102 protein-coding genes, 2 riboswitches and 1 other annotated feature (2 of these 105 running past the window's edge) are annotated in these 115,343 nt (G+C 31.2%); of the genes, 92 read left to right on the top strand and 10 right to left on the bottom strand.

The window, feature by feature from the left end; all coding sequences use genetic code 11:
- The 12 genes from B5X81_RS05480 to mltG all read left to right on the top strand — a co-directional run.
- A protein-coding gene (locus tag B5X81_RS05480; protein WP_079489968.1) for an anaerobic ribonucleoside triphosphate reductase crosses the window boundary here: on the top strand, positions 1-221 show its 3' portion. It extends 2,152 nt beyond the left edge of the window; the window shows 221 of its 2,373 coding nt (coding positions 2,153-2,373); the start codon falls outside the window, past its left edge; it ends in the stop codon at positions 219-221.
- A 60-nt stretch (positions 222-281) separates the two neighbouring features.
- The gene (gene nrdG / locus B5X81_RS05485; RefSeq protein WP_079489970.1) at positions 282-833 is read left to right on the top strand and encodes an anaerobic ribonucleoside-triphosphate reductase activating protein; all 552 of its coding nucleotides are present in this window, start codon (positions 282-284) and stop codon (positions 831-833) included.
- Positions 834-1,150: 317 nt separating this feature from the next.
- Positions 1,151-2,770, top strand: a complete 1,620-nt coding sequence (locus B5X81_RS05490) for a glutathione ABC transporter substrate-binding protein (protein WP_079489971.1) — start codon at positions 1,151-1,153, stop codon at positions 2,768-2,770.
- Between the two features lie 82 nt (positions 2,771-2,852).
- The gene (gene gsiC / locus B5X81_RS05495; protein WP_079489973.1) at positions 2,853-3,773 is read left to right on the top strand and encodes a glutathione ABC transporter permease GsiC; all 921 of its coding nucleotides are present in this window, start codon (positions 2,853-2,855) and stop codon (positions 3,771-3,773) included.
- Positions 3,774-3,791: 18 nt separating this feature from the next.
- Entirely contained in the window at positions 3,792-4,694 is a 903-nt protein-coding gene (locus B5X81_RS05500) for an ABC transporter permease subunit (RefSeq protein ID WP_079489974.1), read from the top strand.
- Between the two features lie 25 nt (positions 4,695-4,719).
- Entirely contained in the window at positions 4,720-5,700 is a 981-nt protein-coding gene (locus tag B5X81_RS05505) for an ABC transporter ATP-binding protein (RefSeq protein WP_079489976.1), read from the top strand.
- Positions 5,701-5,716: 16 nt separating this feature from the next.
- Positions 5,717-6,685, top strand: a complete 969-nt coding sequence (locus B5X81_RS05510; RefSeq protein WP_079489977.1) for an ABC transporter ATP-binding protein — start codon at positions 5,717-5,719, stop codon at positions 6,683-6,685.
- A gap of 144 nt (positions 6,686-6,829) precedes the next feature.
- Positions 6,830-8,545, top strand: coding sequence for a sigma 54-interacting transcriptional regulator (locus tag B5X81_RS05515; RefSeq protein WP_170917292.1), 1,716 nt, complete (start codon positions 6,830-6,832; stop codon positions 8,543-8,545).
- 62 nt (positions 8,546-8,607) lie between these two features.
- Positions 8,608-9,672 (top strand): M42 family metallopeptidase, encoded by a 1,065-nt coding sequence (locus B5X81_RS05520; RefSeq protein ID WP_079489980.1) that lies wholly within the window; start codon positions 8,608-8,610, stop codon positions 9,670-9,672.
- 715 nt (positions 9,673-10,387) lie between these two features.
- The gene (locus B5X81_RS05525; RefSeq protein WP_079489982.1) at positions 10,388-10,954 is read left to right on the top strand and encodes a LemA family protein; all 567 of its coding nucleotides are present in this window, start codon (positions 10,388-10,390) and stop codon (positions 10,952-10,954) included.
- Positions 10,955-11,064: 110 nt separating this feature from the next.
- Positions 11,065-11,853: a TPM domain-containing protein gene (locus B5X81_RS05530; protein ID WP_079489983.1), complete on the top strand. Its 789-nt coding sequence runs from the start codon at positions 11,065-11,067 to the stop codon at positions 11,851-11,853.
- Positions 11,854-11,908: 55 nt separating this feature from the next.
- Positions 11,909-12,916 (top strand): endolytic transglycosylase MltG, encoded by a 1,008-nt coding sequence (gene mltG / locus B5X81_RS05535; protein WP_079489985.1) that lies wholly within the window; start codon positions 11,909-11,911, stop codon positions 12,914-12,916.
- Positions 12,917-12,943: 27 nt separating this feature from the next.
- Here the strand turns inward: mltG and B5X81_RS05540 are convergent, their stop codons facing one another.
- On the bottom strand, positions 12,944-13,393 hold the full coding sequence (locus tag B5X81_RS05540; RefSeq protein WP_079489986.1) for a hypothetical protein: 450 nt from the start codon (positions 13,391-13,393) through the stop codon (positions 12,944-12,946).
- 196 nt (positions 13,394-13,589) lie between these two features.
- Between B5X81_RS05540 and B5X81_RS05545 the strand changes: the two genes are divergently transcribed.
- The 3 genes from B5X81_RS05545 to B5X81_RS05555 are packed head-to-tail and all read left to right on the top strand — an operon-like array spanning position 13,590 to position 17,251.
- On the top strand, positions 13,590-15,464 hold the full coding sequence (locus tag B5X81_RS05545; protein WP_079489988.1) for a DUF4396 domain-containing protein: 1,875 nt from the start codon (positions 13,590-13,592) through the stop codon (positions 15,462-15,464).
- A 12-nt stretch (positions 15,465-15,476) separates the two neighbouring features.
- Positions 15,477-16,682, top strand: coding sequence for a cell wall-binding repeat-containing protein (locus B5X81_RS05550; protein ID WP_079489989.1), 1,206 nt, complete (start codon positions 15,477-15,479; stop codon positions 16,680-16,682).
- Positions 16,679-17,251, top strand: a complete 573-nt coding sequence (locus B5X81_RS05555; protein WP_244282010.1) for a hypothetical protein — start codon at positions 16,679-16,681, stop codon at positions 17,249-17,251. The genes B5X81_RS05550 and B5X81_RS05555 overlap by 4 nt, the downstream gene beginning before the upstream one ends.
- A 27-nt stretch (positions 17,252-17,278) precedes the next feature.
- Here the strand turns inward: B5X81_RS05555 and B5X81_RS05560 are convergent, their stop codons facing one another.
- A complete protein-coding gene (locus tag B5X81_RS05560) occupies positions 17,279-17,545 on the bottom strand; it encodes a DUF1657 domain-containing protein (RefSeq protein WP_079489991.1) in 267 nt (88 codons plus the stop codon).
- A 214-nt stretch (positions 17,546-17,759) separates the two neighbouring features.
- Here B5X81_RS05560 and B5X81_RS05565 point away from each other — a divergent pair, with 214 nt between their 5' ends.
- The 6 genes from B5X81_RS05565 (at position 17,760) to B5X81_RS05585 (ending at position 22,363) form a co-directional block, all read left to right on the top strand.
- On the top strand, positions 17,760-18,623 hold the full coding sequence (locus tag B5X81_RS05565; protein ID WP_079489992.1) for a sensor histidine kinase: 864 nt from the start codon (positions 17,760-17,762) through the stop codon (positions 18,621-18,623).
- Positions 18,624-19,034: 411 nt separating this feature from the next.
- Positions 19,035-19,550: an NfeD family protein gene (locus tag B5X81_RS05570; protein ID WP_079489994.1), complete on the top strand. Its 516-nt coding sequence runs from the start codon at positions 19,035-19,037 to the stop codon at positions 19,548-19,550.
- 18 nt (positions 19,551-19,568) lie between these two features.
- The gene (gene floA, locus B5X81_RS05575) at positions 19,569-20,561 is read left to right on the top strand and encodes a flotillin-like protein FloA (RefSeq protein ID WP_079489995.1); all 993 of its coding nucleotides are present in this window, start codon (positions 19,569-19,571) and stop codon (positions 20,559-20,561) included.
- Positions 20,562-20,574: 13 nt separating this feature from the next.
- Positions 20,575-20,751 carry a hypothetical protein gene (locus B5X81_RS27290; RefSeq protein WP_170917294.1) on the top strand — a complete coding sequence of 59 codons (177 nt, stop codon included), beginning with the start codon at positions 20,575-20,577 and terminating at the stop codon, positions 20,749-20,751.
- A gap of 9 nt (positions 20,752-20,760) precedes the next feature.
- Positions 20,761-21,504: a LytR/AlgR family response regulator transcription factor gene (locus tag B5X81_RS05580; RefSeq protein ID WP_079489997.1), complete on the top strand. Its 744-nt coding sequence runs from the start codon at positions 20,761-20,763 to the stop codon at positions 21,502-21,504.
- Between the two features lie 106 nt (positions 21,505-21,610).
- Positions 21,611-22,363, top strand: coding sequence for a DUF2161 domain-containing phosphodiesterase (locus tag B5X81_RS05585; RefSeq protein WP_079489998.1), 753 nt, complete (start codon positions 21,611-21,613; stop codon positions 22,361-22,363).
- A gap of 3 nt (positions 22,364-22,366) precedes the next feature.
- Here B5X81_RS05585 and B5X81_RS05590 read toward each other — a convergent pair whose 3' ends face one another.
- The gene (locus B5X81_RS05590; protein WP_079490000.1) at positions 22,367-22,885 is read right to left on the bottom strand and encodes a QueT transporter family protein; all 519 of its coding nucleotides are present in this window, start codon (positions 22,883-22,885) and stop codon (positions 22,367-22,369) included.
- A 1,084-nt stretch (positions 22,886-23,969) separates the two neighbouring features.
- On the opposite strand from B5X81_RS05590, the gene B5X81_RS05595 reads away from it, so the two are divergent.
- A complete protein-coding gene (locus B5X81_RS05595) occupies positions 23,970-25,619 on the top strand; it encodes a DEAD/DEAH box helicase (protein WP_079490001.1) in 1,650 nt (549 codons plus the stop codon).
- A gap of 226 nt (positions 25,620-25,845) precedes the next feature.
- Positions 25,846-27,243: an oxaloacetate decarboxylase subunit alpha gene (locus B5X81_RS05600; RefSeq protein WP_079490003.1), complete on the top strand. Its 1,398-nt coding sequence runs from the start codon at positions 25,846-25,848 to the stop codon at positions 27,241-27,243.
- Between the two features lie 22 nt (positions 27,244-27,265).
- Here B5X81_RS05600 and B5X81_RS05605 read toward each other — a convergent pair whose 3' ends face one another.
- A complete protein-coding gene (locus B5X81_RS05605; protein WP_170917295.1) occupies positions 27,266-28,624 on the bottom strand; it encodes a helix-turn-helix domain-containing protein in 1,359 nt (452 codons plus the stop codon).
- A gap of 244 nt (positions 28,625-28,868) precedes the next feature.
- Between B5X81_RS05605 and B5X81_RS05610 the strand changes: the two genes are divergently transcribed.
- From B5X81_RS05610 to B5X81_RS05625, 4 genes are read left to right on the top strand one after another with little or no spacing between them, the layout of a single operon-like run.
- Positions 28,869-31,379 (top strand): M28 family peptidase, encoded by a 2,511-nt coding sequence (locus B5X81_RS05610; RefSeq protein ID WP_079490006.1) that lies wholly within the window; start codon positions 28,869-28,871, stop codon positions 31,377-31,379.
- On the top strand, positions 31,376-33,673 hold the full coding sequence (locus tag B5X81_RS05615; protein WP_079490007.1) for an ABC transporter permease subunit: 2,298 nt from the start codon (positions 31,376-31,378) through the stop codon (positions 33,671-33,673). The genes B5X81_RS05610 and B5X81_RS05615 overlap by 4 nt, the downstream gene beginning before the upstream one ends.
- A gap of 14 nt (positions 33,674-33,687) precedes the next feature.
- On the top strand, positions 33,688-34,653 hold the full coding sequence (locus tag B5X81_RS05620; protein ID WP_079490009.1) for an ABC transporter ATP-binding protein: 966 nt from the start codon (positions 33,688-33,690) through the stop codon (positions 34,651-34,653).
- Positions 34,654-34,686: 33 nt separating this feature from the next.
- Positions 34,687-35,466 (top strand): ATP-binding cassette domain-containing protein, encoded by a 780-nt coding sequence (locus B5X81_RS05625; RefSeq protein ID WP_079490010.1) that lies wholly within the window; start codon positions 34,687-34,689, stop codon positions 35,464-35,466.
- Positions 35,467-35,584: 118 nt separating this feature from the next.
- On the opposite strand, the gene splB is transcribed toward B5X81_RS05625, so the two are convergent.
- Positions 35,585-36,610 carry a spore photoproduct lyase gene (gene splB, locus B5X81_RS05630; RefSeq protein ID WP_079490012.1) on the bottom strand — a complete coding sequence of 342 codons (1,026 nt, stop codon included), beginning with the start codon at positions 36,608-36,610 and terminating at the stop codon, positions 35,585-35,587.
- A gap of 452 nt (positions 36,611-37,062) precedes the next feature.
- Here splB and B5X81_RS05635 point away from each other — a divergent pair, with 452 nt between their 5' ends.
- From B5X81_RS05635 to phoU, 30 genes are all read left to right on the top strand, one after another.
- The gene (locus tag B5X81_RS05635; RefSeq protein ID WP_079490013.1) at positions 37,063-37,659 is read left to right on the top strand and encodes a hypothetical protein; all 597 of its coding nucleotides are present in this window, start codon (positions 37,063-37,065) and stop codon (positions 37,657-37,659) included.
- Between the two features lie 329 nt (positions 37,660-37,988).
- Entirely contained in the window at positions 37,989-38,354 is a 366-nt protein-coding gene (acpS, locus tag B5X81_RS05640) for a holo-ACP synthase (protein WP_079490015.1), read from the top strand.
- 35 nt (positions 38,355-38,389) lie between these two features.
- A complete protein-coding gene (locus tag B5X81_RS05645; protein ID WP_079490016.1) occupies positions 38,390-39,961 on the top strand; it encodes an NAD(P)H-hydrate dehydratase in 1,572 nt (523 codons plus the stop codon).
- A gap of 54 nt (positions 39,962-40,015) precedes the next feature.
- Positions 40,016-40,462 carry a CBS domain-containing protein gene (locus tag B5X81_RS05650; protein ID WP_079490018.1) on the top strand — a complete coding sequence of 149 codons (447 nt, stop codon included), beginning with the start codon at positions 40,016-40,018 and terminating at the stop codon, positions 40,460-40,462.
- Between the two features lie 51 nt (positions 40,463-40,513).
- Entirely contained in the window at positions 40,514-41,134 is a 621-nt protein-coding gene (locus B5X81_RS05655) for a LolA family protein (protein WP_079490019.1), read from the top strand.
- Positions 41,135-41,154: 20 nt separating this feature from the next.
- The gene (alr, locus tag B5X81_RS05660; RefSeq protein ID WP_079490021.1) at positions 41,155-42,330 is read left to right on the top strand and encodes an alanine racemase; all 1,176 of its coding nucleotides are present in this window, start codon (positions 41,155-41,157) and stop codon (positions 42,328-42,330) included.
- A 164-nt stretch (positions 42,331-42,494) separates the two neighbouring features.
- Entirely contained in the window at positions 42,495-42,773 is a 279-nt protein-coding gene (locus B5X81_RS05665; protein ID WP_079490022.1) for a CopG family ribbon-helix-helix protein, read from the top strand.
- A gap of 1 nt (position 42,774) precedes the next feature.
- Positions 42,775-43,125, top strand: coding sequence for a type II toxin-antitoxin system PemK/MazF family toxin (locus B5X81_RS05670; protein WP_079490023.1), 351 nt, complete (start codon positions 42,775-42,777; stop codon positions 43,123-43,125).
- Between the two features lie 243 nt (positions 43,126-43,368).
- On the top strand, positions 43,369-43,935 hold the full coding sequence (locus B5X81_RS05675; protein WP_079490025.1) for a hypothetical protein: 567 nt from the start codon (positions 43,369-43,371) through the stop codon (positions 43,933-43,935).
- 106 nt (positions 43,936-44,041) lie between these two features.
- Complete coding sequence (locus B5X81_RS05680) at positions 44,042-44,524, top strand: DUF4330 domain-containing protein (protein WP_079490026.1); 483 nt, start codon at positions 44,042-44,044, stop codon at positions 44,522-44,524.
- 49 nt (positions 44,525-44,573) lie between these two features.
- Positions 44,574-45,101 carry a hypothetical protein gene (locus B5X81_RS05685; RefSeq protein ID WP_079490028.1) on the top strand — a complete coding sequence of 176 codons (528 nt, stop codon included), beginning with the start codon at positions 44,574-44,576 and terminating at the stop codon, positions 45,099-45,101.
- A 51-nt stretch (positions 45,102-45,152) separates the two neighbouring features.
- Positions 45,153-46,487, top strand: coding sequence for an O-antigen ligase family protein (locus B5X81_RS05690; RefSeq protein WP_079490029.1), 1,335 nt, complete (start codon positions 45,153-45,155; stop codon positions 46,485-46,487).
- Positions 46,488-46,749: 262 nt separating this feature from the next.
- Complete coding sequence (locus B5X81_RS05695; protein ID WP_170917296.1) at positions 46,750-47,883, top strand: glycosyltransferase family 4 protein; 1,134 nt, start codon at positions 46,750-46,752, stop codon at positions 47,881-47,883.
- Positions 47,880-48,374 carry a DUF4330 domain-containing protein gene (locus B5X81_RS05700; protein ID WP_079490032.1) on the top strand — a complete coding sequence of 165 codons (495 nt, stop codon included), beginning with the start codon at positions 47,880-47,882 and terminating at the stop codon, positions 48,372-48,374. The genes B5X81_RS05695 and B5X81_RS05700 overlap by 4 nt, the downstream gene beginning before the upstream one ends.
- Positions 48,375-48,423: 49 nt before the next feature.
- A complete protein-coding gene (gene csaB, locus B5X81_RS05705; protein ID WP_079490034.1) occupies positions 48,424-49,503 on the top strand; it encodes a polysaccharide pyruvyl transferase CsaB in 1,080 nt (359 codons plus the stop codon).
- 17 nt (positions 49,504-49,520) lie between these two features.
- Entirely contained in the window at positions 49,521-50,255 is a 735-nt protein-coding gene (locus B5X81_RS05710) for a WecB/TagA/CpsF family glycosyltransferase (protein WP_208984992.1), read from the top strand.
- 390 nt (positions 50,256-50,645) lie between these two features.
- Entirely contained in the window at positions 50,646-51,515 is an 870-nt protein-coding gene (locus B5X81_RS05715) for a YitT family protein (RefSeq protein WP_139380256.1), read from the top strand.
- Positions 51,516-51,703: 188 nt separating this feature from the next.
- Complete coding sequence (locus B5X81_RS05720; protein ID WP_079490037.1) at positions 51,704-52,528, top strand: transketolase; 825 nt, start codon at positions 51,704-51,706, stop codon at positions 52,526-52,528.
- Positions 52,528-53,466 (top strand): transketolase family protein, encoded by a 939-nt coding sequence (locus B5X81_RS05725; protein ID WP_079490038.1) that lies wholly within the window; start codon positions 52,528-52,530, stop codon positions 53,464-53,466. Before B5X81_RS05720 ends, B5X81_RS05725 begins: the two co-directional genes overlap by 1 nt.
- A gap of 154 nt (positions 53,467-53,620) precedes the next feature.
- A complete protein-coding gene (locus tag B5X81_RS05730; RefSeq protein WP_244282011.1) occupies positions 53,621-54,121 on the top strand; it encodes a protease complex subunit PrcB family protein in 501 nt (166 codons plus the stop codon).
- Positions 54,122-54,495: 374 nt separating this feature from the next.
- Positions 54,496-55,662 (top strand): LysM peptidoglycan-binding domain-containing protein, encoded by a 1,167-nt coding sequence (locus B5X81_RS05735; RefSeq protein ID WP_079490040.1) that lies wholly within the window; start codon positions 54,496-54,498, stop codon positions 55,660-55,662.
- 348 nt (positions 55,663-56,010) lie between these two features.
- Positions 56,011-56,273 (top strand) — a binding site (T-box leader).
- 379 nt (positions 56,274-56,652) lie between these two features.
- Positions 56,653-56,889 (top strand): ACT domain-containing protein, encoded by a 237-nt coding sequence (locus B5X81_RS05740; RefSeq protein WP_079490041.1) that lies wholly within the window; start codon positions 56,653-56,655, stop codon positions 56,887-56,889.
- Positions 56,890-56,909: 20 nt separating this feature from the next.
- Positions 56,910-57,902 (top strand): ketol-acid reductoisomerase, encoded by a 993-nt coding sequence (gene ilvC / locus B5X81_RS05745; RefSeq protein ID WP_079490043.1) that lies wholly within the window; start codon positions 56,910-56,912, stop codon positions 57,900-57,902.
- Between the two features lie 11 nt (positions 57,903-57,913).
- A complete protein-coding gene (gene ilvD, locus B5X81_RS05750) occupies positions 57,914-59,578 on the top strand; it encodes a dihydroxy-acid dehydratase (protein WP_079490044.1) in 1,665 nt (554 codons plus the stop codon).
- A 26-nt stretch (positions 59,579-59,604) separates the two neighbouring features.
- The gene (gene ilvB / locus B5X81_RS05755) at positions 59,605-61,260 is read left to right on the top strand and encodes a biosynthetic-type acetolactate synthase large subunit (protein WP_079490046.1); all 1,656 of its coding nucleotides are present in this window, start codon (positions 59,605-59,607) and stop codon (positions 61,258-61,260) included.
- 241 nt (positions 61,261-61,501) lie between these two features.
- The gene (locus tag B5X81_RS05760; protein ID WP_079490047.1) at positions 61,502-62,407 is read left to right on the top strand and encodes a phosphate ABC transporter substrate-binding protein; all 906 of its coding nucleotides are present in this window, start codon (positions 61,502-61,504) and stop codon (positions 62,405-62,407) included.
- A gap of 181 nt (positions 62,408-62,588) precedes the next feature.
- A complete protein-coding gene (pstC, locus tag B5X81_RS05765; RefSeq protein ID WP_208984997.1) occupies positions 62,589-63,500 on the top strand; it encodes a phosphate ABC transporter permease subunit PstC in 912 nt (303 codons plus the stop codon).
- On the top strand, positions 63,493-64,329 hold the full coding sequence (gene pstA / locus B5X81_RS05770; protein WP_408606780.1) for a phosphate ABC transporter permease PstA: 837 nt from the start codon (positions 63,493-63,495) through the stop codon (positions 64,327-64,329). Before pstC ends, pstA begins: the two co-directional genes overlap by 8 nt.
- A gap of 20 nt (positions 64,330-64,349) precedes the next feature.
- Positions 64,350-65,105 carry a phosphate ABC transporter ATP-binding protein PstB gene (gene pstB / locus B5X81_RS05775; RefSeq protein WP_079490052.1) on the top strand — a complete coding sequence of 252 codons (756 nt, stop codon included), beginning with the start codon at positions 64,350-64,352 and terminating at the stop codon, positions 65,103-65,105.
- A gap of 69 nt (positions 65,106-65,174) precedes the next feature.
- Positions 65,175-65,861 carry a phosphate signaling complex protein PhoU gene (gene phoU, locus B5X81_RS05780; protein WP_079490053.1) on the top strand — a complete coding sequence of 229 codons (687 nt, stop codon included), beginning with the start codon at positions 65,175-65,177 and terminating at the stop codon, positions 65,859-65,861.
- 218 nt (positions 65,862-66,079) lie between these two features.
- Here phoU and B5X81_RS05785 read toward each other — a convergent pair whose 3' ends face one another.
- On the bottom strand, positions 66,080-66,910 hold the full coding sequence (locus B5X81_RS05785; RefSeq protein ID WP_079490055.1) for a methyl-accepting chemotaxis protein: 831 nt from the start codon (positions 66,908-66,910) through the stop codon (positions 66,080-66,082).
- 291 nt (positions 66,911-67,201) lie between these two features.
- On the opposite strand from B5X81_RS05785, the gene B5X81_RS05790 reads away from it, so the two are divergent.
- The 7 genes from B5X81_RS05790 to B5X81_RS05820 all read left to right on the top strand — a co-directional run bounded on the left by B5X81_RS05790 (position 67,202) and on the right by B5X81_RS05820 (position 76,498).
- A complete protein-coding gene (locus B5X81_RS05790) occupies positions 67,202-69,619 on the top strand; it encodes a Lon protease family protein (RefSeq protein WP_079490056.1) in 2,418 nt (805 codons plus the stop codon).
- Positions 69,620-69,811: 192 nt separating this feature from the next.
- The gene (ftsE, locus tag B5X81_RS05795; protein ID WP_079490058.1) at positions 69,812-70,498 is read left to right on the top strand and encodes a cell division ATP-binding protein FtsE; all 687 of its coding nucleotides are present in this window, start codon (positions 69,812-69,814) and stop codon (positions 70,496-70,498) included.
- Positions 70,488-71,384, top strand: a complete 897-nt coding sequence (gene ftsX / locus B5X81_RS05800; RefSeq protein WP_079490059.1) for a permease-like cell division protein FtsX — start codon at positions 70,488-70,490, stop codon at positions 71,382-71,384. The genes ftsE and ftsX overlap by 11 nt, the downstream gene beginning before the upstream one ends.
- A 37-nt stretch (positions 71,385-71,421) precedes the next feature.
- On the top strand, positions 71,422-72,555 hold the full coding sequence (locus B5X81_RS05805) for a murein hydrolase activator EnvC family protein (protein ID WP_079490061.1): 1,134 nt from the start codon (positions 71,422-71,424) through the stop codon (positions 72,553-72,555).
- A 163-nt stretch (positions 72,556-72,718) separates the two neighbouring features.
- A complete protein-coding gene (locus tag B5X81_RS05810; protein ID WP_079490062.1) occupies positions 72,719-73,933 on the top strand; it encodes a S41 family peptidase in 1,215 nt (404 codons plus the stop codon).
- Between the two features lie 65 nt (positions 73,934-73,998).
- Entirely contained in the window at positions 73,999-75,231 is a 1,233-nt protein-coding gene (locus B5X81_RS05815; protein ID WP_079490064.1) for a PDZ domain-containing protein, read from the top strand.
- A 160-nt stretch (positions 75,232-75,391) separates the two neighbouring features.
- Positions 75,392-76,498 (top strand): AI-2E family transporter, encoded by a 1,107-nt coding sequence (locus B5X81_RS05820; RefSeq protein ID WP_079490065.1) that lies wholly within the window; start codon positions 75,392-75,394, stop codon positions 76,496-76,498.
- A gap of 200 nt (positions 76,499-76,698) precedes the next feature.
- Here B5X81_RS05820 and B5X81_RS05825 read toward each other — a convergent pair whose 3' ends face one another.
- Both B5X81_RS05825 and B5X81_RS05830 read right to left on the bottom strand, forming a co-directional pair.
- Complete coding sequence (locus tag B5X81_RS05825; RefSeq protein WP_079490067.1) at positions 76,699-77,175, bottom strand: DsrE/DsrF/DrsH-like family protein; 477 nt, start codon at positions 77,173-77,175, stop codon at positions 76,699-76,701.
- A 150-nt stretch (positions 77,176-77,325) separates the two neighbouring features.
- Positions 77,326-78,690 (bottom strand): aminotransferase class V-fold PLP-dependent enzyme, encoded by a 1,365-nt coding sequence (locus B5X81_RS05830; protein WP_079490068.1) that lies wholly within the window; start codon positions 78,688-78,690, stop codon positions 77,326-77,328.
- Positions 78,691-79,020: 330 nt separating this feature from the next.
- Here B5X81_RS05830 and uvrB point away from each other — a divergent pair, with 330 nt between their 5' ends.
- From uvrB to B5X81_RS05870, 8 genes are all read left to right on the top strand, one after another.
- Positions 79,021-81,003, top strand: coding sequence for an excinuclease ABC subunit UvrB (gene uvrB, locus B5X81_RS05835; RefSeq protein WP_079490070.1), 1,983 nt, complete (start codon positions 79,021-79,023; stop codon positions 81,001-81,003).
- A 64-nt stretch (positions 81,004-81,067) separates the two neighbouring features.
- Positions 81,068-83,890, top strand: a complete 2,823-nt coding sequence (uvrA, locus tag B5X81_RS05840; RefSeq protein WP_079490071.1) for an excinuclease ABC subunit UvrA — start codon at positions 81,068-81,070, stop codon at positions 83,888-83,890.
- Positions 83,891-84,189: 299 nt separating this feature from the next.
- The gene (locus B5X81_RS05845; protein WP_079490073.1) at positions 84,190-85,017 is read left to right on the top strand and encodes a PRD domain-containing protein; all 828 of its coding nucleotides are present in this window, start codon (positions 84,190-84,192) and stop codon (positions 85,015-85,017) included.
- A gap of 227 nt (positions 85,018-85,244) precedes the next feature.
- Entirely contained in the window at positions 85,245-86,066 is an 822-nt protein-coding gene (locus B5X81_RS05850; RefSeq protein ID WP_079490074.1) for a glucose PTS transporter subunit IIA, read from the top strand.
- 292 nt (positions 86,067-86,358) lie between these two features.
- Positions 86,359-86,622, top strand: coding sequence for an HPr family phosphocarrier protein (locus tag B5X81_RS05855; protein ID WP_079490076.1), 264 nt, complete (start codon positions 86,359-86,361; stop codon positions 86,620-86,622).
- A 13-nt stretch (positions 86,623-86,635) separates the two neighbouring features.
- Complete coding sequence (gene ptsP / locus B5X81_RS05860) at positions 86,636-88,339, top strand: phosphoenolpyruvate--protein phosphotransferase (protein WP_079490077.1); 1,704 nt, start codon at positions 86,636-86,638, stop codon at positions 88,337-88,339.
- A 44-nt stretch (positions 88,340-88,383) separates the two neighbouring features.
- Positions 88,384-89,343 carry a 6-phosphofructokinase gene (pfkA, locus tag B5X81_RS05865; RefSeq protein ID WP_079490079.1) on the top strand — a complete coding sequence of 320 codons (960 nt, stop codon included), beginning with the start codon at positions 88,384-88,386 and terminating at the stop codon, positions 89,341-89,343.
- A 122-nt stretch (positions 89,344-89,465) separates the two neighbouring features.
- Positions 89,466-89,644, top strand: a riboswitch (cobalamin riboswitch).
- A gap of 106 nt (positions 89,645-89,750) precedes the next feature.
- Positions 89,751-90,542: a sirohydrochlorin cobaltochelatase gene (locus B5X81_RS05870; RefSeq protein ID WP_079490080.1), complete on the top strand. Its 792-nt coding sequence runs from the start codon at positions 89,751-89,753 to the stop codon at positions 90,540-90,542.
- A 379-nt stretch (positions 90,543-90,921) separates the two neighbouring features.
- Here B5X81_RS05870 and B5X81_RS05875 read toward each other — a convergent pair whose 3' ends face one another.
- Positions 90,922-91,602, bottom strand: coding sequence for a hypothetical protein (locus B5X81_RS05875; protein ID WP_079490082.1), 681 nt, complete (start codon positions 91,600-91,602; stop codon positions 90,922-90,924).
- A gap of 190 nt (positions 91,603-91,792) precedes the next feature.
- On the opposite strand from B5X81_RS05875, the gene uvrC reads away from it, so the two are divergent.
- From uvrC to B5X81_RS05930, 11 genes are all read left to right on the top strand, one after another.
- Positions 91,793-93,658, top strand: coding sequence for an excinuclease ABC subunit UvrC (uvrC, locus tag B5X81_RS05880; protein ID WP_079490083.1), 1,866 nt, complete (start codon positions 91,793-91,795; stop codon positions 93,656-93,658).
- A gap of 57 nt (positions 93,659-93,715) precedes the next feature.
- Positions 93,716-94,633 carry an HPr(Ser) kinase/phosphatase gene (gene hprK, locus B5X81_RS05885; protein ID WP_079490085.1) on the top strand — a complete coding sequence of 306 codons (918 nt, stop codon included), beginning with the start codon at positions 93,716-93,718 and terminating at the stop codon, positions 94,631-94,633.
- Positions 94,634-95,044: 411 nt separating this feature from the next.
- The gene (locus B5X81_RS05890) at positions 95,045-95,518 is read left to right on the top strand and encodes an NADH-quinone oxidoreductase subunit NuoE family protein (protein WP_079490086.1); all 474 of its coding nucleotides are present in this window, start codon (positions 95,045-95,047) and stop codon (positions 95,516-95,518) included.
- A 207-nt stretch (positions 95,519-95,725) separates the two neighbouring features.
- A complete protein-coding gene (locus tag B5X81_RS05895; protein ID WP_079490088.1) occupies positions 95,726-96,094 on the top strand; it encodes a (2Fe-2S) ferredoxin domain-containing protein in 369 nt (122 codons plus the stop codon).
- A 155-nt stretch (positions 96,095-96,249) separates the two neighbouring features.
- Positions 96,250-98,040 (top strand): NADH-quinone oxidoreductase subunit NuoF, encoded by a 1,791-nt coding sequence (nuoF, locus tag B5X81_RS05900; protein ID WP_079490089.1) that lies wholly within the window; start codon positions 96,250-96,252, stop codon positions 98,038-98,040.
- Between the two features lie 124 nt (positions 98,041-98,164).
- Positions 98,165-99,967 (top strand): NADH-dependent [FeFe] hydrogenase, group A6, encoded by a 1,803-nt coding sequence (locus B5X81_RS05905; protein ID WP_079490091.1) that lies wholly within the window; start codon positions 98,165-98,167, stop codon positions 99,965-99,967.
- Positions 99,968-100,334: 367 nt separating this feature from the next.
- Positions 100,335-100,580: a TM1266 family iron-only hydrogenase system putative regulator gene (locus B5X81_RS05910; RefSeq protein ID WP_079490092.1), complete on the top strand. Its 246-nt coding sequence runs from the start codon at positions 100,335-100,337 to the stop codon at positions 100,578-100,580.
- Between the two features lie 55 nt (positions 100,581-100,635).
- Positions 100,636-102,009, top strand: a complete 1,374-nt coding sequence (hydG, locus tag B5X81_RS05915; RefSeq protein WP_079490094.1) for a [FeFe] hydrogenase H-cluster radical SAM maturase HydG — start codon at positions 100,636-100,638, stop codon at positions 102,007-102,009.
- A 114-nt stretch (positions 102,010-102,123) separates the two neighbouring features.
- Positions 102,124-103,434, top strand: coding sequence for a [FeFe] hydrogenase H-cluster radical SAM maturase HydE (hydE, locus tag B5X81_RS05920; RefSeq protein WP_170917297.1), 1,311 nt, complete (start codon positions 102,124-102,126; stop codon positions 103,432-103,434).
- On the top strand, positions 103,435-104,661 hold the full coding sequence (hydF, locus tag B5X81_RS05925; protein ID WP_079490095.1) for a [FeFe] hydrogenase H-cluster maturation GTPase HydF: 1,227 nt from the start codon (positions 103,435-103,437) through the stop codon (positions 104,659-104,661). It begins immediately after the preceding gene.
- Between the two features lie 165 nt (positions 104,662-104,826).
- Positions 104,827-105,015, top strand: a complete 189-nt coding sequence (locus B5X81_RS05930; RefSeq protein WP_079490096.1) for a DUF6199 family natural product biosynthesis protein — start codon at positions 104,827-104,829, stop codon at positions 105,013-105,015.
- Positions 105,016-105,075: 60 nt separating this feature from the next.
- Here the strand turns inward: B5X81_RS05930 and B5X81_RS05935 are convergent, their stop codons facing one another.
- Positions 105,076-105,582: a MogA/MoaB family molybdenum cofactor biosynthesis protein gene (locus tag B5X81_RS05935; protein ID WP_079490098.1), complete on the bottom strand. Its 507-nt coding sequence runs from the start codon at positions 105,580-105,582 to the stop codon at positions 105,076-105,078.
- Between the two features lie 408 nt (positions 105,583-105,990).
- Here B5X81_RS05935 and B5X81_RS05940 point away from each other — a divergent pair, with 408 nt between their 5' ends.
- From B5X81_RS05940 to B5X81_RS05980, 9 genes are all read left to right on the top strand, one after another.
- Entirely contained in the window at positions 105,991-107,109 is a 1,119-nt protein-coding gene (locus B5X81_RS05940; RefSeq protein ID WP_079490099.1) for an NAD/NADP-dependent octopine/nopaline dehydrogenase family protein, read from the top strand.
- Positions 107,110-107,787: 678 nt separating this feature from the next.
- Complete coding sequence (locus B5X81_RS05945; protein WP_079490101.1) at positions 107,788-108,303, top strand: TRAP transporter small permease; 516 nt, start codon at positions 107,788-107,790, stop codon at positions 108,301-108,303.
- Positions 108,304-108,320: 17 nt separating this feature from the next.
- Complete coding sequence (locus B5X81_RS05950) at positions 108,321-109,625, top strand: TRAP transporter large permease (RefSeq protein WP_079490102.1); 1,305 nt, start codon at positions 108,321-108,323, stop codon at positions 109,623-109,625.
- A 178-nt stretch (positions 109,626-109,803) separates the two neighbouring features.
- Positions 109,804-110,841 carry a TRAP transporter substrate-binding protein DctP gene (gene dctP, locus B5X81_RS05955; protein WP_208984994.1) on the top strand — a complete coding sequence of 346 codons (1,038 nt, stop codon included), beginning with the start codon at positions 109,804-109,806 and terminating at the stop codon, positions 110,839-110,841.
- Between the two features lie 401 nt (positions 110,842-111,242).
- A complete protein-coding gene (locus B5X81_RS05960; RefSeq protein WP_079490104.1) occupies positions 111,243-111,965 on the top strand; it encodes a FadR/GntR family transcriptional regulator in 723 nt (240 codons plus the stop codon).
- Between the two features lie 130 nt (positions 111,966-112,095).
- Positions 112,096-112,214, top strand: a riboswitch (molybdenum cofactor riboswitch).
- 163 nt (positions 112,215-112,377) lie between these two features.
- Positions 112,378-113,283, top strand: a complete 906-nt coding sequence (locus tag B5X81_RS05965; RefSeq protein WP_079490105.1) for a substrate-binding domain-containing protein — start codon at positions 112,378-112,380, stop codon at positions 113,281-113,283.
- A 105-nt stretch (positions 113,284-113,388) separates the two neighbouring features.
- Complete coding sequence (locus tag B5X81_RS05970; protein ID WP_079490107.1) at positions 113,389-114,078, top strand: ABC transporter permease; 690 nt, start codon at positions 113,389-113,391, stop codon at positions 114,076-114,078.
- 2 nt (positions 114,079-114,080) lie between these two features.
- The gene (locus tag B5X81_RS05975) at positions 114,081-114,788 is read left to right on the top strand and encodes an ATP-binding cassette domain-containing protein (protein WP_079490108.1); all 708 of its coding nucleotides are present in this window, start codon (positions 114,081-114,083) and stop codon (positions 114,786-114,788) included.
- Between the two features lie 76 nt (positions 114,789-114,864).
- Positions 114,865-115,343, top strand: the beginning of a protein-coding gene (locus tag B5X81_RS05980) for a molybdopterin molybdotransferase MoeA (protein WP_079490110.1). The gene runs 751 nt beyond the window's last position; only the first 479 of its 1,230 coding nucleotides appear in the window; its start codon is at positions 114,865-114,867; its stop codon lies beyond the right edge, outside the window.

The following is a 115,343-nucleotide window of genomic DNA, read 5'->3' on the forward strand; positions in this document are numbered from 1 at the left end:
ATGGAAGCATAAATCATCCTGTAGACAGAGATCCGGTTTGTGGATATAACGGAGTCATTCATGATGTTTGTCCAAGATGTGGAAGAACTGAAGACGACGGTATAAAATTCGAAAGAATTCGAAGAATTACTGGATATTTAGTTGGGACCATAGATAGATTTAATGATGCTAAGCTGGCTGAGGTGAAAGATAGAAGAAAACATGGTATGGGACAAAGATAAACAGCTTTAAGAATTAGAGAATTTAATATTGTTTATGTAATAGTAAGGAGATGTAAGTTAATGCTTATTAGACTATCCCATAAAATTACTAGAGATAGTATAGTTGACGGACCTGGACTTAGGGCTGTGATTTGGGCTCAAGGCTGTAAACATAATTGTTTTGGATGCCATAATCCTTCTACCCATGATTTTGGTGGTGGATTTTTAATGGATACGGAAGATTTAATTAAAGAATTAAAAGATTTAAAGCTTCATAGAGGGATTACATTTTCTGGAGGAGATCCCTTTGAGCAGCCATATCAATGCTTGGAAATAGCAAGGCAAGTAAAGAAGATGGGAATGGATATATGGTGTTATACCGGCTATACCTTTGAAGAATTAATAAATAAGCAAGGCAAAAAATATAAGGATGGATGGATTGAATTCTTAAAATACATAGACGTTCTTATAGATGGGCCCTTTATACTTGAAAAGAAGAATCTATTACTTAAATTTAGAGGCTCAGAAAATCAAAGAGTAATTGATGTGAAAAAATCATTGAGATTTAGGACTGTGGTTCTTTTAGAAGAATATCATAATATAAAAACTGAAAAAATTGCATTGGCTAGATAAAGTTAAACCCCTTGATGAAAAATTCTATCAAGGGGTTTTATAATTTAATAAAATAATATGAAAATGGTATAGATAAGAGACTTATGTCATTTTTTGTTCAGCTATTTATGGGAATTTTCAATAAATATATATACATGCTTCAAATTAATAGGTTGTAATAGGTTGTTTTGTGTTGTATAATATAATTATTAAAATTTATTAACAAATATCGACAAATAATTTCGACAACTTTTAAATGTGAATGATTTTATCTATTCTCAGGTAAAAAGTGCATTGCACTTTTACATATAAAATTATTATATTGAGGGGGAAAAAAAATGTTTAAGAAATTTTTTGTTTTGTTTTTGGTTATGGCTTTAGTGGTATCCAGTTTAGCTGGATGTGGAAGTAAAGATGATAACGAAGCTCCAGACCAAGGACAAGAAGAAACAACAGAAAAGCCTGAGGAAAATAACGAATCTGCTGCTAAAGATAATAAAGATATAGTAGTAGCAGTACAAGACACATTTATTAGTATGGATCCACATGATACTAATGATACATTGTCCTATTCAGCACAAAAGGCTATGATGCAAGGGCTAGTAGGATTTGATAAGGAAATGAATGTAATACCTGTTTTGGCAGAAAGCTATGAAGCCAATGATGAGGCAACAGAATTTACATTTAAATTGCGTGAAGGAATTAAATTCCATGATGGAACAGATTTCAACGCTGAGGCTGTTAAGGTTAATGTGGACCGCCTTGCGAATCCAGAAAATAGATTAAAAAGACATAGTTTATTTGCAATAGTAGATCATACAGAAGTAGTTGATGAGTATACCGTTAAGGTGGTATTGAAAGAGCCCTTTGGTGCTATGATAAATAATTTTGCCCATCCGGCAGCAATGATGCATAGTCCAAAGGCATTAGAAGAATTTGGTAAGGAAGTATCCCGCAACCCTGTTGGTACAGGTCCATTTGTATTTGAAGAATGGGTTTCAGGTTCTCATGTGAAAATGGTTAAAAATGAAAACTATTGGAAGCCTGATTATCCAAAGGTTGATTCCGTTACATTTAAACCTGTAAAGGAAAATGGAAGTAGAATTGCTATGCTTCAAACTAAGGAATCAGACTTTATCTATCCAGTTCCAACAGAGCAGGTTAAAGCAATTGATGGTAAAGATGGTGTTGTTGTTGAAGCAGAGCCATCAATTATAGTTAGATATTTAGCTATGAATACCAATAAAGAGCCCTTCAATGATGTTAGGGTGAGACAGGCTGTTAACTATGCTATTAACAAAGAAGCCTTTAAAAAAGTTGTATGTGGAGGCTATTTGGAAAAAATGGACTCAATAATTGCTCCAAATACACAGTTTTATTCTAAGCAAGAAAAATCTTATGATTTTAACTTAGAAAAAGCTAAAGAGCTTATGAAGGAAGCAGGCTATGAAAATGGTTTTGAAACTGAAATTTGGTCAAATAATAGTTCAAATGTTATAAAGGCAACAGAATTCTTACAACAGCAGCTTGCACAAATTGGTATTAAGGCAAATCTAGTTCCTATGGAATCCGGTACTAGACTTGAAAGAATATGGTCAGTAGAAAATCCTGATGATGCTGAGCTTCAAATGTATTATGCTGGATGGTCACCATCTACAGGAGATGCTGATTGGGGAATTAGACCATTGTTTGCAGGTGAATCATTCCCACCAAATTCATATAATACAGCATATTACAATAATGAAGAAGCTGATAAATGGATTAAAAAAGGTATAGCTACAGCAGATAACGAAGAAAGAAGAGAAGCATATGAGAAAGTGCAAGAAATTATATGGAATGATGCACCATGGGCATTCTTAGGAGTTAGCATGACAATGGGTGGTAGACAAGAGTACTTAGAAGGAGTATATCTATTGCCTGATGGATCCCTTAGTGTAGAAGAAGCAGAAATCAAATAGAGTTTTTAACATAATTAAGTAAGAACAAGATGAGCATGTTAAAATGCTTGTCTTGTTCATCTTGTAGATGGGGGGAATCTAAATGCTGAATTACACCATAAAAAGAGTGTTGGGTGTTATACCGACTCTCATATTAATATCAATTTTTGTATTTCTTTTTATACATTTAATTCCGGGAGACCCGGCTAGAATAGTAGCAGGAGAAGATGCTACTGCAGCCGATGTAGAACTTATTAGGGAAGAATTGGGCCTAAATAGACCTCTTCATATTCAATATATAAATTATATAAAAGGTATATTAAATGGTGATTTAGGAATATCATTAAAGACTAAGAAACCAGTTTTAGAAGAGATAAAAAATAGATTTGTTCCTACCTTTACTTTAACTCTTTTCAGTATTTTTTGGTCAGTTGTCTTTGGCTTACTAATTGGTATTGTTTCGGCGGTAAATCGTGGAAAATGGCAGGATTACACAGGAATGTTTGCTGCAGTTTCCGGTATTTCTTTACCATCATTTTGGCTTGGCCTTATGCTTGTACAGATTTTTTCAGTCAAGCTGGGATGGCTTCCAACAGGAGGGTATGGGACATTTAAGCATTTCATTTTACCATCTATGACTTTGGGTGCAGGAGTTGCAGCAGTAATAGCAAGATTTGCAAGATCATCGGTTATGGATATTTTAAAGGAAGATTATGTAAGAACTGCAAGAGCAAAAGGGTTGATGCAAAAAATTGTTGTTTGGAGACATGTATTTAGAAATGCACTTATTCCTATTGTAACTATGGTTGGATTACAATTTGGTTTTCTTTTAGGTGGATCTGTTGTTATTGAAACAGTTTTTAGCTGGCCTGGTATGGGAAGTCTATTGATAGATTCTGTGGCCTTTAGGGATTATCCAATGATTCAATCAGAAATACTAATTTTTTCATTGCAATTTATTATTATTAATTTAATTGTAGACCTATTATATGCAGTTTTGAATCCTGAAATTAGTTATAAATAATGAAAAGGAGGGATAAAAATGTCTCAACGTACAACTAAGGAAAAAAATGATTTCAACCAGGAAGAAAAGATGGAAGATATAAGAACTCCTTTTTCGGAGTTTTGGAGGAAGTTTAAAAAACAAAAGACAGCCATTGTTGCTGGTATATTTATATGTTTATTTTTTATAGCTGCAATAATTGGTCCATATATAGTTCCCTATGATATTGCTGAGCCTGATTATGACCATGTTTTGGAAGGACCGTCAGGTAAGCATTGGTTTGGAACCGATGCATATGGGAGAGATATATTCAGCAGAGTAGTAGTAGGGGCAAGAATATCCTTGGCTGTGGGTCTGAGTTCTGTTGTTGTTGGTGCCATTTTAGGTGCGATTCTAGGCCTCATAAGTGGATATTATGGAGGCTGGATTGATAATGTAATAATGAGAATAGCAGATGTTCTATTTGCTTTTCCTGGAATAATATTGGCTATAGGTATTATAGCTATATTAGGTCCTGGGCTTTATAATGTAGTTTTTGCAGTTGCAATTTTTAGCACACCTATGTTTGCAAGAATAGTTAGAGGTAGTACCCTTGCAATAAAAGAAACGGTATATGTTGAAGTAGCTAAAAGCATTGGTACAAAGGATAAAAGAGTTATGTTTAAGCATATATTACCAGGAACGTTTTCTGGAATAATCGTATATTTTACTATGAGAATAGGTACATCCATCTTAACTGCATCCAGTCTAAGTTTTCTTGGCATGGGAGCTCAGCCGCCAACGCCAGAGTGGGGGGCTATGCTCAGTTCAGGAAGGGATTATTTAGGTGTGGCTTCCCATATAACATTTTTCCCGGGTATGGCTATATTTGTTACTGTGCTGGCCTTTAACCTATTAGGTGACGGACTTAGGGATGCTTTAGACCCTAAAATAGATAATTAATCATTAAGGAAAGGGGGTAATTGAAATGGATAAAAAAATACTTGAAATTAAAAATTTAAAAACCCATTTTTTTACTGATAATGGAACGGTAAAGGCAGTAGATGGTGTGGATATTCATATTAATGAAGGAGAAACCTTAGGAGTAGTAGGTGAATCTGGTAGTGGCAAAAGTGTAACTTCCCTTTCGATTATGGGTTTGTTAAATGATACATCAGGCAGAATAGTTGATGGGAAAATTGAATTTCAAGGCAGGAATTTAGTGAATTTGAAAGAAGAAGATATGAGAAAGATAAGAGGAAACGATATTGCAATGATTTTTCAAGAACCTATGACGTCCTTAAATCCTGTCCTTAGAATTGGAAAGCAAATTAGTGAGGCTATTAAATTACATTTAAAATATGACAAACAAAAGGCTAAGGAACATACTATAAATATGTTAAAATTAGTTGGAATTCCTAGGGCAGAAAATATTTATTCAGAATTTCCTTTTCAATTATCAGGAGGTATGAGGCAGAGGGTAATGATTGCCATGGCTATGGCATGTAATCCTAAGCTGTTAATAGCAGATGAGCCTACAACTGCTTTGGATGTGACTATACAAGCTCAGATTCTAGATTTAATGAAAAAACTCAAAGAGGATGTAGGCACTGCAATAATGTTTGTAACCCATGACTTGGGAGTAGTTGCAGAAATGTGTGATAGAGTTGTAGTGATGTATGCTGGCAGAGTAGTTGAACATGGAGATGTTTATCAGATATTTGAAAATCCTAAGCATCCTTATACAAAAGGGCTTTTGAAATCAGTTCCAGTTCTTCGTCAGAAAGTAGATCGTTTGGCATCTATTCCAGGTAATGTACCGAGTCCTAAAAACATGCCAAAGGGTTGCAAATTTGCACCAAGATGTGAAAATGCCTTCGATAAATGCTGGGAGGAAGAGCCATCATTTTATGATATAGAAGAAAACCACAGTAGTAAATGCTGGTTATGTAATAGAAAAAGTCTATAGAGAGGAGGGGGATATAATGGCAAAACCTTTATTAGAAGTTAAGAACATAAAGAAATATTTTCCAGTTAAAAAAGGTATTTTGAAGAAAAAAGAAGAATTTGTTCGTGCAGTTGATGATGTTTCTTTTGATATATATAAGGGAGAAACCTTAGGGCTTGTGGGAGAAAGTGGATGTGGAAAATCAACTACAGGTAGAATGTTATTAAAATTAATTGAACCTACTGATGGACAGATAATTTTTCAGGGTAAAGATATTAGTAAAATGACAGAAGATGAAATCAGACCCCTTAGGAAAGATATACAAATGATATTCCAGGACCCATATGCTTCATTAAATCCTAGAATGACTGTTGGAGAGATAATTGCTGAACCCCTTATTGTTCATGAGATGTATAAAGACAGTGAAGAAATGAAAAAGCGTATTCATGAACTTTTAAATATGGTAGGATTAAGTTCATATCATTCAGTAAGATATCCCCATGAATTTAGTGGTGGACAAAGACAAAGAATTGGTATTGCAAGGGCATTAGCAGTTAAACCCAAGCTTATTATTGCTGATGAACCGGTTTCTGCCTTAGATGTATCTATTCAATCCCAGGTACTAAATTTAATGCAGGATTTACAAAGAGATTTAAATCTTACCTATCTTTTTATTGCCCATGATTTAAGTGTTGTTGAGCATATAAGTGATAGAGTGGGGGTGATGTATTTAGGGAAAATAGTAGAAATAACTGATAAAGATACACTATATGATAAGCCTTTACACCCTTATACACAGGCATTATTATCGGCTGTTCCCGTTCCAAATCCTAGAATTGAAAAGAAAAGGATAATATTAGAAGGGAGTATACCGAGTCCGTTAAATCCTCCAAAGGGGTGTGCTTTTCATACTAGGTGTAAGCATGCTAAAGATATATGTAAAAAGGCAGCACCTGAATTTAAGGAAGTAGAAGCTAAACATTATACAGCTTGTCATTTGTATTAATTAAGGGAATTGCATATTTTCACATAGAAAAATTTACCATCCGTTGTTAAAGTCTCTAAAACTATGCCATATGTTTATTATGTAATTATCCCAAGCTGGAATTATACAGTGTTATTAACTAGAACACTTAAGGATGTGAAACTGTTGGCCAAGAATAAATTAGTTGTTATTGCAATTCAAGAATTTTATGCAAAAAGAATTAGTACACAATTAAGGGTAATATTTGGAGATGATGCATCTGTTAGAGCAATGACAATTAAAGAGTTAAAGGCAGATGTTATTGGAGACGATGAAATAGTATTATTATCAGGGAAATTGATAGAGCCTCTTGTGAAGCCCTTTATGCCTAAAGGTATAAAATGTTTAATAGTTGAGAGGAGCATAAATTTTACTAAAGCAAAACCGCTTTTATCGATTCCTTCTGGTAGTAAAATATTCGTTGTAAATGATACCAAAAGAAATACCGATGAAGTTGTTGAGGAACTTAGACAAAGTATTGGTAGACATCAATATATACCATATTATCCTGATTCAAATTTTAAGGAAAAAATAGATATTGTCGTAACTCCAGGAGAGAGGGCTATGATACCTGAAGGGATAAAAAAAGTAATTGATGTGGGCTATAGAATAGCTGATATATCAATAGTGATTAAGCTTTATGAACTTCTCTCTATCAAACTGGATTATTCTATAATCTGCAAAAAATATATTAAATCATTGTTTGTTTTATCAGAAGAAGCACAAATGGGTGTTGAAAGTGCTAAGGTATATACTTCAAAGAAATATGTTGCAAAATCATTTTTTGAAGATATTATAACCTACAGTAGTGAAATGAAAAAACTTGTAGGTGTAACCAAAAAATTCGCATTGTCCGATGAACCTATTCATATTGTTGGAAACGTTGGAACAGGTAAAAGTATGCTGGCTGAGGCTATTCATAATTATTCCAGTTTTAAAAATGGACCTTATGTAAGTATAAATTGTGAGTCCAGAACGCCGGAGACAATGGAAAAGGAATTGTTTGGATATGACGACAATGGGATATATATAAAAGGACTATTTGAAATAGCTCAAAATGGTACATTGTGTATTGAAGAAGTAGGGGAACTTTCTTTAAAAGTCCAAGCTAAATTAATACAATTTTTACAGGAAAAAAGGGTTTATTTTGCAGGAAATCCTGTATCAATTCCTATAAATTTAAGGATAATCACTACAAGTACAGTAGATATAAAGAAGCTTGTGCATAAAGGTGTATTTAAAAAAGAGTTGTATTATTTACTTACAAAAATGTCTTGTAAAATTCCTCAACTAAAGGATAGAAAAGAGGATTTGGAAATCTTAACATATAAGTATTTGAAATATAATCTCAATAGGAAAGATATTAAGTTTACAGAGGATACTATGGAAATTTTACATCAATATACATGGGATGGAAATGTAAAGGAATTGTTCAATGTATTAACATATATTGCCTGTAGTGAAAAGAATACAGTTACACCAGAAGATTTACCTTTTTTCACCAAAGCGTGGAATAAAGAAAAAAAAGATAATAACATAGATATAAAATATGATATTGATATAAATGGAATAATTGAAGAAATAGAAAAGCGTGGTTTTTTAGAAGAGAGCTTGGAAATTTTGAGAGTATTTTTGAAAGGAAAGAAAAAACGTTCTTCATATGGAAGGGCAACATTAAGGCAGCTTCTTCTGCAAAGAGGAATGGCTTTAACTGATCAGCAGCTTAGACTTAGACTTGAAATTTTAAATAATTTAGATCTTATTTTAGTACGGCCAGGAAGAGCTGGTACGACTATTTCAAGAGCTGGAGAAAAATTTTTAGAATTATACAATTCATTTTAGGTAACAGAGTTTAGTTATTAATGATAAAGTTTTTATAAATGAAAAGGATTGAGGGATAAATTATGAATTTAGAATTAATTAGAGAGCTATCTAATGCCAGTGGCATATCAGGTTTTGAAGATGAAGTAGTTGATTTAATTAGAAAATATGTACAGTCATATGTAAATATTGAGGAAGATTCTCTTAGAAATCTATATCTCCATAAAAAAAATAATAATAAGAACCAACCCATTATTATGGTCGATGGACATTCCGATGAAGTTGGATTTATGGTGCAATCCATTAAAGCCAATGGAACTATAAAATTTATTGCAATTGGTGGATGGGTGGCCCAGAATATACCTGCCCATAGAGTAAGAATTAAAAATTCAGAAGGGAAATATGTAACAGGAATAGTTGCTACTAAACCACCTCATTTTATGTCAGATGACGAGAGAAACAAGGCTTTGGATATTGCAGACATGACAATAGATATTGGTGCAACATCAAGAAAAGAAGTTTTGGAGGATTTTAAAATAGAAGTTGGAGCACCTATAATTCCCGATGTTGAATTTAAATATAATGATATTAATAATACAATTATAGGTAAGGCTTTTGACAATAGGCTAGGTTGTGCTCTTATAATTGAGTTGCTTAAAGAACTACAGGATGAAAAACTGGATGTAAATGTGGTAGGAACGATTTCTTCCCAGGAGGAAGTTGGTACAAGGGGTGCTGTAGTTGCTGCAAATACAGTTAAACCTGATGTTGCAATTGTATTTGAAGGAACACCAGCCGATGATACATTCAGGGATGAATTTGAAGCTCAAGCAGTTTTGAAAAAGGGTCCTCAAATAAGGCATAGGGATAGGTCCATGATATCAAGTCCTAGATTTACAAAATTTGCCAAGGATATAGCTAAAAAATCAAATATTTCCTTTCAAGATGCTGTAAGATTAGGTGGCGGAACAAATGGAGGGAGTATTCATTTATCAAATTCTGGGGTACCTACAATTGTAATTGGTGTTCCAGTAAGATATATACATACCCACGAAGGAATTTCAGCAGTAAAGGATTTTGATGATGCTAAAAAATGGGCAGTAGAAATAATTAAGAGCCTTAATAAAGAAATTATTGATGAATTTTAAAAAAGTTAAGCTTTCTTATATTGGTAAAGGACAATTGAAATGAGACCTATTATTAGAATTACAACACTTAAATCCCTATATTCTATGGAATTTATATTAGATTTTAATTGCATAACATGATAAATAAGTTGTACAATAAGATAGGGATTAATAATTTAAAAATTAAACCTAAGAATTTTCCTAGGTTTAATTTTTTTACAATCATAATATTTTTGTTTTTCTTAATTTTTAAACGTGGTGGATGCTGGGGAAGACATGGACATCAACATAGAAAACTATAAATATATGGCTGATATGATGGGTGGTTTCTAATAAATATAAATAGGATATTTTATCAGATAAGTTTTAGCTAAATTTATTAGTTTAAGTTTGTATTAAATTTGAATCAAAAAAATGCTATAATTATTAAAGAAACAATAGAAGCTTATGAGTTTTTTATGTCTGAATGAATTGACTAATGATTATATTATTGTAAATACTAATAAAAAGAAATCTGATTAGCTTGAGAATATACATTTATAATTGAGGAAATTGCATAATTCTAATTTGGCACAATTGCATAATATATGTGGTATGGCTTTAAAGATTTTTAAATTATATGTAGTAGATAATTTTGGGGAAGGTAATTATGCAATTTGCTCAATTAAGAATTTAATAGTCGAGGAATTCCTAATTGTATGTTTACAATATTTTAATTATTTAAGGAGGAAAATATATGAACAAAGTTTTAGTAGCAGTGATAGTAATAGTGGTGGTCATTGGAATTATAGGTATGTCCGTTGTAGGAGCTTATAATAGTATGGTTACTATGTCTGAAAATGTAGATGCTCAGTGGGCAGTGGTTGAAAGTAAGCTTCAAAGAAGATATGATCTTATCCCTAATTTGGTAAATTCTGTTAAAGGTGTAATGGCTCAGGAGAAGGAAGTATTTAAAAATATTGCCGATGCCAGAGCAAAATTGGCTGGTGCTGGCACCACAAGAGAAGAAGTTGCAGCTTCTAATGAGCTTGAGGGAGCATTAAGTAGACTTTTGGTTGTGATGGAAAACTATCCACAACTTAGATCGGTGGAAAGTGTAAACAACCTTATGGATGAATTGGCAGGCACAGAAAATAGAATATCCGTTGAAAGAGATAGATACAATATGTCAGTTAATGAATATAATAGTTCAATAAAAAAAATTCCTAAAAACGTATTGGCTGGAATGTTTGGCTTTGAACCTAAATTATATTTCGAAGCTACCGAGGGAGCTGAAGTGGCACCAGAAGTACAGTTTGACTGAAGATAAACAAAAAGAGTTAATAGCTAATTAAATTAGATATAGTGACAAAACAGGACTCTAATAAATTGAAGCAATAGTTATAGCTCAAATATCCTTAAGAAGGTGATCTTATGTTTAAAAGGAAAGCCATTAGTGTACTTACATTGATATTTGTATTATTAAGCTCTATAATTGTTTTTTCACAGACTGAGCTACCTAGGCCAGCTCAAGAGTTTTATGTTGCAGACTATGCCGGAGTCCTATCTCAGGATGTAAAGCAGATAATAAGAGATACAAATCTAAAATATGAAGCGACACCTGAGGCTCCTCAGATAGTAGTTGCCACTGTGCCTAATATGCAAGGAATGGATGTGGTTACTTATACAGTTGAGCTTTTTGAAGAATGGCAGATAGGTAATAAAGAATATTCTAATGGAGTCTTATTACTACTCAGTCTTGAGGAAAGAAATGTGAGGATTGAGGTTGGTTATGGTCTTGAAGGTGCTATATCCGATAGTAAGACGGGAGATATACTTGATAGTGTAATTCCGCAATTATCTGAAGGTAACTATTCTGAAGGACTTTTAAGTGCTTTTTATCAGATAGTAGAAGAAGTAAATACTGAATATGGATATGAAGATTCAGCTATAATAGATAAATCTACAAGAGATAATTTAACTCCAAGAAATAATACAAGTACTAATAGACGAATTTCTACATTAGGAAATGCTATAATAGCACTATTTATATTGGCTTTAATATGGTTTGACAGCAAATTTTTAGGAGGCTTTATACTTAGAACCATTCTATGGCTCCTTTTCTTTGGCCGAGGTGGTGGTCGAGGCGGTGGCGGCTTTGGAGGAGGTAGCTTTGGAGGCGGCGGTCGTTCTGGCGGTGGTGGTGCAGATAGAGAGTTTTGATAAGTGGTTGCATGTAAGGAAATGAAGGTACAGGATAAATAATTAATTAGATGGAATGGATAAGAAAATGAAGAAGCTATTTTTAATTATTGTTGTATGTTTATTAATAATTGGTATTACAGTTGAAACAAATAATAAATATCTTTTTACTGTCAATAATCATGAAATACTCATAAGTATAGATTCTGGTTCAAGTTTAACTGAAGTATCAAATGAATTAGAAAAGCAGGGAATTGTTAAATCTTCTAAATACTTTACTTATTACACAAAGCTGAAAGGTTTAGAAAAAAATATAAAGGCTGGAAGATATGCAATTCCGCCTAAAATAGGATTAAATGAACTTCTAGACAAACTTCAAAATCCTCAAAATGAATATGTTAAAGTTACAATTCCGGAAGGATATAATGTATTTCAAATAACACAAAAGCTTGTAAAAAGTAATTTGATTGATAAAGAAATATTTATTAAAATTGCCAAGGAAGGATTAGAGAATTTTAAACCTTATGATAATAAGGGGAATATAAGTTATAAATTAGAAGGTTATTTATTTCCAGACACTTATTTTTTCCCTGAAGGTCTTAATGACAAAGATATAATTGATATAATGATTAAGCGCTTTAATGAAAAATTTTCAGATGAATATAGAAAAAGAGCTAGAGAATTAGGTCTTAGTCTCCATGAAGTAGTAACAATCGCATCGTTAATTGAAAAGGAAGCTGCAAATGATAAAGAAAGAAAAACAATTGCAGGAGTAATATATAATAGAATAGAAAAAAATATGCCACTGCAGATAGATGCTTCAGTTATTTACGGAATAACCAAAGGTGAAAGACATATTAATAGACTTATGTATAAAGATTTGGAATCAGAATCTGAATATAATACATATAAATATAAAGGACTTCCACCTGGTCCCATATCATCACCGGGGCAAGCATCTATAGAAGCGGCACTTTATCCTGAAAAGCATGATTATTTATATTATGTTTTAGGCGAAGAAGGGCATGTTTTTAGCAAAACATATAAAGAGCATAGAAGAAATGTAGAGAAGTATATTAAATAAAAATAAAAAACGCTGACATTTATAAAGTTAAATGTCAGCGTTTTTAAATTTTTTCAATATCATTTTACTCATCAAAAAGGTTACTGGAAAAAGAATTAAAAGCTGAATTACTGGGATAAGACCTATATTTGTATTTAGAAACATAGGCATAGCATCAGAATAACCCCATCTGTCAGTATGTAATGCATGTACTTCAAAATAGAAACTTAGGAAGAGTGCATACAAGCTCATGATAACATATTCTTTGGATTCCCATTTTTTTACTATCCAATTTAAATCCTTATTAATAAAAGATAATAAAAAGTATAATATTACTGTCATATTGACATCTCCAAAGGTTGCACTCCACATCAAGGGTGAGTGGGGAGCTTTTGTATTCATGGTATAAAAAATACCACACTGCCAATATTCCCATGCGTACTGTAATATAGCAGATATAAAAGCTATAACTATAAAATTTCTAAGCCATTTTTTCATATAAGCACCTCATTTGGTATTTTTATAACAGTATAAATATTATACTAGAAATTATGTTATTAGAATTGGCAAATAAGAAATTATTATAAATATAAATAGATATTATAATTTTTAAAATTCAATATTCTATAATGCATTTAAGTATGTAATTAAGAACATACTAAATATTAAGAAAAGAGTAATTGGAGGCTAAATAATGAAAAAATTATCTGTAATATTATCATTGATTTTAGTTTTTGTATTTTTGTTTGGTATATTAAATATTTTTAAGGAAGTAGTTTTTCCCAAAAAATCTCATAATGAAGATTTGAGATCTCATATGAATACGGGAAATACAATTAGGATAAAAGAAAGGAATTTAGACTTTTTAGGAACAGAAATAGCTAAAATACTTTATCCTGGTGTAAATGAAGAAAGTAAGCCCCAGGGATTAATATTAGTTCAGAGTCAAAACTGGCAGGAGATTATTGCATTGATTCCTCTTATGGGTAAATATAAAAGTCCAATAATTCCTATAGGTGAAAAAATAGGACAGGATATTTTAGAAGAAATTAAAAGATTGTCTCCAAAGGGGATACCACAAGCAAATAATATTCAGATTATGGTATTTGGCAGCGATATAGAAGATCTACAAAGTGAACTTATAAATTTGGATTATAATATAGATTATTTAAATTATGAAAATTTGATGGACTTACAAAACAAAATTTACAGTTTCCCAGGGATTTTAGATGGAGAAGAATATGGATTTATAGTACAAAGCAGTAATCCATTTAAATCAATTCCTATAATCACATGGATAGCCAATAATAAAGGAATGCTAATATTTGCAGATGATGATGGATATGTTAACGAATTGGATAAAGCATTTATTTCTTCTAATAAAATAAAAAAATTATATCTGATTGGAGATGTGAAAAATTTCGATACATCGACAATCAATAACAATATTGAAATTGAAAGAATAGAGGCAGTAAATCCAGAGAGGCTCGCCATAAAATTCGCAGAGTTTTATGATGGTGATATGAATGTGGGATGGGATGCTTCTAGGGAAAGAAATGATTCTGGACATAATTTTATATTGTGTTCTAAGGATGATCCACAGGTAGCTGCAGTAAGTACTCAATTAGCATTTAGTGGAAAAACCGGTCCCTTACTTTGGACTAGTAGTGATAAATTATCACCATTAACGGAAAATTATTTATGGAAAATGAAAAACAATTTTTGGGTTACTCCTGCAGAGGGGCCATTTAACAATGTATGGATAATAGGGGATGAAAGCTTAATCAACTTTGGTATTCAAGCTAGAGTAGATTACACACAAGAAATAGAAAGCTATGAAATGATGGGCGAACAAGGTGTAGGAGGTCTTGATGTATTATCAATAATTTCAATTCTTATATCCATAGGAGGAGCTTTGTGGATATCTTTTCATTTATTTCTAAGAATGAAGGAAATATTCATATTGACAAAAATTATGTGGATATTAACGGCGCTGTTATTGGGGCCAATAGGGTTATGGCTTTATGTTATCTCTCATAAAGATAGACCATGGATGAAGATGAATAATAATAAAATTTGGCAAAGACCACTTTGGAATCAGACGGCTGTAGCTACTATTATGGGAGTAGCCTTTGGGGCCTGTGCAATGATTTCAGCAGCCTATATTATTTCCTCTATGGGAATGTTCTTAATACCTTTTTCAGGAGGGTATGGTTTTTTCTTATTTGGAAATCCTATGATACTTCAAATGATTATTGTATATATAATAGGTTTTATACTAAATTCGATGGTTTTTATGCCAGTTATGTTAATGCGTATGAGAAAGCTTTCTTACATTGAAGCGTTTAAAAACTCAGTACCAACTGTTTTGATATCAATGACATCGGTATCTATAGGAATGATGATAAGCATGTGGTGGCTTCATATGGTATATTCTCCCATGATGCCTGAGGAAAATCATGTATTATGGTGGGGTTTTATGCAGCTAGCTACTTTAATTGGAGCAGCTATTGCTTATATACCAAATTGGTTCTTAGTTAGATATGGAAGAAAAATGGGAGTTTCATAGGAGGTATAACTAATGATAACAAAAGATTTTTTAAAAAAACGATACAGGCAAATAGGTTTATTTGGGGGCGGAATCTTAGTAATAATTTTACTGATTTTCTTTCTCTATCAACCTGATTATTATAAGGGCTTTAATGAGAATGAGACTAATGTAAAAGATACATTGGTAACTGGTAATACCGTAAGAATTAATGGAAAGGATGTATACGAAACTGCAGCAGCTATATCACAAATAACATATCCAGCTACCTTTGATGATGATAAACCAAATGCTGTTATTTTAGTTAGAAGTGATAAGAAAGCAGATTCCATAGCAGCTGCTGGAGTTATACATCATCCAATAAATGCACCTATATTATATATTGAGAAGGATAATATACCTAAAGCAACTCTAAAAGAGATTGAACGTCTCGATCCACAAGGAGTATTTGTTGATAATAATGTAAAAATTTATCTTATAGGAGATATAGGAGATAATATAAAGAAGGAACTAAAGGAAGAAAAGTGGAAATATAGGCATATAGAAGGTAAAGATCCCTTTACTCTAGGAAAAAATATAAATGATTTTATAGCAGCAATCCATGGAGATCATAGTGATGTAGTGATGGTGGCTCCTATAGAGAAGCCGGAATACGGGTTGGCCCAAGCTTCATGGAATGCTCATATGGGTGATGGTTTCTTTTATATTAAAAAGGATGAAGTACCCAAAGAAACTGCTAAGGCTCTAGAGGAAAGATATGAAGATGCATACATTTATATTCTTGGAAATAAGAATTCAATAACTGAAAATGTACAAGCTCAGCTTGCAAAATTTGGACATATACAGTGGATACCTGGAAATGAAGATGTTTATAAGCAGTCTGTTGGATTTGCAGGATATAAGGATATAGGAAAGAACTTTGGATGGTGGATTAATAAAAGACACAGGGATTTTGGATGGGGAATTGCTGAAGCGGGACATAACTTCATATTTGTCAATCCTAAGGATTGGCAAATCGCTGTATCAGCTTCTGTTTTATCCCATAAAGGTAAACATGGTCCAATACTTTTGGTAAAAGATGATGAGTTACCTGAAGATATTAAAAACTATTTGAAGACAGTAAAACCTGTTAGAACAACTTCACAGGAACAGCTTTACAATCATGGATGGATAATAGGCGGCACAGACTCTATTTCTGAGAAAATTCAAGGCGAAATTGATAGTTTGCTAAGCTATTGAATTTTTTTACAGATATGGTGGATATGAAGGGAATGATAATTTTGACTAAGATGAATGAGCAAATGCAGCAGAAAATGAAACAAATGCTTGAAAATATTCCTCGTTTTGATTATAAAGTAATTAAGTTTTTTGATGATAAAAGTGAGATGCAAAAAGCAATAGATACATTATATAATAATGGAATTATGAATTTAAACAGCAGGACATTGACAGATAATTACATTAACGAAATATATGAATTGTATATATTTATGCCTAAGGAAGGATTAAATTTAATATTATCAGCTATAGTTGGGGGAATTATAGGTGGAATCATAGGATGGTTACATGGAAATACTATGATTTCTTTGCCTCTATTAAATCCAGCTTCTGCAGGAGGAAGAGTTGTGACAACGGTGCTGGGAGCAGGTATAGGAAGTGTTCTTTTGGCAACTTATATTTCCATAATGACATTATTTAGGCCCATTAAATCTATTAAGCCTGGTCAGCATATGCTAACAATATATGCTGATGCAGAAAGGAAAAGGGATATAAATGATATATTGAGTAAATTTAAATTTCTAGAATAAAAACAAGCGTCAAGAGACGCTTGTAAATTATTGCTGATTTTGTTGATTTTGCTGCTGTTGCTGCATGTTTTGCATTTGCTGGGCCTGATTATTTGGTCTATATTGTGGTTCTTCACTCATTATAAAATTAACTCTGCTTTGAAGCATTTCTGAGCTTGTCTTAACATTTTGAGCTATTTGTTTAAACATTGACTTTGCATTTGGATCATCTGTATCCATAGAAAAAGTATTACAATTAGCTTCAACCATCTTTAACATTTCAAGGGTTTGATTTAACTTATTTACAACTGTCACACACAAAACCTCCTATAAATAATATTAACATCATAAATATTGTTTGCAATTATCCGATAGGTATACATTATAAAAAATAATTTATAAAATGGCAAAGCTATATGGTCTTGAAGTATTAAAGGAAATAAAGTGAAACGTTTGTCGAATGAAAAGGTATTTTTTCTAAAATGTAGAAAAATAATATTATAAAGAAAATAGGTGAGGTAAGTTAATAATGAGAAAAAATATCAATATTAATATAGAAAAGACTGCAATTATTATATATATTGTGAATATTACTCAAATGCTTATATTATTAAGCTTTATTATTTATAGCTTTATTTTTAGAGATAGGGCTGGAAAATTTATAAGTGAAAATCTAGAGCTGCTTTTTTTGATTTTAATTGCTATTATACTTATTAATAGCTATATAGCTTTAAGAGATATAAATGCCTTAAAGATTTTAAATGATAGATATTTTATGCAGTGTAAGACTCTAAATCAGATTGAAGACTTAAATAATATATTAAGATCTCAAAGGCATGACTTTTTAAATCACCTTCAAGTGGTTTACAGTCTTATTGAAATGAATGAATATAAAGAGACCAGTAATTATATAGAAAAGGTTTATGAAGATATAAAGAAGATAAATAAAGTTCTTAAAACTTCAAGCCCGGCCATTAATGGACTCTTGCAAGCTAAACAGCTTGATTGTGAAGATAGAGGAATTCTGGTGGAGCTGAAGATAGAAACAAGGTTAGATAAATTAAAGGTACCTTCATGGGAAATGTGTAGAGTACTTGGAAATATAATAGACAATGCTATTGAAGCTACAGAAGAAAACAGAAACAAATATATTAAAATAGAAATATTTGAAGAATCTCATGAATACAAATTTCTAATAAAAAATAATGGTAAGAAGATACCGGAGAATCTGATTAATAAAATTTTTGAACCGGGATTTACAACTAAAGGGGAAAAGGGACAAGGGATGGGATTAGCTATTTCCAAGGAAATTATAGAAAAGTATGGGGGAGATATAACTGTCAGTACTAATCAAACAGATACTACCTTTGAAATAATCATTCCCTTTGATTAGGGAAATTTTATATTATAGTATTGTCCTAAAATCTATTAATTTAAACAGAGAATATTCTTTTTTAAAAAATAATAGAGGAATTTTCTCAGGTTATGAATCATAAAAAGTGACATTTTAGCTATATATATGTATTATATATATATTAGATATTTTTATTCTATTTTTTCAGTTGTATAATTTAGTTAAGAAATTATTTAATTACCTCTTCCTATACTTGTACTCAATTTTTTATCTTATCTAGAAGAAATATACAATCCAGATAAAAGTAAAAAAGGAAATGGCAGAGGAATAAGGGATCCTATAAACTTATTGTATCTAGGATTTTTTATAGTAAATGTTTTTGGCTATATACTTGTAATGCTTAGATAATAATAAGCTATAGTTAACTTTCCTAGAGAGGAGGGCGATTATATGGTATTAGCAGAATTGATTGATGGATTAGGAGTATTGTCAGCAATTTTCTTTGGATTGGGATTGATACTTACAGCAATTGAAATTTATGCACCAGGATTTGGAGTATGGGGGATAGCAGGTATAACATGCTTTATTATAGGAATAATAGTAACTGCTGACACTCTGCTTGAAGCATTAGTTCTAATGATGATACTCCTTGCTGTATTGGGTATATTATTTATTATTATTCTACACTCTATTAGCAAGGGGAAATTGCCAAAGAGCATGGTGCTGGAATCATCAATGAAGAAGGAAGATGGATATATAAGCACAAATGATATGAAGTATTTTCTTAAAAAATGTGGTATAACATTAACTGTATTAAGACCTGCAGGCACAGTTGATTTTGATGGAGTAAAGCTAGATGTTGTGTCAGAAAATGAATTTATTCCTAAAGGAACAAAGGTTGAAGTTATTAAAGTAGAAGGAAGGCGTATAGTTGTACGTAGAGCAGTAGAAGAACAAAATAATTAATTTATTGGGGGTATATTAATGAGTACAATTTTTCCAACTATTATAATTATAGCGGCTATTATTGTATTTTTAGCTATATTTTTCAGTTTCGTACCATTGGGATTGTGGATATCAGCATTGGCATCGAATGTAAAGATAAGCATTTTTACACTAATTGGAATGAAGCTTAGGAGAGTAAGACCCGATAGAATTATAAAGCCTTTAATCAAAGGAAGGAAGGCTGGACTGCAGATATCAAGCGATCAGTTAGAGGCCCATTATTTAGCTGGTGGTAATGTTGATGGTGTTGTTAATGCACTGATTGCTGCAGAAAGGGCAAATATAAATTTAGAGTTTGAAAAGGCCACTGCCATAGACCTAGCAGGACGTAATGTTTTTGAAGCTGTTCAGATGAGTGTTAAACCAAAGGTTATTGAGACACCTATTGTAGTTGCTATTGCAAAAAATGGAATAGAGTTAAAGGCTAAGGCGAGGGTAACTGTAAGGGCTGATATTGATAGACTTGTTGGTGGTGCCGGTGAAGAAACAATAATTGCCCGTGTAGGAGAAGGGATAGTAACTACAGTGGGTTCGGTAGAAACCCATAAAGAAGTACTGGAAAATCCCGATTTGATTTCAAAGAATGTCTTAGGAAAAGGATTAGACTCCGGTACAGCCTTTGAAATACTATCAATAGATATTGCAGATGTTGATGTAGGTAGAAATGTTGGAGCTAAGCTTCAAACTGACCAGGCAGAAGCAGATAAGCGAATAGCTCAGGCCAAAGCAGAGGTAAGAAGAGCAATGGCTATTGCAAAGGAACAGGAGATGGTGGCTGCGGTTCAGGAAATGAAGGCTAAGGTTGTAGAGGCTGAAGCAGAGGTGCCTAAGGCCATGGCGGCTGCCCTTAGAGAGGGTAAAATAGGAGTTATGGATTATTATAATATGAAAAATGTTGTAGCAGATACAAATATGAGGGAATCTATTTCAAATATGAATAATGACGATTACACAAATATGCAGGATGAATAGGAGCTGATATCCTATGAATGAAAAAAAAGAAGAAAATAAGATCCTTGGAAATAAGATAGATGAGACATTATATAGTAAAAGCAAGAAAAGGGGTAAAATGAAAAAAGCTCTTTCTTTTAAACCGAATAATATACGGATGGGGATTATCTATTCAGAAATTTTAGGAAAACCAAAGAGTCGTAGGGGATGATTATAGAAAATGAATTTAAAGGTTTTAATAGCAGATGATGATTTTGGTATGAGATTAGTTTTAAAAAAAATAATAGAAAAGAATGAAGGCTTTGAAGTTGTGGCTGAGGCGGAGGACGGGAAAGAGGTTCTCCGCTTTTTGGAAGAGAAAAATTTTGATGTGGTATTTTTAGACATAGAAATGCCTGAAGTAAGTGGATTGGAATGCGGAAAGATACTTACGGATATAAATCCAAAGACTATTATTATTTTTGCAACGGCCCATGAAGAATATATGTCGGAGGCCTTTGAAATATATGCTTTTGACTATCTTATCAAGCCCTTTAAAGTAGATAGGATAAATAAGACTTTAGAAAGAATACAGAAAATATTTTATGAAAAACAAGATGAGAATATAGATAAGCCAATTTTTCAGCAAAGGGAATTTAATAAATTAGTTATAAAGAATAGAGAAGGCATGAATTTTATAGATACACAAAATATTGTTTTAATACAAAGAGAGGATAGAAGTACAGCTATATATACTATTGATAATAAATATATAACTTCAGAAGGTCTTGGAGCCTTGGAAAAACGTTTAGAAAAAATTACCTTTTTTAGGAGTCATAAGTCGTATATAATTAATATTTCAAAGATAAGTAAAATATCGCCTTATGGGAGATGGACTTATATAGTAAATTTCAAGAATTATGGTAAAGATGCACTTATAACCCATAAGAAATTTGCTGAGCTTGAGAAGTTCTTTGGTTTATAATAAAATTATAATATAAATATAGATATATGTTAGCAAAATATGCTTCATCTGAGAATAGAGAGGTATATTTATAATACAATTAAGAAATACAATTTTGGAGGAATTAATGACTAAGGATACTGCAAAGAAAATACTAGAAAAGGACTTGTATGAGCCCATCAGTAATTATCTAAAAAATCAGGGATATAAGGTCCAAAGCGAGGTTAAAGACTGCGATATTGTCGCAGTAAAGAATGAAGAAATGATTATAATAGAGCTTAAGAAAAGCATTAACTTAACTTTGCTTATACAAGCTACTAAAAGACAAAAAATAACTGATGGGGTATATATTGCTATACCAAAGCCTAAGAGATTTAAATGGAATAAAAAATGGAATGATATATCGGGTTTATTAAAGCGACTTGAACTGGGACTTATAATAGTATCATTTTTACAAACTACCACAGAGGTTGAAATAGTTTTTCATCCTTCAGTTTATAAGTATAGGAAGAGTAACAGAATGAAGGAAAATATAATAAGGGAAATTAATGGGCGTTCTGGAAGCTATAATGTAGGCGGTAGTGTTAAAGAAAAAATTATGACGGCCTATAGAGAAAATGCAATACATATAGCATGTTGCTTGGAAAAATATGGAGAACTTTCACCTAAAGATTTAAGAGCCCTTGGTACAAGTTCTAAGACTCAAAGTATTCTTTCAAAAAATTTTTATGGATGGTTTGAAAGAGTCCATAGGGGAATATACAGACTCCATCCCCAAGGAAAGAAAGCTTTAGAAAATTATGGTGAAACTGCTGACTATTATAAAAAATTACTTGAGGGGAATTTAAATAAAAACTTGGGGACTAATGATGTCCCCTAAGTTTTAATTTTGATTTTTTGTTAACCTAAGAATATTTATAAAGTTATCTCTAGCTAAAATATTTTTAAAGATAATTACACCTGCAATACTAACTACTACAAATTCTCCTAAGGCTACATATGCTGCTGATGCCCAAAATGGAAGATTAAGAACATAATTAAGCATCCAACCAACTATTAATCCATTAAAAATTACAGGCCATAAACTAGCTATTATTAATGCTTTAAAATTATTTCCTAAAGATTTTCTAGTTTGATGGATTGCCATTACCGATAATAGAGTGGCAAATGAACCTGCCATGACATCAATGGGCCCCAAAGGACTTCCAAAATTAGCCAAAAGGCAGCCAAGAACAAGTCCTGGTATATAAAGTGGATCGATAAAGGCTAATAAAATCAGTACTTCAGAAAGACGAAATTGAATATCTCCATAGCTGATAGGGGCTAAAGCCATGGTGATTGCCGCATAGATAGCAGCTATTACTGCTGTTTTAATTAAATTGTTAACAGAAATATTTTTCATCAAAAAAACTCCCTTCAACATATTGCTATGTTTCCCGGAGCCTCACTCAACACAGATAAACAACTCTAATAAGATTTTACTTAGTACCTAATAGATTATAGGTGTTAGTATTGTTTATCTATAGAACAAAAATATCAAATATTTTGCTCTTGTTTTTTTTGAAGTGGGACCAAAAAAACACTTATCGATTACTTATTATAGCATATAATTAAATTTTGTAAAGTTATATTATTAATAAATAGATATAACAATAGAGATATGTAACTGAGAATTTGAACAAAGGGAAGTGGACTTTAAGGTTTCTTGTTTATCCTTTTAATTATTCAAATATAGTCATGAAATTTATCAAAAAGGAAATAATAATAACGAATAGAGACCCATTTTTGAGAAAAGGTTAGTAAAAATTGAAAATAAATAGTATAATAGAAAATGTTGTTCAATTTAATATAAAAGCTTTATAAATGAAAAAGAAAAAATAGAATGCAGTGCAGTAAGCCTTTTAAATTTGATATAAAAGTCATTTGCTTTATATTTTAATTTTTATATATCTATATAGGATTTATATAGTAAAACTTAATTTATACATATTAAAATATCCAATGTTTCTAAGGATTTTTTATATGTATAAATTAAAGTCTTTACTCAAATTCCCATATGGTATTAGGGATTTAAAAATTATGATAATCTTTACCATCAAGCTTTATAAATTTGAGGAAATTGTATAATTCTAATTTAACAAAGTTACATAATATATATGGTATAGATCTAATGATTTTAAAACTATATGAAGTATTCAATTTTTTAAAAAGGTAATTATACAATTTACTCATTTAAAAGATTTATTCATTAATTTGGAAAGTTTTTAGGAAAAAACTGTTCAAAAGCATTTTCTTATCTTTTTCATTTATTTCTGGTGATTATTTTAAATTTAATAATCACATGTATAGGGTTTACATAGTAAAACTTAATTTATACATGTACAAATACTCAGCTCTTTTAGGCGTTTTGGACATGTTAAAATTAAAGTCTTTACTTAAATCTCTATAAAAATAAAAGAAAAATATTAGGAAAAGGAATGGTTAATATGAATAAAATTAGATTTGAAGAACTTAATTGTTCAAAGGAAATAAAAAAAGCAGTGAAGGATATGGGATTTGAAGAAGCTACTCCTATACAGACTTTGGCAATTCCATTAGTTTTAGATGGAAAAGATGTAGTAGGTCAGGCTCAGACAGGTACTGGTAAAACTGCAGCTTTTGGAATACCCGCTATAGATATGATAGATCCAAATGAAAATGTTACACAGGCACTGATACTTTGTCCTACTAGGGAATTAGCTGTTCAGGTGGCTGAGGAGCTTGCAAAGCTGGCAAAGTATAAAAGAGGAATTACTACATTACCGGTTTTTGGTGGACAGCCTATTGATAGACAGATTAAACGTCTTAAAAAAGGTGTTCAAATTGTCATAGGAACTCCAGGTAGAGTCATGGATCATATGAGAAGAAAAACCCTTAAGCTGGATAATTTAAAAATGATGATTCTAGATGAAGCTGATGAAATGTTAAATATGGGCTTTCGGGAAGATATTGAAACTATTTTGGAGAGTATAGGTGAGGATAGACAAACCTTATTGTTTTCTGCCACAATGCCAAAGGCTATAATGAATATAATACATAAGTATCAAAAGAATCCTGAAATAGTTAAAATAATTCATAAAGAGCTTACTACTCCAAATATTGAACAAGTATATCTTGAGGTAAAAGAAAAAGATAAGGTTGAAGTACTTACAAGATTAATAGATATGTACAGTCCTAAACTTTCACTGGTTTTTTGTAATACAAAAAAGAAGGTTGATGAAATTACAGATCTTTTGCAATTTCGTGGTTATGCCAGTGATAAAATACATGGAGATATGAAACAGTCCCTAAGGATTAATGTAATGAATAAGTTTAAACGTGGAGATATTGAGGTGTTAGTTGCCACCGATGTTGCAGCTAGAGGAATAGATATTGATGATATAGAATGTGTATTCAATTTTGATATGCCTAGCCATGAAGAATATTATGTTCATAGAATTGGAAGAACAGGACGTGCCGGAAGAACAGGAAAGGCCTTTACTTTTGTTAGTGGCAGAGATTTTTATCTGTTAAGAAATGTTATGAAGTATACAAAGAAAAAAATAAAGAAACATGATATACCTACTATAAGTGATATTGAAGCTATAAGAACAGATATTTTCTTAAAAAAGGTTAAGGATAAAATAAATGAAGGTAAGTTGGATAAGTACATTAAGATAGTCGAAAATTCCTTTGAAGATGATTTTTCATCCATTGAAATTGCTGCTGCATTACTAAAAATGGAGATTGAAATAAAGGATGCCAAAGAAATAGACCTTATGCCAGAAAAAAGGCGTAGAGGGACTGGTGCTGAAGAAGGCATGGTTAGGATGTTCATAAACATTGGCAAAGATAAAAAGATAAAACCAAAGGATGTAGTTGGAGCTATTGCAGGGGAAACAAGTATTTCTGGGAAACGCATAGGTGACATAGATATATTTGATAATTATACCTTTGTAGAAATTCCAGAAGAATATGCAGAGGAAGTTCTTTCAATAATGGCTAAAAATACAATAAAGGGTAATAAGATAAATATTGAACCTGCTAAAGGGAAAAATAAGAAGAGAGGTCAAAAGACAAATAAACGTAGGAAAGTTAAAAAAGTAAAAAGGAAATAGACATATAAGAGGTAATTTTATAATTGACCTGATTATCAAAAGAACTTTGCAAAACAATGCAAAGTTCTTTTTTTAGTATAAATACTTTACTAAATTCAAAGAATTGTAATATAGATATTCTGATTTAACAAAATAAGTGCATCAGACTTAGTAGAATGAACTAAGAACTTAAAACCTAGAATGACAAATATGTTGAAAATATAATTTACTATGGAGGAGGTTAAAAATGTCAAAGGTTAAAATTACAGAAACAATATTAAGGGATGCTCATCAATCACTAATAGCCACTAGACTTAAAATTAAAGAAATACTGCCAATTTTAGAAGAGCTGGATAAAGTAGGTTATAATGCTTTAGAAATGTGGGGAGGAGCTACTTTTGATACATGCTTAAGATTTTTAAATGAAGATCCATGGGAGAGATTGAGAGCTATAAGAAGGAAGGTAAAAAGGACTAAGCTTCAAATGCTCATGAGAGGACAAAATGTACTGGGATATAAGCACTATTCTGACGATATAGTCATAGATTTTGTTAAGAAGGCTGTATATAATGGAATAGATATCATAAGAATATTTGATGCACTGAATGATATAAGAAATATTAAAGTTGCTTTAGAAATGGCTAAGAAAGAAGGAGTTCATGCACAAGGGGCAATAGCATATACTATCAGTCCAGTTCATACTATACAAACATATATAGATTTAGCAAAGGAAATGGAAAATATGGGTGCAGATTCTATTTGTATTAAAGATATGTCTGGATTATTGACTCCTTTTTTTACATTTGAACTTATATCATCTTTGAAAAAGACTGTAAATATTCCTTTGGAGCTTCATTCCCATTCAACTAGTGGATTAGCTAGTATGTCTTATTTAAAAGGCATAGAAGCTGGAGTAGATATAATTGACACAGCTATATCTCCCTTTGCTTTAGGCACTTCACAACCTCCTACAGAATCTATAGTAGCCGCCCTTGAAGCAACTGAATTTGATACAGAGTTGAATATCAATAAATTAAATACAATAGCAGAATACTTTAAGCCATTGAGAGAAAAATATATAGAAAATGGTTTGCTGAATCCTAAAGTCTTTGGTGTAAATATTAATACACTTATTTATCAAGTGCCTGGAGGAATGCTATCTAACCTTATTAATCAGCTTCAAGCTCAGAAAGCTTTGGATAAATTTGATGAGGTTCTTGGAGAGGTGCCAAGAGTAAGGGAGGATTTAGGCTATCCACCATTGGTAACCCCTACAAGCCAAATCATTGGTACCCAAGCAGTACTAAATATAATAACTGGAGAAAGATACAAGGTTGTACCTAAAGAAGTAAAAGCCTATGTAAAAGGTATGTACGGCAAACCTACAGTTCCTATAAAAGAGAAAATAGTAAGAAAAATTATTGGAGGAGAAAAGGTTATTACATGTAGACCTGCTGATTTACTTGAACCTCAGCTTGAGGTTATTAAAAATGAAATAAAGGAGTATTTAGAAAAGGAGGAGGATGTATTAACATATGCTTTATTTCCTCAGGTGGCATTAAAATACTTCAAATATCGTGAAGCAAAAAAATATAATGTTGATGATGATTTAACAGATAGTAATGAAAGAACTTATCCAATATAAAAAAGGTGAGATTATCACCTTTTCAAATTTTATTTTTTGCAAGCAATTCAAAAGCTTTATCGTAAAATTCTTGTGCTTTTTTAGAATCATTAAGTCCTATATAAGCCTTACCAAGGAGTTTATAAATAACAGGAAATTTAAAGCCAGCTTTTATTTTTGTATAGAGCTTTAAGCTCATATTAAGATATTCTAAAGCTTTTTGGCAATCATTTTTTACAAGTAAAGTTTCACCGATTAAAGAATAAACATCTGCCTTCAAAGAAATGTATTCATTATCAAATCTATTTATAGATTCAAGTTCCTTAATTATTTTTTCCGTTTCATTAATTGCTTTATCATAATCTTTTTCATAAAAATGTATTTTAGATTTTATGAATCTATTATATAAAAGGGTAAATATTTTCATATGCTGTTCTTTAATTGTTTCTGCAATTTCAACAGATTTATTGATATTTTCAAGGGCAGTATCATAATTCCCAATTTCTATATGTGCTTTTGCTATTCTAAAATAAATTCCAGAATGAAGCTTTGGATTATTAAGTAGGTTTTCATATACAGGTAGAATTTTTTCTAGTGTATTTAGGGAATCTTCATATTGTTCTAAAAAGAAATAGCATGTAGACAATGTTATATATGAACCTAAAACGTGTTCATTAATAATATTTTCCCTCTTTGATAAATTTATTATTTTTCTAAGATAGTCTATTGCAACAGAATAATTACCCTTCTGAGTATAGAGGATAGTAATATTTCTTAATATATAAAAATAATTATCAAGATCAACACCATGCTCTTCTTCATAATCTTTAGCTTCAAGGAAGTAATTAAGAGATTTATTTTTACTATTCATTATATATTGGCACTCAGCTAGTTTAATATATATTTCTAGATTATCTTTTGGATCATTGTCTTCAAAATTTTTTAAAGCATTAATAAATAAATTAATAGATTTTTTTATTAATTCAAGGTATTTACTGCTGGTTTCCTTTTTAAAGTGTATATAGCCTAAATAGTAATATATCAATCCTTTATGATAATTTGTAAGATTATCCATATTGTTAAGGAGAGGCGTAAATTCAGCTAATGCCTCATTGAATTCAGAGTTATCAACTAATTTTTTCCCCTTTTCTATAATAAAAGAAATTTTATATAAATTGTTAGAATCTACAATACTATTTTCTGTATCAAGCAATAAAGATACAGGCTTGTTAAGTTTTTCTGCTATATAATTTAAAGCCTTCATAGAAGGGTTTATTTTTCCACGCTCAATAAGACTTATATAACTTTTAGTAAATTGATTGCCAGCAAGTTCTTCTTGGGTTAAATTTTGTTCTTTTCTTAAAAATCTTATTTTTTTTCCTACATCACTAATTGTAAACACCACCTCTAAATAGAGTTTATACTATATAAACCTAATAATTAAGAAATAATTAACTATATTTAGTATTATATCAAAAAAATAATATTTATACTATTCAGTGCATAAAAAATTTGCTATTATCCATAGATATTGAAAATGTTGTTTCTTGATAATGTAAAAATAATTTAATATAATTAAATTATTCATATTATAAATAAATTATAATTTATCTTAACAATGATTTATTATTTGGGGGAGGGGCCGAGTGTCTAGATTAGGTAATTTTAAAGGAATTAATATATTTAATATTATTATACCGAGTTTGATAATTCTTTTAATTGCTTTATATTTCATTGGGGGATATAGAAAATCTTTTGATGAAGGCATTTTCGATGAAAACAAGGTTTATCAGCATATAAAGGAACTATCTTCACCTAAGTATAAAGGAAGATTGGCAGGAGATGAGGGAAATAAACTGACTCTTCAGTATATCGAAGATTATTTCAAAAACCTTGGCATTGAGCCTGCAGGTAAAAATGATACATACTATCAATACTTCGATACAATGATAACCCATATTGATTTAAATCCATATTTTGCAATAGAAAGTAAAGATGGACAGATTATTGAAGAATTTGAGATGTTTAAGGATTATAAATTTTTTACTTATTGGTATGGAGGAGGCGGTAGATTTAAAGGTGATATTGTATTTGTCGATAACTATCTATATGATGTACCACCACAATTATTAAAAAATAAATTAGTTGTTATGGGGACCTTTGATATTAGAATTAAGGATGTTGAATATGTCATTAGAAACAATGGTAAGGGAATACTGTTTAGAAGAACATCTCCATATGACAGACAAGATAGAGAGCTTCAGCTTCAAAAAAAGGTTGAAAATACAATAAAGAAGGGAGAAAGTTTATTTTTTGGATATTTGGGCCTAGAGGCATACAATAAGATAAAAAATTATTCCAGCCATGAGTTAATTAATCAAGGTATGTCAGAGGATATATTAGTTGAGGAAGAACTACCGGAAAGCGTAGGTATTATAAAAAATGTAAAGCTTAAATGTGATATTAATTACCCGGTTATTAAAACAGCAAATATTCTAGGAAAAATTGATGGAAAAGCAAAGGATAAATATTTGATAATAGGTGCTAATATAGATCATGTTGGACAGGGAATGAATGGAAAACATTTTCCAGGTGCGTTGAATAATGCATCGGGTACAGGAATGATGCTTGAACTGGCAAGGGTAATAAAACTGCAAAAGAATTTACCCGATAGAACAATTATATTTGCTGGATGGAATGCCAAGGAAAATGTTGCTGCTGGTTCCCAGTATTATGTCAAGAATCCTTTAAGCCCACTGGAAAAGACTCAGGTTATTAATTTAGACTGCATAGGCAGCACTGTTGATGGAGAGATCAGATTTGAAACTAAAGGAGAAGCTGGAGAAATTCTTAGAGATAAAATAATTCAGTATGCAGAGGACCTAAAGGATACAAATAATTTACAAATAGAAACCATTAAAACACCGGTAGGTCGTTGGAGCGATCATATGCCATTTATTGAAACAAAGATACCGGCAATTAATATAATAGATGGTTCACTGAATTTATATACTTATGAAGATAATATAGATAATGTAAGCAAAGAAAAATTAAAAAAGGTCGGAATAGTTATAATTAATTATATAAAGAGAGAGATTTTTAAAGATACATTGGCAGATTATTTGAATAATATAGAAATAATATTAATAATTATATTTTTGTTTGGGACTTTATTTATTTATATGATTTTCTCTATATACAAAACTAATGGTGATATGGAAATATTGAGTATATCCATAGAAAATATATATTATTCATTACCATTTAATATATTATTAAAATGTTTCTATTTTATAACTCCAGCTTTTATAATACTGTTTTCATTAATATTTATAGGAAGCTTGCCTTTAAACTTTAATATGGTTTTTCATAATGGTGAGCTGTACACTAACTTTTCTATGTATCTAACAATGAAAAAGAGTATTTTGTATATTAGAAATTTATTACTTCATGGATTTGGAATGACAGAAAATAATGTAGAAATATTCAGAATAGTTCTAAACTCTACAGGGAAGAGTGTAAAGTTATTGTCTTTTGCAATTGTTATTTCTTTAATATTAGGAGTAGTCAAGGGTATGTTTGATAGCTATAAAGGAGGAAGAAGAAGTGGCTTAAGAACGGTAGGAACTTTGATGGCTTTTTCATTACCAGATGTTTTTATTGTGTTATGTAGTATGCTTCTGATTAGTTATATTTCCTATAGTGATATGATTAAACAATTAGTTGATTTATCAAAACTAAAAGGGTTTTTTATGCCCTTATTAACTTTATCAATAATACCTACAGTTTATATCTCTCGAATCACATTTATTGTAGTTCAAGAAGAAATCAAAAAAGATTATGTAATAGCAGCTAAGGGTAGAGGATTATCAAAATTTGATATTTTCACAAGACATATATTGAAAAGTGTTGTTATTAAAGTTGTTGATTCGATTCCAGCATTAATTACCATTATAATTTCCAATTTAATAATAGTGGAATATTTATTAGATTATAGGGGGATTGTCTTTAATCTTTATATGTTTTATAAACAAAATGATATTAATAGTTTTATAGGTTTGTCCCTTGCCTTGGGATTAATATATATAACCTTTATTATAATTGCCAAGTTGATCTCAAGATTAATAAATCCTAAGAAGAGGGAGGGAGTTAATTGAAAAAGTTAAATTTACCATTAATTTTAGGAGGAGCTATAGTATTTTTCATAATAATAATTATGATATTTCCTGAAATTTTTACTGATGTCAATCCATATGGAATTGAGCAAATTAAAGCATGGACTGAAGAAGGTGGTAGGTTTAAACTAGATGCTGCACCATTTCCTCCTTCTAAGGATGCTATATTAGGAACTGATGAATTAGGAAGGGATACTTTAAGTTTTATTATTTATGGTACCAAATTAACTATTTCACTGGGATTACTTGTTGTGATTGGAAGGTTTTTAATTGCATTACCCCTTGGAATAACAGCAGGATTTGGAAACCTAGTTTCTAGAACCATAATAAATCAGTTTAATGCTATTTTTAGTGCTATTCCTGCACTTTTAATAAGTTTAATAGTATTAAAATTTGACTTTTTTATAAGGCTCGATAGAGAACAATCCATTTTGGCTTTTGTTCTTATTCTTTCCTTTGTAGGCTGGTCGAAGCTTGGATTAATAATTATGGAGAGAGTTGGAGAAATTTTGGCTGAACCATTTATTAAAGGTGAGATTGCTATTGGAAAGAGTAGGTTTAAAATTGCCCTTGAAAATGTTATTCCTCATTTAGCGGCTGAAATTGTAGTATTATTTTTTATGGAAATTGCCAGGGCCCTTACTTTAATTATGCAGCTTGGGGTATTCAGTGTTTTTGTTGGCAATCTTAGGATCATTGAAGACACAGAAGGCGGGAAAATTATACAAAAAGATATTAGCTTTGAGCCCGAATGGGCAAGTATGTTGGGAACTGCTAGAAATGAAATAAGGAGGGCTCCATGGACGGTTTTTTCACCTGCATTTGCTTTTTTTATAAGTGTTCTAGGCTTTAACTTATTAGGTGAAGGTTTCAGGAGACATCTTCAGCAGAGAGACTCAAGATTTATACCTGTTTTAAGAAAAGTTTTATCCTTGGACTTTAGAATATTAAAACCAAAGTTTTTAAGAAAAAAGCAAAACATGAAGTTGAGATTTAAAACGGTAGGAATTTTTATATTGGCTTTAGCTATTATTTCAGGATTGATTTTTGGCAAAGTAGATAAATATGAATTTGCTTGTACTGATTCTACATATATTTTTAATTCAGAATTACAAAGTCGAGCTATAATAGGTTCTAATGAAGCTAAGGAATTAGCAACTAAAATTGCAAATGAAATGGAAAATACAGGACTTAAGCCTTTGTATGAAGAAGGTTTTATAAAGAAATATAAAACCGATGATATTTATATTCCTGTATCTTCAAGTTTCGAAGTTATAATTCAAGAGGAAAAAAGAGGATTGGTTTTAGGAAAAGATTACTCTTTATTGAGTTTCTATGATATTGATTCAAGTGGAAAAATATATGATGCCACTGGAGACGATATGTTTAACATAATGGACTATAATAAATTTTCTGAGAAGTTCATTGTTATTGATAAAAGGTTTTACTCTGATGATGCAATTAAATATTTTGCTAAAAGTATATTTGAAAAATCAACAGCGAAGGGAATTTTATGTATAGCAAGGGATGATGAGATACTTCAAAACTCTTTAGGTAAAGATATTTACAAAGGAGCAGTGGTTCAAATTACACAAGGTGTTGGGAAGTTCCTTACAGAAAAAGAAAATATTAATATAAGTATTTGCACCCACAACAAAAAACTGCATAACATTGGTAGAAATGTTTTAGGGATTCTTCCTGGTAAGGATCCAAAAGTTGGAGAAGAAGCTATTATTATTGGACTTAGTTATAACTATATTGATAAAGAAATAGGACTAAAAAGATTACAATTTGCCCTTGAACTGATGAAAAGACTTTCTGGAGATCAAATAAATAGAAATAGATCAATAATATTTGCATTCTGGGATGGAACCATAAAAGATGAATATGATGGTATCAGAGATTATGTAGAAGATATTTTATATCCTGTTAACAAAAGCACATTATATATTGATTTGAGCAAATTAAATTCCTATAATTATGATTATCTATTCTATAGTTCGGATCAAGCTCCTATAACTAGATATTTTGCTTGGAGTCTAGGACATCAATTTGAACAAAATTGTAACAAAGAAGGTATAGAAATTAGGGAATATTATGTGAAGGATTATTATCAGTCAAAATTACAGGGAAGTTTAGTAGATAATAAGATGTTCATTGAGAGAGGAATTGCAACAATTATTATTAGGACTTCAAATATGAATAATGAAGGTAGATTTACCTTGGAAGATTTAGGCAAACTATTAGTAAAGACTATAAATGAAAACAATTACTAATTTGGGGGATTGTTATGGATGACAAAGTTTTATTAAAAATAGAGAATCTTAAGATATCTTTTAAAAGAGGCAAGGATTATTTACAGGTTGTTAGAGGTATTGATATAGAGGCTTTTCCAGGAGAAATTGTAGGTATATTAGGAGAATCAGGCAGTGGAAAAACAGTATCATCAAATGCTATTATTAGATTAATAGATGATAAAGAAGGAAGGATAGATTCTGGAAAAATATATTTCAAAAATAAAAACCTTTTAAAACTTAGTGAAAAGGAGCTTAGGAGAATACGTGGCAAAAATATATCCTATATTTTTCAAAATCCTACTGATTCACTTAATTCCTATAGAAGAGTTGGAAAACAAATTGAAGAAACCCTAAAAATCCATAGACTCCCCTGTTCTAAAGAAAAGGTTTTAGAAGTAATGAAGGATGTTGGAATAATTGATGCCAAGTTTATATATGATATGTATCCCTTTCAGCTTAGCGGAGGACAATGCCAGAGAATTATGATAGCAATAGGGGTAATATGTAAACCTGAACTACTTATTGCAGATGAACCAACTAGTTCTATTGATGCCTCACTTAGAAAGAAGGTTCTTGGATTATTAAAGAGTATTAATGAAAAATATGGTACCTCAATAATTTTAATAACCCATGACTTTGATGTTGCAAAATTCTTATGTCATAAAGCAGCAATCATGTATGGAGGGCTGGTGATGGAACAGGGTTATATGAAAGATATTCTAAAAGCACCTTTACATCCATATACTAGAGGCTTGCTCAAATGTGTAAATTCACTGGAAAAAAGTGAAGATACACTATTTACATTAGAAGGGAGGCCCCCTAGCCCCTCTGAATTTAAAAATGAATGTCCATTTTATGATAGATGTAAAGGCAGGAAAGAAAGATGCAAAGAAAATATTCCTAAAATAGTGAAATATAACAATAGAAATGTAAGGTGTGTAAATTTTAATTATTGTTGAATACTGCAAGAATATAATAGAGAAGGTGAAATAATGGCTGAAGCTATATTAAAAGTGAAAAATCTTTCAAAACATTTTGTAATTAGAAAGAGTTTTTTATCCTCTAAAACTATAATAAAAGCTGTTGATAATATTTCATTTGAAGTAAAGAAAGGAGAGATATTAGGTTTAATAGGAGAAAGTGGCAGTGGAAAAACAACTACTGGTAATCTAATATTAAAGCTTTTAAAAAATGATAATGGAAGCTTGTTTTTTAATAATATTAATATTACGGATATGGAAGAGAAGCAAATGAGGAGCCTTAGAAAGGAAATTCAGATTATTTTCCAGCATACTCATGGCACATTAGATCCTAAAATGACCATAGGGGAATTGCTATTGGAGCCTTTAAAAATACATAGAATTGTTTCGGACTGTGAATATGATAATGAAGTGGGAAGACTTTTGGAAATGGTAGGTTTATCTAAAAGTAATAAAGAAAAATTCCCTCATCAATTAAGTGGTGGGCAAAGACAAAGAGTAGGGATTGCCCGTGCTATAGCCACAAGACCTAAATTTATAGTTTGTGATGAACCAGTATCTGCACTAGATGTATCAGTTCAGGGTCAGATATTGAATTTGCTTTTAGAGTTAAAAAAGAGCTTAGATTTAACCTATTTATTCATCTCTCATGATCTAAAGGTTATAAAGTACATATGTAATAGGATAGCAGTAATGTATAAAGGACAAATTGTCGAAATTGGAGATAGAGATGAAGTATTAAACAATCCCCAAAATGAATATACCCAAAATTTAATAGAATCAATTATATAAAAAAATTAAACAAAACCCAGTTATCTATGGATAACCAACATTAGAATTTAATACAAATTTCACAGAAAATAATGAAAGCCTTAGCATTTTTTCTGTGAAATTTATAATACTTTAATTTTTATGTAAAATATTCTACCTTTCCATTTGGAAAATAATTTTCTATCAAATTAATAATATATTCCTTTATTTCTTTAGCTTCTTCCTTTTGATAAATATATTTTACCCTACCATATTTACCGTATTTTTTCTTTCTAATATTTTCATCCATCTCCAGTTTTGTGTTTGGAAATCTTTCTAGAATAACTTTTTTAGCATTGCTGGTAAATCTATGCTGGATAAGCTCAAAGCTTATGGTTTCATTTTTAGCAAAGTTTATATGGCTGTGAAGATTTTCAAATAAATCCTTGTATTCTTTTTTCCAATTATCATGACGAATTATGGGGGCGATTATAAATCCAAGTGGATAATTTGCTTTTCCAATTTTCTCGGCAGCTGATAGTCTCTTCTCGAGATTATCAGTATTGTGTTCAAAATTATTTATTACATAATTAGAATTAATAGAGAATCTAAATCTAGTATGTCTATTGTGGGCAGCATTTAATATAGAGTCAACATTGGCAAACTTAGTTACAACCCTCAATCGACCTTTATCCTGTGCTGCGAAAAACTCTATGGTTTTCTTTAAAGTACCGGTTATATGTTCAACTGCTAAAGGATCTCCAGTACTTGCAGCTTCAAATACTGTAATTTTCGGAAGTCGTTTTTCAATGTATTTTTCTATTGTTTCAAATAGATCATTGGTATTTACATAGACCCTTACATAAGGCCTTTTACCTTGGGTAGAAAAAAGATAACAATATTCACAATTCCCTGGGCAATTTGTCATAAGTGAAAACTGAAAATTGGCTGATGGCTTGCACACTTCGAGTTTCAAGCTTTTTTTAGTTCCTACTACTAAAGTTTTCTTGGCATTAGCAAATTTAGATTTTTCATTTTCACCTGGAATTCCCCTTACTTGATTATGAGAAGTAGTTTTCAAAATTTCGATATTTTTTTTTTGACAAAAGTCATATATTTTCCTGCCAAGAGGATATTCTAGTGCTAAAGACTCAAAATAAACTCTATCGGGTATCCAAAGCTTCATAAAAAACTCCTTTCTATAATAATTCTATTACTAACACTGTATAAGATATGGTTTTTCTATACCACATAGGAACTTATATTCATTTATCTATTACGAAATAATATAATTTCCGTTATGTATTTCATAAAAATCCACACCTAAAAGCTATGAAGAAAATTTTGATTAATTTGCGTAATCACATATTTATATAATTATTAACAAATATTTTTGGTATATTTATTAATATTGTTTACAATTTTGACGAAATTATATGTGAAAGATTAAATGTATATTTAAAAAATCATAAAGTTCATAGAAGTTGGGAAATTGCATAATTACTTCTTATAAAAGCCACTATACTGTATCTAGTTTAAAAATTTCTAATATAAAGCATGACGAGTTAAATTATGCAGTTATATCAAGTATATATAAGGGAAATAGAATTCAATAAAAATTATAGGGGAGAAGTATATATGACAAAAGAAATAAATCTTGATGTAAATATAATTAAGAAAAACAAAATTCCTGTTTTAGTAAAGAGTAGTGAATGGAAAAAACTATTTGATAAAAGCATGACAAAAACTATGAGGAAATTGGCAGATAAATTAGAAGATCTCGTTAATGAAGAAAAAGAGATTATAAAGCAATTAAAGAAAGCAAAAAAAGAGAAGAAAAAATTAATGAATAAAGTTTTAAAGCTTTCCGATGAAGCCAATTCAAATAATAGTAGTTCGGCCTTAATAGAATTGGAAAATACTAAAAATAGAATATTGGAAGTTAATGATGAATTAGATGAATTAAGATTTAGATTAGAGATGTTACCAAAGGAAATTCATGATACAAATTATGAATTACTTAAAGAAACAATTGTTATTTCTTATGAGGATATTACTCAAGGAAAAAAGAAAATTAATTATTTAGATAAAGAAATTGAGGCTATAAGGAAGAGTTTGGGTGAAATGTGGGAGGAAAAATTTTCTAAGGAAAAAAGGATAAATGAACTTTATCTATATTTACATGGAACATTGGGTCACGAAGAAACAGATAAGATGGATAGGAGATTTTTATAATTTTTTGTTTTATAAAAAATAAAAAGGATATTAAATGAGCAAATTGCATAATTATCTTCCCCAAAAATTATCTACTACATATAGTTTTAAAATCTTCAAAGTCATACCATCGAAATATATTTAATTCTAAATAATTAAATTAAGGATAATATTCGCATATGCAACCAAGCCAAATTAGAGTTATGGAATTTCTTCAAATATAAAGTATATTAGTCAGATTTAAAAATCTAAGGAATATTTTTTAAAAAAACCTTCAAGTACTTATGAATTTGAAGGTTTTTTCTATTGTAATAATTGGGTATAATTATATTAATTGAGGAGTGAGTTAAGTGATTAAAGGAATAGGAATAGATATCATAGAAATAGAAAGAATAAGAAAAGCATTTAAAAACAAAAAATTTGAAAAAAGAATTTTTACAAAAAATGAAATTGAGTACTTTAAAAGTATAAACTATAATATATATACTATTGCAGGAACCTTTGCTTCAAAGGAAGCCATTGTTAAAACTTTTGGAACTGGATTAAGAGGTTTTAAATGGGTTGATGTAGAAATAGTTAGAGACGGTTTTGGAAAACCAATGGTCACTCTATATGGAGGGGCCAAAGAAATTGCAAATGAAAAGGGGATATCAAATATTGAACTATCAATATCTCATTGTAGAGAATATGCAGTGGCCCAAGCTATAGGTGTATAGGAAACTACAAAATCTACTGAATAAGAGGTGTTAAAATGAAAGTTGTTTTAAATGATGAAATGAGATTAATAGATAAAATTTCAATGGAAAAGTATGGGGTTCCTGGAGTTGTCCTTATGGAGAATGCTGGAGTGTCTGTAGTTAATGAAATAATAGATAATTTTAACTTGGATTATAAATTTACAATAGTTTGTGGAAAAGGGAATAATGGAGGAGATGGCTTTGTAGTTGCAAGACATTTACATAATAAAGGCTATAAATTAAACATATTCGTTTTGGGAGATAAAAAAGCCATTAAAGGCGATGCATTAATTAATTATGAAATATTGACTAAACTAGGCATAGGTATAAAAGAAATAAAAAATGATGATACTCTTATTCAACTCAAAGAAAGTATAATAAGCTATCCAATAGTAATTGATGCTCTATTTGGTACGGGACTGAGCAAGGAGGTACAAGGAATATCAAAAAAAGCCATTAATATCATTAATAAATATAGTAAATATACTATATCTATTGATATACCATCAGGAGTGGGAGGAAATGACGGGAAAATTTTTGGCACCCCTGTAGAAGCAAATAAAACTGTTACTCTCTGTTTACCTAAATGTGGGAATCTGGTTTATCCTGGGGCGGAATATAATGGAAAGCTTGTTATTAAAGATATTGGAATACCAAATGAAGCTATAGAAGATATAGAGCTGAAGAATAATTTAATAGATATAGATATTGTAAGGCAGGGATTACCCTCTAGAAAAAAAGATACACATAAAGGAAGTTATGGTAAGGCGAATATTATTGCAGGTTCTTTTGGAATGACAGGAGCAGCTATTTTGGCATGTAAGTCAGCCCTTAGAACTGGTACAGGATTACTTAAATTATATGTTGGTGAGAGTATAAATCACATAGTAAAAACTGGGGTGCCTGAGGTTATTACTGTTCCTTTACAGGAAATGAGAAAGGGAGTTATAGGAATAAATCATATAGAAAAAATTATTAAAGATTCAAAAGAAGCAAATGTATTAGCAATTGGACCAGGTTGTGGTAATACATCAGAGTTAGCTGAAATAATAAAGCAGGTATTGGTCAAAGTTGATATTCCTATAGTAATAGATGCCGATGGATTAAATGTTTTATCAAGGGATAAAGAATGGTTTTTAGAGAAAAAGTCAAAAATAGTTATTACCCCCCATATAGGTGAAATGTCAAGGCTAACAAATATGGACATAGAAGAAATAAGATATGATTTAATTAAGGTAGCAAAGGATTTTGCTATAAAATGGGGAGTTATAGTTGTTTTAAAGGGAGCAAGTACTATAATAGCTTCACCAGAAGGAGAGATATTCATTAATGTAAAGGGAAATCCTGGTATGGCCACTGCAGGAAGTGGTGATGTATTGACAGGCATTATAACAGGACTTATTGCTCAAGGACTAGAGCCTCTAAAGGCTGCAATAACAGCTGTATATGTGCATGGACTTACAGGAGATAAGGTTGCTCGTGATAAAGGAGAATACGGATTATTAGCAGGTGATTTAGTTGAATATCTTCCATATACTATAAAGGATATAGTAGAGGATAATGATTCTATATGTAAAACTTTTTGATTAGGTTCCCATGTGATAAAGGTACCAGCATCCTAATGTGAAAGGAGAAAAAATATGAAGGCTAGAGATATTATGAATGAGAATGTTATAACAGTTAGTGCTGAGGATAATGTGGATTATCTTGTGAAAATATTGCTAGATAATAAAATAAGTGGAGCTCCTGTTGTTGATGAGGAGCAAAAAGTTATTGGAATAGTCACTGAAGCAGATTTAATATATCCGGAAAAAAGTATTCATTTACCTGCTTTTATTCCGGTTTTAGATGGAATAATATTTTTAGAGAGCTTTAAAAAGCTAGAGAAAGAAATTAAGAAAATGACAGCTTATAAAGTTAAAGATGTTATGGTGAAAAATGTTGTTACTGTAGGTGAGGATACAGATTTACAGGAGATAGTAAATATATTACTCAATAAAAAAATAAATAGAGTTCCCGTGGTAAATAGCAATAATAAATTGGTAGGAATAGTAACAAGAAGTAATATTTTGAAGCATATCTATTAAGAGAAAGACATAAAAATAAATATATACATAATCTATCTTAGAGGTGGTGTTTTGAAAAATAAGTTAATTTTAATCATTCTTTTTGCCATTTTATTATTGGCTGGATGTAGTGAGAAAACTGATAAAGAAATATTTTATGATGCTCAAAAGAAAATAGTAGGGATAGAAACATATATATGCACAGCTGATATTACAGTATATGGTAATAAAAAACCGCAAAAATATACTGTCAAACAGTGGTTTAAAGCTCCAGATAAATGTAGAATAGAGATACAGAGTCCAGAGAGCTTAAGAGGAAAAAAAACGATATATAATGGTAAAAGAGCATGGGTTAGCCATCCTAAAATTGGTCAAGAATGGTTAATGGAGAAGTTTTCAAGCTCCATGGAAAAGAAAATGTTTTTAGGTCACTTTATAAATAATTTTTTAAATACAGAAAATGCAACAATAAGTAGAAAAATTATTAATGATGAAGATTATATAGTGATGGAAACTGAAATACCCGGAAATCATCCTTACTTCAATAAAGAAAAACTTTTGTTTGATACAAAACAATATTATCCCTACAGACTTCAGGTTTTTGATATAGAAGACGATGTTAGAATTGATGTAAAATTTTTAAGTTTCAGTTATAATGAAAGTATAGATGATAAGATATTTAATATAAGATAAATTGCAATTGGAGGGATAATATGCAAAGAACAAAAGAACTAAGACCTGTATGGGCAGAAATTAATCTCGATAATTTAGCTCATAATATGAGAGAGGTTAAAAGGGTTGTTAAAGAAGGAATAATGATTACAGCGGTAATTAAAGCGGATGGATATGGACATGGGGCTGTTCAAATAGGTAAAACCTTACTTGAAAATGGAGCGGATAGATTTGCAGTGGCAACTCTTTCAGAGGCTATACAACTTAGGAAAAGCTATAAAGATATTCCAATTCTCATATTAGGATATACTCCTGATGATAGTGCACAGCTTGTAGTAGAATATAATATTATTCAAACTATTTACACATATGAACAAGCTGTGGCTTATTCTAAAAAAGCTCAGGAATTAGATAGTGAAGTTAAGATACATATAAAAATAGATACTGGTATGAGCAGACTGGGAATGAGAGCAGATGAAGAGACAATTAAAGTAATAAAAGAAATTAGTAGGCTACCTAATATTGTAATTGAAGGATTATTTACTCATTTTGCCGTTGCTGATGAGTTTGAAAAGGAATTTACATATGAGCAAGCTAAGAAATTTAATTTCGTTTGCAATTCTTTGGAAAAAGAGGATGTAAATATTCCAATAAAGCATGTATCAAATAGTGCAGCCATAATAGATTTGCCTGAAATGAACTATAATATGGTTAGGGCAGGTATTATGCTTTATGGATTATATCCTTCCAGGGAAGTTGATACAAAAAAGGTTAGGCTAAGAGAAGTTATGTCTTTAAAAGTAAAGATTTCATATGTAAAAGAGATTGAAAAGGGAACTGGAGTTAGCTATGGGTTATTATATAAAGCAGATAAAAAGACGAAAATTGCAACTCTTCCAATTGGATATGCTGATGGATATAGCAGATTATTAACTGGCAAAGCCAAAGCACTTGTAAAAGGTAAAAAAGTTCCTGTTATTGGAAGAATATGTATGGATCAATGTATGATTGAAGTTACTGGACTTGACGTCAATGTAGGAGATGAAGTAATATTATTTGGAAATGATGGTAATAATAACATAGCAATTGATGAAATAGCTGAGAGTTTAAATACAATCAATTATGAAGTAGTTTGTATGATAAGCAAGAGGGTTCCAAGGGTATATGTTAAAAATAATGATATAATTGACGTTATGGATAATGTACTAAAATTGTAATGCAAATAATTTAAAATATCTAAAAATCAAATATAAACATATGTATAAAAAATTGTTGAGATTGACACACTTATACTAAATAGTATATAATGTTACCATCTATGAAGAAAAATTTTATATAGTTATTTTTTGTTTGTTTATTAATATTCTCCTGGAGGTGCAGTATGGCTGAAACAAAGAAAATAATGGTATGCGTGCCCAATTCTTTACTTGAGGAAGTTGACTACATAGTAAAATTAGAAAAGAGAAATAGAAGTGAATTTATCAGAGAAGCCATGAAAGCATATTTAAGGGAGAGAAAAAAAATGGAAATGAGAGAAACGATGAAAATTGGATATAAAGATATGGCCACTTTAAATTTGGTCTATGCTGAAATGGGTATTGATATAGATTTATGTTGTCTTAAAAAATATGAAGATGAGCTTGCTGCGGAGTGTGAGTAGATTGATAATTCGAAGAGGAGATATATTTTATGCAGACCTAAGCCCTGTTGTTGGTTCAGAACAAGGAGGGGTGCGTCCAGTACTTGTTATTCAAAATGATATAGGAAACAAATATAGTCCCACTGTTATTATTGCAGCAATAACTTCGCAGATTAATAAGGCCAAGCTGCCTACCCATATAGAAATAAGTGGGAAAAAATATGGTATACCAAAGGACTCAGTAATACTTTTAGAACAAGTTAGGACTATAGACAAAAGAAGATTTATTGAAAAGATTTGTAAGCTTGATGAAGAAATGATGAATAAAGTTAATGAAGGCTTGATGATAAGTCTTGGACTTGTAGAAATATAGAGCAAAAGCTCCTTATTTATAAAAAAGGGTTTTTGCTTTTTCTTTTTCATAAAGGATACTATTTAAAGTCTTATATCAATATTTTATAATATTAAGAAATTATTTTTTAATAGCCCTTATGAGAATATTTATGTTAAAATGTAAAGGGACATAAGAATAGTGATAACTGATTCTAAGGCAAAATTCAAGATTAAATAATATCTGTCCATAATAAATATTATATTAATACTTAGGAGGGAATTTATGAATAAAATAAAGCCTAAGAAGTCATTAGCTATATGTTTATCTACAATTGCTTTAGCGGGCAGTTTTTTCGTAATTAGTGGAAGTGGATTTATGGGGCCAGGTTCTGATGATGATCCAATAGTGACTCTGAGCTATGTTGAAAAGAGGATAGAACAAATTAAATATTACATAAATCAAAATATTGAAACAATAAATAATGAAACAATGGGATTAAAAACAAGAGTGAAAGAGCTTGAAGGACAGAGTAACAAATCAAATTTGATTCCAAATGAATCCAATATCTCAGTGGCAGCTTCACCATCTAAATTTGAAGTTGTTGCTATAGAAGCTGGGCAAATACTTAAACTCGGTGAAAGTAGTGAAGTGATTTGGCGTTCAGGTAAAGCTACTGCTATAGCCAGTGAAAATGGAGGGCTTTTAGATGTTACTATAGGAAAGGATATTAAAACAGGAGAAGAAATACCTCTCCATCATTTATTAATAATACCAAGAAATGATGGAAGAGGAATGACAGTAACAGCTAAATCCTTTGTTATGATAAAGGGCACTTATGCTATTCAATAGAGAGTATATGAATACAATAACCTTTTCAAAAGAAATGAAATAATAACCAACTCTGAAGTATTATGAGCTTTAGTGTTGATTATCGATATAAGGAGGACTGATTATAATGATTATAGATTCAAAAGGAAAACTGTTTGGCATAATTAACGTAATAGATTTGACTATATTATTATTAATAATTGTTTTAATAGGAGGAGGAGCATATAAACTTAGCAGTTTAAAAGACTTATCCATAGAGGACCAGAAACCCATAAAGGTTGTTATTGAATTTGAAGAAGGGAATAAAGGACTTATAGATGCCATAAAAGAAGGAGATATTTTATTTGACTCTGTTAGAGGAACAGAATTCGGAAAGGTAGTTGATAAGACTATAACTCCCCATAGAGAACATGTTATAGGGAAGGATGGAAAAGTGGAATATAAGGAGATACCGGGAGCTTTTGATGGTGAAATAAGGCTTGATTCAATGGCATTAATAAATGAGGACGGTTATTTAGTAGCTACAAAGCCATTATACATCGGTTCGGAACTAAGGCTAAAATCAACTAAATATGTATTTGACTGCAAGGTATTAAATATCGAGGAATAATTATTTCCTTAATTAATTTATGATATTGTAAGGTTTAGGAGTTGATACTGTGAAACATAGTATAATTATAAGATTGTTAAGAAGAATAACTGATTTTACAAGGAAATATTATTCATTTAGTACTACTAGAAAATTATTAAATAGAATTTCTTCAATTATCAGGAATCTGTTTATTCATAGTTATATATACAAATTTTTCATAAGTAAAAACAAAAGCGAGGGAAAACTTGTTAAATTTTCTATAATAGGTAAATTTGAAAGTTTTATGCAGGTGATATTAGATTTTTTAAACAGCTTATACCGTAAAGGAACAAAGGGAAGCTTTGTATTTAACCTTTTAGATAATATTAGCAAAGTTCAAAAAAGAAGTAAGCTTCAATTTATATCATTTGGGATCATAGGATTAGTATTAACCTATAATTTACTTAGTTTTATGAATAAAAGCATTTATGTTGATCAGTTATATATAAGTGGAATAATGATTATTTTATCTATTAATATATATTTTATTGATATAAATAGATTATATGAACATAGTTTTTTTAAAAAAATAGTTGATAGCTTTTTAAAAATCTAAGTGAGCATTATCGGATGTATTTGTTTCCCATGTGGCTGAGGAGTGATATTAATGAGTGAAGAAATAGTTTATTCAAAATATAAATGGATAGGCCTTGTATTAGGAGGTATTGTAGGGGCTATAGGGTATTTTTTTGGAGCTTTAGAGACAATAAAGGTAATAGTGGCATTGTTTATGCTTAAGTTAATATTTCAAAACCCAATTTATAGTGTGGCCCTATATATAATAAGTATTCCTTTTGTATCAGATATGAGTACATTGTTGATGGGGATATTAGTAATTACTTCATACTGTATTAATTTTATTAAGAAAGGTAAATTTACTTTTAAATTTACTCCAGCTAATTTTTTAATACTATTGTTTTCTATTATTATAGTAATTAGTACTATTTTATCTATTTCACCGGGTGGAAGCTTTAGAGATTTTGCTATCCACATGGTATCTATTGGGATAGTATTTATGTTAATTCATAGTAAAAAATCTAAGGATGAAATATATTTATTGAGCGGTATCTTCGTTTTAACTGCAACAATTGTGTCGCTTCATGGTTTTTATCAATTTTTTAAAGGAGTACCCATGGGCAGTGGATGGCTGGATGTTTCTCAAAACCCTAATATTGAAACAAGGGTTTTTTCTACCTTTGAAAACCCCAATATATTAGCAGAATATTTAATAATGGTACTTCCTATATCAATAGCTTTATTTTTTGTTAACAATGGGATTATAAAAAAAATATGCTTTGCTCTAGCATCAGGTGTGATTTTTATTTGTATAGGATTAACATACTCTAGAGGAAGCTGGATTGGATTGGCATTTAGTATAATAGTATTTATTTTATTTATTGACTTTAAGAAACTTGCTTTTTTTATTCCGGCAGGGATTGGGTCATTGTTTTTAATGCCTAATTCAATACTTGAAAGAATTAGCACAATGGGAAGTCTACAGGATAGTTCCATTTTTTATAGATTTAATTTATTAAATAAGGCCATGGATATCTTAAAGGATTTTTGGTTTTCTGGAATTGGGATAGGCTATGTTGCCTTTAGAAAAATATCTCCTTTTTACATAAGGAATATGGCTCCATATCATACTCATAATACGTATTTACAAATTGCAATCGAACTTGGAATTATAGGGATTATTGTATTCCTGTTATTAATATTAAATATATTTAAAATGGGAGTTAGCTCAATTGTTAATAGTAACAGCAGATTTATTAAGTTTTTGACAACAGCTTATATTTCTTCATTAAGTGCTATATTAGTACATGGAATTGCTGAGCACATATTTTTTAATCCTAAAATCATTTTAGTTTTCTGGCTAATTGTTGGAATGAACTTAAGTATCTATAGGGTTTCTAAAGAAACTTCAATTCAAGAAAGCTAATATTTAAAGATGAAGAAATTGCATAATACATGTAAAGAATTTTAAAATACAAAATGCAGTAGAGAAAATTAGGTTAGTATCTACATATTATATTTTAAAATTAATAATGTTAATTATGTAAGTTTCTCAGATAACAAAATATAAAGTATAATAAATTTTATGGATACATATATGATTTTTGATTTGTATAAGCTAAAGTTTTTACTCAAATTCCTATAGTAGATAAAACCAGTAAAAGAAATAACTAAAGAGGATGATATGTATGAATATTTTATTAGCTGCAATGGCTATGGATATTGGAGGAGCAGAAACACATATTGTGGGACTGGCAAATGAATTAAAAAGAATAGGATATAAACCAGTTGTAGTTTCTTCTGGTGGAATTTATGTAGAAGAATTAAAAAAACAAGGCATAAAGCATTACAATGCCCCTTTGAATAAGAAAGACATTAAAAGTATTCTAAAATCAATTAGAATTTTAAAAAGTGTTATAGATAAAGAAAAAATTCAAATTATTCATGCCCACGGGAGGATACCTGCACTAAACGGAAAAATTCTTTCATCAGTAAAAGGAATTCCCTTTATGACCACAGCCCATGCTAAATTTACTGTTTCTCTGCTTTATAAATACACCTCCTTTTGGGGAAAGGAAGTTATATCTATAAGCGAAGATATCAAGAATCACCTAATTAAGGAATTTAGTGTTAAGCCAGAAAGGATAACAATAATACCAAATGGCATAGATACAGATAAATTTAATCCTAATTTAAAGGACATGAATTTAAAATCTGAACTAAATCTTAATGAAGATACTTTAAAAATTGTGTATGTAAGTAGGATTTCAGGACCACTGGCTGAACTTGTTAAGCTTGTTATTGAGGCAGTAAAGGAAGCCTATAAGGAATTAAATAATATTGAAATTATCATTGCAGGTGACGGAGATAGATTTGAAGAGGTATGTAGAGTTGCTGAAAAGGTAAATAAGGAATTTGATAAAAATCTGATACATATGCTTGGCAAAAGAACTGATATTCCAGAGATTTTGTCTATTGGGGATTTGGCTATTTCTGTATCGAGATCTGCATTGGAAGCTATGGCTTGTGAAAAACCTGTAATTTTAGCAGGTGGAGAAGGTTATATGGGACTATTGACAGAAGATAATATGGAAGCTGCAATTTCTAATAATTTTACAGGAAGAACCTCTAATGATAATATAACTGTAGAAAAACTTAAAAATGAAATTTTAACAGTTTTGAAGTTTGGCAGTAAAGAAAGGGCAATAGAATTAGGACAATTAGGTAGAGAAATTGTGACAGAGAAATTTTCAGTTAAGAAAATGACTGAAAAAACTGTAGAGATATACAAAAGGCTGTTAAAAAGGAGTGTAGAAAAATGAAGATAATAGATAGCAAAGGAAAAATTTTTGGGATTATAAATTATTTGGATTTAGTAGTTCTTCTAATTGTTGCATTACTTATAGGAAAATTTTTCGTATTAGACAATGATGAAAAAACAAAGGAATTATTACAAACTCAAGCCAATAAAGAAATATTACTTACTTATAGTGTTGAAAACATTAAAGACGTATCTGTAAACAGTGTAAAAGAAGGGGATATATTTAGAGATGTAGAAAGCGGCAATGTCTTAGGAGAAGTTGTAAAAAAGGAAGTATCTGATGCTAAGATGCAGACCACAGATAAAGATGGTAATGTAATATATAGTACTATACCTGATAGATATGATATGCTCCTCACTTTAAAGGGCAAAGGAAAAGAAACTGAAAAAAATATTAAAATTTCTACGGTCGATGTTCAAGTAGGTAGAAAAATGCTTTTTGAAAGTAAACTAATTCGATTTAGTGGAATAATTTATGATATAAAGTATTAGAGACAGAGTCAACCTTTTGCTTAAATATTTCCTTGAAAGGAAGAACCCTATGAAAAGTGTATTTATTTTTGGATATTATGGTTTTAAAAATTTAGGTGATGAAGCTATTTTATCTTCTATAGTCAAAATGATTAAAGAAAAGGATTCCAGGATAGAAATATTTGCTCTTTCATATAATGTGAAGTATACTGAAAGTACTCATAAAATAAATGGTGTGAGTAGAAATAGTATTATAGATATAATAAAGGCTATAAAAAATTCCAGCTTAGTTATAAGTGGAGGAGGAACTTTATTACAGGATACCACTAGTAGTCGCTCTCTTATGTATTACTTGGCGCTTATTATTGTGGCAAAGCTATTTAAGAAACCTGTTCTATTTTTTTGTAATGGATTTGGACCAATAAAGAATAAATTTAATAAATTTTTAACTAAGAAGGTTGCTAATAAAGTAGATAAAATAGTTTTAAGGGATCCTAAGTCAAAAGAAATTATGGAATCAAATGGAATTGTGAAATTAAAAGAAGTAACCATTGATGCAGCATTTTCATTAAATGGTGTTAATGATGTAAGAGCCAAAGAGCTATTGGCCAATGAAAATATTCCAACTGATAAGCCTTTAATAGGAATATCGGTTAGACCTTGGAGTGTAGGTGAAGATTTTTTAGAAACTATGGCAAAATTTGCAGATTATATTTGTGAAAGGGATTTAAATGTTGTATTTATACCTATGCAGGCTACTAAAGATGAAAATATATCTAATAAAATAATTGAAAAAATGAAGCATCGTGCCTTTATATTAAAAAAGCAATATACACCCCAGGAAGTTTTAGGTATTATAGGGATATTAGATATTTTAGTTGCTATGAGATTACATGCACTTATATTTGCTGCTATTAAAGAGATTCCTATGATAGGAATAGAATATGACCCAAAGGTCGATTCTTTTTTAAAGATGGTAAAACAAAAAAATGGAGGAAAGGTAGAAACATTAGATTTTCTAAATCTCTGTATAGAATTTGACAATTTATATCAAGAAAGAGTTAAAGTTGCTAAGAATTTACATGATATAGTTGAAAAATTGAAGGATGTTTCTAAGCAGAATAAGGAGTTTTTAAGTAAAATGCTATAAGTAAAGTAGGTGTAATAGTGAGAAAAACAACAAAAATTTATGGTTCACCAATAGATATAGTTACCATGGAAAGTGCTGTTGAAAGATTTAAGCAATTGCTGGACAGATCTAGTTTTTCATTTGTTTGTACTCCTAATACAGAAATAGTTATGATGGCCAAAGAGGATGAAGAGCTTACTGAGGTCCTCAAATTATCGGATATGAATATTCCCGATGGGATTGGACTAATTATTGCTTCAAAAATACATAGGTTGGGTCTTGTTGAAAGAGTAACAGGAATAGATTTAATGGGTGAGATACTTAAATTTTGCAATTATTCTAGAAAATCCATCTATATATTTGGAGGAAAACCGGGAGTTGCAAAAAGGGCAGTACATAATATTTTGGAAAAATATCCTGGCATTGAAGTGAAAGGATATAGAAACGGATATTTTAAAAAGGATGAAGAAAAGAATATTATAGAGAATATAAACAAATTATCTCCAGATATACTATTTGTTGCATTAGGTGCACCTAAGCAGGAAAAATGGATTTATAAGCATCGAAAAGAATTAAAAGCTAAAATTGCTATGGGTGTTGGAGGATGTATAGATATTTGGGCTGGAACAGCAAAGCGAGCACCGAAGATTTTTAGAATTCTTGGATTGGAATGGTTTTATAGACTTATAAAAGAACCTTCAAGATTTAAGAGAATGATGGTATTACCTAAATTTATGATTAAGGTCCTTACAAGTAAGAATATTAGTAATTGAGAAAATTGCATAACTCTAATATGGCTGGGTTTTATAATATATATTATGGTATTGCTTTAGAAAAATTAAAACTATATGTAGTATATGATTTTTTAAGAAGGTAATTATGCAATTTACTCAATTAAATAAGTTCAATAACTACAAAGTACAAGATGGGCTCTTGTGCTTTTTAAATTTATTGAATAGTGGGAATAATTTGTACTGTGAAGTCATTTTAGACTTTAATTGGCATTATTTTGTGAAAATTAACTAATAATAAAGTAAAAATATTTTATTTGTTATATAACTATGTTATAATGTCTTTTGTGTAATATAGGCTGTTATATGCCTTTAAATCTTTAAAGTATTTATCTTTATAAGCAGGGATATGTTATAAGGTAGGTGATGTGGATGAAGAGCGAATGGTATAGGAAGGTTTTTCCATATATAGGTATCACATTGGGAACCTTTTTAATGGCATTAGGCTTGCTGCTGTTTCTAGAACCAAATACCATAGCTCCCGGTGGAGTAACAGGACTTGCAATTGTCATTCAGAAGGTTACAGGAGTTCCTATAGATGTAACTAACCTGGCTGTAAATATTCCTCTATTTATAATAGGAATTATTACTCTTGGTAGGGCTTTTGGAGCCAAAACTGCCTTTGGAACAGCAACTCTTTCCTTATTTATTAGGATTTTAATTATAGTTTTAGGAAAGAATATTAATGCCACCGATGATCTCTTATTAGCTGCAATATTTGGCGGAGTAATACTTGGAATAGGGATAGGTATTGTATTTATCAGTGGCGGTACCACTGGTGGAACTGATTTAGCAGGAGCTATATTAAATAAATACATACCAGGACTGAGCACGGCAAAACTTATGATGATTATTGACCTTATAATTGTAACTGCTGCCGGTATAGTTAACAAAAATATTGAAACTTCTTTATATTCAATAATATCTTTATACATACTTGTTAAAGTTGCTGATTTTATCGTTGAAGGACTTAATTATTCAAAGGCATTTTATATAATAACCGATTATTCTGAGGAAATCGGTAAAGAAATTATTGAAAAGTTAAATAGAGGGGCCACGGCTTTCAAGGCCAGAGGTATGTATACTGGAAGAGATAGAGAGGTGCTTTTATGTGTTGTTAATAGAGCTCAGGTAGTTAAACTTAAACAAATAGTCTATGATATAGATAGTAGAGCATTTATAATGGTAACAACTATACATGAAGTACTTGGAGAAGGCTTTGCTCCAATTGATAAAAAATAGTTTTAAATAGCTGGTTTTAGATTATTGAGGAAATTGCATAATATATGTAAAGAATTTTAAAATTAATAATGTTAATTATGCAAATTTCTCTATTATAAAATTCATAGAAAACATATAAGCTTTTATTATTTTCCATGAATTTTATATTGAGTCTTAATTTTCATTATCTATAAATAGGAGGTAGGTTCATGAATAACAGATATCAGGAGTTAAAAAAAATTGCCACGCAAATTAGAAAAGACATAGTGGAGATGACTAATGCCGCTGGGTCAGGTCATCCTGGGGGATCATTGTCAGCAGCAGACATATTGACTGTTTTATATTTTAATAAAATGAATATCGATCCTGAGAACCCAAAACTTGAAAACAGGGACAAATTTGTACTTTCTAAAGGACATGCTGCACCAGTACTATATTCTACCCTTGCAAGGCGAGGATATTTTTCTCCAAAAGAGCTTTTGAAATTAAGAAAGATTGGAAGCATACTTCAAGGACATCCGGATATGAAAGGGATACCAGGTGTAGAAATGTCTACAGGATCTTTAGGTCAAGGCTTTTCAACTTCAGTAGGAATGGCTTTAGCTTCAAAACTAGATAAAAAAGATAACAGAATATATGTTTTACTTGGTGATGGAGAAATGAATGAAGGATTAGTTTGGGAAGCTGCTATGGCTGCGGCCCACTATAAATTAGACAATCTTACTGCTATTTTGGATTATAATGGTCTTCAAATAGATGGTAAAAATGAAGATGTAATGAATATAAAGCCCGTAGATGAAAAGTGGAAAAGTTTTGGGTGGAATGTAATTGAAATTGATGGACATAATTTTGAAGAAATAATTAATGCATTCGAAAAGGCTGAAGGAAATAATGAAAAACCAACTATGATTATTGCAAAAACCGTAAAAGGTAAGGGTGTTTCATTCATGGAAAATGAAGCTTCTTGGCATGGGACAGCTCCAAAGGATGAAGATAAGGAAAAAGCATTAATGGAACTTGGAGGTGAAAAATAATGACAAAAAAAATAGCCACTCGTGAGACCTATGGTGAAACTTTAGTTGAACTTGGAAAAGGAAATGAAAATATAGTTGTTTTGGATGCTGACCTATCAAAATCTACAAAAACCCATGGATTTTCTAAGGAATTTCCCAATAGATTTTTTAATATGGGTATAGCAGAACAAAATCTTATGGGAACAGCTGCTGGACTTGCAGCTTCTGGTAAAATACCATTTGCAAGTACCTTTGCTGTATTTGCAGCAGGTAGAGCATTTGAAATTATAAGAAATTCTATTTGTTATCCTAAATTGAATGTTAAGATATGTGCCACCCATGCTGGTATTACTGTAGGAGAAGATGGTGCTTCCCACCAGGCTATTGAGGACTTAGCACTAATGAGGGCATTGCCAAATATGACAGTTATAAATCCTGCAGATGCGGTGTCTGCTAAGGCCCTTTTAAATGAAGCTGCTAAATATAATGGACCTGTATATGTCAGATTAGGACGTGCTAAGGTTCCAGTAATATATAATGAAAAGGATACTGAGTTTGTTATAGGAAAGGGAATGGAAGTAAAAACCGGACAGGATATAACCATTATAGCCACAGGTATAATGGTAGAAACTGCTATAAAAGCCTGTGAAGAACTTGAAAAGGAAAATATTTCTGTTAGAGTAATTGATATACATACATTAAAGCCTATAGATAAGGATATTATTGTAAAAGCTGCAAAAGAGACTAAAGGAATAATTACAGTTGAGGAGCATAATATTATTGGAGGATTGGGAAGTGCAGTTGCAGAAGTTCTTGCAGAAAATTATCCTTCACAACTGAAAAGAATTGGAATTAATGATACCTTTGGTGAATCAGGTAAGCCCGATGAGCTTATGAAAAAATATGGACTAACATCAGAAAATATAATATTAAAGGCTAAAGAGATATTACAAGGATAAAACTTAAGGGCATTGCCCTTAAGTTTTATTTAGTGTGGAATATTTGTACCCCTTTTTGAATAGTATTTATAGTGAAACGAATTGAAAGATTATAAGTAAAGATAACCAACTTTAAAACCGATGTTGGTTACTTATAAAAGGGGGGATATCTAAAATGGAAAATAATATGAACAATAATATGAAAAAACCTAATGACAGTTTTAAGAGATTTTTTAATATAAAATCTCTCATGATTCTATTGGTAGTTATTCTAGTTTTAATAAGTGGAACGATGGCAATAAAACACTTTACCAATGATGAAGAAAAAGTTGAATTTCAAGTTTTAAGTGGAAAAGAAATACCTCAAAAATTGAATGAAATTTTACCTAGATATCAAACATTAGAGAGGGCTCTAGCCTGTAAGGTTAACGGAGAAATTTACGTTGTTGTAACAAGGGGAGAAAAACCTACAGGTGGCTATAGTGTTGATATAGATAAAATTGAAAAAATGAAGGATGAAGAAGATAAATTCAAACTGATCGTTTATGCTAAATTTACAGATCCAAAACCAGGAGATGTAGTGACACAGGCTGTTACATACCCTTATGTAGTTGCAAAAACTAATTTAAAGGAACTTCCCTATAGAATTGAACTGAAGACTAGATATGAAGAATAAAAAAAACTAATTCAAAATTAAGTTAATTGAGCAAATTGCATAATTACCTCTTCAAAAAACTAACTACCACATATTGTTTTGAAATCTTTGAAGCTATACCATATATATTATGCAATTTTGCTAAATTGGAGTTATGCAATTTCCTCAATTATATGAGATAAAAAAGCTATAAGTTTTTGGTTGAAATTCACTAAAAATTTATAGCCTTTTTATATTGATTTAAAAAGCAAATAGTTAGATCTCCTATTCCAATATTTACTTAAAGGTTATTGTCGATAAATGTCGAAATTGTACATTCGTAAGTCTACGTTTAGATCGTAGAAAAATAATTAAAATTACTGACAATTTTGACATTATACCTAAGGAGGAAAAGTATGGATTTCAAGAAATTTGTTATTGGAGGAATAGTTGGGCTAACTTTATTGTCGCAAAGTGGTATTAATGCCTTTGCCGATATAGTTTCCTATGAGGTGCAAAGTGGAGATACCTATTGGAAGGTGAGTGAAAAATATTCTGTTGATTTAAATGAACTTATTAGAGAAAATTCAGCAGAAAATAATCCTTATCTAAATGTTGGACAGACTATAAAAATTCCATATGATTCAAATGAAAAAATACTTTATAAGGTTGTATCTGGCGATGCCTATTGGAAAATAAGTGAAAAGTTTAATATCAATATTAATAAATTACTGGAAGCAAATAATGCAAATTCTACTACTAGGCTAAATATTAATGATGTAGTAATAATTCCTGTTGGGGACAGCTATAGAAAACATATAGTTGAAGCTGGAGAAACTTATTGGAAAATAAGTCAGAAATATTCAGTAGACATACACGAGCTGCTAAGAATAAATAATGCAGATGAGGACAGTCCCCTTTACATAGGTCAGAGTTTATCTGTACCTAATGAGTCATATCCAAGTTCCAATAATACTAATAATTCTAAACCCTATATTACCTATACAAATTATACAGTACAAAGAGGCGATGATTTTTGGAAAATATCAATTAAATTTGGAATTCCTCAATATGAATTAATTAAAGCAAACAATATGACAGAAAATACCATGTTGAATATTGGTGATATACTTAAAATTCCTGTTCATCATGTGCCTGTTAAAAATACTCCTGGGCAAAAATATGGTGAATATCTTGATTGGTGGACAGAAGCCCAGTATGTAGTTCCAATAGGCAAGGTATTTAAAGTTAGAGATTTTTATACTGGCAAAGAGTGGACTATGAAGAGAACTATAGGTGCCAGTCACGCCGATTGTGAACCACTGACAAAATATGATTCTGCTGTTATGAAAGAAGTATGGGGAGGATATTACAGCTGGAAAACCAGACCTGTACTAATACTGGTTGATAGTAGAAAAATAGCAGCTTCAGCCTCTGCAATGCCCCATGATATAGAATATATTAGTAATAATGGTATAACGGGACATATGGATATACATTTTGCAAACAGTACAAGACACAAAGATAATAAAATAGATTATGACCATCAGTATAATATAAAGGTTTCAGCAGGACTAAAATAGAGAATTATAAAGTTTTTTAGTATATATAATTGTATAATTAAAATTTAGGACAATTGCATAGTACATATGGTAGTACTCTAGAGATTTTAAAATCATATGTAATAGTTATCTTTACAAGAACTAATTATGCAATTTCCTTAATTATAAGTTTTTTAGAATATTAAATATTTACAAAGCTATTACAAAATAATGCCAATATATAGTAAAACAAATAATTAAAGAGTTATTACAAATTAATATTAAAAAATTGTATGGATAAAAATTATTTAGAAAATTCAAAATTAGTGTTGACTTATATGAATAAGGGTAGTATAATTTTCATAAATATTCAAAATTAAAATACTATATTAAAAAGTGTTGATAGAGAGAAAGATATCTAAACTTTTAACTACAGAGAGCCAAGGTTTGCTGAGATTTGGCGTTGAAGAAGATATGGAATGATCACTCTTGAACTGTCTGATCGAAAGGATGTCTAAGTAGATTGGGTCGGGTGCTACCGTTATATAGCTAGGATTAAAAGAATTAGTCTTTGATCTGAATAAAGAGTCAATTAATTATTTTTATTAATTGAAACTAGGGTGGTACCGCGAATATAATCTCTCGTCCCTAAGATAGAACTATTATGTCTTAAGGATGAGGGATTTTTTATTTATATTATTTTATAGAACTTATTAAATTTGTTGACTTTAGAGTTTTAAATTGATTTATAAGGAGGTGAAGAATGTTTTTGAAAGCTAACTCAACAAAAAATAGAGATAAAAAAAGCTAATAGATTATCTAAATAATCTACTAGCAAAACAAAAATAAAATTCTTACTAAATAAATAATTAGACATAAAAAAGCTATATCCTTCTTTTTCTTTATATAACCATAAATAATTCTAAGGCATAATTAATTGAAAAATTTTAGTAATACAGTTAATATGAAAGTTTTATTGAATATTAAATGAAGTGATTCTATAATCAAAATAAATTTAAGGGGTGAAATAGTTTGGAAAAGAAACTTTTATGTCGGGTTGATAGTGGATTAGAAACTTTAATAAGGGTTGTGGGTCTTTTAAAAAGAAAAAGATTTAACGTTAAAGGCGTGAATATGGAGGAAATTAGCAACTCCAGTTTTTCAAACTTGGAAATAGTATTAAAGGATGAATTAAATTTTGGTATAGAGCAAGCGATAAATCAGATGGAAAAGCTTGTAAATGTATATGATGTAAGAGAAGTTAATTAAATAATTAGGAGGAATTAGAAATGGCAAAGATGTACTATAATGAAGATGGAAATTTAGAATTATTAAAGGATAAAAAGGTTGCAGTTATAGGTTTTGGAAGTCAAGGTCACGCTCATGCATTAAATTTAAAGGAAAGTGGTGTAGATGTAGTTGTTGGATTATATAAGGGAAGTAAATCTTGGAGTAAGGCTGAGCATCAGGGATTAGAAGTTTTAGAAGTGGCAGAGGCAGCTAAAAAGAGTGATGTAATTATGATTTTAGTACCAGATGAACATCAGAAAAATGTTTATACTAATCATATTAAGGAAAATCTCAGTGAAGGTGATGCATTGGCCTTTGCCCACGGATTTAATATTCACTTTAGTCAAATAGTGCCGCCAGAATATGTAGATGTATTTATGGTGGCACCAAAGGGCCCAGGACATTTAGTTAGAAGGGTATATGAAGAAGGAAAAGGAGTACCAGCTCTATTAGCTGTTTATCAGGATTATACTGGTAAGGCTAAGGAATTAGGATTGGCCTATGCCAAGGGGATAGGCGCAGCTAGAGCAGGTGTTTTAGAAACAACCTTCAAAGAAGAAACAGAAACAGATTTATTTGGAGAACAATCTGTCTTATGTGGAGGAGTAACGGAGCTTATTAAGGCTGGATTTGATACTTTGGTAGAAGCAGGATATCAGCCAGAAATAGCATACTTTGAATGTTTACATGAAATGAAGCTCATAGTAGATTTACTCTATGAAGGCGGATTTGAAAAGATGAGGTACAGTGTAAGCGATACAGCAGAGTATGGAGACTATATGGTGGGTAAAAGAATTGTTAATAGCGAAACTCGCAGGGAAATGAAAAAGGTACTTGAAGAAATACAAACAGGAGTATTTGCTAAGGAATGGTTATCAGAAAATATGCTAAATAGACCAGTATTCAACTCAATCAAGAAAAAAGAGCTTGAACATCCTATCGTTGAAGTAGGAAAAAATTTAAGAAGCATGATGGAATGGATTAAAGAATAGGGGGACTAATATTGAAAAGCACATCAGTAAAAAGAGGAATAGAAAAGGCCCCCCATAGGTCACTATTTAAAGCTTCAGGGTTAACAAATGAAGAAATAAACAAGCCTTTAATAGGAGTCGTTAATGCCTATAATGAAATAGTACCAGGGCATATTCATTTAAAAAATATTGTTGAAGCTGTAAAGAGGGGTGTATTAATGAGTGGTGGAACTCCCCTTGAGTTTCCAACCATTGCAGTATGCGATGGTATTTCTATGAATCATGAAGGAATGAGATATTCTCTACCTAGTAGAGAACTTATTACAGATAGTATTGAAGTTATGGCAAAGGCCCATGGACTTGATGGTCTGGTGTTAGTTCCAAACTGTGATAAGACTGTTCCAGCAATGCTTATGGCCTGTGCCAGACTAAATATTCCTTCAATAATAGTAAGTGGAGGGCCAATGCTTGCAGGTAAGATTGGAAACAAAAAGATAGATTTAATTACTGTTTTTGAAGGTGTAGGTGCAGTAAAATCCGGTAAAATGACTGAGGAAGAGTTGGCTCAAATTGAGGATAATGCTTGTCCCGGATGTGGATCATGTGCAGGAATGTTTACAGCTAATTCTATGAATTGTATGACAGAGGCCCTAGGAATGGCCCTTCCAGGTAATGGAACTATTCCAGCGGTTTACTCACAGAGATTGAGGCTTGCTAAATATACAGGAATGAAGGTTATGGAGCTTGTTAGAAATAATGTTTTGCCTAGAGATATATTAACAGATAAGGTTTTTGAAAATGCCCTTACTGTAGATATGGCACTAGGATGTTCAACAAATACTGTATTACATTTAACTGCAATTGCAAAGGAAGCAAATGTAGAAATGAATTTAGAAAAGATTAATGAAATAAGTGAGAAAACTCCCAATTTATGTAAATTAAGTCCGGCTGGACCTTATCATATAGAAGATTTATATGAAGCTGGAGGTATAATGGCTGTAATGAACGAGCTGAGAAAGAAAGATCTTTTAAATCTAGATGAGATGACAGCTTCAGGTAAAAGGGTAATGGAATTGATAAATGGATGTGAAAAACTTGGAGATAAAGTAATTGCATCAATTGATAATCCATATAGTGAGACCGGTGGAATAAGGGTACTAAAGGGTAGTCTTGCTCCAGAAGGGGCTGTGGTAAAAAAATCAGCTGTTTCTGAGGAAATGCTAGAAAATAAAGGTAAAGCTAGAGTCTTTGAAAGCGAAGAAGAAGCCGTAGAAGCAATTTTAAATAGTAAAATTAACAAGGGCGAAATAATAGTAATAAGATATGAAGGTCCTAAGGGTGGACCTGGAATGAGGGAAATGTTAACACCAACATCGGCACTGGCTGGTATGGGACTTGATAAGGAAGTTGCACTGATAACTGATGGAAGATTTTCAGGAGGAACAAGGGGAGCAGCTATAGGACATGTATCTCCAGAAGCCGTTGAAGGTGGACCTATTGCTTTAGTTGAAGAGGGAGACATTATTGACATAGATATGACCAAGGGAAGATTGGATTTACTCGTTGATAAGGAAGAAATGAATAAAAGAAGGCAAAGAACTTCAAATAGAAATATGCCGGTATCTAGAGGATATCTTGGAAAATACTCTAGAATGGTTACTTCAGCAAGTAATGGAGCAGCCTATGAGGAATTATAGAAAATAGTGGGAAGAAGGTGAAATTTATGGAGCTTAGTGGAGCGCAAATTGTATTGGAATGTCTAAAAGAGCAAGGTGTTGACACGATATTTGGATATCCAGGTGGAGCAGTTATACCTTTATATGATGCATTATACGATAATTTTGATACTTTTACTCATATTATAAGTGCCCATGAACAGGGGGCAGTTCATGGAGCCGATGGATATGCTCGTTCAAGTGGAAAAGTTGGAGTATGCTTTGCAACCTCTGGGCCAGGTGCAACTAATACTATTACTGGAATAGCCACCGCTTATTTGGATTCGGTTCCACTTGTAGTATTTACTGGTCAGGTTCCAAGAACATTGCTTGGAAAGGATTCCTTTCAGGAGGTAGATATTACAGGAATATCATTACCTATTACAAAGCATAATTATCTTGTAGAAGCTGTAGAGGATTTAGCTGATATTATTCGAGAGGCATTCCTTACTGCTACTACTGGAAGACCTGGACCTGTTCTCATAGATATTCCAAAGGATGTCTTTTTAGATAAAACTTTTTATAAAAAGAAAAATAAATCAGATGAGGACTTTGTCAGAAACAATATAGATGAGGTGCTCCTAAAGAAAGCAGCTGAAACAATTAATAATGCTTTAAAACCAGTTATTTATGCTGGAGGAGGAGTAATTATAGCAGAGGCCTTTGAAAAATTAAAGGAATTTGCTGATAAAGCAAATATACCAGTTGTCAATACATTAATGGGACTGGGAGGTTATCCCAGAAATAGTCATTTATCTTTGGGAATGGTAGGGATGCATGGTTTTAGAGAAGCAAATTTGGCAGTAACCAATAGTGATTTGATAATTGCTGTTGGAGCAAGATTTAGTGACAGGGTTGTTGGAAATGTAAACAAATTTGCTCCACGGGCTCAGGTTATTCATATCGATATAGATAAGACTGAGATAAACAAAAATAAAAAGGCAGACCTATCCATTGTAGGAGATGTGAATCAGATTTTAGAAAACCTGGTTGAAGATGTTGACTTCAAGCATAGAGGTCAATGGCTAAAAGAAATCAACGAATGGAAATCAAAAATAGAATTTAATAACAGAGAATTTATTCCTAAAAATATCATTGAAAAAACTAATGAAATATTGGAAGATGATACTATAGTTGTTACCGATGTTGGACAGCATCAAATGTGGACAGCTCAATATTGGAAGTTTAAAGGCCCAAGGAAATTTTTATCATCCGGGGGATTAGGAACCATGGGGTATGGTCTTGGAGCAGCAATTGGAGCACAAATAGCAAACCCAGATAAAAGAGTTTTACACATTACTGGAGACGGAAGCTTTAGAATGAATTGTAATGAACTAGCCACGGTTTCCAAATATAAATTGCCTACCATAACATTAATATTTAATAATAGAACCCTTGGGATGGTAAGGCAGTGGCAAAAGTTATTTAGAAATCAAAGATACTCTGAAACCGACATCGGAGAAGATGTATGTTTTGTTAAATTAGCACAGGCCTATGGAATTGAAGGTTATAAAGTAGATAATTTATCAAGTTTAATTGAAGTCATAGAGAAAGTATCAAAAACAGGAAAACCAGTTGTTATAGACTGTAAAATAGATAAGGATGAATGTGTTTATCCTATTGTACCTCCTGGTAAACCTATAGATAATTTAATTGAGAAATAGAACACTAAGAAATATTAATTGAGAAAATTGCATAATTTTAATTTACTCAAAGAAAAAAGAATTCCTTTAAATAGAATAGGAATTCTTTTTTCTTGGTAAAAATGGATATTATTTATTCTTCATTTAACATTTATTTAACCTTTGGTTAACAATTCCATAACAAAACGAAAAATAAATAGTGATATCTTATATATGTACTTAAGAATGAAGATGATTTTTAAAGGCGAAGGGAGAATAAAAAATGAAGAAAATTTTATCATTATTACTAGTTGCATTTTTAGCTGTAGGTTTACTTGGAGGATGTGCAGATGGAACTAAGGAAGAAAGTTCAGCAGAGCAAAATAATGAACAAACTAATGACAAAAGTGAAAATAATAGTGGAGAAGATAAATTAGAAGGAACAGTATCAGTAATAGGATCAACTTCAGTAACGCCTGTGGCACAGAATCTGGCTGATACGTTTACAACAATAGAGCCTGGTATAAAAGTTGACATACAGGGAATTGGATCAACAGCGGGAGTTAAGGCGGCAAAAGAAGGTAGTGGAGATATAGGAATGGCGTCACGCAATTTAAAATCCGAAGAAAAAGAGTGGGGTTTAACAGAACATATTATAGCTTATGATGGTATTACAGTAGTGGTACATCCTAGTAACAGTGTGGCAGATCTTACTCAAGAGCAAATCACTAAGATTTTCAAGGGTGAAATAAAAAATTGGAAAGAAGTTGGAGGAGAAGATAAAGAAATACTTGTAGTAAGTCGTGAATCTGGTTCTGGTACTAGAGGTGCCTTTGAAGAAATAATGAATTTACAGGAGAAAAACGCTGAAGGTAAAAAAATAAGTGTAGTTAGAAAAGATGCTTTGATTGCTGAAGGTAATGGTGCTGTTAAAGCCAACGTTGCTAAGAAAGAATATTCAATAGGATATATTTCCTTATCATATTTAGATGAATCAGTAAAAGGATTGAAAGTAGATGGTGTTGAACCTACAATTGAAAATATAAAGTCTGAAGAATATAAAGTGTTTAGACCTTTCCTAATGCTTACAAATGGTGAACCAAGTCCAGCTGCTAAAGCATACCTAGACTTTATTTTCAGTGAAGATGGACAAAAAATAGTTGGTGAAAAATTAATACCTGTAAAATAATTAATCCCCTATTAATATAAAAAACAAGTGCTAGACTCCACAACCACAAGTGGGGTCTCTCTTGATGTTTTTACAGTATATAATATTGAGATCTATAATTTATAAAGTATAAACTTGAATGTTTAAGATAAGATTTATAAATTTGAACCAATTTATGTAATGGAGGTGGTACCAAATGAATATGGATTTTCAGGATAAAGTATCTTCAGAAATTTACAAAGCTAAAATGGAGGAAAATAAAAAGAAAAAAATTTATGAAAAAATAGTCGAAATTTTCTTTTTGTTATGTGCTTGTGCTGCAATAATATCAGTTATAGTTATTACAATATTTATTTTTGCAAAGGGAGGACCAGCAATCTTTAAGATAGGGATATTGGACTTTCTTTTAGGAAAAGAATGGATGCCCAGTGCTGATGTTTATGGTATCTTTCCAATGATAGTTGCATCTATATATGCAACCTTAGGTGCAATTCTTTTAGGAGTACCTATTGGAGTATTAACAGCAGTGTTTTTAGCTGAAATTGCGCCGGATTGGCTTTCAAAATTAGTTCGTCCTGCTGTAGAGCTTTTAGCAGGGATACCTTCAGTAGTTTATGGTTTTTTTGGACTTGTTGTTATAGTTCCAATAATAGATGATGTTTTTGGAGGTGGAGGAAATAGTCTGCTGGCAGCTATAATTATTTTGTCAGTTATGATTTTGCCTACAGTTATTAATATTTCAGAAACATCAATAAGAGCTGTTCCTAGAGAATATAAGGAAGGCTCATTAGCAGTAGGAGCTTCTCATATTCAGACAATATTTAAAGTTGTTTTACCAGCAGCAAAGTCTGGAATATTAACAGCTATAGTTTTGGGGATAGGTAGGGCTATTGGAGAAACTATGGCAGTAATTCTTGTGGCTGGAAATACAACACTTCTTCCCCAATCATTGCTTGATCGTGTACGACCAATGACAGCTAATATAGCAATAGAAATGTCATATGCCTTTGGACTACATCAAGAAGCGCTATTTGCCACAGGAGTAATTTTATTTATCTTTATAATAATATTAAATATATTTCTAAATATTTTTATTCATAAGGCGGGTGAATAATTTGAATACAAGAGCTATAAAAGATAATATAGTTAAATTAATTATATGGGTATCTTCCTTTATAACAGTAGGAATTTTAGTTTGGATACTTGCCTATGTAATCAAAAATGGAATAAGCGAAATAAATATAGAGTATTTAACAACTGCTCCCCATGGCGAAGAAGGCGGTATTTTTCCAATGATTATCAGCACAATATATATAGTATTACTATCTGTTATAATCTCTACACCGATTGGTGTTTGTGCTGCTATTTATTTAGTTGAATATGCTAAACCTGGAAAGATAGTTCGTCTAATAAGATTTGCTACTGAAAGTTTAGCAGGAATACCATCAATTATATTTGGTTTATTCGGGTTTATATTTTTTGTAACCATATTAAAGTTTGGGTTTTCAATTATTGCGGGAGCAATTACCCTTAGTATAATGGTACTTCCTACAATAGTTCGTACTACCGAAGAAGCTTTAAAGTCAGTACCCAATTCCTATAGAGAAGGAAGTTTAGCCTTGGGAACATCGAAGCTTAGAACGATTATTAAGGTTGTACTTCCAAGTGCTATACCAGGAATACTTACAGCTGTAATATTGAGCGTAGGAAGAGTCGTTGGAGAAACAGCAGCTGTTTATTTTACGGCAGGTATGGGAAGGGGAATACCTACGAGCTTTAAGGAATCAGGCATGACACTATCTGTTCATCTTTACGTTTTAGCTAAGGAAGGAATATCTTTCAATAAAGCATATGCCACTGCAACTATTTTGGTTATTATTGTGGCTCTTATAAATTTAAGTGCCAATCGTATTGCTTCTAGATTTAGAAAAACTAATCCATAATGTATAAAGGAGTGTTAACTATGGGGATTAAAAAATTCACTATAAAAGATTTAGATTTATTCTATGGAGATTTTCAGGCTCTTCAAAAAATAAATATGAATATAGATGAGAAAAATGTTACGGCTTTTATAGGTCCATCAGGATGCGGAAAGTCAACATTTCTAAGGACGTTAAATCGTATGAATGACTTAATAGAAGGTGTAACCATCAGGGGAGAAGTAAAGCTTGATGGAAACAATATATATAACAATATTGATGTAATAAAACTTAGAAAGAAAGTTGGAATGGTATTTCAAAAGCCTAATCCATTTCCAATGAGCATATATGATAATATTGCTTATGGTCCTAGAACCCATGGGATTCGAAAAAGAGCTGTATTAGATGAAATAGTAGAAAAGAGCTTAACAGGTGCTGCGCTTTGGGATGAAGTGAAGGACCGTCTGAAAACTAATGCCTTAGGACTTTCTGGAGGTCAGCAGCAGAGACTTTGTATTGCAAGGGCTTTAGCTGTAGAACCTGAAGTACTTTTAATGGATGAACCTACATCTGCACTAGATCCCATTGCCACATCAAAAATAGAAAATCTTATGGAATCTCTTAAGAAAGATTATACTATTGTTATAGTAACTCATTCAATGCAGCAAGCAGCGAGAATATCAGATAATACGGCATTCTTTTTAATGGGAGAATTAGTTGAGTTTGGAGACACAAGTCAAATATTTACAACTCCAGAGGATAAAAGAACCGAGGATTATATTACTGGTAGATTTGGATAAAGAGTCTTTTAGACATGAATTATAGGTTAATACAGAGGTGCAAGGTGGGACTGGGATAGAGCTAAAAGAATGACTAAAAAGACAATAAAGGAGGGTATTAAATTGGTTAGAGAAAGCTTTGAAGCATCAATTCAATCTCTTAAAGAAGATGTTGTAGAGATGATGGAAAGGGTAGAAGATTTACTTGTTAAATCTGTAGATTCTCTTTTAAATAAGGATATTAATTTGGCACGCCAAGTAATAGAGTTAGATGACAGTATTGATGAAATGCAAAATGACATAGAAGAAAAGACTATAGAACTTATTGCCCTACAACAGCCTATGGCTAAAGATTTAAGAATTATTTTTTCTATAGCTAAAATTATTACTGATATAGAAAGAGCAGGAGATTTTTGTGTTAATATTGCAAAGGAAACTATAAAAATAGGTAACGAAGCCCATATAAAACCTTTAGTTGATATACCGAAGATGAGGGAAATAATTTTAGATATGCTTAGGAATTCAAAAATTAGTTTTATTAATGAGAATTCCAAATTAGCATATAGAGTTGGACGAGAAGATGAACTGATAGACAATTTATATAAGGATATATACACAGAAATACTAATGATGATTCACTCTGATTCTAAAAACATAAATCAGGGAACCAAACTTTTATTCGTTGGAAGATACCTAGAAAGAATGGCAGATCATATAACCAATATATGTGAAAGAATTATTTATATAGTAGATGGAGATAATGTTGAAATAAATTAGATAACTACTAGGTGGTTTTTTAGAGCTAGATTGAATTTTAGTTTAAAATTGAGAGCTATGGTCTAATCTTTAAGTATAGCTTCTAGCTAATACATTAGGTCCATAGCTCTTTGGAATTTAGCATAATGAATATCTTACTGTTGTTTATCCATAATAAAGTATTAAGCTATAGTTTCAAAAACTTGTTACTATAAGAATTTCCTCATAAGTGTTTGCAATTATAAATCCTTTGCTAAATCTGCTAAAAGCTGAGTCGTGGAATTGAGTTCTTCTATGGAAGCCACAATTTGTTCAGTTGTTTCAGCTTGAGCTTTTGTAACTGAGCTTGTGCTATCAACAGCTGTTGACATATCATTTACAGAAGATTGAATGGTTTCTAAAGTAGTTTTAATATTCCCTACAGCTTTTTTTGTTTCATTAGACAGATTCCTTATTTCTTCTGCAACCACAGAAAAACCTCTACCGTGTTCACCGGCTCTGGCTGCTTCAATTGCGGCATTTAAGCCAAGCATATTAGTTTGATCAGATATGTTTTTTATGTATTGCAAAATACTATCGGTTTGACTTACTTGTTTTTTTGCTTCATTACCTTTAATAGAAATATTATTAGATGATTCGGCAATTTTATTAGCACCTAATGAAATTTCATCAATACTTGAAGTTATTTCTTCTAATGCAGAAGCAAGATTTTCTGAAAGTTCATTAAGCCTATTTTGTTTTTTAAGACTTCTACCGATGCCAATACTTCCTATGCAATTACCTATATCATCTCTTATTGGAATTGTAATGGCTTTAAATGGTATTCCAAAAACTTCTTTTGAAATTATTCGCACAATTTTTTTATTATTTTTAATACATTCAGACATCACATCTCCCTTTTTTAAAGGAGAACCCTCTTCATCCTTTATATCTAGTTCATAACCGGGGATATATTTCAATATATGCTTAGTATCCGATATAGATATAAAAACATCTTCATCAAATATGTCTTTGAAATATCCTCCAGCATCAATAAAAGAATTAATAATTTTTCTGTTTTTATTTTCCATAAACTCAACTCCTTACCAAGTAAGTACTATTTTTATTATATAATAAAAATTTAAAGGAATCGACATAGTTAGAAAAAATATAAAAACATTACTAAAAATACAAATAAATGTAATAGTGAATTTAAATTGACAATAATTTTTTTTAGCCTTATAACAAATATTAAATTTAATAGGTGTATATTTATATATTGCACATAAATTATTAAATATACTGAATATATCTGAATATATAAGGGTATAAAATAGACAAAATATTTTTAAAATTTTAGCAATTAAGAAGGATGTGTTTATATGATAAAAGAAGTTAAAGTACCTATGAATAGATTAAAAAATAAATGTGATGTAAATTGCTTTAAATTTCATAGTACTGCCGATTTAAAACCTCTTCAAGGTATAATCGGTCAAGAAAGAGCGTCAAATGCATTAGATTTTGGATTATCTGTAAAAAAGAAAGGATATAATATTTTTGTATCTGGACAAAGTGGAACAGGTAGAAATAGCTATGTAAAGTTGATAACAGATGATAAAGCTTCAAAAAAGAATATTCCTGATGATTGGGTATATGTATATAACTTTAAAAACCCTCATAGTCCTTTAGCTTTAAATCTTAAACCTGGACAAGGTAAAAAGCTTGTAAAAGATATGGAAAATTCAATTAAAAACTTAAAGAAAGAAATAGAAAATGCATTTACAAGTAAAGAATATGAAAATATGAAAAATGCTCTTATTCAACGATACCAAAGTGCGTCGGAGAATATGATTAAAGAATTGAATGAAGTGGCTGAAAAATATGATTTTAGATTTGCTCGTACAGACAAAGGATTAGTAAGTATGCCTCTTAAAGAAGGAAGGCATATGAATGAAGAGGATTATACAAAACTTTCCCCAGAAGAATTTGATGAACTGAGGGAAAAAAGTAGCAAGTTAAATTTAGAATCTGTTGAGGTATTTAATAAGCTTAGAGAGCTTGAGGAAAATTATAGAGAAGAGATAAAAAAATTAGATGTTGAAACATCAATTAGCGTTGTGGATTTTCATATAGAAAAATTAAAGGAAAATTTTAATTATAATGATAAATCCATAGAGTATTTTGATATGTTAAAGGAAGATATAATTGAGCATATAGATAAATTTAAAAAGGACAAGGATTCAGTAAGTAATAATCCATTTGCAATGTTTCAAATAAAATCTTCCGAAGCGTTTTTTGATAGATATAATGTAAATCTTTTTATAGATAATAGCGAAAAAAAATGTGCACCTGTAATTGTAGAGTCAAATCCAACTTATTATAATCTAGTAGGCAGTGTTGAATATAAAAATGAAATGGGAGTCATGAAAACGGATTTTACACAAATAAAACCTGGAGCATTGCATGAAGCTAATGGAGGTTATTTAGTATTACAAGCTAAGGATGTACTTTCAAATCCTTTTGCATGGAATGCCCTAAAAAGAGCTTTGGTTACTGATGAAATAAATATTGAGGGATTGGGAAAACAATTGGGATATGTTGTTACTACAACATTAAAGCCACAACCAATTCCCCTTGATCTAAAAATTATATTAATAGGTGATCCATATATTTATTATATGTTATATACATATGATGAACAATTCAAAAAATTGTTCAAAATAATGGCGGATTTTGATATAGAAATGTCTAGAGATGAAGAAAATATTCTTAAAATGGCTCGATTTATAGCTACCCATTGTGAAAAGGAAAATATAAAACATTTTCATCGTGATGCAGTAGGAAGGGTTATAGAATACAGTTCAAGATTAGCTTCAAATCAAATGAAGCTTAGTTCAAGATTTAATCAAATTGTTGAGCTTTTATATGAAGCTGATAGCTGGGCAGAAGTAGACGGAAGTAATATAATAGAAGTTAAACATATTGAAAAAGCAATAGAAGAAAAAGTATTTAGAAATAACAAATATGAAGAAAAAGTACTTGAGATGTTTGAATATGGAGATTATTTACTGGATGTTGATGGAGAAAAAATAGGGGAAATAAATGGTTTAGCTGTTACTGGAACAGGAGAATATAAATTTGGCAAGCCAAGTAAAATAACTGCTTCAACATATAGAGGCAAAGCAGGAATAATTAATATTGAAAGAGAAGCCAAAACCAGTGGAAAGATACATGATAAGGGAGTAATGATAATAAGTGGATATTTAGGTTATAAATATGCCCAGGAAAAACCTCTGGCATTATCGGCTAGTATAGTTTTTGAACAGCTTTATTCCGGTGTTGATGGAGACAGTGCCTCAAGTACAGAGCTCTATGCTATTTTATCAAGTATATCTAAAGTCCCTATTAGACAATATATAGCTGTAACAGGTTCAGTTAATCAAAGAGGAGAAATCCAGCCAATTGGAGGAGTAAATGAAAAGATAGAAGGCTTCTTTAAAGTTTGTAAATTGAAAGGATTAACTGGAAAGCAGGGAGTTATGATTCCCCATCAAAATGTTAAAAATCTTATGCTGAAGGATGAAGTAATTGAGGCAGTTAAAAAAGGAGAGTTCCACATTTATAGCGTAAAGACAATTGATGAAGGAATAGAAATATTAACGGGAGTGCCTGCTGGAGAAAAAGATGAAAATGGAAAATACCCTAAAGGGACTATACATTATATAGTTACTGACATTCTTGAAAAATTAGCAGAAAAAGCAGAAAAGGAAAAATCTAAAGATAATAAAGAAGAAAAATGAAGAATATTACAAAAACTTAAATATAATATTAAATCTTAAAGACAATTATGTCTTTGAGATTTTTTTTATTGGTTTTTCTATTATAATAGAAATGTAGGGAAAATAGTAAAAATATACTAGAAATTATTAAAAAATTTTTGAAGGAAATAAGAGAGATTTATCGAAATAAGAATAAGGTTAGGAGTTGATGTAATGATTGTGCTCAAAAATGTTTCAAAAAGGTATAAAAGTGACGTAATGGCACTTTCAAATATTAATTTAAAAATCGACAAGGGAGAGTTTGTTTTTTTGGTTGGTCCAAGTGGGGCAGGTAAATCTACCCTTGTAAAAATGTTGCTGAAAGAAATAGAGCCTACCCAAGGTAGAATAATAATTGATAATCAGAATATTACGAATATACATAGAAGAAAAGTTCCATATTTACGAAGAAAAATTGGTGTGGTTTTTCAAGATTTTAGATTGCTTCCAAATAATACTGTTTATGAAAATGTGGCCTTTGCTATGGAAATTGTTGAAGCAACTCCTAAGGAAATAAGAAGAAATGTACCGACTATACTAAGCCTTGTGGGACTAAGTAAAAAAGCAAAGAGTTATCCGGAGCAACTTTCAGGTGGTGAGCAGCAAAGAGTATCTATTGCCAGAGCAATAATAAATAATCCTCCAGTACTTATAGCTGATGAACCTACAGGCAACCTGGATCCTGAAACGTCCTGGGAGATTATGAGATTATTAAGACAAATAAATAGAAGAGGAACAACCGTAGTCATGGCTACCCATGCTAAAGATATAGTTGATATGATGCAGCAGAGAGTTATAGCATTAGAAAATGGACTAATAGTAAGGGATGAGAAAAGAGGTGGTTATGGATATGAAGATTAGGACATGGGGATACATGATAAAGGAAGGTTTTAAAAATCTTTGGAGAAATAGGATGATGAGCCTTGCTTCTGTAGGATCAGTTACTGCCACTTTAATGATACTTGGTATGATATTTATATTAATATTTAATATAAATAGTATGGCAAAGGGTGCTCAAGAGCAGGTTAATTCAATTCAAGTATATTTGATGAAGGGTATAAGTGCTGAGCGAATAGAAGAAATAGGTGACGAAATAAATAAAATCCAAGGCCTTAAGAGTGTAGAATTTCATTCAAAACAGCAAGCCCTTGATAGAATGAAAGGACTTTTTGGGGAAAATAAAGGTCTTTTGGAGGGATTAGAAGATAATCCACTTCCTAATTCATATATAGTATATGTAAATAATATTGAAGAAAGTGAAAGGGTTGTAGGTGAAATTGAAGCTATAAGTGATATAGAATCAGTTAAATTTCATAAAGATATAGTTGGTAAGCTTATCAATATAACAAATTTTGTTAAAATTATAGGTTTAGCTGTTATAGTAATTTTAATAGCCATATCAATTTTTATTATAGGTAATACAATAAAATTAACTGTTGCAGCTAGAAGAAGAGAGATAAGTATAATGAAGTATGTAGGGGCTACCAATAGGTTCATAAGATGGCCCTTTTTTATAGAAGGAACCTTTTTAGGATTGATTGGTGGAGCTATTGCTCTTCTAATAGTCTTTTTCGCCTATAAATATCTCTATGGTATAGCAGCAAAAAACTTTTTCGTAATATTAACTGCATATTTAGTACCTGCTCAATATGTACTGGATAATTTATTATTGATATTTATAGTATTAGGAGCAGGAATAGGTGCATTGGGTAGTATAACTTCAATGAAAAAATATTTGAAAGTGTAAAACAAGCCATATAACGAGAGGGGGATATATACAAAAGATGAGTAGAAAGAAAACTTTAGTTGTTTTTGTTTCATTATTTTTAATATTTACAATGGCCTTTGAGGCATTTGCATTTAATACGGATAAAGATAAGCAGAAATTAGATGAGGTAACTAAAGAGAAAGAGGAAGTTACTAAGCAAAAAAAACAAAATGAAAAACAGCAGGGTGATATTACACAAAAAATTCATAAATTAGAAGAAAATATACGTAACCTTGAAGGTGAGATAGCTCAAATAAATAAAGATATTAACGAAACTAAAGGTAGAATAGAAACAACAAAAGGAGAATTAATAAAGGCGGAAGAAAATCTGTCTACTAAGAATGAGACATTTAATTCCAGACTGGAAGTAATGTATAAAAATGGAGATGTAGGTTATATTGAAGTGTTGCTTGGTTCTACAGACTTTGAAGACTTATTGACTAGAATCGATATGGTAAAAAGATTGGTAAAGCACGATACAGATCTTTTAAAATACTTAAAGGAACAAAGGGATCTTATTGAAAACAAGAAAATCACCCTTGAAAATCAAAAATCTCAACTCCTTACCTTAATGAATAATACTAAGAAAAAGCAGGAAGATTTAAGGGTATCAAGGGGAGCGATGCAAAGAGCCAAGAAGGAACTTGAAAAGAATCATGTTGCACTGGAAAAACAAGAAGATGAATTAGCTGATTTAGCTGAACGAATTAAGGAAGTAATTATTAGAAATCAATCCGATGAAAATTATGTTGGAGGGCAAATGACTTGGCCAGCTCCTGGGGTTAGAACAATTACTTCACCATTTGGCTATAGAATACATCCGATTTTAAGAAGGAAAAAACTACATACAGGTATAGACATAGGTATAGGCTATGGAGAGAACATAGTTGCAGCCCAAAGTGGTAAAGTTATGTATGCAGATTGGCAAGGGGGCTATGGTAAGGTTGTAATGATTGACCATGGTGGAGGTATAGTAACCTTATATGCCCACAATTCTAAGTTGTTAGTTAAAGAAGGACAAAGGGTTGAAAGGGGACAAGTTATTTCAAAATGTGGAAGCACAGGAATGTCAACGGGAGCACATTTGCATTTTGAAGTCCGTGAAAATGGCCAATATGTGAATCCAGAAAAATATGTTAAAAGGCCTTAATAGAATCTTAAATAGTAAAGGTTTCTATTCTTATTAAGAAATAGAAGCCTTTATTATTTTTAAAATTTTGTTGAATACCAGTAAAGATGGTATAATGAGTAGTGAAAATTAATAAAATAAAATATCGGGGATATTTAATGAAAAAAACATAGAGGTGAAATTAATGATTAAAAAGAGAACCGCTTTTATAGGTGCAGTGGTTATAATTGTAATTACCGCTTTACTTACAGCATTTGTTTCCAATATGGTTGCAGTTAAGCTTGATAATAAGGTTTATATTTCAAAAAATGAATATGAAAGATTAGTTGGCATCAAGGATAAATTTAGCAAGGCACTTTATCTCAAAAACATTATTAAAGAAAACTACTATGAGCCTGTTGAAGAAGAAATTTTTGAAGATGGAGTCTTAAAAGGGCTATTTGAAGCATTAGAAGATCCTTATTCGGAATATATGACAAAATCAGAATTTGATAGTTTTATGACCCATACCAAAGGATCTTATGGTGGAATAGGAGTTATTGTTACTCCAGGTGCAGATGGATATATAACTGTTGTTTCGCCTATAGAAGATACTCCAGGAGAAAAGGCAGGTATTATTAGTGGAGATAAAATTATTAAAGTTAATGATAAAGAGGTTACAGCTGATGAGCTTGATGAGGCAGTTGCAATAATGAAGGGGAAACCAGGTACCCGTGTAGATATAACTATACTTAGACCAAATAGAAAAGAACCTTTGTCTATTACAATTCAAAGAGAAGAAATAAGACTTAATACCGTTAAATCAAGAGTAATTAATGACAATATTGGGTATTTAAGAATAACAATGTTTGATGATAAAACTGCAGAAGATTTTAAAAAACATTTAAAAGGGTTAGAATCAAAAAATATAAAGGGTCTAATTATTGATCTTAGGAACAATCCTGGTGGATCATTAAAGGAATGTGTTGAAATAGCTGATGAGCTTTTGGGTAAGCAGACTATAGTATATACTAAAGACAGGGCTGGAAATAAGGAATATTTAGATTCAGATGCTAAAAAGATTGATTACCCCTTTACCATATTAGTAAATAAAGGGAGTGCAAGTGCTTCAGAAATTTTAACCGGGGCGGTTAAAGATACAAAATCTGGAGTGATTGTTGGAACTACTACCTTTGGTAAGGGATTAGTTCAGACAGTTAGAGAATTAACAGATGGAACAGGATTTAAGCTTACTATATCTCAATATTATACTCCAAATGGTAATTATATACATGGCAAAGGAATAGAACCTGATATTACTATTGAATTACCTGATGAACTTAAAGAAAAAACAGAAATAACCGATAAGGAAGATATACAATTACAAAAAGCCCTTGAGATTTTAAAGGGTAAAATATAAAAGAGCTATGATTGCCCGGGAAAAGTCTCGGGCTTGGATAGTCTTTGAGGCAGGTGATAACAGTGATGGAGTGGCTAGAACTTATAAGCCTATCCCTACAATCAGTTCTAACTATTATTATAAATCCATTGTTTTGGGTAGTATTATTTCTTATATATTTTCAATATAAAAAAGTAGTTAGAATGGAAGCAAAGCTTCTAGGAAAAGAAAAGGCCACAGCAAGAGAAAGAGTTCTATCATCCTTAGGGGTAGGTATTATTGGTGGTTTGCTAGGGACTGTAGTAGTTTCTGTTTTAGGAGTTGCTATTGAACTTGAAGACTTTAGGTTTATATTGCCCCTTGCAATATTTCTAATGCTAATTAATGTAAGATATCTATGCTTTTCATATGCTGGTGGAATTCTTTCTATTTCAAGTTTAATATTTGGCTTTCCAAAGGTGAATGTATCAAGTATTATAGCCTTAGTTGCAGTGCTGCATCTTATTGAAAGTATATTAATATGGATAGATGGTCATAATAATCCAACTCCCATTTTTATTGAGCATGATAAATATGGTACTGTTGGAGGTTTTACACTGCAAAGATTTTGGCCTATACCTTTTGCAGTTTTGCTGGTGGTATTGAGTAAATTGTCTGGAACAACAGATATAAATTTACCAGATTGGTGGCCATTATTTATTTCCCGCAGTTTAGATGTTGATAATATTACCCTTCAGTTAACTGTTGTTATAGCTGCCCTTGGATATGGAGATATTGCTATAACATCTTCTCCAAGAGAAAAGAGCAAAAAATCCTCCTTAAGACTTGGACTCTATAGCATTATACTCCTTATACTTGCAGGTATATCTTCATATATCTATGCATTTAAATTTATTGCTGCCATATTTACACCTGTTGCCCATGAAGCTTTAATTATTTATAGTCAAAGAGAAGAAAAAAATAGAATGCCTATTTACAAAAAACACCATAGTGGGCTTACTGTACTTGATGTAAAGAAAGATAGTATTGGAGAGAAAATGGGAATAAAGCCTGGATTTGTTATACTTAAAGCAAATAATTATTATATAAATGAAAAAGAAGAATTACTTTATTTATTAAACCAATTTCCTACATATCTTTGGATTGAGGCATTAGATGAAAAGGGCAACAAAATTATATTAGAGCATACAGATTTTTCAAAGGGTATAAACTCTATAGGAACTATAGTTATTCCAAAGAGCTCTAATTTTGTTGTTTCTACTGGTGAAAATGTAAGTATTATTAAAAATTTAGTTAAGAAAATATTTAAGAAAAGATAGAATTATAGAAATTTAAGTAAGGCCTTTAATTTATGCACAATTAAACTCCCAAGAAGCATTAAATATTTTGATGTTTATAAATTAAGTTTTACTATATAAATTCTATATATATGTTATAATTTATATAGATGTGCAGACTGCTGGGAGGTAATGAATATAGATGTCAGATAAAAAAAGAATACCATATTTGAATTTTATACCGCTATTGATAATAGCCTTTATATTATATAAGATTATAAATAAGATAGATTTTTTCCTGTTTATAAATATTAATTTATTGTCTATCCTTAGTCCTGTAATATGGGCATTTGCTATAGCTTATTTATTAAATTCTCCAATGTCATATATTGAAAGGAATTTTAAATTAAAAAGAGGATGGAGCATATTAATTATTTATATGTTTGTTATTGGAATTACAACAATATTTATAACTATAGTTTCTCCTAGGATTATAAACAGTATTCTAGATCTTTTGAAGAATTTACCGGATTATATTAAAATAACAGATATATGGATAACAGAAAAAATAACAGATTTAAAGCTATTGGACAACTATGGAATTACCCCCTATGTTGAAGATGGTCTTAATAAAATTATTGAGCAAGTAGGTAATTATCTTAATAGCATCTTATCTGCAGTTGTATCAAAGGCAATTAACTTTACCTCTACAATATTTAAAATAATTCTATCTATGATTATAGCTGTTTATTTCTTAAAGGATAAGGAAATATTTATTTTAAGCTTAAAAAAAGTGGTTTTTGCTTTGTTAAACAAACAAATGGCTAAGGGTGTAATAGAATTTGCAGCAGAACTTGATAGACTATTTTCCCAGTTTATAATTGGTAAATTTATAGATTCCTGTATAATTGGCGCCATGTGCTTTATAGGGCTTCTTATTATAAAGGCACCCTATGCTTTGCTTTTAAGCTTAATAGTTGGTATAGCAAATATGATACCATATTTTGGCCCATTTATAGGAGCTGTACCAGCGGTTGCTATTACTCTTTTTGATAGTCCCATTAAAGCTATATGGGTTTTAGTATTTATAATAGCACTTCAGCAGTTTGACGGCTTATTTTTAGGGCCTATGATCCTTGGGGATAAGGTTGGGCTATCACCATTTTGGATAATCTTAGCTATAATAATCGGTGGCGGAATGTTTGGAGTTATAGGAATGTTTTTAGGTGTTCCCATAATGGCTGTTATAAAAGCATTATTTGATAAGTTTATTAATAAGAGACTTGATGCGCAGAATATTAGGATGTAAAGAATTTTAAAATATAAAATATAGTAGAGAGAGTCAGGTGGATTATCCACATATTGTATTTTAAAACTAATAATGTTAACTATGCAATTTTTTCATATGATTCTTATAAAAAAGATGATTAGCAAGCTTTTATTCTACAAGGTTTTGCTAATCGTCTTTTTGTGTTTATACAAGCTTTAGCTGTATTTTTAGATATCACATTAAATAAACAACTGTATTTCCGAGTCAATTGCATCCTTTAAATAACCCTTTGCATCTATAACTTTAACTTCATCTATTAACTCATCCTTTTTAAGACCCATAACCTCCATTGATAATTTACATCCATAAAAATTTACACCCTTTTTTCTAGCTCCACTCAAAAAGGCTTCTAGAGGTGGAGCTTCATCATCTTTCATCATTTCCTTTAGGAGTATTTTACCAAGTCCGCTGAAATTCATCTTAGATAGAGGTAAATTTTCCGGTCCCTTTGGTGATACCATAGAAAACATTTTTTCATAGCTGGTTTTATTTTCTTCTGATATTTTCTGGGGGTCTCTCAATAAAAACAGACCCCAGAATGCAAAAAACATACTAACATCTATACCTAGCTCTCTTGCTGAGTTTGCCAGTATTAGGGCTGCTAAAGCTTTATCATAATCTCCACTAAATAGTATCATGTTCATCTTTTTAGACATGCTTAACACTTCCTTTTAAATTTATACCTGCTTCATTATTTTTCCCAAAACAAATTTGAATATTATATGTATTTTACAAATAGCTAATTTCCTACAATAAAAAAGACCTATATTAATATACAGGTCCGTAGTAAAATAGAGTATTGTATTTTAGAATTTAGAACTAATAAAGCGAGTCGATTTTTTATTTGTTTCGTATTTATTCAAATAGTATTTTTTATTAATAGATATCTTATTAAGAGCATTAATTAAACAATCAACTTCATATTTATTGTTATACATACCAAAGCTTATTCTTACCATTCCAGGATGGGGCAAAGAAGAATCATTAATACGTCTTTCTATTACTTCCTGACTAACATTAAGGAGATTATGAAGATAAGGGTGGGCACAAAAACATCCATTTCTCACTGCTATACCAGCTTCGTATGAGAGAATATTTGCCAAGGTTTCATGATGTATCCCTTTCATATTAAATGTGATGATTCCTACTCTATCATTGTAATTGGAAGTATCACCATACATTTCTATATCTGGTACAGTTTTTAATCCTTCAATTGCATATTCAGTTAATTTTTTTTCATATTCATGTATGCTTCTGATTCCAAGGAAATCTAAAGTTTTTATGGCTGCCGATAAGGCTATTACTCCGATTATATTTGGAGAGCCAGCTTCCTCTTTATGTGGTGGCTCAGCCCATTTTACATAATCGTGGGTAACGATTTCCACTGTCCCACCGCCTGGATAATCTGGGGCTCCCTTTTCAAAGGTGGACTTTGGACCGATAAGAACTCCTATGCCAAAGGGAGCATACATTTTATGAGCTGAGAAAACCAAGTAATCTATATTGTGTTTTGGATCTTGATTATTCATTTTAATAGGGAGATGGGCTGCTAATTGAGCGCCATCAACCAGGATTTCTGAATTATATCTATGGGCCAGCTCTGCAATTTTATAAATGGGGTTAATATAACCGGTTACATTTGAAATACCTGCCACGGTAACAAGTCTAACATTATCGGAATATTTTTTTAGTTTATATTCTAAATCCTTTAAAGATAAACGACCCTTTTCATCAATATCGACATAATCTACTTTAAATTTTTCTCTCCATGGTAAGTCATTAGAATGATGTTCCATATTTGTTGATAAAATTACATTTTTTCCATTTTTCTTGTCTAACCTGTAAGAAAGCTTGTTAATAGCTTCAGTGGTATTTTTTACGAAAATTATAGTATCCTTAGACAGATCGGCGCCCATAAATTTAGCTATTATTTCTCTGGACTTTTCATACATTGAGGAGGAAAATCTTGACTTATATCCTGTACCTCTATGTATGGAGGAATACATGGAAGAGAAGGCAAGAACCTCATATAACACATTTTTTAGAGGTGGTGTAGTGGCTGCATTATCAAAATTAATTTCGGTCATATATTTATCTTTTCCTAAGGGAATTTTAATGTTTACGCCGTGGACATATGATCTGAAGTAAGGAAAGTCATTTTTAGTAAGCATATTATTCACCTTCCCAAATGTATTTAGAAACTCTAGTCATGAAAATTCATCATAATAATAGTTTATTCACATAAAAAATAAATGTGATTTAATTTCTATGATTTCATTGACTTGATAATAAAAGAGGTATATAATTTACTGGAAGATACGAACTAATGTTTGATTAAAGATAAAGATAATATGAATTATAATACAATTTTGAGTAGGATAGAAAAGGTATTGTAGATACCTTAAGACCCCAAAGAATGACTTCAACCTTAGAGCTTAAAATCTAAAACTTATAACTACAAATGTGTCGAAGACATATTTGTAAATATACGAGGTGTTTTTATGGGAGAATTTAAGATCGTTTCAGATTATAAACCTACTGGAGATCAGCCAAAGGCAATAGAGGAATTAAGCAATAGTATTAATAAGGGCTTAAATCACCAGACATTATTGGGGGTTACTGGTTCCGGTAAGACATTTACAATAGCAAATATTATTGAAAAAGTACAAAAACCCACTCTGGTAATTGCCCATAATAAAACTCTGGCTGCCCAGTTATGTAGTGAATTCAAAGAATTTTTTCCGGACAATGCTGTAGAATTTTTTGTAAGCTATTATGATTATTATCAACCGGAAGCTTATGTAGTTCAAAGTGATACTTTTATTGAAAAGGATGCTTCAATAAATGATGAAATAGATAAACTCAGACACTCGGCAACTATGTCCCTTTTTGAAAGAAGAGATGTAATAATAGTAGCAAGTGTGTCTTGTATCTATGGTCTAGGTGATCCAATCGACTATGAAAATCTAGTTCTTTCACTTAGACCGGGAATGACGAAAGGTAGAGATGAAATACTGGAAAAACTTGTAGATATACAATATATGAGAAATGATATAAACTTTACAAGAGGTACCTTTAGAGTGCGGGGAGATATAATTGAAATATTTCCAGTTTCATCTTCTGAAAATGCTGTAAGGGTGGAATTGTTTGGTGATGAAATAGATAGAATTACTGAAGTAAATGCCCTTACTGGAGAAATTGTTGGTTTAAGAAACCATGTGGCAGTTTTTCCAGCTTCTCACTATGTAACAAAAAAGGATAAACTGGAAAGGGCTATTGAGCATATCGAAGAAGAGCTAAAGGATAGAGTAAGAGAATTTAAAGATCAGGGAAGATTAATAGAAGCTCAAAGGATTTACCAACGAACTAAATATGATATAGAAATGCTTAAAGAGGTTGGATTTTGCCAGGGAATAGAAAATTATTCAAGACATATATCCGGGAGAAAACCTGGAAGTAAACCATATACACTTATAGACTATTTTCCTGATGATTTTCTAATGGTAATAGACGAATCCCATGTTACTATTCCCCAAATAAGAGCTATGTATGGTGGTGATCGTTCTAGAAAAGAGAATTTAGTTGACTTTGGATTTAGATTGCCCTCAGCATTTGACAATAGGCCTCTTAATTTTGAAGAATTTGAAGGCTTAGTAAATCAAGTCGTTTTTGTCAGTGCAACCCCAGGTCCCTACGAAAAAGAGCATAGCAAAAAGGTGGTAGAACAAATTATAAGACCTACTGGATTAATTGACCCTAAGATACATGTTAGACCAGTAGAAGGTCAAATAGATGATTTAATAGGTGAAATAAATAAAAGAGCTGAGAAGAAACAGAGAATTCTAGTTACAACTTTAACAAAAAAGATGTCTGAAAGGTTAACAGATTATTTGAAAGAAGTAGGAATAAGGGTAAAATATATGCATTCTGATATAGATACTATGGAGAGAATGGAAATTATTAGAGATTTGAGAATTGGTAAATTTGATGTATTAGTGGGTATAAATCTTCTGAGAGAGGGTCTTGATCTTCCAGAAGTTTCATTGGTTGCCATATTAGATGCTGATAAGGAAGGATTTTTGAGGTCAGAAACATCATTAGTGCAAACCATAGGAAGAGCTGCAAGAAATTCTGAAGGGGAGGTAATAATGTATGCCGATAGGATCACTAAATCCATGAATTTTGCCATTGATGAAACCAATAGAAGACGTGATATACAAATGGATTATAATAAAAAGCATGGTATTACACCTATGACAATAAAGAAACAAATCAGAAATATTATTGAAGCTACTAAGGTTGCCGAAGAAGAAGTTAAGTACGGCGTAGACAATGATGATAAATTAAACAGAGAAGAATTACTTAAGCTTATTGATGGTCTTGAAGCTGATATGAGACAAGCTGCTGCTGATTTACAGTTTGAAAGGGCTGCAGAGCTGAGGGACAAGATAGAGGAGCTTAGGGAGAAAATAAATAATCGATAATGATTAGTGAATGATTGAGAGATGAGTTTTAAAGCATAAGTTAGAACTGATTTGAGGTGAAATAGTGAGTAAAAATTATATATATGTCAGGGGAGCTAAGGAGCATAATCTTAAAAATATTGATGTAAAAATACCTAGAGATAAGTTTGTTGTTGTAACAGGACTTAGTGGCTCTGGAAAATCTTCTCTTGCATTTGACACCATATATGCTGAAGGCCAGAGAAGATATGTTGAGAGCTTATCAGCATATGCAAGGCAGTTTTTGGGACAAATGGAAAAGCCAAATGTAGAATATATTGAAGGCTTATCTCCAGCTATATCTATAGATCAAAAAACCACCAGTAGAAATCCACGTTCGACGGTTGGTACTGTTACTGAAATATATGATTATTTAAGATTATTATATGCCAGAATAGGTATTCCCCATTGTCCTGTGTGTGGAGTAGAAATATCCCAGCAAACAGTAGACCAAATAGTAGATAAAGTATTGGAATTAGAAGAAAGAACGAAAATACAAATTCTATCCCCGGTAATCAGAGGAAAGAAGGGGGAGCATAAAAGGGAATTAGATAGAATAAAAAAGGATGGATATGTTAGGATTAGAGTAGATGGAGAGATTAGAGAAATATATGAAGAGATTAAGCTTGAGAAAAATAAAAAACATACTATAGAAGTTGTTGTTGATAGATTAATAACAAAAGAAGGAATAGAAAAGAGACTTGCTGACTCTATAGAAACTGCCCTTAAGCTATCTGACGGATTAGTAATTGTAAATATACTTGAGGGTGAGGACATGTTATTTAATACTAAATTCTCATGTCCTGAGCATGGTATAGGTATTGGAGAGCTGGAGCCTAGAATGTTTTCATTTAACAGTCCCTTTGGAGCATGTCCTTCTTGTAATGGAATAGGATACCTTCTAAAGGTTGATCCTGAGTTAATCATCCCAAATAGAGAATTATCCATAAATCAGGGGGCAATTGCTCCTATTGCCAATAGTGGAGAAGGAACCTATTATCAGCAGATGATAGCAGCATTGGCTAAAGATCACAGTGTCAGTTTGGATATGCCGATTAAGGAACTGTCAAAGGATTTTATAGATGAGCTTTTATATGGTACGAAGGACAGGACAATCAAGTTTCATTATGAAAGTAAATATGGTTATAGAGAATATAAATCTCCCTTTGAAGGGATAATCAAAAATTTGCAAAGAAGATATAGAGAAACTAATTCCGATTATATAAGAAGTAAAATAGAGGAATATATGAGCTTAAATGCCTGTGAAAAATGTAAGGGTGCAAGGCTTAGTGATGAATCCTTAGCGGTAACCGTTGGGGACAAGAATATTTCAGAAATTACAGATCTGTCGGTTAGAAAGGTCTTGGAGTTTTTTGACAATCTAAAGCTTGATGAAAAAAGAGAGTTTATTGCACAGCAAATACTAAAGGAAATAAAGGGAAGACTTAACTTTTTAGTTGATGTGGGACTGGATTATTTAACACTTTCCCGATCCGCAGGGACACTGTCTGGAGGGGAGTCTCAAAGAATAAGACTTGCAACCCAAATAGGTTCTGGTCTTGTAGGTGTACTTTATATACTTGATGAACCAAGCATAGGATTACATCAAAAGGACAATGAAAGACTGCTTAAAACACTGAGAAATCTTACTGATTTAGGTAATACATTGATAGTAGTTGAGCATGATGAAGATACTATATATGCTGCTGACCATGTTATAGATATTGGTCCCGGAGCAGGTGAGCATGGGGGATATGTGGTGGCTGAAGGAACAGTAGATGAGATTAAAGAAATTGATAAATCTATAACCGGTCAATATTTAAGCGGTAAAAAAGAAGTTAAAGTTCCCCGTGAAAGAACAAAAACAAACGGAAAATCTATTAAAATAGTTGGAGCACAGGAAAACAATCTTAAAAATATAAATGCAGAAATTCCCCTGGGAGTATTTAATTGTGTTACAGGTGTTTCCGGTTCGGGTAAAAGTACATTGGTTAATGAAATTCTTTATAAGAGAACGGCAATGGAGCTTCATAGAGCTAAAAGGAAGCCAGGAAAGCATAAGGAAATAAAAGGACTTGAACATATCGATAAAGTTATTGATATTAATCAGTCTCCAATAGGAAGAACCCCTAGATCAAATCCTGCTACTTATACAGGAGTCTTTGACCATATAAGGGATTTGTTTGCTACTGTACCGGAAGCCAAAGTAAGGGGATATAAAAAAGGTAGATTTAGTTTTAATGTAAAGGGTGGCAGATGTGAAGCCTGTAGAGGTGATGGAATAATTAAAATAGAAATGCATTTTTTACCTGATGTTTATGTTCAGTGTGATGTATGTAAGGGGAAAAGATATAATAGAGAGACTTTGGAAGTAAAGTATAAAGGAAAAACAATATCTGATGTTCTTAATATGACAGTAGAAGAAGCATTGGTTTTCTTTGAAAACATACCTAAAATAAAAAGAAAGCTAGAAACTCTCTATGATGTAGGCCTTGGATACATTAGACTTGGACAACCATCGACACAGCTTTCCGGTGGAGAAGCTCAAAGAATTAAGCTTGCCAGTGAGCTGAGTAAGAGAAGCACAGGAAAGACATTATATATACTTGATGAACCTACTACTGGACTCCATATAGCAGATGTAGATAGGCTTATAGGACTCCTTAAAAGACTAGTTGAAGGAGGCAATACAGTAGTGGTTATAGAGCATAATTTGGATGTTATTAAGTCAAGTGATTATATTATTGATTTAGGGCCGGAAGGTGGCGATAGAGGAGGAACCATAGTAGCACAGGGAACACCAGAGAAAGTGGCAGGTGTAAAAAAATCATATACGGGACAGTATTTAAAGAAAGTATTGAAAAATTAATAAGACAAAAAAGGAAATCTTTTTGTTAATATGCTCCTCTTATAGTAGATAGTTGAAATAATATAACTTTTTACTAAAGAGGAGTTTTATTAATATTCTGGTATTATACATAAAATTTTCGATTTATTGCAAATGTTTTCTAAAATCTTACAGGTGCAAAGGTATAATTTATTTCTTTTTCTTCTTGACAAATAATCATGTAAATTGCATAATAACCATATATATATTATTTCGACAATTTACAACAACTTAAATCAATGTACTATTATGGTTATATGAAGTCAATCTGGAGGAATTTTATGGATGGATATTTAATAAAAAAAGTTTTAAATAATAATGTTATATTAGTGCAGCAAAATTACCAGAATTATATTTTGGTAGGAAAAGGAATAGGATTTAATAGAAAAAAAGGCACATTATTAAAAAATATCGATGATATAGAAGAAAAATTTATATCGTTAAAGGGATTGAATGAAAGCGAATACGAAACCTTTATAACAACAATAGATCCTCAAATAATAGAAACAACTCAGAAAATAATTGAAATGATTAAGGCTGAAATAGGAGAAAAATTAGATTCCCATGGATATATTGCGCTAATTGATCATATAAACTTTGCTATAAAAAGAATAAATGAAGGTATTAAAATTGTGAATCCTTTTCTATTTGAAATAAAGCTTCTTTATCCAGATGAATATAATTTAGCTAAGAATGCAGTTTCAATATTGCAAGAAGATTTGCAAACAGAAATTCCTGATGCGGAAGTTGGATTTTTGACTCTTCATATTTACGGAGTTAGAAAGGATAAAAGCAAAAACGAAGCTTTGGAGAATTCTAAAATGATTAGTGAAATTTTAGAATTGGTAGAAAACAAGTTACAGATAAAATTAGAGAGGAATTCCTTTTTAAGTAGAAGATTTGTTATGCATCTAATGGGAGTAATAGATAGAGCATATACTCAAAGATTTGATGAAAATAAATTCCTGAAAAAACTGGAAGAGGATCTTAAGTATGAATTTAGTATAGCCTATTATATAGTAAAAAAAATAGAGAACAAACTGAATGTAAAAATACCTGAGGGGGAAATAGGATATATAGCTCTTCATTTGTACAAAATGCGTGTATGATTTGGAGATAAAATGTAACATTTAAAGTGAAAAAAATGTGATGTGAAGATGTTGATAGAGAAAACGTTTTATGATAAAATATAATAAGTTATATTTTATAAATCAATAATAATTTACATGTTACTGATTCGATCAGGCATGAGTAAAGGCTATGATGAAATAATATTGTATTATTTTGTCCTTTTACTCATGTCTTTTTATTTTGCATTTAAAAGGGAGAGGTTTGAATGACTAAAGAAAAGTTTCAAGAACTTAATAAAAAACATTCTAACCATGAAAACAAAAATAACAGCAAAAAACTATTGGACTTAGCAGTAAATATATTAGATGCAGTAGGTGGAAAAGAAAATATCAAAAAAATTGATGCATGTATTACTCGCTTACGTGTAGATGTAAATAATATTAATAAAGTTGATAGCAAAAGAATAATGATTTTAGGTGCTCAAGGAGTTTTTAAGGTTCAAAGTGGTATACAGGCTGTATTTGGAATAGAATCAGATCAATTGAAGGATTTGATTAAAGATTTAATAGGAGGAAATGCAATAAAACGTATAAAAACACCTCATAAAAATCAAAGTAATATTACAAAGTCAATAGATAAAAATTTATTTGTCTCACCCTTAAGTGGAAAACTATTAGATCTAAAGGATGTTCCAGATGAGATTTTTTCACAAAAAATAATAGGTGATGGATTTGCCATAGAACCTGTAAGTGGGGAGCTTGTATCACCGGTAAATGGAAAAATAATGACAGTATTTCCAACTAAACATGCAATATCTATAATGGCAGATAGTGGCCATGAGATACTGATTCATTTTGGTATTGATACTGTAAAGCTTAAAGGCGAAGGTTTTGAACTTCTTGTAAAATCAGGTGAGACTGTACAAGTTGGCCAGCCTATACTTAGAGCAAACTTGGAAATAATAAAATCTAAAGCTTCTTCTATAATTACGCCAATTATATTTACAAATCTTTCTAAAGAAGAAACTGTGACATTTGAAGCAGGAGCTGAAGTAAAGGCTGGGCAGGAAGAAGTTTTTATAATATAGCAAATATTTGCATTAAGTAATTTAGGATAATTATAGTGAAATAATATTAAATTTCAATTTATACATCTTAAAAATATTGATTTTTACAATTTCTTATAATGTATAAATTAACTTTTCAGTTTGTTTCACTATATATATACAGGGTTTACATAGTAAAACTTAATTTGTACTTGTACAAATACTTAGAGCTTTTGGAAGTTTTGGACGTGTATAAATTAAAGTTTTTACTTAAATCCCTATAATAAATACAAAATATTTTATAAAAAAACTAAAAATAAGGAGAGGTTATACTATGGAAAAAAAAGTGAAAATATTGAATGAAAGTGGTTTGCATGCAAGACCAGCTGCAATTTTTGTTAGAGCTGCATCAAAATATAAATGTGACGTTAATATTGAAGCTAATAATTCTATTTATAATGCCAAATCTATTATGGGGATAATGAGTTTAGGAGCAAAAAAAGGCGATGAAATAAAAATTATAACTGATGGAATAGGCGAAAAAGAAGCGATGGACGAATTAGTTGGACTTATAGAGTCAAAATTTGGTGAAGAATAGAGGAGGATTATATATGATAACTGGCACAGGTGCTTCACCAGGTATAGCACTAGGAAAGGCATTAGTGATAAAGAATCAGGAAATCCATATCTCGAAGGAAGAAATTGAAAATATTGAGAAAGAAAAAAATAGATTTATAAAAGCTGTGGATAAATCAAAAAAAGAATTATATAATATTAGAGATAAGGCTTTAAATGAGCTTGGAAAAGAGAAAGCAGCTATATTTGATGCTCATATAATGATATTAGATGATCCAGAACTTATATCAAAATCTTTAAATAGAATCGAGAAGGAAAAAATAAATTCTGAATATGCATTTAAACAAATAACTGATGAATTTATAACAGTTTTTGAAGCAATGGATAATGATTATATGAAAGAAAGAGCAGCAGATATAAGGGATGTTTCCAGTCGAGTTATAAGAAATCTTATGGGAATTACTGTAATTGACTTATCAATACTAGAGGAAGAAGTTATACTTGTTGCCCATGATCTAACACCTTCAGATACTGCAATAATGGATAAGGAAAAAGTTTTAGGCTTTTTAACAGATATTGGAGGAAGGACATCCCATACAGCAATAATGTCTAGAACTTTGGAAATACCAGCTGTTGTAGGTCTTAAAAATATCACACAGAAGTTAAATGATGGAGATTTTGTAATATTTAATGGAGAAACTGGAGAAGTTATCATTAATCCATCAGACAAGGAAATTAAAGAATATAGGGATTTAAAAGAAAAATATGAAAAAGAAAAAAGAGAATTAGAAGCTTTAAAGGGTGAAGTAAGCATAACCCTTGACGGTAGAAAAGTAGAGCTTGCTGGAAACATAGGAACACCAAAGGATATCAAGGGACTTATTAAGAATGATGCAGAGGGTGTGGGATTATATAGGACAGAATTCATATACATGGATAATGATTCCCTACCAACAGAGGAAGAACAATTTGAAGCATATAAAGCTGTATTAGAACCAATGAAACCTAAGCCAATAGTAATAAGAACCTTGGATATAGGTGGAGATAAAGAGCTTTCATATCTAAAATTCGATGAAGAAATGAATCCATTTTTAGGATATAGAGCCATTAGGCTTTGCTTAGATAAAAAGGATATATTTAAAACTCAACTAAGAGCTTTACTTAGAGCAAGTGTTTATGGTAATCTTAAGATAATGTTCCCTATGATTTCAAGTTTAGAAGAACTTTTGGAAGCAAAGGAAGTATTAAATGAAGCAAAGAAAGAATTAGATGATGAAGGAATTGATTATTCATCTGGTATAGAAGTGGGAATGATGATAGAGGTTCCAGCTGCTGCTCTGGCTAGTGATGCTTTAGCGAAGCATGTAGATTTCTTTAGTATAGGTACCAATGACTTGATTCAATATACTACTGCTGTAGATAGAATGAATGAAAAAATTCATCATTTGTATAATCCATTTAATCCCGGTGTTTTACGACTTATAAAGATGACCATTGATAATGGACATAAAGAGGGGATATGGGTTGGTATGTGTGGAGAAATGGCAGGAGATAGTAGAATGATACCAATACTTCTAGGATTAGGATTAGATGAATTTAGCATGAGCCCTATATCTATTTTGCCAGCAAGAAAGTTAATTCGTTCTTTAGATTATAAAGAAATGAAAAAATTTGCAGATGAAATAATAAACATGGGAAGTGCTAAAGAAATTGAAGAATATATTCAAAAATATTTTTAAAAAGCTCCATATATGAAAGGTTTGAAAACAGGAGTTGATGTAAATTGAAAACCATTGGTGTATTAACTAGTGGAGGAGATTCTCCAGGAATGAATGCAGCTATTAGGGCTGTAGTAAGATCCGCTATATACAACGGTATAAAGGTAATGGGTATAGAGCGAGGATATAATGGATTAATTAATGGAAAAATAAAGGAAATGAATCTATCATCGGTTGGAGATATAATTCACAGAGGTGGTACTATTTTAAAGACTGCAAGGTGTGAAGAATTCAAAACTGAAGATGGAAGATCAAAGGCTTTGAATGTACTTGAAATATTTGGAATAGAGGGTCTTGTAGTAATAGGTGGAAATGGATCCTTTAAGGGTGCTCAAAAACTTAGCCATTCAGGAATAAAGACAATCTGCCTACCTGGAACAATTGACAATGATTTACCTTATACAGATTATACAATAGGTTTTGACACAGCAGTAAATACAGTACTACACTCTGTAAGTAACATAAGAGATACATCAGCTTCCCATGGAAGAGCAAGTATAATTGAAGTTATGGGAAGGTATTGTGGAGATATAGCTCTATATGCTGGACTTGCAGGAGGAGCTGAAAGTGTAATAGTTCCAGAAGAAGAGTATAAGAAGGAAGACATATTTAGAAAGCTTATTAATGGAAGAAATAGAGGTAAAATGCACAGTATCATTATGCTTGCAGAAGGTATAGGAAATGCATTTGACTTAGGAAAAGAAATAGAAGAAAAAACTGGCATAGAAACAAAGGTTACTGTATTAGGTCATATTCAAAGAGGTGGAAGTCCTACAGCCTTTGACAGAATTTTAGCCAGCAAAATGGGAGCTAAAGCAATAGAATTGCTTATTGATGGTGCATCAGGTAGAGCTGTTGGAATGAAAAATAATTCATTAATTGACTTGGATATTGATGAAGCTCTTTCACAGGATAAGCAATTTGATAAGGATATGTATAAATTAACAAATATTCTTTCAATTTAAAATTTTTAATAGATTATAAAAATAGATATTTTTAAGATTGTTTCACTATAAGTGAGTATATTAATTCTATTGTTAAATCAACAATAATATGTTATATTTAAATAAATATTGAAGAATTTAATAAAGGATAATATTATATGGGTGCCTTTTTTAGGGATAATAGGGAAGTTTGGTGAAAATCCAGCACAGCCCCCGCTACTGTAAGTACTACTGATAAATCAATATGCCACCAATTAGCTTGGGAAGGCGATTTATTGGGAAATGTATGAGTCAGGAAACCTGCCTATATATTAGTTAATTGATACTTCGGTGGGAAGTTATCGATGTATATTTAAGAACGAATACATTGCTAAAAATCTAGCCGATAGGGTTAGATTTTTTATTTTCTAAAGAAAGTGGTGAATAAAATGAAAAAAACTTCAAAGGGAAAAGCAATATTAGTTGTCAGTTTTGGAACAAGCTATTCTGAGACTAGAAAAGCCACAATAGAAGCATGTGAAGAAAGAATTATTAAGATTTTTCCAGAGTATGAAGTAAGAAGGGCATTTACTTCACAAATAATTATTAATAAGCTTAAAAAGAGAGATGGTATATTTGTAGATAATCCTAGGGAAGCTTTAACCAAGCTAAAGAAAGAAGGATTTTCAGAGGTTTATGTTCAGCCATTACATATTATAAATGGCGCTGAGTATGAGGATATAGCCAAAGAAATTCATAGGTTTAAAAATGAATTTGTTAAGCTTGCTTTAGGTAGGCCTCTTTTAACTAGCATAGAGGATTATAAAAGAGTGGTCGCTGTTTTAGCAAAAAAAATTCCAAGGAGAAGAGATGATGAAGGGGTAGTATTTATGGGCCATGGAACATATCATCATGCTAACTCAGCCTATGCATGCTTAGATTATGCATTTGAGGATCAGGGAGAGAATAATGTTTTTGTTGGAACAGTAGAAGGATTTCCAGAAATTAAGAATATTATTAAAAAACTGAGGAAAAAAAATATAAAAAAGATAACCCTTATTCCCTTAATGCTTGTTGCAGGGGACCATGCTCAAAATGATATGGCTGGTGATGATAAAGATTCATGGAAAAATATCTTTGAAGTCCAGGGATATAAGGTAGATATAATTCTTTGCGGCTTAGGTCAATTATCTGGTATTCAGGATATATATGTAGAGCATTTGAAAAAGATCATGGAATAATAATTATATTAGTAAAAAATCATAAATATGTAATAAGAAATTCAAAATAAAAAAAAAGCGACTTGTCGCTTTTTTTATTACACAAAAATTATATATAAAAATTTATTATAGTCGTAAGAAACAATCTAATAAGGAAAACTAAAACCAATAGTAAAAAAAGATGAAAAAATCAACTGTAAAAAATAAATGGTTATTAAAACAATGATGCAAGCTAAAAAACCTTTCGTTCTAGGCGAGACGACGGCAGGCTTGTCACTAGACATAGCTAAAAACCACACTCCTTTAAATTTAATTATTTATTAATATGATTCTACCATATTTTAATAGAAATTAAAAGTATTAGAAAATAAAAGGTAGAATATTCATTCTAGTTTAAATTCTAGACCTGATTTTTATCTATATGTTTAATCTTTTTACTTTCCAAAAAAGCAGCTACAGCCTTTAACTTATCACTAGTAATGTATCCTTCTATTGACCCTGTAGAATTATATAAATATAATATTAATTTATTTTTTTCAACAGTATATTTCTGTATATTATAGTAGGGATAAAAGCCAGAGTGGTTAGATAGCTTGTCATTTAATGGAACGTCAATTCTAAAATCTAGTCCCCTAATCAAAATTCCATCGGTCATAAAGTGAATCTTTGTATATTTATAGGTAATATAAAGTAATATTTCTGTTATGAATATCCAGATAATAAGATTTATTATGGCTTTAATGGAAATAAAGGATAAATTTTTTGAAGCAATAGCAGGCCATAAAAATAGTATAAAAATTCCCAAATAGAATATTAGTCTGTTATAAATTTTAGAGGGAACTATATCTAAAAAGAAAAAGATTTTATCCCTTATATAATATTTTGAAGTTAATATTAATCTAAAAATAAATTGAATAGATGAAAAAACTATTATGAAAAGGAAAAATAATATATTGGGAAAAATTACTTCTATACTATTTCCTAGAGACTCCAAATTAATATTTGGTAAAATAAAAGTAATTATAGAGATTACAGTCATAAATGCTATAACAAAACCAATACTTCTTTTGCTGTTATTCAAATTTATCAACTCCTAGAGGTATTTATATATAGTATAATTATATTAGATTTCAAATTATTAATCAATTTTGATAGAATATAAAATAAGATTTAAAAATTAACCCAGATTATTTATGAAAAGCTTGAAGGAGTCCAAGTGATTTTGATTTCTATATGGATAATCTGAATTTAGACTAGAGGTGCATATATATATGTTTAGTATAAAGGAACAATTAAAGAAACTACCGGATAAACCTGGAGTATATATTATGAAGGATGAAATGGATGATATAATCTATATAGGAAAGTCTAAATCCTTAAAGAAAAGAGTCAGTCAATATTTTAGTAATTCTAAAAAGCATGATCCTAAAGTAATTGCTATGGTTAAATGTATAAAGGAGTTTGAGTATATAATCACTGATACAGAGGTTGAAGCTTTAATTCTAGAAGCTAATTTAATAAAAAAACATAAACCTAGGTATAATATTGCCCTTAAAGATGATAAAAACTACCCATATATTAAGGTTACAGTAAAAGATAAATATCCAAGGGTAATAAAAACCAGGAAAATCATTAAAGATAATGCAAAATATTTTGGTCCATATATAAATGTTGATGCGGTAAATAAAACCCTCGAAACCATAGAAGAATTATTTCCCTTAAGAAAATGTAATAGGAATTTAGAAACTAACAAAGATAGGCCGTGCTTAAATTATCATATAAAAAAATGCATTGGTCCTTGTACTGGAAAGATAAATCATCAGGAGTACATGGAGGTAGTAAATCAGGTAATTCTTTTGCTTGGTGGGAAACATGATATACTTATAGCTGAGCTTAAGGAGAGAATGTCAGAGGCCTCTGAGCAGTTAGATTTTGAAAGGGCAGCAAAGTATAGGGACAGAATAAATGCATTAAATAATCTTTTAGAAAGACAAAAAATAGTTTCAGCCTCTGATACAGATCAGGATTATATCTCAATGGCTAGAAATTCTGATAAAACATGTGGAATGATATTTTTTGTAAGGGCTGGGAAACTAATAGGAAGAGAGCAACATATTTTGGAAGGAACAAATGATATTAAGAGATCTGAAATATTGAGCACATTTGTAAAACAATTTTATTCTGGCAGTGCCTTTATTCCAAAGGAAATACTTATAGATGAAAAAATTGAGGATGATCTATTGATCGAAAAGTGGTTATCCCAAAAAAGAGGAAATAAAGTAGTCATTAAACAACCTATAAAAGGAGAGAAAAAAAAGCTTCTTGAATTGGTTCATAAAAATGCTTTAGAGTATTTAACAAAATTTGAAGAAAAAATAAATAGAGATAAAGAATATAGTGAAAGCTCTTTAAGGGAATTAGTGGGACTATTATCACTTAAAAAAATTCCAAGACGTATTGAAGCCTATGATATTTCCAATATTTATGGAGTTTTTTCAGTAGGGTCTATGGTAGTCTTTAAAGATGGAAAACCCCTTAACAGTAGCTATAGAAGATTTAGAATAAGGACTATTGAAGGACCAAATGATTATGGAAGCATGCAGGAAGTATTGTTTAGAAGATTTAAAAGAGGAATTGAAGAAAAGCAAATGCTTAAGGAACAAGGTATATCATATGTTGAAGGAAAGTTTTCATTTTTTCCTGATTTAATTTTAATTGATGGTGGCAAAGGGCAAGTAAAAGTAGTAAAAGAAGTACTTTATGCTTTAGGTGTAAATATACCTGTAGCAGGGATGGTAAAAGATGACAAACATAGAACTAAAGGTCTGGTTTTTGAAAATGCAGATATTTTTTTAGATAAACAAAGTTATGTATTTAAGTTAATTGCAAGGATTCAGGATGAGGTCCACAGATTCGCAATAACTTATCATAAGACCATAAGGGACAAGTCTCTAATTCAATCTGTCCTAGATGAAATACCAGGCATAGGACAAAAGAGAAAAAGTGAATTATTAAAGCATTTTGGCTCTATTGGGAAGATTAAAAAGGCTTCTATTGACGAACTTAAGCAAGTCGAAGGCATGAATGAAAAAATAGCAAATAATGTTTATGATTTTTTTAGAAAAGATAAAGCTTAGTATTAAAGGTTTCGATGAAAATACTAGAAAATACTATTATTATAGGTGGTGTATAATTTGAAAACAATACCAACAAAAAAACTAATTAAAGATTTAAAATTAGAAATTGCTAATAATTGGAAAGATCATGGCAGTGAGATTACAACCAGTGAAGTTAATAGAGTAGGACTTCCCTTGGCAGGATATTTTGAGAATTATGGATTTGATAGAGTGCAATTAATAGGAAAGGCTGAGTGGAGTTATTTTACTAGATTATGCGAAAAATTTAGGAGACAAAGGGCAAGAGAATTAATGAAAAGATCTATTCCCTGTTTAATTGTAACAAGGGGATTAGATGTGCCTGTAGAATTAATGGAAGAAGCTGACAAAGCAAATATACCAATTTTAAGGACTTGTACTCCCACTTCAAAATTCGCCAGTAAAACTATATTTTATTTAGAGCATGAATTGGCTCCAACTACAACATTACATGGGGTTCTACTTGAAGTCAATGGTATTGGAATACTTATTTTGGGAGATAGTGGTGTAGGAAAATCGGAAACAGCTTTAGAATTAGTTAAAAGAGGTCATAGACTTGTGGCGGATGATGCTGTTCAAATTAAGAAGGTTGATGAATATACATTACTTGGCACAGCACCTGAAATCATAAAGTACTTTTTAGAAATAAGAGGTATAGGTATATTAGATGTGGCAAAGCTATATGGAATGGGAGCAGTTAGGGAAAAGAAAGTTATTGATTTAGTTGTAAAACTTGACACGGATGAGTCTAATACTTACGACAGATTAGGTATAGATGATGAGTATATTGAAATCCTAGGAGTAAATGTTTCAAAAATAACACTTCCTGTTAGACCTGGAAGAAATTTTGCCGTAATTCTAGAAGCAGCAGCTAGAAATCATCGTCAAAAAGAAATGGGATATAATGCAGCTGAAGAATTAAATATTAGGCTTATAAATCAAAATGATATAGAATAGATTGATAAATAAAATAGAAAATGAAAAAACTGAATATTGTTTTATCAGATTAGTTGAAAAAATTTGAAAACTATTAGCTATAGTGAAACAATGTCAAAATTTAATTTATATATATTAAGATATCAATGTTTATGGATTTTTTATGATGTGTAAATTAGCTTTTACATATGTTTCACTATTATTTACTAAAGCTTTTTTTATTGTAATAAACACCATAAAATGATATAATCTTAACAAGCGACAAAATTCGACTACACATTTTTAAAAGCAGCTTATTACAGGCTTTATAAGTATATATATAAAACAATATAAAAATATTTAATATCTATAATTGATTTTTTATACCAGTAATAGTAAAATGGAAACGATGGAGAGAGATTTTTATTTATTAAAAATGAAAGGAGAGGTGACATGGCTAAAGATATTTTAACAAAAGAGAATTTTGACAAGCTAGGTGAAGTAATTGAAGTAAACAAAGGAAGAAAAGGGGCATTGATGCCGGTACTTAATGAAGCTCAAAATATATTTGGAGCTATACCACTTGAAGTGCAAAAAGTAATTTCAAGGGAGCTAAATATACCGGTAGCAGAGATATATGGTGTAGTAACTTTTTACTCACAGTTTTCTCTTGTGCCAAAGGGTGAATATGTAGTATCAGTATGTTTAGGAACTGCATGTTATGTAAAGGGTGCCCAAACTATTATTGACAGAGTAAGTAAAGAATTGAATGTAGAAGTAGGTGGAACATCACCGGATGGTAAGTTTTCATTACAGGCTACAAGATGTATTGGAGCTTGTGGACTTGCACCAGTATTAACTATTAATGAAGATGTTTATGGAAGATTAGTTGAGGCAGATGTTCCTGATATTTTGAAGAAATATTAATTTGATATTTAACAAACTAGATAAAAATAATGTACTTTATTGCAATGTTGACAAATTTTGACATATAATATAAAAATATCTAATGAAACATGAAAAGTATTATTATAAATAAACTATAAATATCGAGCTTAAACTATTAGCTTATATATTTCTAATTTAAATATTTTAATTTATAGGTTTTATATCTAAATTTAGGGAGGTTAAAAAATGAAATCATTAGCAGAATTAGCTAAGATAAGGGAAGAAGCCCTAAAGAAAGTAGACATTAGGAAAGAAAGAAAAGGAACAAGGATCGTAGTGGGAATGGCAACATGTGGAATATCAGCAGGAGCGAGACCGGTATTAACAGCATTATTAGAAGAAATTAAAAAAAGAAATTTAAATGATATAGAGGTTGCCCAAACAGGATGTATAGGAGTATGTAGGCTTGAACCAATTGTAGAAATATACAGAGAAGGGGAAGAAAAAGTAACATATGTGGAGATGACTGCTGAAAAGGCAAAAAGAGTAGTGGCAGAGCATCTAGTTAACGGAAAAGTAATAAGAGAATTTACAATTGGAGCGTATGAAAAGTAAAAGTTAGTATTATAGTGCTATTATGATTTTTAATAAATATAGGATAAGGTTATCCCGATATATATTGACCTTATAAAAAGGTTTTCAAATAATCTATTGTCAGCTATTAGCAGACTTTCTAGAAATACTACAAGATACCAAAGGGAGGTAAAAAAATGGAACTATATAGATCACACGTACTGATCTGCGGCGGAACAGGATGTACATCATCAGGATCTGATGATGTAGAAAAAAAATTCATATCAGAGCTAGAAAAACATGGACTCACAAATGAAGTAAAAATAGTAAGAACAGGATGTTTTGGATTATGTGAAGTAGGCCCTATAGTTATAGTATACCCAGAAGGTGCCTTTTATAGTCATATAAAAGTAGAAAATGTAGAAAAAATAGTTGAAGAACATCTTTTAAAGGGAAGAATAGTAAAAGATTTATTATATTATGAAGCCTTAGAGGAAGATGAGATAAGATCAATAAATGAAGTTGAGTTTTATAAGAAGCAGAGAAGGGTTGCCTTAAGGAATTGTGGAGTTATAAATCCTGAAAATATAGATGAATATATAGCAATGGATGGATACAGAGCGCTAGGTAAAGTATTGACAGAAATGACACCGGAAGAAGTAATCGAAGTAGTAAAAGATTCGGGCTTAAGAGGCCGTGGTGGCGGAGGATTCCCAACTGGTCTTAAATGGAAATTTGCATATAATTCAAAGGATGACCAAAAATACGTAGCATGTAATGCCGATGAAGGTGATCCAGGGGCATTTATGGATAGAAGTGTACTTGAGGGAGACCCCCACGCAATAATAGAAGCTATGGCAATAGCTGGATATGCCATAGGATCGGATCAAGGTTATGTATATGTAAGGGCAGAGTATCCAATAGCAGTACACAGACTTAAAATAGCCATTGAGCAAGCAAAGGAATATGGATTGCTTGGAAAAGATATATTTGGAACAGGATTTAATTTTGACTTAGAAGTAAGGCTAGGAGCAGGAGCCTTCGTATGTGGAGAAGAAACTGCACTTTTACAGTCAATAGAAGGAAAACGTGGTATGCCAAGACCAAGACCACCATTCCCAGCTGTGAAGGGGTTATGGGGTAAACCAACACTTTTAAATAATGTTGAAACCTATGCAAATATAGCACAAATTATATTAAATGGACCGGAGTGGTTTTCATCAATAGGAACAGAGCGATCAAAGGGAACAAAGGTTTTTGCCCTTGGTGGAAAGATAAACAACACAGGATTAGTAGAAATACCAATGGGAACAACCCTAAGAGAAGTAATATATGAAATAGGTGGTGGCATACCTAACGGGAAAAAGTTCAAAGCAGTACAAACAGGAGGCCCATCTGGCGGATGTATTACTGCTGACCATCTAGATACACCAATAGACTATGATAACTTAATAGCCCTTGGATCAATGATGGGTTCTGGTGGAATGATTGTAATGGACGAAGATAACTGCATGGTGGATATAGCAAGATTTTTCCTTGATTTTACAGTGGATGAGTCCTGTGGAAAATGTACTCCATGTAGAGAAGGTACAAAAAGAATGTTAGAAATTCTAGAAAAGATAACATCAGGTAAAGGAGAGCCAGAGGATCTTGAAAATTTAGAGAATCTAGCCAATACAATCAAATCCGCATCACTATGTGGACTTGGCCAAACAGCTCCAAACCCTGTGCTTTCAACACTTAGATATTTTAGAGATGAATATGAAGCCCATATATATGACAAAAAATGTCCAGCAGGAGCATGTAAAGCATTACTTCAATACACAATTACAGATGCTTGTAAGGGATGTACATTATGTGCAAAATCTTGTCCTGTAGGATGTATCAGTGGAGAAGTTAAGAAAATGCATGAAATAGATCAAAGTAAATGTATCAAATGTGGAGCTTGTATGGAAAAATGTCCATTTAATGCTATCGTTAGAAAATAGAAATTAAATTATATTTAATAATATAAGACAAGTCGGATTAATTAATTACTCTCTTTAATTTCAGTTGCAAAGGTGAGTAGAGAGGCTCTAATTGGAGATTAAAAGCGAAAAGGAGAGGTGAAAAATGGAGAAAGTTACTTTAACCATAAATGGTAATCAGGTTCAAGTACCAAGTAATTATACAGTACTTGAAGCTGCAAAAGAAGCTGGAATAGATATACCAACCCTTTGTTATCTTAAAGATATTAATGAAGTAGGTGCTTGTAGAGTTTGTTTGGTAGAAGTAGAAGGTGCAAGGAGCCTGCAAGCATCATGTGTGCTTCCAGTAAGTGAAGGTATGGTAGTTAGAACAAACACTAAAAAAGTAAGAGAAACCGTTAAAAATGTAGTTGAGCTAATTCTTGCAAATCACAATAGAGAGTGTTTAACATGCTTTAGAAATAAGAACTGTGAGCTTCAAACTTTAACTGAGGAATTAGGAATAGAAGATATACCTTATCAAGGAGAAAAAAGACCAGGAACTGTAGATGACAAATCCCATTCAATAGTTAGAGATGCAAGTAAATGTATACTTTGCGGAAGATGTGTTAATGTATGTAAAAATGTTCAAGGAATTGGAATTTTGGATTTCACCAATAGAGGTTTTTATACAGAAGTAGCTCCTGCCTTTGATGTAAGTATGGCTGATGCACCATGTATTTACTGTGGACAATGTATAGTTGCATGTCCAGTAGGGGCTTTAAGAGAAAAAACAGATATTGAGAGAATTTGGGATGCAATCGATAATCCGGATGTTCATGTTATAGTGCAAACTGCACCTGCTGTTAGGGCGGCCCTAGGTGAAGAATTTGGATTACCAATAGGTACTAGAGTAACTGGAAAAATGGCAGCAAGCCTTAGAAGACTTGGTTTTGATAAAGTATATGATACTAACTTTGCTGCTGACCTTACAATATTAGAAGAAGGCCATGAACTATTGAATAGAATCCAAAACGGTGGAAAGCTTCCTATGATTACTTCTTGTTCACCAGGATGGATTAGATATTGTGAATTCTACTATCCAGAATTTTTAGATAATTTATCAACTTGTAAATCACCACATCAAATGATGGGTGCTGTATTAAAATCCTACTATGCAGAAAAGAATAATATTGATCCTAAGAAAATATTTGTTGTTTCTGTAATGCCTTGTACTTCTAAGAAAACAGAATCTGCAAGGGAAGAAATGAAAGTAAATGGACTTAGAGACGTTGATGCAGTTCTTACAACTAGAGAATTAGGTAAAATGATTAAACAGGCAAGAATTAATTTCTTAGAATTATCCGATGAAAAATTTGATGAAATCTTTGGTGAATACACAGGTGCAGCTGTTATATTTGGAGCCACTGGTGGAGTTATGGAAGCAGCCCTTAGAACTGTGGCCGATGTATTAACAGGTGAAGATTTAGAAAATATAGAATATCAAGCGGTTAGAGGCGTTGAAGAAGGTATCAAAGAAGCTGAATTAGAAATAGCTGGAAATAAAATAAGAATTGCTGTTGCCCATGGAACTGCTAATGCTGCTAAAGTGTTAGATATGGTTAAAGCAGGTGAAAAGGACTATCATTTCATTGAAGTTATGGGATGTAGCGGTGGTTGTGTAACTGGTGGTGGACAGCCTCAAGTTAATGCTAAGACATTAATGGATGTAGACGTAAGAGTAGAAAGAGCTAAGGCATTATATGAAGAAGATACAATTATGGAAGAAAGAAAATCCCATAAGAACCCAATGATTAAAAAACTTTATGATGAGTTCTTAGGCGAGCCAAATGGACATAAGTCTCATGAGCTTTTACACACTCACTATCATAAGAAAGAAATATATCCAACTGAAGAAAACTGTTGTAATTGCTCATCTCAAGAAGCTGCATGCGGATGTGAAAAATAAAAAATATGGCGTAGGTATATTTTTTACCTACGCTCATCTTTTAATAATGTTAATTATGCAATTTTCTCAGATAAGTAAATTAAGTTTTAAGACTAATAGTTATATTATTTCAATAATGGGTATATAAAATAGATATTAATATATTATAATTTTGACTTCTGACCAATGGATTTTATTCATAGGAAGGACGTTAATTATAAAACTTCATATTTGTCAAACTAATTGCAAGGATAATTCTGAGCAAAAGGTAGGAGATGAAAATTGTAAAGCCCATAATTATGCAAAAAAAGCTTTTCAAAGGATAAGCATTTTCTTATCTTATGAAAAGCTTTTTTGTTTTTATAATAAATGAGGAGGGAAATTTATAATGAACAATAGAATTGGCGTAGTTGCCATAATAGTAGAGGACTCAAATAGTATACAGAAAGTAAATTCAGTTCTTTCAAGCTATTCAGAATTGATAGTTGGAAGAATGGGAGTACCATATAAAGAAAAACAGGTAAAAGTTATATCGATAATAGTCGATGGAACAACGGATGAGATTGGAGCATTAACTGGAAAGCTTGGAAGATTAGATGGAGTAACAGTAAAAAGTGCTTTAACGAAGAAGTAGGAATTCTTTGGTAAATTTATAGGTTGATGTTAAGACAATAGGAGGAGATATAAATATGAATACTCGTAAGATTATAAACGAAGATAATATTAATCAATTACTTGAAGAGGCTAAAAAAGCTTCTAAGGATAAAGTTGAGACGATAATAAATAAGGCAAAAGATTGCTTTGGATTAACCTTTAAAGAAGCAGCAGTTCTTTTGCAAATTGAAGATGAGGAAGTATTAAACAGTATGTTTGAAACAGCAAAATACATTAAAGAAAAGATATATGGAAACAGAATAGTTGTTTTTGCTCCTCTTTACACAAGTAATGAATGTACAAATAACTGTTTATACTGTGGGTTTAGAGCTGCAAATAAGGAGCTTCATAGAAAAACATTAAATAGAGATGAAGTAATTGACGAGGCAAAAGCCATTGAAAATCAGGGGCATAAGAGAATTCTTCTAGTGTGCGGAGAAGATGAGAAAAAAACAGATGCTGAGCATATAGTGGATTCAGTTAAGGCCATATACGATAATACCGATATAAGGAGAATAAATGTAAACTCTGCTCCCATGACCGTAGAAGATTTTAAAAAACTAAAAAAAGTAGGCATAGGAACTTATCAAATATTTCAGGAAACTTATCATAGAGACACTTATAAAGTAATGCATCCAATTGGTTCAAAATCTAATTATGATTGGAGATTAACTGCCCTTGATAGAGCCTTTGAAGCAGGAATAGATGATTTGGGCATAGGTGTTCTTCTGGGACTTTATGATTATAAATTCGATGTTCTTGCAACATTAATTCACTCTAATTACTTAGATAACCAATATAATGTAGGACCCCATACTATTTCAATACCAAGGTTAAGGCCTGCTCTTAATTCAGCAATTAAGGAAGTTCCTTATCCTGTTTCTGATAAGGATTTAAGAAAAATAGTTGCAGTTTATAGATTGGCAGTACCTTATACTGGAATTATTTTATCTACAAGGGAGAGCGCCAAACTTCGTGATGAGCTCCTTGAACTAGGAGTTTCACAAATATCAGCAGGCTCCAAAACAAGTCCTGGAGGATATGAAGAAGATGATAGAGAAGCCACACAATTTGAGACCAATGATGAAAGAAGTGTAGATCAAATGCTTAGAGTAGTAGCTAAACAAGGACATTTGCCAAGCTTCTGTACAGCATGTTATAGGGCAAATAGAACTGGAAAGGCCTTTATGGAGCTTGCAAAGGATGCTCACATCCATGAATTCTGTCATCCAAATGCAATATTAACCTTTAAAGAATATTTATTGGATTATGCAACGGCAGAAACAAAAGAAGATGGAGAAAAGCTTTTAGAGAGAGAAATAAATAAAATAGATGATAAGAAAATAAAGGAAGAAACAGTTGAAAGACTGAAAAAAATCGAAGATGGAGAAAGGGATTTGTACTTTTAAGTTGCATTTGTAGTCAAATCTTTTGAGATTTAAAAGAACTAACTATGATTTTAATTTCAACTTTCATCCTAACCTTGGCCACATAAAAGAATATACAATATATAGGGGGTGACTATGGTTAAAGAACAGATAAATCATTATCTTATAATGGCCGGATCTACAAGTCACATGCTTAGAGGAGATAAATTACTAAAAGACAAAGGCATTGCAACATCCCTTGTGCCTGCGCCTTCAGAATACGGTACAGTATGTGCAACTGCTATAAAAGTAAATATAAAGGATAAGGAAGAAGCAGAAAGTTTTTTAAGGGATAATAAGATTGTTATTGAAGGAATATATCCTGATAAGCCCAGGAAGCTTTCTGGTCTAGTGGAAAAATTAAGGGATTCGGTCATATCTGATGAATTTATGACGGTTCTCAAAAAAATAGAAGCTGGAGAAGAATTGGTTTTTGAAGATATTGTGGTGCTTTTAAAGACCAATGGAAAATCTGAAATAGAAGCTTTGTTTCATGCAGCAGATAGAATGAGAAAAGAAGTAGTGGGGGATGTTGTAGATATAAGAGGAGCAATAGAGTTTTCAAACTACTGCCGTAAAGATTGTAAATATTGTGGTATTAGAAAGAGTGCCAGCCAGATTAATAGGTATAGAATGGGTGAAGATGAAATAATGGATGTTGTTTACTATCTTCATAAAATTGGACTTAAGACAGTAATTTTACAATCTGGTGAAGATTTATGGTGGACACCAGATAAAATTTCATCCCTTATAAAGAGAGTGAAGAAGGAAACTAAAATGAATATAACCCTTAGCATAGGTGAAAGGCCCAGAGAAGAATATGAATTATATAAAAGACTTGGCGCAAATAATTTCCTTCTTAAAATTGAAACAACCAATAGAAAACTCTTTGAATTTATTCATCCAGATAATGACTTTGATAGCAGAGTTAAAGCTTCTGAATGGCTTAAAGAATTAGGATACTTAAATGGTTCAGGGAATATTATAGGACTTCCGGGGCAGACAGCAGAAGATATAGCTAGAGATATATTATTTTTCAGGGATAAGGGAATTAACATGATTGGCATAGGACCATTTGTACCAGCTAAAGGGACTCCATTAGAAGAATATTTACAGGGGAGCATAGATATGACTCTAAAGACAATAGCTGTTACGAGAATAGTATGTAAGAGGGTTTTTATACCGGCAACTACAGCACTGGCTTCTTTAGATTCTAATGGTCAAATGAAAGCCCTTAAAGCTGGTGCTAATACAATTATGTTAATAAACACACCGGATAAATACAGATATAATTATCAGATATACAGCAAAAAAAACATGGTGGATTTAAAATCTGCTTTTAAAGCAGTAGTAAAGGCAGATAGAAAAATGCCGTTATATCTGAATATTAGGGAGGAGGATATATAGATGCAAAATACACCTAGAAGCAATAGACTTCATATTGCCATATTTGGTAAAAGAAATGCAGGAAAATCAAGCTTAATTAATGCAATAACAAATCAAGAAATAGCTTTAGTTTCTAATGTGGCGGGAACAACAACTGACCCCGTATATAAGGCCATGGAAATACTACCTATAGGTCCAGTCGTTATAATTGATACTGCAGGTTTGGATGACGAAGGAGAATTGGGAACCCTACGCATAAAGAAAACATATGAAGTGTTAAATAAAACCGAGTTGGCTATAGTTTTACTAAATGGTGAAATGGGAATATCTGATTACGATAAAGAGATTATATCAAGAATTAAAGAAAGAAGAATTCCACTGATAGGAGTAGTTAATAAGATTGATATAAAAGATGTTGATGATAAGCTCTTAAATGAGTGGAATAAGGATTATAATATTCCCTTTGTTAAGGTAAGTGCGGTTACTAAAGAAGGTGTTAAAGAGCTTAAAGATGAAATAATAAAAGAAGCTAATTTGAAGAACCATGAGAAGGTGATTATAGGAGACTTGATTAATCCCCATGATATTGTAGTACTTGTTACTCCTATAGATAAGGCAGCTCCAAAGGGAAGGCTTATACTTCCACAACAGCAGACCTTAAGAGATGTAATTGATCATGGAGCCATAGGAGTAGTGACTAGGGAAACGGAATTGAAAGAAACCCTTAACAGCTTAGGAAAGAAGCCTAAATTAATAGTAACTGATTCTCAAGCCTTTAAAAAAGTTGATGAAGATACTCCAAAGGATATTACTTTGACTTCCTTTTCAATATTATTTGCAAGATATAAGGGAGATTTAAAGACTTTAGTGGAAGGTGTAAGGAAGATTAAAGAACTTAAGCCTGGAGATAAGGTTTTAATTTGTGAAGGTTGTACCCATCATAGACAAAAGGGCGATATTGGAAGGGATAAAATTCCAAAATGGATGAATGATATTGTAGGAGGAAAGCTAAGTTTTGAGTGGACTGCGGGAACAGGATATCCTAAACCTAAGAAGATGAAGGAGTTTGATTTGATTTTACATTGCGGCGGCTGTATGCTAAACCCAAAGGAGATGCAGTTTAGAATAGATCAAGCTAAAGATAATAATATGCCAATAGTGAATTACGGAGTATTAATAGGATACGTAACTGGAGTTTTAGAAAGGGCACTTGATCCTTTTCCAGAGATAAAATCATTATTATATTAAATTTTACTTTTAAAGGCCTATATGACTTAGAAAAACATATAGGTCTTTAAAATTATAATGTAATTGACAGTTATTTAACAAACAATTCAACTAGTTTTATATGGTACACTTTAAATTATAGAAATGATATACTTTAAAATAGGTATTAAAAAGGAGTGAAATTGTATGGGAGCATTATTTGGTTTTATTATTGTGATTATAGGTATTTTAAATATTGTATTTCCTGAAGCTATGTGGATGCTTAGTGATGGCTGGAAATTCAAAGATTCAGAGCCTAGCGATGCGGCTCTAATAATGCATAGGTTTGGGGGAATAGTTGGAATAATTGTAGGCCTTGTAGTTATGTTCTCATAACAAGCTTAGGGGGTTATATCTTTTTTAACTATATTATAAATTTTAAAACTATCAAGGCACCTAAAGGTGCCTTGATTCAGTTTCTGCACATTCTCCAGAAATACCCTTTAGGATTTCAAGCCCGTGCTTTAAAGCAGGTAATATGCATTCTAAATTTTCTTTTACTGCTTTTGGGCTTCCAGGAAGATTAATTATTAAGGTTTTTCCCCTTATACCTGAAATTCCTCTACTAAGCATAGCTTTGGGAGTTATTTGAAGACTGTAATATCTCATTGCCTCAGAAATACCAGGAGCCTGTCTATTAATAACATCTAAAGTAGCTTCAGGAGTCCAATCCCTTGGAGAAAATCCAGTCCCTCCAGTTGTAAGTATAAGATCGAGCTTAAGATTATCTGACATATTTATCAATTCCTTAGAAATTTCACGCCTTTCATCTGGAAGTATATCCCATGTAATGACTTCATAACCATTTGAAGTCATTATTTCTTTTATTAATTTTCCGCTTTTGTCTTCTCGTTCTCCTTTAAAACCCTTATCACTAGCGGTTATTATTCCTACTGTAAACATTTTTACCTCCTATTTTTTCTTGATGTTTGGTATGATTTTACATATATAATAATAATACAAAAAATGGTAAGAAGCAATAAAAACATTTAGTTTTTGCAACGGTTATGAAACAAGGAATACTTTGTTAAATATTTAGAAAATAAAAAATTATAAAAAAATTAAAAATAAGGGTAGAAAAAATAAAAAAAATATAGTATAGTATAATTGTAGGACAATAAAACATTTATTAATTTTCTTCTTCGATTATTTTATAGATAAGTAGTATCAAGGTTCAAACTAAATTTTCAATAACATAATTATGCTTTTATATTTAAAGTTTGAAATTTATTAACCCTTGACTTTGGTTATCTTTAGAATAATTTAGTAATATTGTATTCAAAATTTAAACTTTAGAAAGGAGAGATAAGATTGTCAGCAAAAGGAAATAAACAAAAATGGACCATTATAGGTGGCGGAAATGGTGGGCAGTCAATGGCTGGTCATTTAGCTATTATGGGTTTTCCTGTTAAGCTTTATGATATTTTCCCTGAAACCATAGAAGCTATAAGAAAACAAGGAGGAATTAAAGTAGAAGGTGCTGTTGAAGGTTTTGGTAAACTTGAATTGGCTACAACAGATATTTCTCAGGCCCTTGAGGGAGCAGATATAGTTATAGTCGTTGCTCCAGCCTTGGCACATAAAGCAATAGCTAAAGATTGTGCTCCGCTTTTAAAAGATGATCAAGTAATTGTCTTACATCCTGGGTCAACTTTTGGTGTTTTAGAGTTTAAACAGACATTGGTGGAAAACGATTGTTATGCAGATTTGGTTATAGCAGAAGCAGAATCATTACTTTATGCATGTCGCAGCAAGAAACCAGGTCACGCTAACATATTAGGGGTAAAAGAATGCTTAAAGGTTGCAGCTTTTCCTGCAAAAGAAAATGAACGAGTACTGAAAATGTTAAATACAGCATTTCCCCAGATGTATGCAGGTGCCAATGTACTGGAAGTAAGTTTAAGTAATCTTAATGCTATGATGCATCCCGGACCAACTTTACTAAATACTTCACTAATAGAATCTATACATGAATGGTTATATTATTGGGATGGAATTACTCCATCTATAGGAGAATTTGTAGAACAAATGGATAAGGAAAGATTAGCAGTGGCTGAGGCTTTGGGCATAAAGTTAAAATCTGTTGGAGAAATGTATAAAATACTTTATGGAGTAGAAGGAGAAAGTTTGAGCGAGGCTGTGAAGAAAAATAAAGCTTATGAAGGAGTAAAAGGACAAAAAAATATTAGAACACGTTATGTTCTAGAAGATATACCCATGGGGTTGGTACCAATGGTATCACTTGGTAAAATGCTAGGAATAGACGTAAGTAGAATGGAAACAATAGTCAAATTAGGTGAATTTCTTTTAGATAAAGATTTTACGAAGGAAGGAAGAACCGTTGATAAAATTGGACTCATAGATATGACACCTGAAGAAGTTATAAATTATGTGGAGACGGGAATAAGAGGTCAAAGAGCTTTAGCTTAAGCTAAAAATTCATTATTTAAAAATATTTGTTTTTATCTAAATAATTTATATCAAGCAAGGGTGTGGCAGCACTCTTGCCTTGATTAATAAATCTTAACAAAATTTATTAATATAAAAGCCTCTTATCCCCTTTTAATCTATATTATACTACAAAACAAATTAAAAAAACATGATTTCAGCAATTAGTTCATAGAAATTTAATATTTTTTCTTTAGAATCAAAAGTTTATTTCCAATATTTTAAAAATTCAAAATTGAGAAGGAGAATTTTGTCGAATATAGAATACAATAAAACAACATGTATAATTGTACTACAATTATATTGACTTGTTTTTTAAAATACATTTTAAAAAGGATAAGCAAAAACAACTATTATTAATAAATTTGAGAGGAGGTTATAATATATAAAAATTAGTACTTTAATGAAAAGCAAAATGTCTTAAAATTCATGTATTTTTATTAGAATCATTACACCTTTGATAGTGAATAATTATTTTATTGTATGGAAAAATGAATGTTTCTATTTTTAAAAGTTAATATAATTGAATTGTTAGAATTTAGCACTGTTGCATAATATATATGCTAGTTTTCCCGATATTTCAAAATTATATAAAGTAGTTAGTTTTATAAGAGGTAATTATGCAATTTTTTAGTTAATAAGAATGAAGGAGGGAAATTAATGCAAGATATTTCTTTAGGAAAAAAAATATGGAAAACTCTTACTGGGATACAGGGAATAGTAACTTTCATAATGATGACTATACTTCCCTTTATGGTTTTTGTTCAGGTATTATTAAGATATGTTTTTCAGGCTCCACTTATGGGAATTGAAGAACTTATGCTTTATCCAATTATATGGCTTTATATGTTAGGCGGTGCAAATGCATCTTTAGAACGAAATCATATTACTTGCGGTATTCTGACACTTTATATAAAGCGTGAAAGATCAATGCAAATATTTAATATTGTAAAATCTCTTATATCGTTACTTATAAGTTTGTGGTTGACTTACTGGTCTTACTGGTATTTTATGTACTCTCTAAAGACCTGGAAATATACTAATCTTGTTAAAGTTCCGCTATTCTTCGGAGAAAGTGCTTTATTTGTAGGACTTGTTCTAATGACAACCTACACAGCTGTTGAATTAATTGATTATATTAAAATGTTTCTACGTGGCTTACGTAATTATTCTTAAAAAAAGGAGCTGATTGAATGTTAACTATAGTACTTTTAGATGTTATATTGCTGGTAGTTCTCCTTATGCTGAGTATACCACTTCCATATTGTTTTGGTGGAGCCCTTTTGTTTATGTCTATATTTGGCGGAGTTTCTATGAAAAGTATGATGTTGTGGTCCTTTAATCAAATGATAAGTCCCGTTCTTCTAGCTAGTCCACTTTTTGTACTTGCCGGAACTCTTATGGGTGGAAGCGGGATAGCTAAACGTCTTTTAAATCTAGCAGACATTTTTGTAGGTCGAATCAGAGGTGGAATAGGTGTTGTAGCTGTAGCTACATGTGCCTTTATTGGAGCAATTTCAGGTAGTGGACTTACTGGTGTGGCAGCCACTGGGCCAGTTCTTATTCCAAGAATGGTAGATCAAGGATATGACAGGGGATATGCAACTGCAATAGTAACCGTATCATCAGTTTTAGGACTATTGATTCCTCCAAGTGTTATTATGATTTTATATGGATGGGTTACAGAGACTTCTATTTTAGCTGCTTTTTTATCTACTGTAGGACCTGGATTAGCAATTGTAGTATTATTTTCAATTATAAATCTTGTGTGGGCAAAGAAAATGCCAAATATTGTTGTGGAGCCTCCTATGGAAGTTAAAGAAAAAAGAGAAATATTAATTAAAAGAACCAAAGTGGCTTTACCAGCCCTTGCAATGCCTGTAATTATTTTAGGGGGGATATATGGAGGTATATTTACTCCGGCTGAGGCTGCTGGCGTTTCTGCTGTTGTGGCTATACCTATTGGTTTTTTTATATATAAAGAGCTGAATTTTAAAAATTTTTATGGATATGTTCGTGAATCGGCAACTTCAGTTGGGTCAATAATGACAATGATTATTTTTACATTGATGTTGAGTCAAACATATGTAATGCTGAGGGTGCCTCAAGCCATAATTGATATGTTTTTCAATTTAACAGATAGTAAAGTAATTATGCTTATCATTATAAATATATTTCTATTTTTCGTTGGAATGATTGTTAATGATGCTACTGGAATGATTTTAGTTGCACCATTATTACTTCCTTTAGTTACACAGTTGGGCCTTGATCCAGTTCATTTTGCAGCTATAATGGGGGTTAACCTTGCAATGGGTGGAGTTACACCGCCTTATGCCAGTATATTATATTTTGGAATGCGTATAGGTAAATGTGAATTCAGTGAAATATTAAAACCAACCATGGTGTTTTTGCTTTTAGGATATCTTCCCATTGTTTTATTAACAACCTTTGTACCAGAGCTTTCATTATTTCTTCCTAGAATAATGGGGCTATTATAAGGTTACAATACACTATTGAAGTTATACTATAATTTATTATAGATGCTATATAAGAAAAAAGGGGGTGCAATCTAATATCTTTATATAAATAGTTTTAGGTAGATAATTCTAAAATTTATTTTTAAAAGTTAAAAATATTTATATTTAGTGAAAATTTAAATCTAGGAGGAGTTATATAATGAAAAATCTAAAGCAAATGAGTGTGATACTTATTTCTATCATTCTATTAATAACAAGTACAACTGCATGTTCAAAAACCCCGGAGTCAGCTGGAGAAAGTAAAGAAGCAAAGACAAGAACTTGGAAACTTGGTCATGTTAGACCTCAAGATACAGTTGTGGATAAAGATGTTAAGGCATTTGCCAAGAACGTTAAAGAAACTAGCAATGATTTAATTAATATTGAAATTTATCCATCAAGTCAGCTTGGAGACTTTAGTGTTGTTCAAGAACGTGTTGGTATGGGTGATATTGAGATGCAATTGGCTCCGGCTGGGACTAATGTAGACAAGTCATTGGGAATTAGTAGTGTGCCTTATCTGGCAAACAATTGGGATCAGGCTAAAGAAATATATAAAAGAGATGGCGTTTTGATTAATTCTATTAGTGAAAAATTTGAAAATCAAGGAATTAAAGTTATAGCAACCTATCCAGTATATTTTGGAGGGATTGCCCTTGTAGATAAACCGAAAGAGCCTGCAAATCCAGATGTGTCAAAGGGTATGAAAATAAGAGTTCCAGGAATAAAATCATATGAAGCTACTGCTAAAGCATTAGGATATATGGCAACTCCGATTCCTTATTCAGAAGCATTTACAGCAATGCAGACAGGAATAGTTGATGGAGCTATTGGTTCAGGTGCTGAGGGATATTATTCAAGCTTTAGGGATGTTACAAAATATTATCTTCCTTTAAATGATCACTTTGAAGTATGGTATTTATATATGAGTTTAGATATATGGAATGATCTTTCTGATGAAGAAAAGAAAATAATTGAGGATATGGGTCGTAAATTTGAAGAAGAACGTTTTAAAGTGGCACAGCAGGATCAGAAGAAATTTGAAGAAAAATTAAAAGAAGAAGGTATAGAAGTAATAGAATTTACAGATGAGGAACTTAATGGCTTTGCAAAAAAAGTTAGAGATACAGTTTGGCCTCAAATTAAAGATGAATATGGTGCTGAGTTGTTTGATAAAGTTACAAAAGATATTAAATAGTGTAAATTAAAGAACTAAAAGGAAATATTAAAATCCCTGATATGGGAACCAACACAATAAATTAATGTAGATATTAAATATTTTAAAAAAATAATAATCTCTATCCATTATTAATCAAAGAGAATCCTCAAAAATTAAAGGGGGTTCTCTTTTTAATTTAATGGTCTTAAAAACATATGAAGTATTTAGTTTTGGGCGAAGTTACTTATAGGATTTACTTATTTGAATGAATTGTATAAGTACCTATTGTAAAAACTAACCAGTAAAAAAGATATATTGTACGTATAGGGTTTATAAAATTGTTAAAAAAAACACAAAAGTTTCTTATATTTCTTGCAATAATTTAGTAATTGTAGGATAATAGTACTTATAAGGAAGAAAAATAGGAGGTTAGTAAATAAATGATCAAACCAGCTACTAGAACAACATTATACGAAGAAGTTGCAAAACAAATATTAAATGTAGTCAAACGTGGAGAATGGAAGCCAGGTGAAAAAATTCCAGGGGAAGTAGAGTTGTCAAAAAGTTTTCAAGTCAGTAGAAATTGTATGCGAGAAGCTTTAAAAGCTTTAGAGTTATCTGGCATTATCAAATCCAAGCCTGGCCGTGGTACATTTTTAAGAGAAGATGCCTTAAGAAATATTGGAAAACTTGAACTATTGTGGGTATTAAGAGAAGATAATTCTTTGGAAGAATTAATGGAAATTCGTATAAGTATAGAATCACATCTAACTTATTTGGCAGCAGAGCATGCAACTAAAGAAGATATAGAGAAATTGAAAAAGTCTTTGGAGAAGGTAAAGGATTCCGTTGAATCTAAATCCTACTCCATGGATATTGGTATTGAGTTTCATATGCTTATTTCGGAGATTTCTAATAATAGAATTCTCATAAAGTTTTTAAATTCCATAAGAGATGAATTATTAGTTCAAAGAGGTGCACTTATTTTTGAACACTTAAGTGAAGAAGAACTTTTGCGTGAATTTGAAGAACATGAAAAAATTTTTGAATATATAAAGAATCATCAACCACAAAAGGCTCGTGAAGCTATGTACAAACATCTTAATAATGCATTGGAAATACTGAAGAGAGAATCTGATAAAGAAGATAATGATAATGAATAGTATGTATAAAATCTTCCCTTTCTAAATAAACTGCCATAACTTAATCTTATTATATAAAGTAAAATATTATGTTTGTTTGCTAATGCTTGTATCAATATTATAATAATGTTATAATCTATTTACAGAAAAAATTATGAGAATTTTCCGAGTCTATGCTTCTAAGGGTTAAACTATGGAGCATAGACCATTAGGTATAAGGAGAAATCTTTATGCCTCCCGTGTTTGGAAAGGAAAATGTTAGTGAGTGGTAACATTCCTTTTTCAAAGGAATGTTTTTTTATATTAATATTTAATGAACTTACCACAGATAATTTGCTTTAAAATGACGACTTTCAAATAAATTAAAATCTTTATTGACTGTTTTCTATTTTTCCAAACACATAATTAATATCTAAAATTTAGGAGGGTAATTATGAGAACAGGGAAAAAGGTACTAATGATTTTTTTAATTTTAACTTTGGCTATGACAAGCTTCATAGGATGTAGTAAGGAGACTTCTCCACAGTCAAATAATACTGAAACTAATAATATTGAGACAAATGATACTGAAACAAATGACAGCGAAAGCAAAGGCAGTATAATAATGGCAACAACAACTAGTACAGAAAACAGTGGTCTTTTGGATGATATTCTTCCTCATTTTAAAGATGAAACTGGTATAGATGTTAAGGTTGTTGCAGTAGGAACAGGAAAAGCTCTTGAAATGGGCAGACAAGGAGAAGCTGATGTTTTATTAGTTCATGCTAAAAGTAGTGAAGAGGAGTTTGTAGAGGAAGGCCATGGAACTGAAAGATTTGACGTTATGTATAATGATTTTGTAATAATAGGACCTAAAGATGATCCTGCAAAATTATCAGAAAAATCTAAGTCTGATGTTATAGAGGCCTTTAAATTATTAAGTAGTGGAGAAAGTAAATTTATTTCTAGGGGCGATGACTCAGGTACCCATAAAAAGGAACTGTCATTTTGGCAGGAAGCTTCCATAGAACCTGAGGGAGATTGGTATGTATCTGCGGGAAAAGGTATGGGAGACGTTATTCAAATGACAAATGAAATGCTTGGATATACTATGTCTGATAGAGCCACATACCTTTCAATGAAGGATAAGATTGAACTAGAAGTGGTAGTTGAAGGAGATTCAAAGCTATTTAATCAATATGGAGTTATTCCTGTAAATCCTGATAAAGATGATAAAATAAATAGTGATGGTGCTAAAGCCTTTGTAGATTGGATTTTATCTGAACAAACTCAAAAATTAATTGGTGAATTTGGCAAAGAAAAGTTTGGACAACCATTATTCACGCCAAATGCAAAGTAGTTACGGATTTTTAGCTACTAACTTTTGAGAAAAGGAATCTTTATGATAATTTAATAGAAGTGACCGTAATAGTATGAGTTATCATCTAAGAAAGAGGTGTAGACGATGGGATATATAGTCCAGGGACTTGTTGAGGCATTTAAACTTCTTATATCCTTTAATAAAGAAATATATTCAATAATATTTTTATCAATATATGTATCCTTAACTTCTACACTTATTTCATCTTTAATAGGTATTCCCTTTGGGATATTTTTAGGTTTAAAGGATTTTAAATTCAAAAGAATTTTCACAAGATTTTTATATACGGCTATGAGTCTACCTCCAGTTGTTGTTGGCTTAGTTGTTGCCCTTATTATATCTAGAAGAGGACCTTTAGGAAATTTTAGTTTATTATTTACGCCTGCTGCTATGATTATTGCACAAACTTTACTGGTTACACCAATAGTTACTGGAATAATTTTCAATAATTCTAAAGAGCAAGGAAGAAAAATAAAACAGGTATGTAAAACCCTTGGAGGGGGTAAATGGGATATATTGATATTACTGGTAAAGGAAATGAGAATAAATATTCTTATTGCAATAGTAACAGGATTAGGAAGAGCCATATCCGAAGTTGGTGCAGTAATGATAGTAGGAGGAAACATAAAAGGTCATACTAGAGTTATGACTTCTTTTATAGCAATGAATAACAGTATGGGCAATTATTCAACATCTATTGCTATGGGATTGGTTTTACTGTTAATTTCTTTTATTACTAACTCAATATTATACAAATATGTAATAGGAGATTAAATATGGATATTATTTTGAAAAACTTGAGAAAGGTATATAATCATAAGACAGTATTAGATATTAAAAGCTTATATTTGAAAGAGGGGAAGGTATATGGTATTATTGGCCCAAATGGGGCAGGCAAAAGCACTATGCTCAGGATAATAGCAGGCTTAGAAGAAGCTACAATGGGAAAAGTATTTTATGATGATAAAAAACTTAATGATGCTGTAATTAAAAAAATCACATATATGAGTCAGAGACCTTATCTTTTTAGGAAATCCGTAACAAATAATATTTCTTATCCCTTAAAGCTTAGAAAAATTGAAAAAGAGGTAGTTGATAAAAGGGTTAAGGAGATAATGAGGGAGTTTAATGTGTTTGATTTAAAAAATCAGCTAGCCACCAGTCTATCAGGAGGAGAGTCTCAAAAGGTTGCTTTAGCCAGAGCACTTATATTTAAGCCAGAGGTGCTATTGTTAGATGAACCAACTGCCAATATTGATCCCAATTCTATAGAAATAATTGAAAAAGCAATTATGAAAAGAAACAAAGAAAAAAACATGACTACTATCATCATAACCCATAATATGGGGCAAGCTAAGAGGCTATGCGATGAAATAATCTTTATAAAAGATGGGTTTATTAAAGAACATGGAAAAACCGATGATATAATATTTAGACCGAAAAATCATGAGACAAAAAGGTTTTTATCTTTATATACAATGTAATTAGTTTCAAGTTCTTAAAAGAAATGACTAAGGAATTAGAACCTTGAACTTATAATTCATAAGAGGTGTTATATTTATGAAAATGTTTAATGTACACAGTGTAAAAGAAGCAAGGAAAAAATTAACAGAATATTTCAGCGATTACAAATTGGAAACTGAGACAATGGATATAGTTAAAGCTCAAGGAAGAATATTAGCTGATGATGTTTTATCAAATGTCAATGTGCCTCATTTTAGAAGATCTACTGTAGATGGTTATGCTGTAATATCAAAGGATACCAACGGAGCAAGTGAAAGCCTGCCAGCTTTTTTAAATGTTATAGGAGAAGTTCATATGGGGATGCCAGCTAATAAAATAATATCCCATGATGAAACAGTATATGTGCCAACTGGTGGCATGATACCTGATGGAGCTGATTCTGTAGTAATGGTTGAATATACTGAAAAACTTGATGAAGATAATATCGCCATTAATAGACCAGTATATCCCAAGGAAAATATGATTGATATTGGAGATGACATTAAAGAGGGGGAAAAGGTTTTAAAGACAGGATT

Origin of the sequence: Maledivibacter halophilus, assembly GCF_900167445.1 — a bacterium.
Taxonomy (GTDB): Bacteria; Bacillota; Clostridia; order Peptostreptococcales; family Caminicellaceae; genus Maledivibacter; species Maledivibacter halophilus.

What these genes read in the sequence shown, in the direction of transcription:
- B5X81_RS05930 (WP_079490096.1), top strand. Translation starts at nt 104,827, where the DNA reads ATGGGAGCATTATTTGGTTTTATTATTGTGATTATAGGTATTTTAAAT.
- B5X81_RS05905 (WP_079490091.1), top strand. Translation starts at nt 98,165, where the DNA reads ATGGAGAAAGTTACTTTAACCATAAATGGTAATCAGGTTCAAGTACCA.
- B5X81_RS05830 (WP_079490068.1), bottom strand. Translation starts at nt 78,690, where the DNA reads ATGCTTACTAAAAATGACTTTCCTTACTTCAGATCATATGTCCACGGC.
- pstB (WP_079490052.1), top strand. Translation starts at nt 64,350, where the DNA reads ATGGGGATTAAAAAATTCACTATAAAAGATTTAGATTTATTCTATGGA.
- B5X81_RS05665 (WP_079490022.1), top strand. Translation starts at nt 42,495, where the DNA reads ATGGCTGAAACAAAGAAAATAATGGTATGCGTGCCCAATTCTTTACTT.
- B5X81_RS05810 (WP_079490062.1), top strand. Translation starts at nt 72,719, where the DNA reads ATGATTAAAAAGAGAACCGCTTTTATAGGTGCAGTGGTTATAATTGTA.
- B5X81_RS05965 (WP_079490105.1), top strand. Translation starts at nt 112,378, where the DNA reads ATGAGAACAGGGAAAAAGGTACTAATGATTTTTTTAATTTTAACTTTG.
- B5X81_RS05805 (WP_079490061.1), top strand. Translation starts at nt 71,422, where the DNA reads ATGAGTAGAAAGAAAACTTTAGTTGTTTTTGTTTCATTATTTTTAATA.
- B5X81_RS05970 (WP_079490107.1), top strand. Translation starts at nt 113,389, where the DNA reads ATGGGATATATAGTCCAGGGACTTGTTGAGGCATTTAAACTTCTTATA.
- B5X81_RS05725 (WP_079490038.1), top strand. Translation starts at nt 52,528, where the DNA reads ATGACAAAAAAAATAGCCACTCGTGAGACCTATGGTGAAACTTTAGTT.
- B5X81_RS05950 (WP_079490102.1), top strand. Translation starts at nt 108,321, where the DNA reads ATGTTAACTATAGTACTTTTAGATGTTATATTGCTGGTAGTTCTCCTT.
- ftsX (WP_079490059.1), top strand. Translation starts at nt 70,488, where the DNA reads ATGAAGATTAGGACATGGGGATACATGATAAAGGAAGGTTTTAAAAAT.
- B5X81_RS05635 (WP_079490013.1), top strand. Translation starts at nt 37,063, where the DNA reads ATGACAAAAGAAATAAATCTTGATGTAAATATAATTAAGAAAAACAAA.
- B5X81_RS05625 (WP_079490010.1), top strand. Translation starts at nt 34,687, where the DNA reads ATGGCTGAAGCTATATTAAAAGTGAAAAATCTTTCAAAACATTTTGTA.
- hydE (WP_170917297.1), top strand. Translation starts at nt 102,124, where the DNA reads ATGGTTAAAGAACAGATAAATCATTATCTTATAATGGCCGGATCTACA.
- ftsE (WP_079490058.1), top strand. Translation starts at nt 69,812, where the DNA reads ATGATTGTGCTCAAAAATGTTTCAAAAAGGTATAAAAGTGACGTAATG.
- B5X81_RS05820 (WP_079490065.1), top strand. Translation starts at nt 75,392, where the DNA reads ATGTCAGATAAAAAAAGAATACCATATTTGAATTTTATACCGCTATTG.
- B5X81_RS05545 (WP_079489988.1), top strand. Translation starts at nt 13,590, where the DNA reads ATGAAAAAATTATCTGTAATATTATCATTGATTTTAGTTTTTGTATTT.
- hydG (WP_079490094.1), top strand. Translation starts at nt 100,636, where the DNA reads ATGAATACTCGTAAGATTATAAACGAAGATAATATTAATCAATTACTT.
- B5X81_RS05895 (WP_079490088.1), top strand. Translation starts at nt 95,726, where the DNA reads ATGAAATCATTAGCAGAATTAGCTAAGATAAGGGAAGAAGCCCTAAAG.
- B5X81_RS05720 (WP_079490037.1), top strand. Translation starts at nt 51,704, where the DNA reads ATGAATAACAGATATCAGGAGTTAAAAAAAATTGCCACGCAAATTAGA.
- B5X81_RS05590 (WP_079490000.1), bottom strand. Translation starts at nt 22,885, where the DNA reads ATGAAAAATATTTCTGTTAACAATTTAATTAAAACAGCAGTAATAGCT.
- B5X81_RS05525 (WP_079489982.1), top strand. Translation starts at nt 10,388, where the DNA reads ATGAACAAAGTTTTAGTAGCAGTGATAGTAATAGTGGTGGTCATTGGA.
- B5X81_RS05585 (WP_079489998.1), top strand. Translation starts at nt 21,611, where the DNA reads ATGACTAAGGATACTGCAAAGAAAATACTAGAAAAGGACTTGTATGAG.
- pstC (WP_208984997.1), top strand. Translation starts at nt 62,589, where the DNA reads ATGGATTTTCAGGATAAAGTATCTTCAGAAATTTACAAAGCTAAAATG.
- B5X81_RS05675 (WP_079490025.1), top strand. Translation starts at nt 43,369, where the DNA reads ATGAATAAAATAAAGCCTAAGAAGTCATTAGCTATATGTTTATCTACA.
- B5X81_RS05785 (WP_079490055.1), bottom strand. Translation starts at nt 66,910, where the DNA reads ATGGAAAATAAAAACAGAAAAATTATTAATTCTTTTATTGATGCTGGA.
- B5X81_RS05945 (WP_079490101.1), top strand. Translation starts at nt 107,788, where the DNA reads ATGCAAGATATTTCTTTAGGAAAAAAAATATGGAAAACTCTTACTGGG.
- B5X81_RS05975 (WP_079490108.1), top strand. Translation starts at nt 114,081, where the DNA reads ATGGATATTATTTTGAAAAACTTGAGAAAGGTATATAATCATAAGACA.
- ilvB (WP_079490046.1), top strand. Translation starts at nt 59,605, where the DNA reads ATGGAGCTTAGTGGAGCGCAAATTGTATTGGAATGTCTAAAAGAGCAA.
- B5X81_RS05620 (WP_079490009.1), top strand. Translation starts at nt 33,688, where the DNA reads ATGGATGACAAAGTTTTATTAAAAATAGAGAATCTTAAGATATCTTTT.
- ptsP (WP_079490077.1), top strand. Translation starts at nt 86,636, where the DNA reads ATGATAACTGGCACAGGTGCTTCACCAGGTATAGCACTAGGAAAGGCA.
- B5X81_RS05510 (WP_079489977.1), top strand. Translation starts at nt 5,717, where the DNA reads ATGGCAAAACCTTTATTAGAAGTTAAGAACATAAAGAAATATTTTCCA.
- B5X81_RS05960 (WP_079490104.1), top strand. Translation starts at nt 111,243, where the DNA reads ATGATCAAACCAGCTACTAGAACAACATTATACGAAGAAGTTGCAAAA.
- mltG (WP_079489985.1), top strand. Translation starts at nt 11,909, where the DNA reads ATGGATAAGAAAATGAAGAAGCTATTTTTAATTATTGTTGTATGTTTA.
- uvrC (WP_079490083.1), top strand. Translation starts at nt 91,793, where the DNA reads ATGTTTAGTATAAAGGAACAATTAAAGAAACTACCGGATAAACCTGGA.
- B5X81_RS05540 (WP_079489986.1), bottom strand. Translation starts at nt 13,393, where the DNA reads ATGAAAAAATGGCTTAGAAATTTTATAGTTATAGCTTTTATATCTGCT.
- B5X81_RS05760 (WP_079490047.1), top strand. Translation starts at nt 61,502, where the DNA reads ATGAAGAAAATTTTATCATTATTACTAGTTGCATTTTTAGCTGTAGGT.
- B5X81_RS05855 (WP_079490076.1), top strand. Translation starts at nt 86,359, where the DNA reads ATGGAAAAAAAAGTGAAAATATTGAATGAAAGTGGTTTGCATGCAAGA.
- B5X81_RS05870 (WP_079490080.1), top strand. Translation starts at nt 89,751, where the DNA reads ATGAAAAAAACTTCAAAGGGAAAAGCAATATTAGTTGTCAGTTTTGGA.
- nrdG (WP_079489970.1), top strand. Translation starts at nt 282, where the DNA reads ATGCTTATTAGACTATCCCATAAAATTACTAGAGATAGTATAGTTGAC.
- B5X81_RS05505 (WP_079489976.1), top strand. Translation starts at nt 4,720, where the DNA reads ATGGATAAAAAAATACTTGAAATTAAAAATTTAAAAACCCATTTTTTT.
- B5X81_RS05790 (WP_079490056.1), top strand. Translation starts at nt 67,202, where the DNA reads ATGATAAAAGAAGTTAAAGTACCTATGAATAGATTAAAAAATAAATGT.
- B5X81_RS05730 (WP_244282011.1), top strand. Translation starts at nt 53,621, where the DNA reads ATGGAAAATAATATGAACAATAATATGAAAAAACCTAATGACAGTTTT.
- B5X81_RS05645 (WP_079490016.1), top strand. Translation starts at nt 38,390, where the DNA reads ATGAAAGTTGTTTTAAATGATGAAATGAGATTAATAGATAAAATTTCA.
- csaB (WP_079490034.1), top strand. Translation starts at nt 48,424, where the DNA reads ATGAAAAGTGTATTTATTTTTGGATATTATGGTTTTAAAAATTTAGGT.
- B5X81_RS05520 (WP_079489980.1), top strand. Translation starts at nt 8,608, where the DNA reads ATGAATTTAGAATTAATTAGAGAGCTATCTAATGCCAGTGGCATATCA.
- B5X81_RS05845 (WP_079490073.1), top strand. Translation starts at nt 84,190, where the DNA reads ATGGATGGATATTTAATAAAAAAAGTTTTAAATAATAATGTTATATTA.
- splB (WP_079490012.1), bottom strand. Translation starts at nt 36,610, where the DNA reads ATGAAGCTTTGGATACCCGATAGAGTTTATTTTGAGTCTTTAGCACTA.
- B5X81_RS05565 (WP_079489992.1), top strand. Translation starts at nt 17,760, where the DNA reads ATGAGAAAAAATATCAATATTAATATAGAAAAGACTGCAATTATTATA.
- B5X81_RS05580 (WP_079489997.1), top strand. Translation starts at nt 20,761, where the DNA reads ATGAATTTAAAGGTTTTAATAGCAGATGATGATTTTGGTATGAGATTA.
- nuoF (WP_079490089.1), top strand. Translation starts at nt 96,250, where the DNA reads ATGGAACTATATAGATCACACGTACTGATCTGCGGCGGAACAGGATGT.
- B5X81_RS05815 (WP_079490064.1), top strand. Translation starts at nt 73,999, where the DNA reads ATGGAGTGGCTAGAACTTATAAGCCTATCCCTACAATCAGTTCTAACT.
- hydF (WP_079490095.1), top strand. Translation starts at nt 103,435, where the DNA reads ATGCAAAATACACCTAGAAGCAATAGACTTCATATTGCCATATTTGGT.
- B5X81_RS05650 (WP_079490018.1), top strand. Translation starts at nt 40,016, where the DNA reads ATGAAGGCTAGAGATATTATGAATGAGAATGTTATAACAGTTAGTGCT.
- B5X81_RS05935 (WP_079490098.1), bottom strand. Translation starts at nt 105,582, where the DNA reads ATGTTTACAGTAGGAATAATAACCGCTAGTGATAAGGGTTTTAAAGGA.
- gsiC (WP_079489973.1), top strand. Translation starts at nt 2,853, where the DNA reads ATGCTGAATTACACCATAAAAAGAGTGTTGGGTGTTATACCGACTCTC.
- B5X81_RS05490 (WP_079489971.1), top strand. Translation starts at nt 1,151, where the DNA reads ATGTTTAAGAAATTTTTTGTTTTGTTTTTGGTTATGGCTTTAGTGGTA.
- B5X81_RS05700 (WP_079490032.1), top strand. Translation starts at nt 47,880, where the DNA reads ATGAAGATAATAGATAGCAAAGGAAAAATTTTTGGGATTATAAATTAT.
- B5X81_RS27290 (WP_170917294.1), top strand. Translation starts at nt 20,575, where the DNA reads ATGAATGAAAAAAAAGAAGAAAATAAGATCCTTGGAAATAAGATAGAT.
- phoU (WP_079490053.1), top strand. Translation starts at nt 65,175, where the DNA reads ATGACTAAAAAGACAATAAAGGAGGGTATTAAATTGGTTAGAGAAAGC.
- B5X81_RS05550 (WP_079489989.1), top strand. Translation starts at nt 15,477, where the DNA reads ATGATAACAAAAGATTTTTTAAAAAAACGATACAGGCAAATAGGTTTA.
- floA (WP_079489995.1), top strand. Translation starts at nt 19,569, where the DNA reads ATGAGTACAATTTTTCCAACTATTATAATTATAGCGGCTATTATTGTA.
- ilvC (WP_079490043.1), top strand. Translation starts at nt 56,910, where the DNA reads ATGGCAAAGATGTACTATAATGAAGATGGAAATTTAGAATTATTAAAG.
- B5X81_RS05735 (WP_079490040.1), top strand. Translation starts at nt 54,496, where the DNA reads ATGGATTTCAAGAAATTTGTTATTGGAGGAATAGTTGGGCTAACTTTA.
- uvrB (WP_079490070.1), top strand. Translation starts at nt 79,021, where the DNA reads ATGGGAGAATTTAAGATCGTTTCAGATTATAAACCTACTGGAGATCAG.
- B5X81_RS05825 (WP_079490067.1), bottom strand. Translation starts at nt 77,175, where the DNA reads ATGTCTAAAAAGATGAACATGATACTATTTAGTGGAGATTATGATAAA.
- dctP (WP_208984994.1), top strand. Translation starts at nt 109,804, where the DNA reads ATGAAAAATCTAAAGCAAATGAGTGTGATACTTATTTCTATCATTCTA.
- B5X81_RS05500 (WP_079489974.1), top strand. Translation starts at nt 3,792, where the DNA reads ATGTCTCAACGTACAACTAAGGAAAAAAATGATTTCAACCAGGAAGAA.
- B5X81_RS05850 (WP_079490074.1), top strand. Translation starts at nt 85,245, where the DNA reads ATGACTAAAGAAAAGTTTCAAGAACTTAATAAAAAACATTCTAACCAT.
- B5X81_RS05600 (WP_079490003.1), top strand. Translation starts at nt 25,846, where the DNA reads ATGTCAAAGGTTAAAATTACAGAAACAATATTAAGGGATGCTCATCAA.
- B5X81_RS05570 (WP_079489994.1), top strand. Translation starts at nt 19,035, where the DNA reads ATGGTATTAGCAGAATTGATTGATGGATTAGGAGTATTGTCAGCAATT.
- B5X81_RS05530 (WP_079489983.1), top strand. Translation starts at nt 11,065, where the DNA reads ATGTTTAAAAGGAAAGCCATTAGTGTACTTACATTGATATTTGTATTA.
- B5X81_RS05690 (WP_079490029.1), top strand. Translation starts at nt 45,153, where the DNA reads ATGAGTGAAGAAATAGTTTATTCAAAATATAAATGGATAGGCCTTGTA.
- B5X81_RS05695 (WP_170917296.1), top strand. Translation starts at nt 46,750, where the DNA reads ATGAATATTTTATTAGCTGCAATGGCTATGGATATTGGAGGAGCAGAA.
- B5X81_RS05680 (WP_079490026.1), top strand. Translation starts at nt 44,042, where the DNA reads ATGATTATAGATTCAAAAGGAAAACTGTTTGGCATAATTAACGTAATA.
- B5X81_RS05890 (WP_079490086.1), top strand. Translation starts at nt 95,045, where the DNA reads ATGGCTAAAGATATTTTAACAAAAGAGAATTTTGACAAGCTAGGTGAA.
- B5X81_RS05715 (WP_139380256.1), top strand. Translation starts at nt 50,646, where the DNA reads ATGAAGAGCGAATGGTATAGGAAGGTTTTTCCATATATAGGTATCACA.
- alr (WP_079490021.1), top strand. Translation starts at nt 41,155, where the DNA reads ATGCAAAGAACAAAAGAACTAAGACCTGTATGGGCAGAAATTAATCTC.
- B5X81_RS05910 (WP_079490092.1), top strand. Translation starts at nt 100,335, where the DNA reads ATGAACAATAGAATTGGCGTAGTTGCCATAATAGTAGAGGACTCAAAT.
- B5X81_RS05595 (WP_079490001.1), top strand. Translation starts at nt 23,970, where the DNA reads ATGAATAAAATTAGATTTGAAGAACTTAATTGTTCAAAGGAAATAAAA.